This window comes from Streptomyces klenkii (assembly GCF_003626645.1).
Lineage (GTDB): Bacteria > Actinomycetota > Actinomycetes > Streptomycetales > Streptomycetaceae > Streptomyces > Streptomyces klenkii.
The window spans coordinates 1-113,545 of the sequence record NZ_RBAM01000012.1; the positions used below are offsets into that span (position 1 = coordinate 1).

At 73.4% G+C, this 113,545-nt stretch carries 101 protein-coding genes and 1 pseudogene (1 of these 102 cut by a window edge); 58 read left to right on the top strand and 44 right to left on the bottom strand.

What is annotated here, in order from left to right:
* Positions 1-239, top strand: a 239-nt coding sequence (locus D7231_RS25840; protein ID WP_277875643.1) for a malic enzyme-like NAD(P)-binding protein, incomplete at its 5' end; no start/stop codon positions are given.
* 60 nt (positions 240-299) lie between these two features.
* Here the strand turns inward: D7231_RS25840 and D7231_RS25845 are convergent.
* The 3 genes from D7231_RS25845 to D7231_RS25855 form a co-directional block, all read right to left on the bottom strand.
* Positions 300-2,195, bottom strand: coding sequence for an ABC transporter ATP-binding protein (locus D7231_RS25845; RefSeq protein ID WP_120757948.1), 1,896 nt, complete (start codon positions 2,193-2,195; stop codon positions 300-302).
* Positions 2,196-2,339: 144 nt separating this feature from the next.
* The gene (locus tag D7231_RS25850) at positions 2,340-3,740 is read right to left on the bottom strand and encodes an NADP-dependent succinic semialdehyde dehydrogenase (protein WP_120757949.1); all 1,401 of its coding nucleotides are present in this window, start codon (positions 3,738-3,740) and stop codon (positions 2,340-2,342) included.
* A gap of 231 nt (positions 3,741-3,971) precedes the next feature.
* A complete protein-coding gene (locus D7231_RS25855) occupies positions 3,972-5,330 on the bottom strand; it encodes an MFS transporter (protein WP_120757950.1) in 1,359 nt (452 codons plus the stop codon).
* A 523-nt stretch (positions 5,331-5,853) separates the two neighbouring features.
* Between D7231_RS25855 and D7231_RS25860 the strand changes: the two genes are divergently transcribed.
* Both D7231_RS25860 and D7231_RS25865 read left to right on the top strand, forming a co-directional pair.
* Positions 5,854-6,198, top strand: a complete 345-nt coding sequence (locus D7231_RS25860) for a hypothetical protein (RefSeq protein WP_120757951.1) — start codon at positions 5,854-5,856, stop codon at positions 6,196-6,198.
* Positions 6,199-6,343: 145 nt separating this feature from the next.
* On the top strand, positions 6,344-7,090 hold the full coding sequence (locus D7231_RS25865) for a DedA family protein (protein ID WP_241999920.1): 747 nt from the start codon (positions 6,344-6,346) through the stop codon (positions 7,088-7,090).
* Here D7231_RS25865 and cynR read toward each other — a convergent pair.
* From cynR to D7231_RS25885, 4 genes are all read right to left on the bottom strand, one after another.
* Positions 6,993-7,937: a transcriptional regulator CynR gene (gene cynR / locus D7231_RS25870; protein WP_120757952.1), complete on the bottom strand. Its 945-nt coding sequence runs from the start codon at positions 7,935-7,937 to the stop codon at positions 6,993-6,995. The genes D7231_RS25865 and cynR overlap by 98 nt on opposite strands.
* A gap of 83 nt (positions 7,938-8,020) precedes the next feature.
* The gene (locus D7231_RS25875; RefSeq protein ID WP_120757953.1) at positions 8,021-8,500 is read right to left on the bottom strand and encodes an NUDIX hydrolase; all 480 of its coding nucleotides are present in this window, start codon (positions 8,498-8,500) and stop codon (positions 8,021-8,023) included.
* A 73-nt stretch (positions 8,501-8,573) separates the two neighbouring features.
* Positions 8,574-9,179 (bottom strand): hypothetical protein, encoded by a 606-nt coding sequence (locus tag D7231_RS25880; RefSeq protein WP_199739459.1) that lies wholly within the window; start codon positions 9,177-9,179, stop codon positions 8,574-8,576.
* An 89-nt stretch (positions 9,180-9,268) separates the two neighbouring features.
* The gene (locus D7231_RS25885) at positions 9,269-10,066 is read right to left on the bottom strand and encodes a glutamate racemase (RefSeq protein ID WP_120757955.1); all 798 of its coding nucleotides are present in this window, start codon (positions 10,064-10,066) and stop codon (positions 9,269-9,271) included.
* 157 nt (positions 10,067-10,223) lie between these two features.
* On the opposite strand from D7231_RS25885, the gene D7231_RS25890 reads away from it, so the two are divergent.
* Positions 10,224-11,393 (top strand): glycosyltransferase, encoded by a 1,170-nt coding sequence (locus tag D7231_RS25890; RefSeq protein WP_120757956.1) that lies wholly within the window; start codon positions 10,224-10,226, stop codon positions 11,391-11,393.
* A 13-nt stretch (positions 11,394-11,406) separates the two neighbouring features.
* Here the strand turns inward: D7231_RS25890 and D7231_RS25895 are convergent, their stop codons facing one another.
* The 4 genes from D7231_RS25895 to D7231_RS25910 all read right to left on the bottom strand — a co-directional run bounded on the left by D7231_RS25895 (position 11,407) and on the right by D7231_RS25910 (position 16,741).
* Positions 11,407-12,714, bottom strand: coding sequence for a TerD family protein (locus D7231_RS25895; protein ID WP_120757957.1), 1,308 nt, complete (start codon positions 12,712-12,714; stop codon positions 11,407-11,409).
* 150 nt (positions 12,715-12,864) lie between these two features.
* On the bottom strand, positions 12,865-14,295 hold the full coding sequence (locus D7231_RS25900) for a DUF6777 domain-containing protein (RefSeq protein ID WP_147449803.1): 1,431 nt from the start codon (positions 14,293-14,295) through the stop codon (positions 12,865-12,867).
* 55 nt (positions 14,296-14,350) lie between these two features.
* Entirely contained in the window at positions 14,351-15,823 is a 1,473-nt protein-coding gene (locus D7231_RS25905; RefSeq protein WP_277875644.1) for a serine/threonine-protein kinase, read from the bottom strand.
* A 153-nt stretch (positions 15,824-15,976) separates the two neighbouring features.
* Entirely contained in the window at positions 15,977-16,741 is a 765-nt protein-coding gene (locus tag D7231_RS25910) for a DUF72 domain-containing protein (protein WP_120757959.1), read from the bottom strand.
* Positions 16,742-16,863: 122 nt separating this feature from the next.
* On the opposite strand from D7231_RS25910, the gene D7231_RS25915 reads away from it, so the two are divergent.
* From D7231_RS25915 to D7231_RS25925, 3 genes and pseudogenes are all read left to right on the top strand, one after another.
* On the top strand, positions 16,864-17,322 hold the full coding sequence (locus tag D7231_RS25915) for an HIT family protein (protein ID WP_120757960.1): 459 nt from the start codon (positions 16,864-16,866) through the stop codon (positions 17,320-17,322).
* Positions 17,323-17,433: 111 nt separating this feature from the next.
* Positions 17,434-18,075 (top strand): annotated as a pseudogene (locus D7231_RS25920) (phosphoribosyltransferase); the annotation flags it as partial.
* Between the two features lie 17 nt (positions 18,076-18,092).
* Positions 18,093-18,368 carry a DUF1876 domain-containing protein gene (locus tag D7231_RS25925; protein ID WP_120757962.1) on the top strand — a complete coding sequence of 92 codons (276 nt, stop codon included), beginning with the start codon at positions 18,093-18,095 and terminating at the stop codon, positions 18,366-18,368.
* 109 nt (positions 18,369-18,477) lie between these two features.
* Here D7231_RS25925 and D7231_RS25930 read toward each other — a convergent pair whose 3' ends face one another.
* On the bottom strand, positions 18,478-19,788 hold the full coding sequence (locus D7231_RS25930; protein WP_120757963.1) for an erythromycin esterase family protein: 1,311 nt from the start codon (positions 19,786-19,788) through the stop codon (positions 18,478-18,480).
* Positions 19,789-20,084: 296 nt separating this feature from the next.
* Here D7231_RS25930 and D7231_RS25935 point away from each other — a divergent pair, with 296 nt between their 5' ends.
* Complete coding sequence (locus D7231_RS25935; protein ID WP_120757964.1) at positions 20,085-21,488, top strand: amino acid permease; 1,404 nt, start codon at positions 20,085-20,087, stop codon at positions 21,486-21,488.
* A gap of 80 nt (positions 21,489-21,568) precedes the next feature.
* Here the strand turns inward: D7231_RS25935 and D7231_RS25940 are convergent, their stop codons facing one another.
* The gene (locus tag D7231_RS25940; RefSeq protein ID WP_241999921.1) at positions 21,569-23,233 is read right to left on the bottom strand and encodes an APC family permease; all 1,665 of its coding nucleotides are present in this window, start codon (positions 23,231-23,233) and stop codon (positions 21,569-21,571) included.
* A 385-nt stretch (positions 23,234-23,618) separates the two neighbouring features.
* Between D7231_RS25940 and D7231_RS25945 the strand changes: the two genes are divergently transcribed.
* From D7231_RS25945 to D7231_RS25970, 6 genes are all read left to right on the top strand, one after another.
* Complete coding sequence (locus tag D7231_RS25945; protein WP_120757965.1) at positions 23,619-24,131, top strand: GNAT family N-acetyltransferase; 513 nt, start codon at positions 23,619-23,621, stop codon at positions 24,129-24,131.
* A 160-nt stretch (positions 24,132-24,291) separates the two neighbouring features.
* Entirely contained in the window at positions 24,292-25,752 is a 1,461-nt protein-coding gene (gene gndA / locus D7231_RS25950; protein ID WP_120757966.1) for an NADP-dependent phosphogluconate dehydrogenase, read from the top strand.
* A 232-nt stretch (positions 25,753-25,984) separates the two neighbouring features.
* Positions 25,985-26,503, top strand: a complete 519-nt coding sequence (locus tag D7231_RS25955; protein WP_120757967.1) for a DUF6643 family protein — start codon at positions 25,985-25,987, stop codon at positions 26,501-26,503.
* Positions 26,504-26,588: 85 nt separating this feature from the next.
* A complete protein-coding gene (locus D7231_RS25960; protein WP_120757968.1) occupies positions 26,589-27,425 on the top strand; it encodes an MOSC domain-containing protein in 837 nt (278 codons plus the stop codon).
* Between the two features lie 212 nt (positions 27,426-27,637).
* Positions 27,638-28,240, top strand: coding sequence for an Rv1733c family protein (locus D7231_RS25965; RefSeq protein WP_120758125.1), 603 nt, complete (start codon positions 27,638-27,640; stop codon positions 28,238-28,240).
* Between the two features lie 106 nt (positions 28,241-28,346).
* Entirely contained in the window at positions 28,347-30,779 is a 2,433-nt protein-coding gene (locus tag D7231_RS25970) for a right-handed parallel beta-helix repeat-containing protein (RefSeq protein ID WP_120757969.1), read from the top strand.
* Here the strand turns inward: D7231_RS25970 and D7231_RS25975 are convergent.
* Positions 30,749-33,136: a hypothetical protein gene (locus tag D7231_RS25975; RefSeq protein ID WP_241999922.1), complete on the bottom strand. Its 2,388-nt coding sequence runs from the start codon at positions 33,134-33,136 to the stop codon at positions 30,749-30,751. The genes D7231_RS25970 and D7231_RS25975 overlap by 31 nt on opposite strands.
* Before the next feature lie 250 nt (positions 33,137-33,386).
* On the opposite strand from D7231_RS25975, the gene D7231_RS25980 reads away from it, so the two are divergent.
* On the top strand, positions 33,387-34,247 hold the full coding sequence (locus D7231_RS25980) for a DeoR/GlpR family DNA-binding transcription regulator (RefSeq protein WP_120757970.1): 861 nt from the start codon (positions 33,387-33,389) through the stop codon (positions 34,245-34,247).
* 34 nt (positions 34,248-34,281) lie between these two features.
* Here the strand turns inward: D7231_RS25980 and cds1 are convergent, their stop codons facing one another.
* Entirely contained in the window at positions 34,282-35,379 is a 1,098-nt protein-coding gene (gene cds1, locus D7231_RS25985; protein WP_120757971.1) for an L-cysteine desulfhydrase Cds1, read from the bottom strand.
* 133 nt (positions 35,380-35,512) lie between these two features.
* Between cds1 and D7231_RS25990 the strand changes: the two genes are divergently transcribed.
* Both D7231_RS25990 and D7231_RS25995 read left to right on the top strand, forming a co-directional pair.
* Complete coding sequence (locus D7231_RS25990) at positions 35,513-35,866, top strand: hypothetical protein (protein ID WP_120757972.1); 354 nt, start codon at positions 35,513-35,515, stop codon at positions 35,864-35,866.
* Positions 35,867-36,065: 199 nt separating this feature from the next.
* Positions 36,066-36,611, top strand: a complete 546-nt coding sequence (locus tag D7231_RS25995) for an ATP-binding protein (protein WP_120757973.1) — start codon at positions 36,066-36,068, stop codon at positions 36,609-36,611.
* Between the two features lie 331 nt (positions 36,612-36,942).
* Here D7231_RS25995 and D7231_RS26000 read toward each other — a convergent pair whose 3' ends face one another.
* Positions 36,943-38,163, bottom strand: coding sequence for an ROK family protein (locus D7231_RS26000; protein ID WP_120757974.1), 1,221 nt, complete (start codon positions 38,161-38,163; stop codon positions 36,943-36,945).
* A gap of 17 nt (positions 38,164-38,180) precedes the next feature.
* On the opposite strand from D7231_RS26000, the gene D7231_RS26005 reads away from it, so the two are divergent.
* Both D7231_RS26005 and D7231_RS26010 read left to right on the top strand, forming a co-directional pair.
* Positions 38,181-39,428 carry an MFS transporter gene (locus tag D7231_RS26005; protein WP_120757975.1) on the top strand — a complete coding sequence of 416 codons (1,248 nt, stop codon included), beginning with the start codon at positions 38,181-38,183 and terminating at the stop codon, positions 39,426-39,428.
* Between the two features lie 261 nt (positions 39,429-39,689).
* Positions 39,690-40,589: a DUF2797 domain-containing protein gene (locus D7231_RS26010; RefSeq protein WP_120757976.1), complete on the top strand. Its 900-nt coding sequence runs from the start codon at positions 39,690-39,692 to the stop codon at positions 40,587-40,589.
* 83 nt (positions 40,590-40,672) lie between these two features.
* Here D7231_RS26010 and D7231_RS26015 read toward each other — a convergent pair whose 3' ends face one another.
* A complete protein-coding gene (locus D7231_RS26015) occupies positions 40,673-41,902 on the bottom strand; it encodes a geranylgeranyl reductase family protein (RefSeq protein ID WP_241999923.1) in 1,230 nt (409 codons plus the stop codon).
* Between the two features lie 176 nt (positions 41,903-42,078).
* Between D7231_RS26015 and D7231_RS26020 the strand changes: the two genes are divergently transcribed.
* Positions 42,079-43,476 (top strand): dipeptidase, encoded by a 1,398-nt coding sequence (locus D7231_RS26020; protein WP_120757978.1) that lies wholly within the window; start codon positions 42,079-42,081, stop codon positions 43,474-43,476.
* Between the two features lie 242 nt (positions 43,477-43,718).
* Here the strand turns inward: D7231_RS26020 and D7231_RS26025 are convergent, their stop codons facing one another.
* Positions 43,719-44,756, bottom strand: a complete 1,038-nt coding sequence (locus tag D7231_RS26025) for an NUDIX hydrolase (protein WP_199739460.1) — start codon at positions 44,754-44,756, stop codon at positions 43,719-43,721.
* A gap of 139 nt (positions 44,757-44,895) precedes the next feature.
* On the bottom strand, positions 44,896-45,867 hold the full coding sequence (locus D7231_RS26030) for an ROK family protein (protein ID WP_120757980.1): 972 nt from the start codon (positions 45,865-45,867) through the stop codon (positions 44,896-44,898).
* Between the two features lie 188 nt (positions 45,868-46,055).
* Between D7231_RS26030 and D7231_RS26035 the strand changes: the two genes are divergently transcribed.
* On the top strand, positions 46,056-47,042 hold the full coding sequence (locus tag D7231_RS26035; protein ID WP_241999938.1) for a LacI family DNA-binding transcriptional regulator: 987 nt from the start codon (positions 46,056-46,058) through the stop codon (positions 47,040-47,042).
* 628 nt (positions 47,043-47,670) lie between these two features.
* Here D7231_RS26035 and D7231_RS26040 read toward each other — a convergent pair.
* The 5 genes from D7231_RS26040 to D7231_RS26060 form a co-directional block, all read right to left on the bottom strand.
* Positions 47,671-48,954 carry a DUF6986 family protein gene (locus D7231_RS26040; RefSeq protein WP_120757982.1) on the bottom strand — a complete coding sequence of 428 codons (1,284 nt, stop codon included), beginning with the start codon at positions 48,952-48,954 and terminating at the stop codon, positions 47,671-47,673.
* A gap of 161 nt (positions 48,955-49,115) precedes the next feature.
* Complete coding sequence (locus D7231_RS26045; RefSeq protein WP_120757983.1) at positions 49,116-50,078, bottom strand: electron transfer flavoprotein subunit alpha/FixB family protein; 963 nt, start codon at positions 50,076-50,078, stop codon at positions 49,116-49,118.
* Between the two features lie 57 nt (positions 50,079-50,135).
* Positions 50,136-50,924 (bottom strand): electron transfer flavoprotein subunit beta/FixA family protein, encoded by a 789-nt coding sequence (locus D7231_RS26050; RefSeq protein WP_120757984.1) that lies wholly within the window; start codon positions 50,922-50,924, stop codon positions 50,136-50,138.
* Positions 50,925-51,111: 187 nt separating this feature from the next.
* Complete coding sequence (locus D7231_RS26055) at positions 51,112-51,615, bottom strand: flavin reductase family protein (RefSeq protein ID WP_120757985.1); 504 nt, start codon at positions 51,613-51,615, stop codon at positions 51,112-51,114.
* 145 nt (positions 51,616-51,760) lie between these two features.
* A complete protein-coding gene (locus D7231_RS26060) occupies positions 51,761-52,090 on the bottom strand; it encodes a TlpA family protein disulfide reductase (protein WP_194959512.1) in 330 nt (109 codons plus the stop codon).
* 245 nt (positions 52,091-52,335) lie between these two features.
* Here D7231_RS26060 and D7231_RS26065 point away from each other — a divergent pair, with 245 nt between their 5' ends.
* Complete coding sequence (locus D7231_RS26065; RefSeq protein ID WP_120757987.1) at positions 52,336-53,067, top strand: lysophospholipid acyltransferase family protein; 732 nt, start codon at positions 52,336-52,338, stop codon at positions 53,065-53,067.
* A gap of 139 nt (positions 53,068-53,206) precedes the next feature.
* Here the strand turns inward: D7231_RS26065 and D7231_RS26070 are convergent, their stop codons facing one another.
* The 3 genes from D7231_RS26070 to D7231_RS26080 are packed head-to-tail and all read right to left on the bottom strand — an operon-like array spanning position 53,207 to position 56,456.
* Positions 53,207-54,277 (bottom strand): threonine aldolase family protein, encoded by a 1,071-nt coding sequence (locus D7231_RS26070; RefSeq protein WP_120757988.1) that lies wholly within the window; start codon positions 54,275-54,277, stop codon positions 53,207-53,209.
* On the bottom strand, positions 54,274-55,035 hold the full coding sequence (locus D7231_RS26075) for an SDR family NAD(P)-dependent oxidoreductase (RefSeq protein ID WP_120758127.1): 762 nt from the start codon (positions 55,033-55,035) through the stop codon (positions 54,274-54,276). Before D7231_RS26075 ends, D7231_RS26070 begins: the two co-directional genes overlap by 4 nt.
* A gap of 23 nt (positions 55,036-55,058) precedes the next feature.
* Positions 55,059-56,456, bottom strand: coding sequence for a DUF6421 family protein (locus tag D7231_RS26080; protein WP_120757989.1), 1,398 nt, complete (start codon positions 56,454-56,456; stop codon positions 55,059-55,061).
* Positions 56,457-56,857: 401 nt separating this feature from the next.
* On the opposite strand from D7231_RS26080, the gene D7231_RS26085 reads away from it, so the two are divergent.
* Genes D7231_RS26085 through D7231_RS26095 form a run of 3 tightly spaced genes read left to right on the top strand, consistent with a single transcriptional unit; the run spans position 56,858 to position 59,462 of the window.
* Complete coding sequence (locus D7231_RS26085) at positions 56,858-57,799, top strand: ABC transporter substrate-binding protein (RefSeq protein WP_120757990.1); 942 nt, start codon at positions 56,858-56,860, stop codon at positions 57,797-57,799.
* Between the two features lie 35 nt (positions 57,800-57,834).
* Positions 57,835-58,713, top strand: coding sequence for an amino acid ABC transporter permease (locus tag D7231_RS26090; RefSeq protein ID WP_241999939.1), 879 nt, complete (start codon positions 57,835-57,837; stop codon positions 58,711-58,713).
* Positions 58,710-59,462 (top strand): amino acid ABC transporter ATP-binding protein, encoded by a 753-nt coding sequence (locus tag D7231_RS26095; protein ID WP_120757992.1) that lies wholly within the window; start codon positions 58,710-58,712, stop codon positions 59,460-59,462. Before D7231_RS26090 ends, D7231_RS26095 begins: the two co-directional genes overlap by 4 nt.
* 151 nt (positions 59,463-59,613) lie before the next feature.
* On the opposite strand, the gene D7231_RS26100 is transcribed toward D7231_RS26095, so the two are convergent.
* Positions 59,614-60,156, bottom strand: a complete 543-nt coding sequence (locus D7231_RS26100) for a GNAT family N-acetyltransferase (RefSeq protein ID WP_120757993.1) — start codon at positions 60,154-60,156, stop codon at positions 59,614-59,616.
* 227 nt (positions 60,157-60,383) lie between these two features.
* Between D7231_RS26100 and D7231_RS26105 the strand changes: the two genes are divergently transcribed.
* From D7231_RS26105 to D7231_RS26130, 6 genes are all read left to right on the top strand, one after another.
* Positions 60,384-60,968, top strand: coding sequence for a DUF5134 domain-containing protein (locus tag D7231_RS26105; protein ID WP_120757994.1), 585 nt, complete (start codon positions 60,384-60,386; stop codon positions 60,966-60,968).
* Between the two features lie 85 nt (positions 60,969-61,053).
* The gene (locus D7231_RS26110) at positions 61,054-62,004 is read left to right on the top strand and encodes a M56 family metallopeptidase (protein WP_120757995.1); all 951 of its coding nucleotides are present in this window, start codon (positions 61,054-61,056) and stop codon (positions 62,002-62,004) included.
* A 176-nt stretch (positions 62,005-62,180) separates the two neighbouring features.
* Positions 62,181-62,912, top strand: a complete 732-nt coding sequence (locus tag D7231_RS26115) for a phosphatase PAP2 family protein (protein WP_120758128.1) — start codon at positions 62,181-62,183, stop codon at positions 62,910-62,912.
* Positions 62,913-63,025: 113 nt separating this feature from the next.
* On the top strand, positions 63,026-63,721 hold the full coding sequence (locus D7231_RS26120) for an HAD family hydrolase (RefSeq protein ID WP_120757996.1): 696 nt from the start codon (positions 63,026-63,028) through the stop codon (positions 63,719-63,721).
* Positions 63,722-63,945: 224 nt separating this feature from the next.
* Complete coding sequence (locus tag D7231_RS26125; RefSeq protein WP_120757997.1) at positions 63,946-64,563, top strand: TetR/AcrR family transcriptional regulator; 618 nt, start codon at positions 63,946-63,948, stop codon at positions 64,561-64,563.
* Between the two features lie 133 nt (positions 64,564-64,696).
* Positions 64,697-66,052, top strand: a complete 1,356-nt coding sequence (locus D7231_RS26130; protein WP_120757998.1) for an FAD-dependent oxidoreductase — start codon at positions 64,697-64,699, stop codon at positions 66,050-66,052.
* Between the two features lie 45 nt (positions 66,053-66,097).
* On the opposite strand, the gene D7231_RS26135 is transcribed toward D7231_RS26130, so the two are convergent.
* On the bottom strand, positions 66,098-66,490 hold the full coding sequence (locus D7231_RS26135) for an ArsR/SmtB family transcription factor (protein ID WP_241999924.1): 393 nt from the start codon (positions 66,488-66,490) through the stop codon (positions 66,098-66,100).
* 156 nt (positions 66,491-66,646) lie between these two features.
* Here D7231_RS26135 and D7231_RS26140 point away from each other — a divergent pair, with 156 nt between their 5' ends.
* The 4 genes from D7231_RS26140 (at position 66,647) to D7231_RS26155 (ending at position 70,893) form a co-directional block, all read left to right on the top strand.
* Positions 66,647-67,741 (top strand): NADH:flavin oxidoreductase/NADH oxidase, encoded by a 1,095-nt coding sequence (locus tag D7231_RS26140; RefSeq protein ID WP_120758129.1) that lies wholly within the window; start codon positions 66,647-66,649, stop codon positions 67,739-67,741.
* Between the two features lie 203 nt (positions 67,742-67,944).
* The gene (locus D7231_RS26145; RefSeq protein ID WP_120758000.1) at positions 67,945-68,622 is read left to right on the top strand and encodes a uracil-DNA glycosylase; all 678 of its coding nucleotides are present in this window, start codon (positions 67,945-67,947) and stop codon (positions 68,620-68,622) included.
* Between the two features lie 111 nt (positions 68,623-68,733).
* Positions 68,734-69,828 carry an N-acetylglucosamine kinase gene (locus D7231_RS26150; protein ID WP_120758001.1) on the top strand — a complete coding sequence of 365 codons (1,095 nt, stop codon included), beginning with the start codon at positions 68,734-68,736 and terminating at the stop codon, positions 69,826-69,828.
* A gap of 126 nt (positions 69,829-69,954) precedes the next feature.
* Positions 69,955-70,893: a sirohydrochlorin chelatase family protein gene (locus D7231_RS26155; protein WP_120758002.1), complete on the top strand. Its 939-nt coding sequence runs from the start codon at positions 69,955-69,957 to the stop codon at positions 70,891-70,893.
* A gap of 213 nt (positions 70,894-71,106) precedes the next feature.
* On the opposite strand, the gene D7231_RS26160 is transcribed toward D7231_RS26155, so the two are convergent.
* A complete protein-coding gene (locus tag D7231_RS26160; RefSeq protein WP_120758003.1) occupies positions 71,107-72,171 on the bottom strand; it encodes a lactonase family protein in 1,065 nt (354 codons plus the stop codon).
* A gap of 64 nt (positions 72,172-72,235) precedes the next feature.
* On the bottom strand, positions 72,236-73,738 hold the full coding sequence (locus D7231_RS26165) for an FUSC family protein (protein ID WP_241999940.1): 1,503 nt from the start codon (positions 73,736-73,738) through the stop codon (positions 72,236-72,238).
* Positions 73,739-74,035: 297 nt separating this feature from the next.
* Here D7231_RS26165 and D7231_RS26170 point away from each other — a divergent pair, with 297 nt between their 5' ends.
* The 3 genes from D7231_RS26170 to D7231_RS26180 all read left to right on the top strand — a co-directional run bounded on the left by D7231_RS26170 (position 74,036) and on the right by D7231_RS26180 (position 76,342).
* The gene (locus tag D7231_RS26170) at positions 74,036-74,518 is read left to right on the top strand and encodes an Lrp/AsnC family transcriptional regulator (RefSeq protein ID WP_120758005.1); all 483 of its coding nucleotides are present in this window, start codon (positions 74,036-74,038) and stop codon (positions 74,516-74,518) included.
* 76 nt (positions 74,519-74,594) lie between these two features.
* Positions 74,595-75,314, top strand: a complete 720-nt coding sequence (locus D7231_RS26175; protein ID WP_120758130.1) for an HAD family hydrolase — start codon at positions 74,595-74,597, stop codon at positions 75,312-75,314.
* A gap of 107 nt (positions 75,315-75,421) precedes the next feature.
* Positions 75,422-76,342: a D-alanyl-D-alanine carboxypeptidase family protein gene (locus D7231_RS26180; protein WP_120758006.1), complete on the top strand. Its 921-nt coding sequence runs from the start codon at positions 75,422-75,424 to the stop codon at positions 76,340-76,342.
* 60 nt (positions 76,343-76,402) lie between these two features.
* Here D7231_RS26180 and D7231_RS26185 read toward each other — a convergent pair whose 3' ends face one another.
* Positions 76,403-76,843 carry a secondary thiamine-phosphate synthase enzyme YjbQ gene (locus D7231_RS26185; protein ID WP_120758007.1) on the bottom strand — a complete coding sequence of 147 codons (441 nt, stop codon included), beginning with the start codon at positions 76,841-76,843 and terminating at the stop codon, positions 76,403-76,405.
* Positions 76,844-76,897: 54 nt separating this feature from the next.
* On the opposite strand from D7231_RS26185, the gene D7231_RS26190 reads away from it, so the two are divergent.
* From D7231_RS26190 to D7231_RS26210, 5 genes are all read left to right on the top strand, one after another.
* Positions 76,898-78,010 carry an FAD-dependent oxidoreductase gene (locus D7231_RS26190; RefSeq protein WP_199739461.1) on the top strand — a complete coding sequence of 371 codons (1,113 nt, stop codon included), beginning with the start codon at positions 76,898-76,900 and terminating at the stop codon, positions 78,008-78,010.
* Positions 78,011-78,095: 85 nt separating this feature from the next.
* Positions 78,096-78,902, top strand: a complete 807-nt coding sequence (locus D7231_RS26195; RefSeq protein ID WP_120758009.1) for a (Fe-S)-binding protein — start codon at positions 78,096-78,098, stop codon at positions 78,900-78,902.
* Positions 78,899-80,386 (top strand): lactate utilization protein B, encoded by a 1,488-nt coding sequence (locus tag D7231_RS26200; protein ID WP_120758010.1) that lies wholly within the window; start codon positions 78,899-78,901, stop codon positions 80,384-80,386. Before D7231_RS26195 ends, D7231_RS26200 begins: the two co-directional genes overlap by 4 nt.
* On the top strand, positions 80,383-81,051 hold the full coding sequence (locus D7231_RS26205) for a LutC/YkgG family protein (RefSeq protein WP_120758011.1): 669 nt from the start codon (positions 80,383-80,385) through the stop codon (positions 81,049-81,051). The genes D7231_RS26200 and D7231_RS26205 overlap by 4 nt, the downstream gene beginning before the upstream one ends.
* A 73-nt stretch (positions 81,052-81,124) precedes the next feature.
* Positions 81,125-82,351, top strand: coding sequence for a CaiB/BaiF CoA transferase family protein (locus tag D7231_RS26210; protein ID WP_120758012.1), 1,227 nt, complete (start codon positions 81,125-81,127; stop codon positions 82,349-82,351).
* Here D7231_RS26210 and D7231_RS26215 read toward each other — a convergent pair.
* Positions 82,348-83,658 carry an MFS transporter gene (locus tag D7231_RS26215; protein WP_120758131.1) on the bottom strand — a complete coding sequence of 437 codons (1,311 nt, stop codon included), beginning with the start codon at positions 83,656-83,658 and terminating at the stop codon, positions 82,348-82,350. The genes D7231_RS26210 and D7231_RS26215 overlap by 4 nt on opposite strands.
* A gap of 132 nt (positions 83,659-83,790) precedes the next feature.
* Positions 83,791-85,608: an ABC transporter ATP-binding protein gene (locus D7231_RS26220; protein ID WP_120758013.1), complete on the bottom strand. Its 1,818-nt coding sequence runs from the start codon at positions 85,606-85,608 to the stop codon at positions 83,791-83,793.
* A gap of 96 nt (positions 85,609-85,704) precedes the next feature.
* Between D7231_RS26220 and D7231_RS26225 the strand changes: the two genes are divergently transcribed.
* Positions 85,705-86,145 carry a MarR family winged helix-turn-helix transcriptional regulator gene (locus D7231_RS26225; protein WP_120758014.1) on the top strand — a complete coding sequence of 147 codons (441 nt, stop codon included), beginning with the start codon at positions 85,705-85,707 and terminating at the stop codon, positions 86,143-86,145.
* 88 nt (positions 86,146-86,233) lie between these two features.
* Here the strand turns inward: D7231_RS26225 and D7231_RS26230 are convergent, their stop codons facing one another.
* A complete protein-coding gene (locus D7231_RS26230) occupies positions 86,234-87,850 on the bottom strand; it encodes a peptide-N4-asparagine amidase (protein WP_120758015.1) in 1,617 nt (538 codons plus the stop codon).
* A gap of 150 nt (positions 87,851-88,000) precedes the next feature.
* On the opposite strand from D7231_RS26230, the gene D7231_RS26235 reads away from it, so the two are divergent.
* Positions 88,001-89,860: an ABC transporter transmembrane domain-containing protein gene (locus D7231_RS26235; RefSeq protein ID WP_120758016.1), complete on the top strand. Its 1,860-nt coding sequence runs from the start codon at positions 88,001-88,003 to the stop codon at positions 89,858-89,860.
* Entirely contained in the window at positions 89,857-91,638 is a 1,782-nt protein-coding gene (locus D7231_RS26240; RefSeq protein WP_120758017.1) for an ABC transporter ATP-binding protein, read from the top strand. Before D7231_RS26235 ends, D7231_RS26240 begins: the two co-directional genes overlap by 4 nt.
* A 33-nt stretch (positions 91,639-91,671) precedes the next feature.
* Here the strand turns inward: D7231_RS26240 and D7231_RS26245 are convergent, their stop codons facing one another.
* The gene (locus tag D7231_RS26245; RefSeq protein ID WP_120758018.1) at positions 91,672-92,463 is read right to left on the bottom strand and encodes a metal-dependent hydrolase; all 792 of its coding nucleotides are present in this window, start codon (positions 92,461-92,463) and stop codon (positions 91,672-91,674) included.
* Positions 92,464-92,597: 134 nt separating this feature from the next.
* Here D7231_RS26245 and D7231_RS26250 point away from each other — a divergent pair, with 134 nt between their 5' ends.
* Positions 92,598-95,111 carry a DEAD/DEAH box helicase gene (locus tag D7231_RS26250; protein WP_120758019.1) on the top strand — a complete coding sequence of 838 codons (2,514 nt, stop codon included), beginning with the start codon at positions 92,598-92,600 and terminating at the stop codon, positions 95,109-95,111.
* Between the two features lie 49 nt (positions 95,112-95,160).
* Positions 95,161-96,024 (top strand): acyl-CoA thioesterase, encoded by an 864-nt coding sequence (locus D7231_RS26255; protein WP_120758020.1) that lies wholly within the window; start codon positions 95,161-95,163, stop codon positions 96,022-96,024.
* A gap of 27 nt (positions 96,025-96,051) precedes the next feature.
* Here D7231_RS26255 and D7231_RS26260 read toward each other — a convergent pair whose 3' ends face one another.
* Together D7231_RS26260 and D7231_RS26265 are read right to left on the bottom strand one after the other, a co-directional pair.
* Positions 96,052-97,008 (bottom strand): DUF6397 family protein, encoded by a 957-nt coding sequence (locus tag D7231_RS26260; protein ID WP_199739462.1) that lies wholly within the window; start codon positions 97,006-97,008, stop codon positions 96,052-96,054.
* 89 nt (positions 97,009-97,097) lie between these two features.
* Positions 97,098-97,520, bottom strand: coding sequence for a roadblock/LC7 domain-containing protein (locus D7231_RS26265; RefSeq protein WP_120758021.1), 423 nt, complete (start codon positions 97,518-97,520; stop codon positions 97,098-97,100).
* 125 nt (positions 97,521-97,645) lie between these two features.
* On the opposite strand from D7231_RS26265, the gene D7231_RS26270 reads away from it, so the two are divergent.
* Positions 97,646-98,299, top strand: coding sequence for a class I SAM-dependent methyltransferase (locus D7231_RS26270; RefSeq protein ID WP_120758022.1), 654 nt, complete (start codon positions 97,646-97,648; stop codon positions 98,297-98,299).
* Between the two features lie 60 nt (positions 98,300-98,359).
* Here the strand turns inward: D7231_RS26270 and D7231_RS26275 are convergent, their stop codons facing one another.
* Complete coding sequence (locus tag D7231_RS26275) at positions 98,360-99,130, bottom strand: alpha/beta fold hydrolase (RefSeq protein ID WP_120758023.1); 771 nt, start codon at positions 99,128-99,130, stop codon at positions 98,360-98,362.
* Between the two features lie 102 nt (positions 99,131-99,232).
* Between D7231_RS26275 and D7231_RS26280 the strand changes: the two genes are divergently transcribed.
* Entirely contained in the window at positions 99,233-99,760 is a 528-nt protein-coding gene (locus tag D7231_RS26280; protein ID WP_120758024.1) for a PadR family transcriptional regulator, read from the top strand.
* Here the strand turns inward: D7231_RS26280 and D7231_RS26285 are convergent.
* Complete coding sequence (locus D7231_RS26285; RefSeq protein WP_120758025.1) at positions 99,743-100,645, bottom strand: oxygenase MpaB family protein; 903 nt, start codon at positions 100,643-100,645, stop codon at positions 99,743-99,745. The two genes, D7231_RS26280 and D7231_RS26285, sit on opposite strands and share 18 nt — an antisense overlap.
* Before the next feature lie 125 nt (positions 100,646-100,770).
* On the opposite strand from D7231_RS26285, the gene D7231_RS26290 reads away from it, so the two are divergent.
* From D7231_RS26290 to D7231_RS26305, 4 genes are all read left to right on the top strand, one after another.
* Positions 100,771-101,034 carry a hypothetical protein gene (locus D7231_RS26290; RefSeq protein ID WP_241999941.1) on the top strand — a complete coding sequence of 88 codons (264 nt, stop codon included), beginning with the start codon at positions 100,771-100,773 and terminating at the stop codon, positions 101,032-101,034.
* Positions 101,035-101,313: 279 nt separating this feature from the next.
* A complete protein-coding gene (locus D7231_RS26295; protein WP_120758027.1) occupies positions 101,314-102,210 on the top strand; it encodes an alkaline phosphatase family protein in 897 nt (298 codons plus the stop codon).
* Between the two features lie 2 nt (positions 102,211-102,212).
* Complete coding sequence (locus tag D7231_RS26300) at positions 102,213-103,532, top strand: MFS transporter (protein ID WP_120758028.1); 1,320 nt, start codon at positions 102,213-102,215, stop codon at positions 103,530-103,532.
* Positions 103,529-104,545 carry a TolB family protein gene (locus D7231_RS26305; protein ID WP_120758029.1) on the top strand — a complete coding sequence of 339 codons (1,017 nt, stop codon included), beginning with the start codon at positions 103,529-103,531 and terminating at the stop codon, positions 104,543-104,545. The genes D7231_RS26300 and D7231_RS26305 overlap by 4 nt, the downstream gene beginning before the upstream one ends.
* A 55-nt stretch (positions 104,546-104,600) precedes the next feature.
* Here D7231_RS26305 and D7231_RS26310 read toward each other — a convergent pair whose 3' ends face one another.
* Both D7231_RS26310 and D7231_RS26315 read right to left on the bottom strand, forming a co-directional pair.
* A complete protein-coding gene (locus D7231_RS26310) occupies positions 104,601-104,783 on the bottom strand; it encodes a hypothetical protein (RefSeq protein WP_120758030.1) in 183 nt (60 codons plus the stop codon).
* A gap of 67 nt (positions 104,784-104,850) precedes the next feature.
* Positions 104,851-105,882, bottom strand: coding sequence for a fatty acid desaturase family protein (locus D7231_RS26315; protein WP_120758031.1), 1,032 nt, complete (start codon positions 105,880-105,882; stop codon positions 104,851-104,853).
* Positions 105,883-106,121: 239 nt separating this feature from the next.
* Here D7231_RS26315 and D7231_RS26320 point away from each other — a divergent pair, with 239 nt between their 5' ends.
* From D7231_RS26320 to D7231_RS26330, 3 genes are all read left to right on the top strand, one after another.
* Positions 106,122-109,025, top strand: coding sequence for a DEAD/DEAH box helicase (locus tag D7231_RS26320; RefSeq protein ID WP_199739463.1), 2,904 nt, complete (start codon positions 106,122-106,124; stop codon positions 109,023-109,025).
* A complete protein-coding gene (locus D7231_RS26325) occupies positions 109,022-110,305 on the top strand; it encodes an SWIM zinc finger family protein (protein ID WP_241999927.1) in 1,284 nt (427 codons plus the stop codon). Before D7231_RS26320 ends, D7231_RS26325 begins: the two co-directional genes overlap by 4 nt.
* A 168-nt stretch (positions 110,306-110,473) precedes the next feature.
* Complete coding sequence (locus D7231_RS26330; protein WP_120758034.1) at positions 110,474-111,355, top strand: YceI family protein; 882 nt, start codon at positions 110,474-110,476, stop codon at positions 111,353-111,355.
* A gap of 26 nt (positions 111,356-111,381) precedes the next feature.
* Here the strand turns inward: D7231_RS26330 and D7231_RS26335 are convergent, their stop codons facing one another.
* Together D7231_RS26335 and D7231_RS26340 are read right to left on the bottom strand one after the other, a co-directional pair.
* Positions 111,382-111,795: a hypothetical protein gene (locus D7231_RS26335; RefSeq protein ID WP_120758035.1), complete on the bottom strand. Its 414-nt coding sequence runs from the start codon at positions 111,793-111,795 to the stop codon at positions 111,382-111,384.
* A gap of 164 nt (positions 111,796-111,959) precedes the next feature.
* Positions 111,960-112,844, bottom strand: coding sequence for a phosphatidylinositol-specific phospholipase C/glycerophosphodiester phosphodiesterase family protein (locus tag D7231_RS26340; RefSeq protein ID WP_120758036.1), 885 nt, complete (start codon positions 112,842-112,844; stop codon positions 111,960-111,962).
* Positions 112,845-113,112: 268 nt separating this feature from the next.
* Between D7231_RS26340 and D7231_RS26345 the strand changes: the two genes are divergently transcribed.
* Positions 113,113-113,545 carry the beginning of a phosphodiester glycosidase family protein gene (locus tag D7231_RS26345; protein WP_120758037.1) on the top strand. Its footprint extends 785 nt past the window's final position, so only the first 433 of its 1,218 coding nucleotides appear in the window; it begins with the start codon at positions 113,113-113,115; its stop codon lies beyond the right edge, outside the window.

Genomic DNA, 113,545 nt, shown 5'->3' on the forward strand with positions numbered 1-113,545 from the left:
CCAACCAGATCAACAACGTGCTGGTCTTCCCGGGTGTCTTCCGCGGCCTTCTGGACGCGCAGTCCCGCACCGTCGACACCGGCATGATGCTCGCCGCCGCCAGGGCCCTCGCCGACGTCGTCACCGAAGACGAACTCAACGCGAACTACATCATCCCCAGCGTCTTCAACCCGGGCGCCACGGAGTCCGTCGCGGCCGCCGTGAAGCGCGCGGCCCTGGCGCTCCGTCAGGCCGAGTAAGCAGAGCAGGAACAGGAAGACGAAAGGGGCCCGCCGGCCGGCGGGCCCCTTCGTTGTCGTTCAGCAGACGGGCTCCGCCTCCCCGTCCACCGCCTTCGCGCGGGCGAACTGCGTGCGGTGCAGCTCCTCGTAGCGTCCGCCCGCGGCCAGCAGCTCGCTGTGGGTGCCGCGTTCGACGATCCGGCCGTCCTCGACGACGAGGATGAGGTCGGCGGCCCGCACCGTGGACAGCCGGTGGGCGATCACCACGGCCGTGCGGCCCTCCAGGGCTTCGGCCAGCGCCTCCTGGACCGCGGCCTCGGACGTCGAGTCGAGGTGGGCGGTCGCCTCGTCCAGGATGACGACGCGCTGGCGGGCCAGCAGCAGGCGGGCGATGGTCAGCCGCTGCCGCTCGCCGCCGGAGAGCCGGTAGCCGCGCTCGCCGACGACCGTGTCCAGCCCGTCGGGCAGGGCGGCCACCAGGCCGTCGAGCCGGGAGCGCCGCAGCGCGTCCCAGATCTCCTCCTCGGCGGCGTCCGGCCGGGCGATGAGGAGGTTGGCGCGGACCGTGTCGTGGAAGAGGTGCCCGTCCTGGGTGACCATGCCGAGGGTCTCGCGGATGGAGTCCGCGCTCAGGTCGCGCACGTCGATGCCGCCGAGGCGCACGGTTCCGGCGTCCGCGTCGTACAGCCGCGGCAGCAGCTGGGCGATGGTCGACTTCCCCGCGCCGGAGGAGCCCACGAGGGCGACCATGCGGCCGGGTTCGGCGCGGAAGGAGACGCCGTGCAGGACCTCGGCGCCACCGCGCGTGTCCAGGCCTGCGACCTCCTCCAGGGAGGCGAGTGAGACCTTGTCGGCGGACGGGTAGCCGAACCGTACGCCGTCGAACTCGACGGAGACCGGCCCGTCCGGCACCTTCCGTGCGCCCGGCTTCTCGGCGATCAGCGGTTCGAGGTCGAGGACCTCGAAGACGCGCTCGAAACTGACGAGGGCGCTCATCACCTCGACACGGGCACCGGCCAGAGCGGTGAGCGGGGCGTAGAGGCGGGTGAGGAGGAGGGCGAGCGCGACGACGGCTCCCGGCTCCAGCCGGCCGTGCAGCGCGTAGAAGCCGCCGAGACCGTAGACGAGGGCCAGGGCCAGCGCGGAGACGAGAGTGAGGGCCGTGATGAACGCCGACTGCGCCATGGCGGTGCGGACGCCGATGTCCCGCACCGCGCGGGCGCGGGCCGCGAACTCGGTGGACTCGTCCGCGGGCCGGCCGAACAGCTTGACGAGGGTGGCGCCCGGCGCGGAGAACCGCTCGGTCATCCGGCTGCTCATCGCGGCGTTGTGCGCGGCCGCCTCGCGCTGGAGCCCGGCCATGCGCGTGCCCATCCGGCGGGCGGGCACGACGAACACGGGCAGCAGGACGAGGGCGAGCAGCGTGATCTGCCAGGAGATGCTGAGCATCACTCCGAGCGTCAGGACGAGAGTGACGAAGTTGGAGGCGACGCCGGACAGGGTGTTGCTGAAGGCCCGCTGGGCGCCGATGACGTCGTTGTTGAGGCGGCTGACGAGCGCGCCCGTGCGGGTGCGGGTGAAGAAGGCGACCGGCATCCGCTGGACGTGGTCGAAGACCGCGGTCCGCAGGTCGAGGATGAGCCCTTCGCCGAGGGTCGCCGACAGCCAGCGGGTGAGGATGCCCAGGCCCGCCTCCGCGACGGCAAGCACGGCGATGAGCAGCGCGAGCCGGACGACGGTACCGGTGTCGTCACCGTGCACGATGGCACCGACGACGCGCCCGGCCAGGATCGGCGTGGCCACCGCGAGCAGCGCCATGGCCACGCTCAGCAGCAGGAACTGCCCCAGCCTGCGCCGGTGCGGCCGCGCGAAGGCGGCGATGCGGCGCAGGGTGGCCCGCGAGAAGGGCCGCCGGCCCTGTTCGGCGTTCATCGCGCTGTGCAGCGATTGCCACGCCGTGACTTCCATGCTCATGGGGCTCTCCTCGGGAGATGTCGTGACACCCGCACGCTAGAAGCTCAACCATGCTTGAGGTCAAGCATGGCACCCGACGGCATCCCCCCGCCCCGCGCTTCCTCTCACGTCCTCACGCTCTCACGTCCTCGCACTCTCACTCCCTCACGCCGGTTCCGCCCCGTGCCACACCGTCGTCACGTTGCAGAATTCCTTGATGCCGTGGCCCGAGAGCTCGCGTCCGTATCCCGAACGCTTGACGCCGCCGAACGGCAATGCGGGGTGCGAGGCGGTCATGCCGTTGAAGAAGACGCCCCCGGCCTCGATGTCCCGCGCGAAACGTTCCTGTTCCGCCGCGTCCGTGGTCCACACGTTCGAACTCAGTCCGAAGGGCGTGTCGTTGGCCAGCTCGACGGCCTCGTCGAGGCCGCCCACGCGGTAGACGGTCGCCACGGGGCCGAACGCCTCTTCGCGGTGGATGCGCATGTCGGGGGTGATGCCGGTGAGGACCGTCGGCTCGTAGAACCAGCCCTGCGGCAGGTCCTTCGGCCGCTGCCCGCCGCACAGGGCCGTCGCTCCCCGCCGTACGGCGTCGTCCACGAGCTCCTCCAGGTCGGCGCGTCCCTGTTCGCTGGCCAGGGGGCCGACGTCGGTGGAGCCGGCCATGGGGTCGCCGACGGCGAGCCCGGCCATGCGGGCGGTGAAGCGTTCGACGAAGGCGTCGTGGACGTCCGCGTGGACGATGAAGCGCTTGGCGGCGATGCAGGACTGGCCGTTGTTCTGGACGCGGGCGGTGACCGCGGTCCGCACGGCGCGTTCGAGGTCGGCGGACGGCATCACCACGAACGGGTCGCTGCCGCCCAGTTCGAGGACGGTCTTCTTCACCTCGTCGCCGGCGATCGCGGCGACCGACCGGCCGGCGGGCTCGCTGCCGGTGAGGGTCGCCGCGGCGACCCTGGGGTCGCGGAGGATGCCCTCGACGGCCCGCGAGCCGATGAGCAGGGTCTGGAAGCAGCCCTCGGGGAAGCCGGCGCGGCGGAAGAGGTCGCCCAGGTAGAGCGCGGTCTGCGGCACGTTCGAGGCGTGCTTGAGCAGCCCGGCGTTGCCCGCCATGAGGGCGGGGGCCGCGAAGCGGACGACCTGCCAGAGGGGGAAGTTCCACGGCATGACGGCGAGGACCACGCCCAGCGGCCGGTAGCGGACGCGGGCGAGCGCGGCCCCGGAGTCGGCGACCTCGGCCTGCGGCGGGTGCTCGTCGGCCAGCAGCTCCGCGGCGTGCGCGGCGTACCAGCGCATGGCCTTGACGCACTTGGCCGCCTCCGCGCGGGCGGCGGCCAGCGGCTTGCCCATCTCGGTGGTCATCGTGCGGGCGATGTCCTCCTGGTCCTCCTCCAGGAGGTCCGCGGCCCGGTTGAGCAGGCGGGCCCGTTCGGCGAGGTCCGTGGTGCGGTAGTGCCGGAACGCCGACGCCGCGGCGGCCAGGCGCCGCTCGATCTCCTCGGCTCCCAGCTCCTCGAACGTCCTGAGCGTCTCGCCGTTCGCGGGGTTCACCGTTGCGATGGGCATGGGGTGCCCTCCTCATGCTCGATGCCTCGACCTGTGTGCGCCTCTCGGGGACCGGCCCCGTCCGTCCTGTACCACGCCGCGCACGAGTCAACCCGGCGGCAGGAGCCTTTGACCCGTCCGGTGCGGGCCCGCTCAGGGGTACGGGGGCGGGCGGCGATCGGCGGCGCGGGGCGTGCGCGGGTCAGTGGTACGGGCTCCGGTCAGCGGTACGGGCGCGCGCCGGGGCGGGCCTCACCCCGTACGGTGGTCCGCGGCGTCGTCCGTGGCGCGCGGCTGGCCGGGCAGCATCCGCACCGCGTCCTGCGCCGCAGCGCCCTCGGCGCCGGCGTCCGCCGCGCTCCCCGCCTCCCCCGCCGGGTACGGGCACGGCAGCAGCCGCGTGCGGTAGAGCCAGGCCACGGCGCTCCCCGACGCCAGCCCGAAGAAGAGGCAGGACACCCACGGCAGCCAGGCCCGCCCGGTGCGCTCGCCGACGTCCATCACCCAGCCGATCACGGCGTTCCCGCCGGCCGCCGTCGCCCCGGACAGCACGTAGAAGAGGCCGAAGTACGTACCGGTCAGCCGCTCACTGCCGAACCGCGGGATCAGCCCCAGGACCGGCGGATAGGCGACCATGCCGCCGAAGTACAGCAGCAGCGAGGCGGAGATCATGACGAGGAGCCGCGGCACCACGTCCCCGGCGCCCGTCGGCGGCGACGCGTCGCACACGAGCAGCGGCGGCACGAAGCCGAGCCCTATGACGGCGATGCCGGCCCCCACCCAGCGCATGCCGCCCCCGCGCTGCTCCAGGCTCCGGGTGATCCGGAACTGGAACAGCAGGTTGGCGACCGCCCCGGCGCTGAGCAGCAGGGCCTCGGCCCCGCTCCAGCCCGACGCCTGCTGCGCGCCGTCGGGCAGCAGCATGTACAGCTGGTTCTCCATGATGAACATGCCGGTGGTGGCGAAGGCGAAGCACAGGAAGCGGCGGTTGCCGAGCACCTCCCGCAGCTCCCGCACGATGGGCTCGTGGCCGGAGGTGACCTCGCGCGCCGGGAGCGCGAACGCCTGGGCGACGGTCAGCACGGCGAAGAGGCCGGCCGCCGTGAGGGCGCAGATCCGGAAGTCGGTCAGGTAGAGCACGCTGCCGGCGAGCAGCCCGACGAGCGAGCCGATCGTGGCGAAGACATTGAGCAGGGCGAACGCCTCGGCCTTGCGCTCGCCCGACTCGTGGGAGACGTAGGAGCGCACGGCCGGGTAGAAGAGCGCGGCGGCGAGCCCGCTGATTCCGGAGGCGGCGAGCAGCAGGGGCAGCGAGTTGCCGAACGAGAAGAGCGTGAAGCCCACGGTCCGCAGGGCGCATCCGGCGATGATGACGACGCGGGGGCCGAGCCGGTCGGCCGCGGTGCCGCCGATGATGTACATGCCCTGCTGGCTGAGGTTGCGCACTCCGAGGACCAGCCCGACGACGGCCGCGGACATTCCGAGATCATGCCCGATATAGGTCGCCAGAAACGGAATCAGCAGATAGAAACCGGCATCGATGCCGCACTGGTTGATGAATAGCAATCGCAATGCGAGAGGGCACTCGCGGACCGCCCGAAGAGTTCTCATGCGCGTCCCTGCAGTCAGCCCGAGCGAGGGGACATCTTGGGCCCCGGCCCCGGTCAGGGGCCGGGGTTCCCCGGCGATTGGGTCGACTCCGCCCCGCAGCTCCCGGCCGCGCTCGGAAGGGTACTCAGCGGATACGTTAGCAAAGCCGACGTCCTATCAACAGGGTGAGATTCCGGGCATGAGCGGCTCCTGGAGTAAACCGGCACAAGGGAATTGCGCCCCGCCTCTCTCTTCGAGAGCTGGAACTCGCGTGCCCCGTTATTGCGTTCACGCGGCGGTGCGGAGTGTGATGCGGTGCGATGCGATGTGATGGGGCGCGATGCGATGTGATGCGGCCCGCCGCGGGGTCGCCGGCCGTGCGGCGCCGAGGGGCCGGACGGCGTTCCCCCGGAAGGGTGAAAACCGCGACTGAATTCCCGCCAACAGAACATGGATTCTCCGCCGAATCCATTCTTCAGACCACCGCCCGCCCGAAGATGCCGAAAGGCCCGCGGGCCGCGGGCGACTTCGCGACGATGGCCGTATGAACGACCGGAACTTCTTGGAGCGCACCAAGCAGTTCGCGCTCTACCTGGCCGAGCTCCAGACGGTCCTCGACCCGGAGTCCTACGCGTTACTGCTGCGGATCCTCAAGGGCTTCAACGAGGCGATCGTGCACCGGGAGAGCGGGATCGACATTCCCTTCTCGCCACGCGAAAAGGAGTTGTTCACACCTGAGTTCGGCCGGGTGCTCACCAGACTCGCCGGCTTTCTCGGGCCGCACGGCATGCACGTCGTCGTCGGCACCCACGGCTCTCCCCCGCCGGCCGCCGAGCACGACCGGAGCGAGGTCGACGCCATCGCCCGGGCGAGCGGCATGAACCCGTAACGGCCCCGCGGATCGTCTACAGTCGCGTCCACTTCCGCAGTCCGCAGTTCCCTTTCCGTAGTCACCCTTCCCGTAGTCACACTGCCCGCGGTCCCACTTCCCGCGGTCCCCCGCGTACGCCGTCGCATCAGGGAGGCCACGCCTCGTGCCTGCTCAGTCCGCCGCCGCCCTGGCGGTCAATCCGCTCGACGCCTCCTCGCTGCTTTCCGCGTTCGGCGCGCTCGGCATCGCCGCGGTGATGTTCGCCGAGACCGGCCTGCTGATCGGCTTCTTCCTGCCGGGCGACTCCCTGCTGTTCACCGCCGGCCTGCTGGCCCGCAGCGGGGCCCACTCCGGGCCGCACCTGGACCTCGTGCAGGTCCTGGCCGCGTCCGTGGCCGGCGCCCTGGCCGGCGCCCAGGTCGGCTACGTCCTCGGGCGGCGCGGCGGGCGGGCGCTGCTGACCCGCTCCCGCAGCCGCAAGCTGCACGAGGGCGCCGAGCGCGCCGAGGAGCTGCTCGGCCGCTACGGGCACGCCCGCGCCATCGTGCTGGCCCGCTTCGTCCCGGTGGTGCGCACGGTCCTCAACCCCCTCGCCGGGGCCCTGGGCGTCCCGGCGCGCACCTTCGCGCTCTGGCAGGTGGCCGGCGGCCTGGTGTGGACGGTGGGCCTCGTCCTCGCCGGCTACGGGCTGGGCTCGGCCGTGCCGAACGTGGACCGCTATCTGCTGCCCGTCGTGGGCGCCGTCGTCGCCCTGTCCCTGCTGCCGGTCGCCCTCGAAGTGCTGCGCAGCCGCAAGCGCCCCGCCGCGTCCGTCACGCCGGAGACGCGTCCCGAGGAGCCTCACCCTGCGGAGCCCTGTTCTCCGGAGGGCCGTCCTGCTCCTGCGCCCAGCGCCGGGCAAGAGCCGTGAAGGCCCGTGCCGCCGCGCTCTGGTAGGCGGCTTCGCGGCGCAGCAGCGTGACGGTGCGTGAGGGGAGCGGCGGATCGACCGGTACGGGGTGCAGGTGCGCCGGTCCGCGCGTGATGGCGTCGGGCAGCACGGTGGCGAGGGCGCCCCGGCCGACGATCTCGGTGAGCGCGTTGATGGAGTTGGCCTCGACGGCGATGCGCGGCGTGATGCCGTGCCCGGAGAGGTAGTCGTCGATGTGACGGCGCGTCGCGAAGTCGCCGCTGAGCAGGGCGAGCGGCTGGCCGGCCAGTTCCGCGGCCGGCAGCGCGGTGGTGCGGCCCGCGCAGGCGTGGCCGGCCCCTACGACGAGGCCGAGCGTCTCGGTGAACAGGCCGGTACCGGCGATCCCCGGCAGGTGCGTACCGCTGAAGGCGATGCCCAGGTCCAGTTCGTCGGACAGGAGGGCGGATTCGATGCGGTCCTGCGGCAGCTCGCGCAGGTCGATGTCGATCCCGGCGTGCCGGGCGTGGAAGTCCGCCACGAGCGGCCCGACCAGGTACGCGGTGAACGTCGGCGTCACGGCCAGCCGCAGGGTCCCGCGCGTGAGGTCCTGTACGTCCAGCACGGCGCGCTCCGCCGCCGCGAGGTCTTGCAGGGCGCGCCGGGCGTGGCGCGCGTACACTTCGCCCGCGTCGGTGAGGCGCACGGTGCGCCCGGAGCGGTCGAGCAGCTGGACCCGTACGGACCGCTCCAGCTGCTTGATCTGCTGTGACAGCGTCGGCTGCGAGATGTGCAGGGCCTCCGCGGCGCGGGTGAAGTTCGCGTGCTCGGCGACGGCGAGCAGATAGCGGAGGTGGCGCAGTTCCATGCGGGCAACTATAGGCAGCCATAGACCGCGTCGATGGCTGCCCCGGGATACGCCCGCAGCCGCCTATGCACGGGGCCCGGCGGTCAGCTCTGCCCGATGCCCTCGAACCAGGTGGCGCCGCCCTCCACGGCGTGCTTGATGCGCCGGACCGCGAACTCCTGGAGCGGCGGCAGGGCGTCCGGCTCGAACCAGCCGACTTCCAGGGACTCGTCGTCGTTGACGCGCGCCTCGCCGCCCACGGCCCGGCACAGGAAGCAGACGTCCATGTACTGGCACTGGTCGCCGTTGGGGTAGGTGACGGGGGCGAGCGCCTCGACCACCAGGACGCTCTCCGCCACGCAGTGGACGGCGGTCTCCTCGTACACCTCGCGCACGATGGCGGAGGCGGGCTGCTCGCCGGGGTCGGGGATGCCGCCGATGATCGCCCACTCGCCGCTGTCCGAGCGGCGGCCGAGGAGCACGCGGCCCTCGGCGTCGAGGACGACGGCGCTCACGCCGGGGATCCACAGGAGCTGCTGGCCCGCGGTCGCGCGGAGGTCTCGGATGAAATCGGGGGTGGGCATGGCTGGAGCCTAGTGGTCCGGGAGGGGTGGGCGTTCACCCAGGTGGCGGCAGGGGCGGTGGGAAAGGCCCAGGTCAGGCCGGGGCCTTGCGGCCGGGGGCGAGCCGCAGGGCCCGGCGGATCACCCGTACGGCGGATTCCGCGTCGTCGACGGTGACCGTGAAGGTGCGGCCGTCGCCGAGGCGGAGCACGAAGCCCTCGCCGCGGCGCACGACGACGGCGGTGCCCTTCTCGGGCCGCCACCGGTAGCCCCAGCCGCCCCACTGGCGCGGCGTGACGCGCGGGGCGAAGTCCGCGTCGACCACGTGGGACAGCGGGATGCGGGTGCGCGGCACGCCGATGTGCCCGCAGCGCACCTCCAGCGCCTCCATGTCGACCCGTACGGCCACATGGACGAACGCGAGGGTGCCGTAGAGCATCAGCAGCCCGGCCGCGACGCAGCCGACGACCGCCATGACGAGAGGGGCCAGACCTGAGGTCCATGCGCTGTCGACGGCCAGTTCGACGCCGAGTGCCAGGCAGGCGGCGCCGGCCGCGGCAAGCAGCCACTGGACGCGGTTGGTCGCGCGACCGGTCCAGACGGCGAGGTCCGCGGCGCCGTCGGCCGGGGAAGGGGGTCCGGCCGCGCCCGTGTTCTCGTCGTCCTCGTGGCCCTGCGGGCCCTTGGAATGGTCCCTCATACCAGGCAGCCTACTCACCTTCCGCCACCACGGCAGGGGTGATGCAGGGACCGCACCGGAACGGGTGGCCGGAAAGGACCGCGGCCTCCTCAGGGGCGTACGGCGGCGGCCTCGCCGAGGGAGCGGCCCTCGGGGTAGGTCAGGGAGGCCGGGTCGATGCTGCCCTCACGGCCGCTGAGCAGCACCGTCAGGCGCCCGGACGGCGCGGCGTCGGGGGCGGGGGCGGCGCCGATGCGGCGCAGCGTCTGGGCGGCGACGGCCTCCGCCGAGCCGTACAGGGTCAGGCGCGGCACCGCCGGTGACAGCAGGGGCTGGACCGCCGCGCGGATACGCTCCGCAACGAGCTCGTAATGGGTGCAGCCCAGGACGACGTTCCTTACATTGCGGGGCGTGAGGGCGGCCGCGGCGGCGACCGCGGCGTTCACGGCCGCGGAGTCGGCGTACTGGACGGCGTCCGCGAGGCCGGGGCAGGGCACCTCGGTGACCTCGACGCCGGCCGCGAAGTCGCGGATCAGGCCGCGCTGGTACGGGCTGCCGGTGGTGCCCGGCGTGGCCCAGATGGCGACGGGGCCGCCCGCGGCCGCGGCGGGCTTGATCGCGGGCACGGTGCCGATCACCGGAATCGCCGGTTCCAGCTCCGCCCTTATCGCCGCGAGCGCGTGCACGGACGCCGTGTTGCAGGCGACGATCAGCGCGTCGGGGGCGAGGGCGGCCGCGGACCGGGCGCAGTCCAGGGCGTGCGCGATGATGTCCTCGGGCGTACGGGGGCCCCACGGCATGCCGTCGGGGTCGGAGGAGAGGACCAGATCCGCGTCCGGTCGCAGCCGGTGCACGGCGGCGGCCGCCGCGAGCAGCCCGTTGCCGGAGTCCATGAGCGCGATCTTCACCCGGTCACTCTAATGGATGGGCGGAAACGGCGGCCCAGGCGGGCGGGCGCGTTCGCTCCGCTTCTTGCGAAGACGCCGGTTTCTTGTGAAGACCCCGATCAGCCGCTTCTTGCCAAGACCCCCGATCAGCCGCCCTTCGTGCGGCAGACTGCGACGGGTGAGCGCGCTGACTTGGATCACTGCCGGTTCCCTGGCCGCGTGGCTGTGGCTGCTGCTGTGCCAGGGCTTCTTCTGGCGTACGGACGTGCGGCTGCCCGAGCGCACGCCGCCCGCGGTGTGGCCGCCGGTGGCGATCGTCGTCCCGGCCCGCGACGAGGCGGAGGTGCTGCCGTCGAGTCTGCCGTCCCTGCTCGCCCAGGACTACCCGGGGCGGGCGGAGGTCTTCCTCGTGGACGACGGAAGCTCCGACGGCACCGGGGAGCTGGCCCGGGCCCTGGCGGCCGAGCGGGGCGGGCTGCCGCTGACCGTCGACTCCCCCGGCGAGCCCGGGCCGGGGTGGACGGGCAAGCTGTGGGCCGTGCGGCACGGCATGGCGCTCGCCCGGGCCCGCACCGACGCCACGTACCTGCTGCTCACCGACGCCGACATCGCCCACGCGCCGGACAGCCTGCGCGAGCTCGTCGCGGCGGCGGAGTCGGGCGGCCTGGACCTCGTGTCGCAGATGGCCCGGCTGCGCGTGGCCACCGTGTGGGAGCGGCTGATCGTCCCCGCCTTCGTCTACTTCTTCGCGCAGCTGTACCCGTTCCGCCGGATCAACCGGCCGGGCGCGCGGACCACGGCCGCCGCGGGCGGCTGCGTCCTCCTGCGGAGCGACGCCGCCGAGCGGGCGGGCGTCCCGGACAGCATCCGGCAGGCCGTGATCGACGACGTGACGCTCTCCCGGGCGGTGCGGCGCACGGGCGGCCGGATCTGGCTGGGTCTCGCGGACCGGGTGGACAGCGTCCGGCCGTATCCGGGCCTGGGCGAGCTGTGGCGGATGGTCTCGCGCAGCGCGTACGCCCAGCTTCGCCACAACCCGCTGCTCCTGGCCGGGACGGTCGCCGGGCTGGCGGTGGTCTACCTGGCACCGCCGGTCGCCGTGGTGGCGGGCGCCCTGACCGGCGACACCGTCGCGCTGATCGCCGGGGCCGCCGCCTGGGCGGTGATGACCGGGACGTACATGCCGATGCTGCGCTACTACCGGCAGCCGCTCCTCCTGGCCCCGCTGCTGCCGTTCACCGCGCTGCTCTACTTGCTGATGACCGTGGACTCGGCGGTCCAGCACTACCGGGGCCGGGGCGCGGCCTGGAAGGGGCGGACGTACGCCCGCCCCGAGGCCGCGCCCTGAGCGGCCCGGCCCGTCACTTGCGGCCCGGCGTCCAGTTCATGCCCCAGCCGTAGGCGCGGTCGAGGGTGCGCTGCGGGCTGACGCCGCGGTCGGGCACGAGGTAGCGGGCCTCGCGCTGGACGACGAGGTCGCCGCCGTTGTTGGTGATGAGGGCCAGCGCGCAGACGTTGGAGAGCACGGTGCACTCGTCGAGCGAGAAGTCGACGGGCGCGCCGTGCTGCGGCTGGAGCGTGACCGTGGCGTGCAGACCGGCGAAGCTCCGGGCGCCCTCGTAGATCGTCACGAAGACGAGGATGCGCCGGAAGTCGTTGATGTGGTCCAGGTTGACCGTGAGGTTCTCGCCGGCCGCCACCGCGCCCGTGCGGTCGTCGCCGTCGAGGTGGATGAACGGCGGCCGGTTCAGGGAGCCGAAGGAGTTGCCCAGCGCCTGCACCACGCCCTTGGTGCCGTCGCGCAGCTCGAAGAGGCAGCCGAGGTCGAGGTCCAGGTCGGAGTGCATGGCCATGGCCTTGCCGAACTTGTTGCCCCATCCCTTGAACGACTTGCGCACCTCCCAGTTGAGGTTGACGCGCAGCGCTCCGGACGTGCCGCCCTGCTTGGTCAGGGAGACGGTGGGCGACTCCTTGGTGAGCGTGACCTTCGTCAGGCGCACGGGCTGGGGCGCGGGCGGCGCGGCGGGCGGGGGCGGGGCGACCGGCCGCACGGGCGGGGCCGCGGGGGCCTGGGCGGGCGGGGCCGGTATGGCGGCGGCTGGAGCCGAGGCGGGGGGCGCGGCCGGGACGGAGGCCGGCTGCGGTTCGTCCACGGTGATGCCGAAGTCGGTCGCCAGGCCCTCCAGGCCGCTGCTGTAGCCCTGGCCCACCGCCCGGAACTTCCACTCGCCCTGGCGGCGGTAGAGCTCGCCGAGGACGAACGCCGTCTCTACGGTGGCGTCCGTGCTGTCGTAACGCGCGAGCTCCGCGCCGCCGGCCGCGTCGGTGACGCGGATGTACAGCCCCGGCACCTGCCCGAAGCTCCCGCCGTCGGCCGAGGCGGCCAGCACCACGGTCTCGACGGACGGCTCCACCGCGGCGAGGTCCACGGTGAGGGCGTCGGTCGTCGTGCCGGCGCCGGACGGCCGCTTCCCCTCGTGGCGCACCGCGCCCGAGGGGTGCACGGCCTGGTTGTAGAAGACGAAATCCGCGTCCGAGCGGACTCTGCCGCCGGCAAGCAGCAGGGCGGAGGCGTCGACGTCCGGCACCCCGGGGGCCGTGTTCCAGCCCAGCTCGACCCGCACCGCCGGCGCCGGAATCCGGACGTTGGCACCCTTCAGCATCCCCATGCTCCACCCCTAATGGACGGTCTCTTGCTTGAGGGGACAACGTATCGCGACTGTTTTTTGTCCCTGCTTGGCAGGGATTGGGGACGTGCGGACCTTGTGCCGGTACGGGCTTTGTGCCGGTACGGGTCCGGTGTCAATGCGGGCCTGGTGTCAGTACGAGCCGCCCGTGGCCTTGGGCGGCTCCGCGGGCGGGGGCGGGGCGTGGGTGTCCGGCGGGGGCGGCTTGGGCTTGGCCGCCGTGGGAGCCGCCGGATGGCCCTCGGTGGGCGGCACGGGCTTCGCGCCTGTGGGCGTCACCGGCTTCACGGGCTTCTCCGTGACCGGCTTCTCGGTGACCGGCTTCTGTGTGGCGGGCTTCTCGGTGGCGGGCTTCTCCGTGACCGGCGGTGCGACGGGCCGGGACGCCGTGGGCTTGGGGGCCTGCGTGCTCGCCCGGGGCGGGGTGGTGTGCGGAGTGCCGGGCGCGGTGCTGCCGTGCGACGGCTTCTGGGACGACACGCCCGGTCGCGGTGACATGGGGGGCGCCGTAGACGGCCGTACGCCCTGGGCCGAGGAGCGGTCTGACGGCCGGCCGGAACCACTGGAGGAGGATCCCGGTCCGGACGAGCCGGACCCCGACGAGCCGGATCCGGACGAGCTTGATCCTGACGAACCGGACGACGGTTCAGAGGACTTGTCCTTCGGCGGCTTCGAGGACGACTCACCGCCGCTCGGGCCCGAGGAGCCCGAGCCCGCGGAACCCGAGGATCCCGATGAACCCGGGGAACCCGGAGAGCCCGGAGGCGACTTCGGCGGATCCCAGTGGAAGGGCTTGCTGTCCTTGCTCCCGTCGCTGCCCACGCCGCGGTCGAAGGCCTTGTCCCCCTGGAAGGGGTCGACGAGGGGGATCTGTTTGACCGGACCCTGTTCCTTCGTACGGGCCTTGATGACGGTCACCTCCGTAGCGGTGAACGTCTCCCAGCGGGTCCCCGTGTAACTCGCCGCCTTCGTATCGACGTTGCTGTCCGGTTCCATGAGCGGGTTGCCGCAGTTGCATTTGACGGCGGGCCCCGTGTAGTTGTCCACGAGGACGAGCACGCCCTTCTGGAGCACCGACAGGTATTCGCTGGCCTCGCCGTCGCGGAAGTCGTGGTTCTTAACGAGCGTGTCGAACTCCAGGATCGTCTCGGTGAGGCCGTTGATGTACTCGCCGATCCTGCCCTCGTCGATGTTCTTCACCGCGGCCCACGCCCTGGCCTTCTCGGGGTCCTCGGTGAGCTGCTTGATCAGTGAGGCCTTGTCGCAGCGCGTGGCGCCCTGCACCCCTCCGAACGCGCCCCGGGCGTCCCCCGCCCGCTGCCCGCCGCCGCGCGTGGCGGAGCTGACGCCGCGGAGGTCGGTGTCCGGGTGCTCCACGAAGGGGAACGCCCCGCTCTCCCCCACGGCTTCCAGGACGAGTTGCACGGATTTGCCGCCGGACGACCCGCACCCGGCCAGGGCCGCGCCGCCGATCAGCGCGGGCGCGGCGAGGAGCGCGACGGCCCGGAGCCGGCGGCGCCGCGCGGAGGTTTTCTGCTGTATTTCCCGGAACGGATCGGCCACCAGCCGCATCTTCATCCCCCGATAGCTGGTCGGTTCTTTCCTTCGGCTTCTTCTTTCAATACGTTGCGCATTTGGTCACCCAGCCGCCGTTGCACGTGCCCGGGTTCTTGGTCGGCCCGGTCGTGGGGTAGGTAGGGGCGCTGGGATCGTCCGTGGCGTGCCCGGTCGGGCCGGGCGGGGAGGGGCTGGGGCTGGGTTCCTCCGAGCTCTCGGAGCTGCCGGAGCTGCCGGAATCGTCCGGTTGCACGGTGCCCGTGGAGCCCCCGTCCGGCTGCTGCCCGCCGTCCCCGTTCCCTCCCGCCGACAGCACCCCGGCGACGGTGCCGCCCGCGATGAGGAGCAGCGCCAGCAGCGGTCCCAGGTAGACGGGCCAGCCGCGGCGCGGCGGCGGTGCGCTGCCGGGGGCCGGACCCGGGCTCGGGCTCGGGCCGGGCGGCGGGAACGGGGGCTGCACCGCCCCCTGGGCCGCCATCGGATACCCGTAGGCCGGTCCGGCCGGCGGATACCCGTATGCCTGTCCGGCCGGCCCGGCAGGGCTAGCGACCGCGCCGGACGTGCTCGTCGGCGCCCCGGGCAGTCCACCGGGCGGTCCGGGCGTCGCGCTCGGTGAGGGCAAGGGGGTCGGCGGGGTGGGTGCGGACAGCGCGGTGGGCACGTATCCGCCGGGCTCGGGCCTGCCCCAGTCGGGCTGGGTGAGCGTCTGGCCGGCGGCGACGGCGTCCAGCAGGCGCTGCGCCTCGGTCGAGCCCATGCGGGTCTGCGGGTCCTTGCGCAGGAGGCCTTCGAGGAGCGGGGTGAGCGGCCCGGCGCGGCGCGGCGTGGGCGGGTCGTCCTGGACGACGGCTTGGAGCGTGCTGAGCGGCGAGGTGCGGCGGAAGGGCGAGACGCCCTCGACGGCCGAGTAGAGCGTGGCGCCCAGGGACCACAGGTCGGAGGGGGTGCCGGGCCGTTCGCCGAGGGCGCGCTCAGGCGCCAGGTAGTCGGGCGAGCCGACGAGGTCGCCGGTGCGGGTGAGGGTGCCGGAGCCCTCCACCAGGGCGATGCCGAAGTCGGTCAGGACGACGCGGCCGCCGGGCTCCAGCAGGACGTTCGCGGGCTTGACGTCGCGGTGCAGGACGCCGCAGGAGTGGGCGCTGCGCAGCGCCTGGAGCACCATCGAGCCGACCTTGGCGGCCTCCTTGGGGCTGAGCACGCCTTCGTGCTGGAGGATCTCGGCGAGCGACCGGCCCCGGACGAACTCCATGACGATCCAGGGGCGGCCCTCCTGCTCGACCACGTCGTGGACCGTGATGACGTTGGGGTGGCTGATGCGGGCGGCGGCGCGGGCTTCCTGCTTCAGGCGCGCGTAGAGGGTGCGGACGTCCTGCTCGCGCATGTGGTCGGGGGCCCGGACCTCCTTGGCGGCGACCTCCCGGTCGAGGAGCTCGTCGACAGCGCGCCAGACCACGCCCATGCCGCCGCTGCCCAGCTGGTCGATGAGCCGGTACCGGCCGGCCAGTAACGGATGCCGCTGCTGCTCGCCGTCCACGTTCGTGCGCCCCCTTCCCCGTACGCACGGCGCCCCGGGCCGTGCGCGTTTTCGGGCCACACCGGCTGGGACGAGCCGGGTCCGTGCGGCGTTCCCGGTTCCGCTGCCGTCCGGGGAGGCACCCGGCGCAGCGGGCGGCGCACCGGCGCGGGCTCAGGCGCGCAGGTCCGGGGTGCGGCTCGCTTTGCGCCCGAGCGCGGCCGCCGCGCGGGCGAAGACGACGGCGTCGCGGACGGCCGCCCCGCCGGGGTCGTTGTTGAAGTAGGCGTAGACGTGGGCCCGCGCGGGCCAGGTCTCGGCGATGCGGCCGGCCCAGCTCGCGAGCGCCGTCCGGCCGTAGCGCGGCCAGGGCCGGGCCCGCCCGCCGTGGAAGCGCACGTACCCCCAGGGGGCCGTCCGCCACAGCGGGGTGACGGGCCGTGAGCCGTGGTCGGCCCAGCACAGGGCGGCGCGGTGGCTGCGCAGGACGGCCCGCACCTCGTCGGTCCACCAGGAGTCGTGGCGGGGCTCGACGGCCACGCGGACGCCGTCGGGGAAGCAGCCGAGGGCGGCGTCCAGGAGCGCGGGGTCGGCGCGCAGGGTGGGCGGCAGCTGGAGGAGGACGGGGCCCAGCCGGCCGCCCAGCCCGGCGGCGTGCCGCATGAGCCGCCCGACCGGCTCCTCGGGCTCGCGCAGCCGCTTGATGTGGGTGAGGTAGCGGCTCGCTTTGACGGCCATGACGAAGTCGGCGGGCGTGCGGTCGTGCCAGTCGGCGAAGGTCCCGGTCGGCGGCAGCCGGTAGAAGGCGTTGTTGTTCTCGACCGTCGCGAACCGCCGCGCGTACTCCTCCAGCCACAGGCGCTGCGGGCAGCCGTCCGGGTAGAGGACGCCGCGCCAGTCCTTGTACTGCCAGCCCGAGGTTCCGACGTGCAGAGGCATGCGTGTTCCCTGCCCCGGCCGTGCGGGGGCGTCACGGGCGCCCCGCGAGGAACGCCGGATCGGCGGCGGTGCGCGGGGCCGCGGGTCGCCGGGGACGGGGCGCGCTGCGGTTGACTGGGGGCATGGACGAGGCTGACGAGGCTGCCTGCACCTTCTGTGAGATCGCCGCGGACGGCTCCGCGGGCCACCGGGTCTTCGAGGACGCGACGGCGGTGGCCTTCCTGGACGCCCGGCCGCTCTTCCCGGGCCACGTGCTGGTGGTGCCCCGGCGGCACGCCGAGACGCTCACCGACCTGGCCGCGGACGAGGTGGGGCCGTTCTTCGCCCGGGTGCAGCGGATCGCGGGGGCCGTGGAGCGCGGGATGGGCGCCGCCGGGTCGTTCGTGGCCGCGAACAACCGGGTGAGCCAGTCGGTGCCGCACTTCCACGTGCACGTGGTGCCGCGCAACCGCAAGGACGGGCTGCGGGGCTTCTTCTGGCCGCGGGGGCGCTACGCCTCGGACGAGGAGGCGGCGCGGGTGGCGGCGCGGGTCAGGGCGGCGCTGGAATCCGGGCCCGGGGACGCGGGCCCCGTGCCCTGACGTGGACGACCGGCGGGAATCTGACCATATTGGAGGTATGGCTTCCCTCGTTATCGGAGGCATGGCTTCCCTCGTTCTCCGGAGCGCCGTCCCCGGGAGAAGAGGTGGATCATGAGGTTCCGCGACCGCGTGGACGCCGGGCGCCGCCTGGCCGAGCGGCTGGGCGGGCTGCGCGCCGAGGACCCCGTCGTCCTGGGCCTGCCGCGCGGCGGCGTCCCCGTGGCCTACGAGGTCGCCCGGGCGCTCGGCGCCCCCATGGACGTGGTGCTCGTGCGCAAGCTCGGGGTGCCCTTCCACGAGGAGCTGGGGTTCGGGGCGATCGGCGAGGGCGGGGTACGGGTCGTGCACAGCGACATCGTCCGGATGAGCCGCGTGGAGGAGGACGACCTCGCCGAGGTGCAGCAGCGCGAAGAGGCGAACCTGGCCCGCCAGGCCGAGCGGTTCCGCGGCGGCCGCCCGCGGATCCCCCTGAAGGGCCGCACCGCGATCGTCATCGACGACGGCGTCGCCACCGGCGCCACGGCGTCGGCCGCCTGCCAGGTGGTGCGGGCTCAGGAGGCGGGGCGCGTGGTGCTCGCCGTGCCGGTGGCGGCGCCGGACGCGGCGCAGGCGCTCCGCGCGGAGGCGGACGAGCTGGTCTGCCTCAGTACGCCGCCGGTCTTCTTCGCGGTCGGCGAGTGGTACCAGGACTTCTCCCAGACCCCGGACGAGGAAGTCATCGACCTGCTGGAGCGCAACAGGGCGGCAAGGACGGATCCCGGAGGTGTGCGATGACCACGGAGAAGATCGTCGAGAGCCCCATCGACATGGAGTTCCGCGAGGCCGGCGCGCTGACCCAGGCGGCGGTGCGGCTGCACATGCACGACGGCACGGACTTCACCGCCGTCGGGACGACGAACCGCAATCCCACCGACCCCACCCAGCAGCGCGTCGGCGAGGAGGTCGCGGCGGCCCGGGCGCTGCGCGACCTGTCCGAGCAGCTGCTCGACAAGGCGGGAGTGGACATCGAGGAGGCCACGCACGTCACGACACGGCTGAACCACTGACGGGCCGGGTGCGTGACCGTCCGGGCCGGGCGGCTGCCGGCCCGGACGGTCATCGGTGAGATCAGGTCTTGGTCCGGATCTCGGTCCGGATCCCGGTACAGATCTCGGTTCAGATCTCGATGCCGTCGGCCACCCTGGAGGACGGGACGCAGAGCATCCCGTCGTACGCGTCGGCGATCGGCGCGTGCAGGTAGGCGCTCTGGAGCCGCGTCCGGTCGGGGCTGCCCTCGCCCCGGGGCGCCGCACGCAGCCCGGCCAGGCCTATGGCGCCGGCCGGAAGGGCGCGCGCGAAGGCGCCCTCGATGCTCCCCTGCTCGGGCGGCTCCAGCTCCGTGTCGTCGACGGTGAAGCCGAACCGGGCGCTCGCGTCGAGCGGCATCTCCGCCGTACGGCCGCCGATGGACGTCACGCCGAGGGCGAAGTAGTCGTCGCCCAGGGCGTGGTGGAGGTAGTGGCCCATGGGCAGCGTCGTCTCGTGCCCCTCCAGGGTGACGGCCTCCCTCTGGAGGTGGGCGTTGTGCGCCATGAGCACGACGCGCGCCTCCGGCCCGGCGTGTTCCAGGTGCCACAGGACGGACCCGGCCAGGTAGGTCTCCCGGGCCGCGGTGTCGATGGTGAGCCCCTCACCGGCGAAGAGGGCGGCCATGGCACGGAGGGTGTGGTCCGCGTGGGTGGCGGCTTCCATGCGCCGGAGGGCGACCTCGTACGCGTACCGGCCGGTACGGGCCACCTGGAGGGGCTCGGTGGCGCGGAAGCGGATGAGGAGGCGGGCGAGGGCGGCCGTGAGGGCGTCCTGCTCGGCGGCCGGCAACTGCGCCCACGCGGGCGCTGCCGCGGCCCCTGACCCGCCGGCGAACCGCTCGGCGATCCCGATCGCGGTCCGGACGAGCGGGAGCGCCCCGGGGTCGGCCTCGCGGAGGTGGTCGGCGACCGGGCGGAGCGCGGGCAGGAGCGAGCCGCCCGCCGCCGGGATGTCGGCGCCTGTGAAGCCCACGGGCCGGGCCGCGGTGCGGTTGTGCAGGCGGAGTGCGCGCAGCAGCTCCGGCGCGCCCATGGGGAGGTCCGCCGTGGTGATCCGTGCGAGGTCGTCGTCCGGGCCGGCGCCCCGGGCCCAGGCGTCGAGGGCGAAGGCTTCGCTGAACCCGTACTCGAAGGTGAGGAGGGTGAAGCCGCAGCGCTCGACGAGGAACCGCAGGAGGCGCCGGCGCGTGAGGCCGAACTCGTGGATGAAGTGCGAGTTCTCGCCCACGCCGACGACGCGGGCGTCACCGATGAGGTCGCGCAAGGGCTCCAGGTCGTCGAGCGGAGCGCCCGGGTCGAGGGTGGTCAGGGTGGTGGCGTGGTCGCGCAGCCACTGGGCGAATGCGTCATGGCCGGAAGACTCGACGGGCTGAACAGGATGAACGGGCTGAACAGGCATGCTGAAGGCTCTTCTCTCGGTGCAGGAACATGCCCCTCGGTGGAGGGGCGGACGTACGGCTTCCCGAGGGAGCGTCAGCGGAAGAGCGTGCCAGGAACCATGATCCGAGACTAAGAGGAACCGTGAACCACGGACAACGGATTTAACCGTTGCGCGCTGTACGGTCCTCGGATGGACTGCTGCGAAACGATCACCCTGGGTGAAGGGACTGTCCGGATAACGGACGAGTTAACCGGATCCCTCTGCGCCTGCACATACTCGAACATCCCGATCTCGCATGATGGACAGGCACGACCATGAGCCGGACAGACATAACCTCTCCCCCGCAGACGGAGGGCGCCCCCGAGCAGGGGTCGCCGCTCTCCAACGGACTCAAGCAGCGGCACCTGTCGATGATCGCCCTCGGCGGCGTCATCGGCGCGGGCCTCTTCGTGGGCTCCGGTGCCGGCATCGCCGCCGCCGGCCCGTCGATCGTGCTCGCCTACGCCGTGTCCGGACTGCTCGTGATGTTCGTGATGCGGATGCTCGGCGAGATGTCCGCCGCCAACCCCGCCTCCGGCTCCTTCTCCGTCCACGCCGACCGGGCGATCGGCCCGTGGGCCGGCTTCACGGCGGGCTGGATGTTCTGGACCCTGCTGGTCGTGGGCGTGGCGATCGAGGCGATCGGCGCGGCCCACATCGTGTCGGGCTGGCTCCCGGGCACCCCGTCCTGGATGTGGGTGCTGGTCTTCATGGCGCTGTTCTGCGGCAGCAACCTGGCCGCGGTCTCGAACTTCGGCGAGTTCGAGTTCTGGTTCGCCGCGCTGAAGATCGGCGCCATCGGGCTCTTCCTCATCCTGGGCGCGCTCGCCGTCTTCGGCGTCCTGCCCGGCAACGACTCCCCCGGCGCCGCGCACCTCCTGCACGACGGCGGCTTCCTGCCCACGGGCGTGAACGGCCTCCTGATCGGCCTGCTGGCCTCGCTCGCCGCCTACGGCGGCCTGGAGACGGTGACCATCGCCGCCGCCGAGGCGAAGGATCCGGTGCGCGGCGTGGCCAAGGCCGTGAAGACGACGATGTGGCGGATCGGCATCGTCTACGTCGGCTCGATGCTGATGATCGTCACGCTGATCCCGTGGAACGACAAGGCCGTCACCGAGAGCGGCCCGTACGCGGCCGTGCTCGACCGCCTCGGCGTCCCCGGCGGCGGGCAGATCATGAACGTGGTCGTCCTGATCGCCCTGCTGTCGGCCATGAACGCCAACATCTACGGTTCCTCGCGCATGGCCTACTCGCTGGTCTCCCGCGGCCAGGGCCCCAAGGCGCTGGGCAAGGTCTCCGGCGGGGTGCCGCGCCGTGCGGTGCTCGCTTCGTCCGCGTTCGGCTTCTTCGCCGTCCTGCTGTCGTACTGGTATCCCACGACGGTCTTCGCCTGGCTCCTGAACATGGTCGGCGGCGTCGTGCTGGTGGTGTGGGGCTTCATCGCCGCCTCCCAGCTGGTGCTGCGCCGCCGCCTGGAGCGCGAGACGCCCGGCAAGCTGGTCGTGCGGATGTGGGCCTTCCCGTACCTGACCTGGCTGACGCTGGCCGGCGTGGCCGGGGCGCTGGTGCTCATGCTGCTGGAGGACGACACCCGCGTGCAGCTGTACTCGACCGGCGGCTTGGCGCTGGCGCTGGCCGTGGTCGGCTACGTGCAGCAGCGGGCAGCGGCCAAGCGCTGAGCTCACCGCATACGGCGAAGGCCGGTTCCCTCACTGAGGGAACCGGCCTTCGCCGTATCTACAGACCTCTATCTACGGACCTACGAGGTGGCCGCGCCTGCCGGCTCACGCTCGGCCGCCTGGGCCGGGACCGTAGCGTCGGCAGTGGCACCCGCACCGGCGAGCACCGGGTCAGGGCCGGGCAGGCCCGCACGGTGGGCCTGGACTCCGGCCCGCACCGCCCAGAAGTAGAAGCCCAGGGCCGACACCCCGACCAGAGCCGTGTCGAGGCCGCTCGGGATCACGCCGTGGCCGCCGAACTCCGGGCTGCCGAGGGCCGACAGCAGGGACAGCCACAGCAGGAAGCCGGCCAGCCACCAGGCCGGCGCGAACTGGCGGCGCAGGTTCTCGCCCCGGCGGCGCAGCACGACCGCGGCGATGGGGACCGAGAGCAGGGTGAGCAGGGTCACCTTGCCGGTGTTGGGCCACTTCGACCAGTACAGGGCGCAGGCCGCGAAGGCGAAGATGAGCGGGCAGAGGACCTTGGCGGCGGGGAGCCTGAAGGGGCGGGGCAGCTCCGGCTTGGTCTTCCGGAAGACGCCGACCGCGATGGGGCCCATGAGGTAGGAGACGACCATCGCGGCGGAGACGACGCTGGCCAGGGCCTCCCAGCTGTGGCCGATGGTCAGCAGCAGGAGGACGGAGAAGCCCAGGTTGAGCCACATGGCGGGGCGGGCGACGCCGTAGCGGGGGTGCACCTCGGCGATCTTCTTGGGGAAGAAGCCGGTGTCGGCGAGGTTCTGCGCCAGGTAGGCGGAGGAGGCGACGTTGCCGATGTTGGCGCCGTTGGGCGAGATGAACGCGCCGAACTGGAGCATGGTGACGACCCAGTGCAGCATCAGCAGCTTGGCGAGGTCGGCGAAGGGCGAGGCGAAGTTGATGCCGCTCCAGCCGCCGGCCTCGGCGAGCTTCTCGGGCGGGACGGCGCCGAGGAAGGCGACCTGGAGGGCCAGGTAGATCACCAGGCCGAGGGAGAGGGCGCCGACGAGGGCGAGCGGGATGGCCCGGCCGGGGTTCTTGGCGTTGCCGCCGAGGTTGACGACGGCCTGGAAGCCGTTGAAGGCGAAGACGACGCCGGAGGCGGTGACGGCGGTGAGGACGGCGGACCAGCCGTTGGGCGCGAAGCCGCCGTGCGCCGTGAAGTTGTCCGTGTGGAAGCCGGAGGCTATGAGCGCGCCGACCGCGAGGACGGGGATGGCGAACTTGACCAGGGTCAGCAGGTTGTTGGCCCGGGCCAGCAGCTCGACCGACCAGTAGCAGGCGAGCCACAGGGCGAACGTCAGGAACAGGGCCGTCGCGATGCCGGTGCCGGTGAGGCTGCCGTCGGCGACCAGCCCCTGGGCCCAGCCGAAGCTCCACGAGGACATGTACTGGGTGCCCGCGATGGCCTCGATCGGGATCAGCGAGGCGGTCGCGATCCACACGGCCCAGCCGGTGATGAAGCCGAGCACCGGGCCGTGCGAGATGGAGCCGAACCGGGCCATCGCACCGGGCAGCGGATAGGCGGCGCCGACCTCCGCGTACGACATGGCGATCATGCCGATGAAGATCGCGCCGATCACCCAGGCGACCAGCGCGGCGGGCCCCGCGACCTGAGCCGCCTGCCCGGCTCCGAAGAGCCAGCCGGAGCCGAAAATGGACCCCAGCCCGATCATGATCAGGGCGAAGAGGCTGAGGCCTTTTCGATTGGCCGCGCTCAGATCCACGACGTGCATTCCGTTCTGCCGGAGACAAAGTCTGCGGGCAGCCCGGTGCACCTCAACGGCCGTCCGGCTGCCCTGCCTGCGTCGGCTCGCGCCGACGGGTACTCCGTCTTCCGGGCCGGGCGGAAAATGCGGCAGGGAATTCGATCAGCAGTGGTCCGATCTCGCCTGCGACGAGATCACCGAGGGCGCAAATTACGACGCCGGTCATGCTACGGCAATGGACGGATCCACTCCAATCGCCCTTGATCGGAAACTTATTTCCAAAATAATTCCTGCATTTCGCCGCGAACACGTCGATCGGGCCCACGCAAAGGGCCACCGGTGCATCACTGTGCGTGGGGGCGAGGCCGCCGGGGCTTGCGGCCGCCACTGCCCGGGGAAGACGATGCACCTCGTGATCCGACTCGCGAAAAAAGACGACATTCCCCGGCTCCGGGACATCGAGCGGGCCGCCGGGCGGCAGTTCCTCGACATCGGCATGCGCGCCGTGGCCGAGGACGAGCCCCCGGCCCCCGAGGTGCTCCGGCAGTACATAGACGCGGACCGCGCGTGGGTCCACACGGACGCGCGGGACGTTCCCGCCGCCTATGTCGTCGTCGATCTCGTGGACGGCTGCGTGCACATCGAGCAGGTCTCCGTGGATCCCGGCCACGCCCGGAAGCGCATCGGCGCCGGCCTCATCGAGCACGTCGCCGCCTGGGCGAAGGAGCACGGCGCACCGGCGCTCACCCTGACCACCTTCACGGGCGTGGCGTGGAACGGCCCCTATTACGAGCGGTGCGGCTTCCGCACCGTCCCCGAGGCCGAGCTGACCCCGGGCCTGCGCGGCATCCGCGCGGAGGAGGCCGCCCACGGCCTGGACCAGTGGCCCCGCACCTGCATGCGCCGCGCGCTCTAGCGCACGCTCCGGAGGAGAGCACGAGCGTCTCCGCCCGTCCGGCGCGCCTGAGGCCCGCCGTCGTACGCATCCCACAGTCTGACAACGGGAAGGCCCCCGGCCCTCCCGGCGTTGACGTCTCGCACATGCCTTCGATATCTGGACAGGAGTGGAACACCGCATGCCCAGCACCCCCGCCACCCCGGCCACCGCGCAGATCGGCGTCACCGGACTCGCCGTCATGGGCAGCAACCTCGCCCGGAACTTCGCCCGGCACGGGCACACCGTCGCCGTCCACAACCGCACGTACGCCAAGACCGAGGCGCTGATCGGCGAGCACGGTCACGAGGGGAACTTCGTCCCGGCCGAAACCGCCGAGGAGTTCGTCGCCGCCCTGCAAAAGCCGCGCCGCATCGTCATCATGGTCAAGGCGGGCGACCCGACGGACGCCGTCATCGGCGAATTCGCCGCGCTCCTCGAACCCGGCGACGTCATCATCGACGGCGGCAACGCCCACTTCGCCGACACCCGCCGCCGCGAGAAGGAACTCCGGGAAAAGGGCATCCACTTCGTCGGCGCCGGCATCTCCGGCGGCGAGGAAGGCGCCCTCCACGGGCCCAGCATCATGCCCGGCGGCTCGGAGGAGTCCTACAACTCCCTCGGGCCGCTGCTCGAAAGCATCGCCGCCAAGGCGAAGGACGGCACGCCCTGCTGCACCCACATCGGCCCCGACGGCGCCGGACACTTCGTCAAGATGGTGCACAACGGCATCGAATACGCCGACATGCAGCTCATCGCCGAGGCGTACGACCTGCTGCGCCACGTCGCGGGTTACGAGCCGCAGCGGATCGCGGAGACCTTCCGCACCTGGAACACCGGCCGGCTGGACTCGTACCTGATCGAGATCACCGCCGAGGTGCTGGCGCACACCGACGCCGCCACCGGCCGCCCGTTCGTGGACGTCGTGGCCGACGGGGCCGAGCAGAAGGGCACCGGACGCTGGACCGTGCAGACGGCCCTCGACCTCGGCATCCCCGTATCCGGCATTGCCGAGGCCGTGTTCGCCCGGTCCGTGTCCGGCCACGCGGACCTGCGCGGCGCCGCGCGCGAACTCCCGGGCCCCGCGCGGGAGCCCCTCGCCCCGGCCGCGGCCGGGGAGTTCGCCGCCCTGGTCGAGGAGGCGCTGTACGCGTCGAAGGTCGTCTCGTACGCCCAGGGCTGGAACATGATCAGTGCGGCGAGCGCCGAGTACGGCTGGGACATCGACCTGGGGGCCGTCGCCGCCATCTGGCGCGGCGGCTGCATCATCCGGGCCGCATTCCTCGACCGCATCCGCGCCGCGTTCGCCGCCGATCCGCAACTGCCCACGCTGCTCGCCGACAAGGGGTTCGCCGCGGAGGTCGGCAAGGCGCAGGACGCCTGGCGCTCGGTCGTCGCCACCGCGGTCGGCCGCGGCGTGCCCACGCCGGGGTTCTCGGCCGCGCTCGCGTACTACGACGCGCTGCGCGCCGAGCGGTTGCCGGCAGCGCTGACGCAGGCACAGCGGGACTTCTTCGGCGCGCACACCTACCGGCGCACCGACCGCGAGGGCTCGTTCCACACGCTGTGGGGCGGGGACCGCAGCGAGGAGCAGACCGGCTGAAATCGCCCTGTCCATCCGTGCGTACGGCTGTCCGCGCGGCTTTGCGCGCCTCCCTCCGGGCGGCTCCGCACCGTGTCCGCGAGGGCACAGCGCGATACCCCCGGATGGCCGTACGTACGGATGTGTCCGACCTTGACGGTTCTGTCCTGACCTGCGTCTTTGCAGGTCAGGGAAGTGTTAGTGCCGACCGTGGCATAGACCGGGCGAGGGGCGTGGGCTTAACTTATGCGCTATGACCTCCCCCCGCAGCACCTACGGCGGTGGCTACTACGCCTCGTCGTCGTTCCCGGACACCCCGATTTACGACAGCCTCGTCGCCGAGCGGGGCACCCCGCAGATCGCCCCGATCCGCGTGTCGTCCCCGTACGACACCGGCAGCAGCCACCTGCCCGCGCTCCCCGCGCTGCCGTCCGGCCCCTCGGCCGGCCCTGCGGCCCCGGCGCCGCAGGCCCCGTACGGCGCCCAGGGCGGTGCCCCGTACGGATATCCCGCGCCCGGGCAGCAGCAGCCCGCCGGCCTCCAGCAGGCGGCCGCCCCGTACATCCCGCAGCAGACGCCGCAGCGCGCCTACCCGGGACCGGGCGGCCCGCAGCAGTACCAGCAGCAGCGGCCCGGTGCGGCCCCGGCGGGTCAGGGGGGTCCGGCGGGTCCTTCCGGGTACGACGCCATGCGCCCGGTCGCACCCCGCCCGGCGGCGGGGCAGTACGAGGACCCGTACAACCGCCAGTACCCGAATCAGGGGGGTTACTGACCGTCTGTCCGTTGTGCTGGGGGTCCCGCTCCGGCGGGCAGGGGTACTTCGTTCAACCACCCGGCCCGGGTGGCAGGATGACCGCATGTCCACGTCGCCCACGCTGACCGCGCTGCACTTCTACCCCGTCAAGTCGCTGGCGGGGTGCTCCGCCCCGGAGGCGGCCGTCGAGCCGTGGGGTCTCGCCGGGGACCGGCGGTGGATGGTGGCCGACGCCGACGGGATGATGATCACCCAACGGCAGCGGCCGAGGCTGGCCCTGGCCTCGGCCCGCCCGCTCCCGGGCGGTGGCGTGCGGCTCACCGCGCCCGGGGCGGAAGCGCTCGACGTCGCCGTGCCCTCCCTCGCGGAAGCGGAGGGCACCGTCACGGTGCAGGTGTTCCGGGACAAGATCGAGGCGGTCCCGGCGGGGGACGCCGCCGACGCGTGGCTCGCCGCGCATCTCGGGACCACGGCCCGGCTCTTCCACATGGACGAGCCCGCGAGCCGCCGCCCGGTCGATCCTGATTTCTCCCTCCCCGGCGAGACCGTGAGCTTCGCCGACGGCTTTCCGCTGCTGGTGACCACGCTCGCCTCGCTCGACGCCCTCAACGCGCTCATCGCCCGGGGCGACCTCCCCGGCGAGGGCCCGCTCCCCATGAACCGCTTCCGCCCGAACGCCGTGGTCGGCGGCACCGAGCCCTGGGCCGAGGACGGCTGGCGGCGCGTGCGGATCGGCGAAGTGACGTTCCGGGCGGTCAAGGACTGCGGCCGGTGCGTGGTCACCACCACCGACCAGACGACCGCCGAGCGCGGCAAGGAGCCGCTGCGCACGCTCGCCCGGCACCACCGCATCGGCGGCAAGGCCGTGTTCGGCAAGAACCTCATCCCCGAGCACCCGGGGACCCTGCGCGTGGGCGACGCCGTCGAGATCCTCGACTGAGCGGCTCCGCCGAGTCCTTCGCCCCGCCTTTTCAGGATTTCCCTCACTCTTCTCCCCGCACCTTCCTCACTCCCCTCCCCCCGCCGCACGCCACCCGTCAACGCGCTGCCGCGAACGGCATCCGGAGGGGGTGATTTTGCTCTCTCCGCCGTCTTCCTCCGCATGCGATGCCCTGTGTGAGGTATTTACGGACCCGGAAGGGGGTGAGCATGATGCGCGCTACGGCACTCGCATGGCGATGGCGGCGCAATTCCCTGCGTCGCCGGACCGATGTCCTGGAGTCCTGGGTGGGGTTGGTCGCCGTGGTGCTCATGCTGCTCGCGGGCCCGGTCTCCGGCTGGGTGACAGGGTCGCTCGCCCACGAGGCCCTGCGGCACACGGTCCGCGAACAGCACCGGCACCGCCACCTGGTGACGGCCACGACGCTGCGCCCCCTGCGCGGCGGGCCGGCCGAGACAGACCGCGAGGCCACGGCCACCCGGGAGGGCCACCATCGGGTGGTCGCCCGCTGGCCCGGCCCGGACGGCAAGGAGCGCTCGGGCGTGGTCCCGGTGCGCCACGCCACGCGCCCCGGGCAGCCGTTCCCGCTGTGGACGGACGACCAGGGCCGGCTCTCCGGCCGCCCCATGGACCACGACACGGCCGCCGTCCACGCCGGCCTGGCGGGCGCCGGAGCGGCCGCGGTCGCCTGCGGCCTGCTGGAGGCGGTGCGCCGGCTGGTCGTATGGCGGGTCATGCAGCGGCGGTACGCCCGCTGGGACCGCGCGTGGCTGCGGGCCGGGCAGACCTGGGGCCGGGCGGACGCGGGCAGCTGACCGGTCAACTCCCGGGGCCCGCGCGCGCTACGGTGGCTCCGGTGGCCGGTCCGGTACGCACCGGTCCCGGGTGGACGCACGCACGAGGTGGGGGCAGAGCAGCACCATGGCACAGGGCTCGGTCCAGGTGACGCACACCGGCACGGCGCGATGGCGGCGGCGCACGGGCGAGTACGAATCCCTCGCCTCGGCCCTGGAAGCGGCGGTCGACGGCGACGTGCTGTCCGTGGCCCCCGGCACGTACCGGGAGAACCTGGTCGTCACGCGCGCGGTCACGCTGCGCGGCGCGGAGGGTTCGCGCGGCAGCGTGCGCATCGCTCCTCCCGACGGCATCGCCCTGACCGTACGGGCCTCCGCCGCGCTCCAGGACCTGCACGTCGAGGGGCACGACGCGGCGGCGCCCGCGCTCGTCGTCGAGGACGGCGCCCCGGAGCTGTCCGGCCTGCGCATCGTGACCCGCTCCGCGGTGGGCATCGAAGTGCGCGGCGGCTCCCGGCCGACGGTGCGTCAGTGCACCGTCGACAACGCGGGCGGCGTCGGCATCAGCGTGCTGGACGGGTCGGGCGGCCTGTTCGAGGAGTGCGAGGTGGTGGCCGCCGGCCAGTCGGGGATCGCGGTCCACGGCGGGGCGCATCCGCGCCTGGAACGCTGCCGGGTGCACCACGCGTCGGGCGCGGGGCTGTCGCTCACGGGCGAGGGCAGTTCGCTGGAGGCGGTGGGCTGCGAGGTGTACGAGGTGCGGGGCGCCGGGGTGCAGGTGGCCTCCCGGGCCGCCGGCCGGCTGACGGACTGCCGGGTGCACCGCACGTCCGGTGACGGCGTGACGCTGGACACCGACGCCGTGCTCTCCCTCGTCGACTGCGACATCCACGACGTGCCGGAGAACGGGGTGGACCTGCGCTCGCGTTCGGTGCTGTCGATGACGCGCTCGTCGATCCGCAGGTTCGGGCGCAACGGCCTGTCCGTATGGGATCCGGGCACGCGGGTGGACGCCGACCTGTGCGAGATCCACGAGAGCAAGGGCGACTATCCGGCCGTCTGGATCAGCGACGGGGCGACGGTCTCCCTCGGCTCCTGCCGCGTGCACGACGTCCCGGACGCCCTGTTCGTGCTCGACCGCGGCTCCCACGTCGACGTGGTCGACAGCGATCTCTCCCAGGTCCGCAACACGGCGGTGTCGGTGAGCGACGGGGCGTCGGCCCAGCTGGCGGGGTGCCGGATCCGCGAGGCGGGCACGGGCGCCTGGTTCCGCGACCACGGCAGCGGCGGTTCGATGGCCGGCTGCACCATCGACGCCGCGGCGACGGGCGTCATCGTCACCAAGGGCGCCGATCCCGCCATCGAGCAGTGCACGGTGAGTTCGCCGGTGGAGGCGGGTTTCTACGTGTCGGCGGGCGGCCGGGGTACTTTCCACGAGTGCCGGGTGACGGGCAGCGGCGGCTACGGCTTCCACGTCATCGACGGCTGCCGCTCGACGCTCACCCGCTGCCGCACCGAGCGCTGCGAGCGCGGCGGTTACGAGTTCGCCGAGGCCGGTCCCGTCAGCGAGGGCTGTACGAGCGACGATCCGGTGACGTCTCCGGCCGTGGCCTCGCTGCCCTCCGGGGGCGGCTCGGGCGCGGCGCCGGTGACGACGGCCGTCCCGCGGACGCTGCTGAAGCCGGTGGCCGTGCCGGTGCAGCGCTCGGCCGAGGAAGCGCCGCCCGCGCCCGCCGCCCCGCCCGGGGCGCGCGCCTCGGTGACCGTGCTCCAGGAACTGGACGCGCTGGTGGGCCTGGAGAGCGTCAAGAAGGAGGTCCGCGCCCTCACCGACATGATCGAGGTGGGGCGGCGCCGGCAGCTGGCCGGGCTGAAGGCCGCCTCGGTGCGCCGGCACCTGGTGTTCACGGGCTCGCCCGGCACGGGCAAGACGACCGTGGCCCGGCTCTACGGCGAGATCCTCGCCTCGCTCGGCGTGCTGGAGCGCGGCCATCTGGTCGAGGTGTCGCGCGTGGACCTGGTGGGCGAGCACATCGGCTCGACGGCCATCCGCACCCAGGAGGCCTTCGACCGGGCGCGCGGCGGCGTGCTGTTCATCGACGAGGCGTACGCGCTCGCCCCGGAGGACTCGGGGCGCGACTTCGGCCGGGAGGCCATCGACACGCTGGTGAAGCTGATGGAGGACCACCGCGACGAGGTCGTGGTGATCGTCGCCGGCTACACCGACGAGATGGAGCGCTTCCTGACGGTCAATCCAGGTGTGGCCTCCCGCTTCTCACGCACCATCACCTTCGGCGACTACGACCCGGAGGAGCTGCTGCGCATCGTGCAGCAGCAGGCGGACGAGCACGAGTACCGGATCGGGGAGGGGGCCTCGGAGGCCCTGCTCCAGTACTTCCGCGACATCCCGAGGGGGCCCGCGTTCGGCAACGGCCGTACGGCGCGGCAGACCTTCGAGGCGATGGTGGAGCGGCACGCGGGCCGGGTCGCGCAGCTGGCCGACCCGAGCACCGACGACCTCACCCTGCTCTACGCCGAGGATCTGCCGGTGCTGCCCTGAGGGGGCACCGGTATCCAGGCGGCCAGACGCGCGAGGAGGGCGGCCCGGGTCCGGGCGAACTCGGGGTCGGACTGGTACTGGGAGTGGCCCAGGATGCCCGCGGGCAGCGGGTGTTCGGCCGTCCGGCCGTAGGCGAGCGGGTCCTTGAGGGGGCCGTGGTCCACGGCGGCGGTGCCGTCGCCGGGGAGGCGGACGGGGCCGCCGATGGGGTCGGTGAGCCGCCACAGGTTGCACCAGCAGTGGACGTCGTGGTGGAGGGCGGCGAGCTTCACGGGGCCGAAGTAGGCGGGGAACCAGCGGCCGTAGAGGCGCTCCAGGGGTGAGCCGTAGGTGAGCAGGGCGACGCGGCTGCGCGTGGCGGCGGGCAGCTGCCAGACGGCGGCCGCGGCGAGGACGCTGCCCTGGGAGTGGCCGGAGATGACGAGGCGGCCGCCGGTGCGCTCGGTCCAGGTGCGCATGCGCCAGGTGAGGTCGGGGACGGCGCGCTCGGCGTAGCAGGGCGGGGCGAAGGGGTGGGCGGCGCGCGGCCAGAACGTGCCGACGTCCCAGAGGATGCCGACGGTGCGCCGGGCGGCGGGGTCGCGGTAGGCGCGCCGGCCCCAGGCGATCAGCAGGACGAAGCCGAGGCCGACGCACCACGAGCCGAGCGCCTGGGCGGTCTCGGCCACGTCCTCGACGGCCGCGGGGGTGCCGGCCGCGGCCCGGCCCGGGGCGTCGTGGGTGCCCCAGGCGCCGGCGACCGCGCCGGCGCCGAGGAGGAGCGTGAGCGCGGCGACGGTGCCGAGCACCCAGGGGGAGGCGTCGGTGAGGCCGGCGCGGGCGATGGTGCCCGCGATGGCGCGCGTACGGGCCTGGTCGTGCCGCTCGTCGGGATAGCCGTCGGGGACGGTGCGGCGCAGGCCCTTGCCCAAGTACAGGGTGCGGGCGGCCAGGACGAGGAGCAGCAGGAGCAGGACGGAGAGGAGCGGCGGGATGACGGACGCCTGCCAGGTGAGCAGCACGGGCGGCCCGCCGATCGGGCCGTCGCCCATGCCGGGGGTGGCCGGGCCGTCGAGCCAGTCCGCGACGCGGTGGGCGACGCCTGCGGTCATGACGCCGCCGAGGGCGCAGGCGAGCGTGGCGACGGCGGGGCCGGCGAGCCCGCCGAGCGGGGTCCGCTCGACGGGGGCGGCGCGGTGCAGCCGGCGGGCGGCGAGGGCGAGGAGGAGGATGAGGGCGCCTTGTCCGAGGGCGAGGAGGCCGAAGGCGCGGTCGCCGGGGAGCATGCCGTGGGACCGCCAGCCGGGGCGGTCCCAGGCGGCGTAGACGGCGGAGAGCAGGAGCAGGCCGAGCGCGGTGAAGGGCAGGGCGGCGACGATGCGGCGGTCGGCCGTGTGGTCGGGGGCTCCTTCGCTGCGGCCCCTGCGGCAGACGGTGTGGACGACGAACAGGGCGGCGGCGATCAGGACGGCGCCGAGGATCCGGCCCAGGGTGCCGAGGGCGGGGCTGCCGCCCGGCGCGCGGTCGTGGTGGGCGGCGGCCTGGACGAGGAACGCGGCGACGGTGAGCAGGGCCGCGGCGGTGTGGGCGGCGCGCAGCCGGGCGACGATGCGCCGCCCGTACCAGAAGCCGGGCAGGCACAGGGCGGGGCGGCTGCGGGCCTTGTCGTCGTCCTCGTCGGTGGCGGGGCGGGCGGGCGGCTGGGTCTCGTACGCGCTCCAGGTGCGGCGGGAGAGGAGCCACAGCAGGCCGGTCACGGCGGCGGGTACGGCGGCGGCGAGGGCGAGGCGGCGGCCCGGCGGGCTCCACCAGCCGCCCCGGTCGGCCGACATGAAGCCGAGCCAGGCCTTGCCCGAGGAGCAGGCGGGCGTGCCCGCGCACTGCCACGCCGTCAGGTCGAGTGCGACTTCGCAGGCGGCCGCGGTGAGCAGGACGGTGAGGGTGAGGGCGAGGAGGCGCACCAGCAGGCCGTAGGCCCGTACGGTCGTGGCGCGGCCTTCGGAGGTGGGGCGCATCCAGTGGGCGAGGTTGATGACCATGAACGGCAGGAGCACCAGCCACAGGGCGCGGGAGCCGTCGCCGGAGGTCAGATTGGACCACACGTAGGCCTCGGGGACGGGCTCGCGGCGGTGGTCGCCGGGGCGGTCCTCGGCGTCGACGTCGCCGGCGCGGCGGTGGATGCCCGCGACGGCGTCGCCCGTGACGCGGACGGTGCGCGGATCGCCCAGCATGGCCTGCGGGGTGGTGCCTCCGACGCCGTGCACGAGGAGCTCCAGGGCGAGTTCGGAGGATCCCGCGGGTGCGGGCGCCGGCGCTTCGGCCTCTTCCGTGGCCTTTGCCGCGGTCTTTGCCGCGGCCTGTTCCATGGCTTGTTCCATGGTCTGTTCCGTGGTTCGTTCCGTGGTCTGTGCCGTCTGGGGTCGTTCGTCCGATGCCACCGTGTCCCCCCGGTCCCGGTGTGCCGTACCGTCAACCAGCATGGTGCCAGGGGGCACTGACAATGCGGGGGCATCGTCGGCAGGATAGGCCCGTTCGTGATCCGGCCGGACGAAGACGATCGCCGCGGCGTGCCGCGTGGGAGGATGAGCGCGCACGACTGCCGGTGGCTGACCGGAAAGGACGGGCCGGGTGAGCGACAACCAGAACCTCCTGGCGGAGCAGCGGCGCGCGCTGATCCTCGACGAGGTCAGGAGGCGCGGTGGGGTGCGGGTCAACGAACTGACGCGGAGGCTCAATGTCTCGGACATGACGGTCCGCCGGGATCTGGACGCGCTGGCCCGGCTGGGCGTGGTGGAGAAGGTGCACGGCGGGGCGGTGCCCGTGGCGGAGGCGACGGCGCACGAGCCGGGTTTCGAGGCGAAGTCGGCGCTGGAGCTGGCCGCCAAGGAGGACATCGCGCGGGCGGCTGTGGCGATGGCGCCGCCGGGCAGTGCGATCGCGCTGGCGGGCGGGACGACGGTGTTCGCGCTGGCGCAGCGGCTGGTGGACGTCCCCGATCTGACAGTGGTGACGAATTCGGTGCGCGCGGCCGACGTCTTCCACAGCTCTCAGCGGCCGGTGACGGCGGCGGGGCCGTCGGCCCGGCCGGGGGCGGCCACGGTGGTGCTGACGGGCGGGGTGCGCACGCCCTCGGACACGCTGGTGGGGCCGGTCGCGGACGCGGCGATCCGCTCGCTCCACTTCGACGTCCTGTTCATCGGGGTGCACGGGATATCCGCGGAGGCGGGTCTGTCGACGCCGAATCTGGCGGAGGCGGAGACCAACCGGCACTTCGTGCGGTCGGCGCGGCGCGTGGTGGTCCTTGCGGACCACACCAAGTGGGGGACGGTGGGGCTGAGTTCGTTCGCGGCGCTGGAGGAGGTGGATGCTCTGGTGACGGACGCGGGGCTGCCGGAGGCGGCGCGGCGGGAGATCGCCGAGCGGCTGCCGGAGCTGGTGGTGGCCGATGCTTCCGGGGACTCCACGACGTGCGGCGGCGTGCCGGTCTGACAGCGCCCGCGGCCGCCCCGGCGCTGCGGCGGCGTCAGTCCGGCCAGCGCCCGGTGGCCAGGAAGGTGGTGATGGCGCCCGCGTACGGGCCGATGTCCAGGCCCTGTTCGGCGAGCCAGGCGTCGGAGTAGTACGTGTCGAGGTAGCGCTCGCCGGGGTCGCAGATGAGGGTGACGATGCTGCCCTTGGCGCCGTTGTCCGCCATCTCCGCGACGATCTTCAGTGCGCTCCACAGGCCGGTTCCGGTGGAGCCGCCCGCCTTGCGGCCGATGGCCGCGTCGAGCGCGCGTACGGCCGCGACGCTCGCGGCGTCGGGGACCTTCATCATCCGGTCGATCACGCCCGGCATGAAGCTGGGCTCCATGCGGGGCCGGCCGATCCCCTCGATCCGCGAGCCGCGCTCGCCCGTCGCCGCGGGGTCGTGGTCGCGCCAGCCGTCGAAGAAGCAGGAGTACTCCGGGTCGGCGACGCAGATGCCCGTGTCGTACTGCATGTAGCGCACATAGCGGGCGATGGTGGCGGAGGTGCCGCCGGTGCCCGCGGTGGCGACGATCCAGGCGGGTACGGGGTGGCGTTCGCTGCGCAGCTGGCTGAAGACGGATTCCGCGATGTTGTTGTTGCCGCGCCAGTCGGTGGCCCGTTCGGCGTAGGTGAACTGGTCCATGTAGTGGCCGCCGGAGCGTTCGGCGAGGGCCGCCGCCTCCGCGTACATCTTGCGGGGGTCGTCGACGAAGTGGCACCGGCCGCCGTGGAATTCGATGAGGCGGCACTTCTCGCGGCTGGTGGTGCGGGGCATGACGGCGACGAAGGGCACGCCGATCAGGCTCGCGAAATACGCCTCGGAGATCGCGGTGGAGCCGCTGGAGGCCTCGACGACCGGGGACTCGGGGCGGATCCAGCCGTTGCACAGGCCGTGCAGGAAGAGCGAGCGGGCGAGGCGGTGCTTGAGGCTGCCCGTGGGGTGGGTGGACTCGTCCTTGAGGTAGAGGTCGATGCCCCATTCCTCGGGCAGCGGGAAGCGCAGCAGATGGGTGTCGGCCGAGCGGTTCGCGTCGGCCTGGACCTTGCGGACCGCTTCGCTGAGCCAGGCGCGGTAGGCCGGGTCGCTGCGGTCGACGTCGGTGGTGTGCACGCCGCCTCTCCCGTTCCATCCGGGCCCATGCGGAGCACTCGGACGTTTCGATCATAAATGGGCACTGGTGCATGGGCCCCCTCACGGGCAGACTGCGCACGAGGCACACGAATCGGCCGGGGAGGCGGTTGGCGTGGCGGAGCCGGAGTTCCAGGAGCCGGAGTTCACTGCGACCGGGGTACGAATCGAGCGGTCCCTCCGCTCGCTCACCCGGGCGGGCCAGGTGAAGATCAAGGACGGCAGGCTGGAGCTGCTCACCAGCTACGGCCGGGAGATCGACAGCGCTCCCCTGGGGGCGGTCCACGCGAGCAAGCCGTGGTTCGCCGGCCGGGACCGCGCCCGGGCAACGGTGAACGGCACGCGCTACGTCCTGACGCTGGGCCGGCTGGAGGATCCTTCGGGGGCCGGGGAGACCACGGGGGAGGCCGCCGTCCGGCGGTTCCTGGAGGCCGTCCGCTCCGGACGCGGCGGAGACGCCAGGGGCTGACGGTGCAGAAGTTGCGCGTGCGGCTGCTGGAGCCGACCCTTGACTCGTACCAGCATCACTGAGGGTTCACGGACGGTTACGCTCTGGATGAGTAGCCGCCGCCCGGCTCGGCAGCGACCACCGCCGGCCCGGCCCCAGCGCGTGCCAGAACGCGTTTCTGAATCAGGCTAGCCCTACTTCTTCCCAGGGAGTCGCAGCCGTGATCAGCCGACCGAACAAGCACTGCACCGTAGAGCTCCAGGCTCTGCCGCCGCGGATCGGCCAGGTCCGCAGAATCGTATCTGCGCAATTGCGGTACTGGAATCTCGATCCGCTCATCGACCCTGCGGCGCTGTGCGTCACCGAGCTCCTCACGAACGTGCACCAGCACGCCGAACCGGACAAGCGCTGCACCGTCGAGATCGACCTCGTGCTCGACCGGCTCACCGTCTCGGTCCGCGACCACGACCCGCGGCTGCCCCGCCTCGCCGACGCCGACGCCGGCAGCACGCACGGGCGCGGGCTCGCCCTGATCGCGGCGGTCAGCGACAGCTGGGGGGTGCAGGAGCGACACGACGGCGGCAAGGTCGTCTGGTTCTCGCTGCCCGTCCCGGAGCGGGCGGCCGGCGGCCGGCAGACGCGCGACGACCGGACGACGGTCACCCTCGAACAGCCCGCGCCGGCCCTCCCGCCCCTGGAGGAAGCGGCCTTCGAACAGCCCGCCGTACTCGACCGCTCCCCCGTCCGGTCCACGGTCCCCGGCTGAAGAGACGGGGCGATGCCCCGGACAGGACCGGCCGGTCACGCACCGCCGGACGACGCCGTGGGGCCTGCTCGCCGTTGCGGCGGGAGTTCGTGCGGGCGCGCGGCAGCAGGGGTGAGTTGCCCGCGCCATCACCGGGGCACGTGCCGGCACTCGCCGCGGGGGCTTGTGCGGGCGCGCGGCGGCGGTGGGCACTTCCGGTCATCGCCGCTGCGGCGACGGCAACTCGAAGCCGGCGCGCGGAGTACGCGAGGGCCGGGCACGTACTCCGCGGCGCGCCCGTACGTGTACGCAAGAGCCGGGCACGTACTCCGGCAGCGCACCCGTACGGTCGTCAGCCCAGGACCGTCAGCGGGTCGTCCAGGACGGGCTGCCAGGCCGCCTCGGCCGCGCCGATGAGGCTGTTGTGGTCGAGCGTGCAGGGCAGGATCGGCACGCTCCCGCTGCGCCCCCACAGGCTGCGGTCGGCGACGACGGCCCGCAGCCGCTCGGGGTCGGCGTCCAGCAGGGCGCGGTGGAGCCCGCCGAGGATGATGCGGTCGGGGTTGAGGATGTTGACGAGGCCCGCGAGGCCGAGGCCGAGCCGGTCGACGATCAGCTCGGCGGCGGCGCGGACGGCCGGGTCGCCGTACTCCGTACGGAGCAGGTCGCGGGCCTGCTGGAGCAGGGACACCTCGGGTCCGGGGGCGCGGCCTGCCGCGGTGAGGAAGGCGAGCGGGTCGGTCTCGACGTCCAGGCAGCCGCGGCTGCCGCAGTGGCAGGGCAGGCCGGCCGGGTTGACGGTGAGGTGACCGACCTCCAGGGCGAGGCCGGAACTGCCGCTGTGCAGGCGGCCGTCGAGGACGAGCGCCCCGCCGACGCCGCGGTGCCCCGTGGCCACGCACAGGAGGTGGCGCGCGCCGCGGCCGGCGCCGTGCCGGTGCTCGGCGAGCGCCGCGAGGTTGACGTCGTTGCCGGTGAAGCCGGTGGCGGGGCCCTCGCCGGGGCCCGGGACGCCGGCCTTGGCGAGGGCCTCGGTGAACAGCCGGCTGACCGGCGCCCCGGCGGGCCAGGAGAGGTGCAGGGGGTTGAGGGCGGTACCGTCCGGTTCGGCGACGGCCGAGGGGACGGCGAGGCCCGCGCCCAGGCAGCGGCGGCCGGTCTCGCGCAGCAGGCCGGCGCCCGCCTCGACGACGGCGTCGATGATGTGCGACGGGTCGGCGGGGACGGTCATGCAACCGGGCGCGGTGGCGACCATCCGCCCGCCGAGGCCGACGAGGGCCGCGCGGAAGCCGTCGGCGTGGATCTGGGCGGCGAGCACCACGGGGCCGCCGGGCGCGACGGAGAGCCGGTGCGAGGGGCGGCCCTGGGAGCCGGCGGCCGCGGGGCGGGCGTCGACGGTGATCAGTCCGAGGGCCTCCAGCTCGGCGGCGACGGCACCGGCGGTCGCGCGCGTCACCCCGAGTTCGGCGGTGAGCACGGCGCGCGTGGGGGCGCGGCCGGTGTGTACGAGCTCCAAGGCCGGGCCGAGGGCGCCGCGGCCCCGCTCCAAACGTGTTGTCCGAGTCTGGGTCACGCCCCTATTGTGACTTTGTGCCGACACTAAACAAAATACGGACGGCTCTTCTGGGCGACACGCGGACGGTCCTGCCGGGCGAACGGCGCCCGGACCGGGGCGGTCCCGCCCTCCGCCGCCTCCGTATCGCCCTCACCCTGTTCTTCGCCCTCGACGGCTTCCTGTTCGCCGGATGGGTGGTCCGGATCCCCGCCATCAAAGAGCAGACCGGCGCGTCCGCGGGCGCGCTGGGGCTGGCGCTGCTCGGCGTGTCGGCGGGAGCCGTGGCCACCATGATGCTGACCGGGCGGCTGTGCCGCCGGTTCGGGAGCCACCTGGTGACGGTCGTCGCCGGCGTGCTGATGTCCGCGGGGATCGCACTGCCTCCCCTGACCCACTCGGCGACGGCGCTCGGCCTGGTGCTGCTCGTCTTCGGTGCCGCCTACGGCGGCATCAACGTCGCCATGAACAGCGCGGCCGTCGACCTCGTCGCGGCGCTGCGCAGGCCGGTGATGCCCAGCTTCCACGCCGCGTTCAGCCTCGGCGGGATGCTCGGCGCGGGACTGGGCGGGCTGGTCGCCGGGCACCTCTCCCCCACCCGGCACCTGCTGCTCCTGACCGTGGCCGGCCTCGCCGTCACCGCGGTCGCGGGGCGCATGCTCCTGGCGCACCCCGCGCCGCGGGCCGATCGGCCGGCATCCGCCCCGGCGGCCGACGGCGACGGCCCGCGCCGCCGCGGCAACCGCACGGTCGCCCTGTTCGGGGTGATCGCCCTGTGCACGGCCTACGGGGAGGGTGCCCTCGCCGACTGGGGCGCGCTGCACCTCCAGCAGGACCTCGGGGTCCACGCGGGCGTCGCGGCCGCCGGCTACTCCGTCTTCGCGCTGGCCATGACCCTCGGCCGGCTCAGCGGCACGTTCCTCCTCGAACGCCTCGGCCAGACCACGGCGCTGGTCGCGGGCGGGGCGGCGGCCGCGGGCGGCATGCTGCTCGGGGCGCTGGCACCCACGGTGTGGGCGGCGCTCGCGGGCTTCGCCGTCACGGGCCTGGGCCTGGCCAACATCTTCCCCGTCGCGGTCGGGCGGGCCGGTGAACTGGGCGGCCCGGGCGGCGTGGCCGCGGCCTCCACCTTCGGATACGGCGGGATGCTGCTGGGGCCGCCGGTCATCGGCCTCCTCGCCGACGCGTCGTCCCTGCCCGTGGCCCTGACCACTGTCGCGGGCCTCGCGGCCGTGGCGGCGGCGATCGCGTACGCCACCCGCCGCACGGTCTCCGGCGCCCGCTGACTCCGGAGACCGCGGCGAGGCCGTCCCGCGTCGCGTACGGCGCCTGTTCGTCCACCGGACGAGCCTGCGCGCGGCGCCGACGCGGGCCGGCCAACGCCGCCAACGGTGCTGCCGGGCATGCGGCCTCCCCGTCCGTCAGGAGGGCGGCGGGGGCGCAGTGGCGGTAGCGAGTGCCGCGGCGTGCAGCACGGCTCCCGCCGCGCGGCGGCGTTGTCAGTGGCGGCTGACACAATCCGAGGGCGTGGACGGAAGGGGTGGGCCATGGGAGCCGAGCAGGGAGAGTGGCGCTGCGGCGGGGTGCGCTGGGGGGCCGCCGGCCCGGCCCTCGTCTGGCTGCACCCCGCACACGGGGAGCGCGGCACTCCGCTGCCCGCGGGGCGCCCGGTCGCGTTCACGACGGGTACCGCGCGGCGGTGCGTGGGGGTCCGCAGGGGCGGCCGGCGCACCCCGTGCCCCGTGGGCGCGGAGGTGACGTACGCGGCGGTGTCGGCGCAGTGCGCGGAGTGCGCACGGCTCGACCGCTCGCACTCCGTCGCGGCCGATACCGCTCTCGACGACCCGCGCCCGTACGACGTGTACCTGGCCTGGTCCGTGCCCGGCGCGGTGAAGGTCGGGATCACCGCCGCCGAGCGCGAGGGCGTCCGCCTGCTCGAACAGGGCGCGCTGTCCTACGCCCTGCTGGGTCGCGGGCCGCTGATGGCCGCGCGCCGTGCGGAGGCCGTGCTCGGTGCGGCGCTGTCGGTCCCCGACCGCATCCCGTACGCCGCCAAGCGGGTCGCCCGGTGCCTCGCGCCGGCCCAGGAGCTGCGGACGGCCGAGCTGGCGGGCCTGCACGCGCAGGCGTGCGGGCTCGGCACGCTGCCGGAGTCGCTGGCCGTGCTGCCGTTCGCGCCCGTGCATCACGACACGGCCTTCCACCTCGACCGGCTGCGGCCGGGCTGCGGGACGGTCGTTCTCGCGCCCGGGCGCACGATAGCGGGCACGGTCGCCGCCGTGGCCGGGCCCGATGTGTATCTGGACGCGGCGGACGGGCGGCAGCTGCTGGTGGACGCGCGGCAGCTGGCCGGGTGGGCGCTCGCCGCCGCCGCGCCGGGGGCGGCGACCACCGCGGAGGTGCTGACGCAGCCGCCCCCGGCCGCCGGCCCCGAGGCGCTGTTCTGACCCGCCGCGGCGGACGGCGGGTTCAGCCGAGCCGACCGGGAAGCAGACGCGCTCGCCCCACCGCGCGGGGCGAAGCCGGGAGGCTACGGGCGGTCGACCGTGGAGAGCACGCGGCGGGCCACCGGGTGGGTCCGGACGATCTCCGCGAGCGTCGTCTGGCCCCGGGTGATCCGGGTGAAGGCGTGCCACGCGGGGCGGAAGCCGGTGAGCGCGGCGTGCATCAGGCCGGGACGGCGCTCGAAGAAGGTGAGCATGCGGCGCCCGACGCCCATCTCCACGCCCAGCCCGGCCTTGATGGCGAACGCGTAATTGAGGGCCTGCCGGCGGGCGTCGACCGCGTCCTGCGCCTCGCCGATGCGGACCGCCCACTCGCCCGCCAGGCGGCCCGAGCGCAGGGCGAAGGAGATGCCCTCGCGGGTCCACGGCTCCAGCAGCCCCGCGGCGTCACCGCAGACGATGACGCGGCCGCGGGAGAGCGGGGAGTCGTCCGAGCGGCAGCGGGTGAGGTGGCCGGAGGAAATGCTGGGCTCGAAGCCCGCGAGGCCCAGGCGGGCGATGAAGTCCTCCAGGTACCGCTTGGTGGCCGAGCCTTCACCGCGCGCCGAGATCACGCCCACGGTCAGGGTGTCGCCCTTGGGGAAGACCCAGCCGTAACTGCCGGGGATCGGGCCCCAGTCGATGAGCACGCGCCCGGCCCAGTCCTCCGCGACCGTCGGGGGCACGGGGATCTCGGCCTCCAGACCGAGGTCGACCTCGGCGAGCTTCACCCCCACATGTGCTCCTATGCGCCCGGCGCTGCCGTCGGCCCCGACGACCGCGCGGGCGAGGACGGTCTCGCCGCCGGCGAGCACAACGGCGACCGTGCGCCGGTCGGGCACGGCCGGGCCGTGCTGCTCCACGCGCGCCACGGCCACGCCCGTGCGCACCTCGGCGCCGGCGTCCTTGGCGGCCTCCACCAGGGCGGCGTCGAACTCGGGCCGGTTGATGAGGCCGAACAGCATCCGCTTGGAGCGGCGCGTACGCGTCAGCTTGCCGTTCAGGGAGAAGGTGACCGCGTGGACGCGGTCGCGCAGCGGCAGTTCGAAGCCGGGCGGGAGGGAGTCCCGCGAGGGCCCGATGATGCCGCCGCCGCACGTCTTGTACCGCGGCAGTTCCGCCTTCTCCAGGAGCAGCACCCGGCGGCCGGCGGAGGCGGCGGCGTGGGCGGCGGAGGCCCCGGCGGGCCCTGCACCCACCACCACGACGTCCCACACCGGCTCCCGGTCCCCGCCCTCGCCCCGCACCGCGCCCTGGGCTGCGTTGTCGCTGCTCACCTGTGCTTCTACTCCCGCTCCATCACCGGCTTCGGCTACCTGCCGCATCCTACGGCCAGCCCTCCGCGGCCCCGCCACGGGAAGGCCGTGGGTGCCGCGGGCGGCGGGCGTGGGAGGATCGACGGCACAATCGCCCATTCGTACGGATACAACGCCGCGTCCACAAGGAGCGTTCCATGGAAGCGTCCTCGAACCACCAGCCGGGGCCGGTCCCGGCCGAGCTGGCGGCCACCGTCGCCGCGCTGCAGCCCCGCGCCCGCACCGAGCTGGCCGAGCTGGTGGCCTTCCGGTCGGTGGCGGACGAGGCGCAGTTCCCGAAGAGCGAGTGCGAAGCCGCCGCTGACTGGGTGGCGGGCGCGCTGCGCGCCGAGGGCTTCCAGGACGTCGCCCTGCTCGACACCCCCGACGGCACCCAGTCCGTCTACGGCTACCTCCCGGGCCCCGCCGGCGCCCCGACCGTGCTGCTCTACGCGCACTACGACGTGCAGCCGCCGCTGGACGAGGCCGCCTGGATCTCGCCGCCGTTCGAGCTGACCGAGCGCGACGGCCGCTGGTACGGGCGCGGCGCGGCCGACTGCAAGGGCGGGGTGGTCCTGCACCTGACGGCGCTGCGCGCGCTCAAGGAGCACGGCGGCGTGCCGGTCAACGTGAAGATGATCGTCGAGGGTTCCGAGGAGCAGGGCACCGGCGGCCTGGAGCGCTACGCCACGGCGCACCCGGAGCTGCTGGCCGCGGACAGCATCGTCATCGGCGACGCCGGCAACTTCCGTGTGGGCCTGCCGACCGCCACCGCAACGCTGCGCGGCATGACGCTCGTCCGCGTCCAGGTGGACACGCTGGAGGGCAATCTGCACTCGGGCCAGTTCGGCGGCGCGGCGCCCGACGCGCTGGCGGCGCTGATCCGCGTGCTCGACTCGCTGCGCGCCGAGGACGGTTCGACGACCGTCACCGGCCTGGAGGACGAGGCGGCGGCGAGCTGGGAGGGCATGCAGTACCCGGAGGAGGACTTCCGCAAGGACGCCAAGGTCCTCGACGGCGTGGAGCTGATCGGCTCCGGCACGGTCGCCGACCGGCTGTGGGCGCGCCCCGCGGTCACGGTCCTGGGCATCGACTGCCCGCCGGTCGTCGGGGCCACCCCGTCGGTGCACGCGGGCGCGCGGGCCCTGATCAGCCTGCGCGTGCCGCCGGGCACGGACGCCGTCACGGCGACGAAGCTGCTCGCCGAGCACCTGACGGCGGCGGCCCCGTGGGGCGCGCGCGTCGCGGTGGAGCAGGTCGGCCAGGGCCAGGCGTTCCGCGCGGACACCGGCAGCCCGGCGTACACGGCCATGGCCGACGCCATGCGCATCGCCTACCCGGGCCAGGAGATGCAGATCTCCGGCATGGGCGGCTCGATCCCGCTGTGCAACACGCTCACCGCGCTGTACCCGGAGGCGGAGATCCTGCTGATCGGGCTGAGCGAGCCGGAGGCGCAGATCCACGCGGTGAACGAGAGCGTCTCGCCGGAGGAGCTGGAACGGCTCTCCCTGGCGGAGGCGCTGTTCCTGGGGCGCTACGCGGAAACGAAGCGGTAGGCCGTCCCGGCGGGGCGTGCCACCGTACGGAGCGGGCGGACGCGCATGCCGCCGGACCTCGCGGTCGTGGGGTTGCGCCGTTGCGGCGGGCGATCTTGTCCGCCGCTGCGCGACGGATCACGGCCTGCGCGCGGCCCCGGTGCGTACGCATTCCGCTGTCGTCCGCCGCGTGTGACGAACCGACGGCTCACGACGTACGCGCCGGGCCCGGGGTACGTGCCGGGCCGCCGCAGGCCGCGCGCTCAGCCGACGGGGACCCCCGCTTCGAGGTTGAGGGGGCGGCCCTGTTCGCGGGCGCGGAGGGCCCATCGGAGCCGGCTCAGCCGTACGGGCGGCAGCAGGGTTGCCGCCTCGCTCTCGGTGACGAAGCGCCAGCCGCGCAGTTCGGCGCCGGGCAGCAGGAGCCGGTGGGCGTCGGCCCCGGCCAGCCGCCCGCCGTCGAAGAGGAAGCGCAGGCCGCCGTAGCCGGGCGGCTTGGGCGGCTCCCAGTCGACGACGAGCAGGCGGGGCACGGCGGGGAGTTCGATGCCGATCTCCTCGGCCACCTCGCGCATCCCGGCGCGGGCGGGCGCCTCGCCCGGCTCCACGACCCCGCCGGGGAACTCCCAGCCCGGCTTGTAGGTCGGGTCGACCAGCAGGACCCGGTCCTCCTCGTCGAAGAGCAGCACCCCCGCGGCGAGCGTCTCGGCCGTCGGCTCCGGAGTCTGGACGATCCGGCAAGCGCCGGCGGCCCCGCTCCGCACGGCGTCCGCGACCCGCTCGGCCACCTCACGCGGCGTCAGATGACCGGTCTCGACGGCGTACGCGTCGGAGCGCAGCCACGGCAGCGCCTCGCGGTACGGGGCGATGTGGTCCAGCGCCCACTGCCGGACGGACTCGCTGCGGCCGGGGTCGTCCGGGAACTCCTCGCGGCCGGCGATCCGTCCGCGCAGGATCGTTTCATCCGCAGTCAGCAGCACATGTCGCACCGGAATGCGGCGCGCGGCGAGCCCGCCGAAGATCTCGTCCCGGTACTCCTGGCGCAGCAGCGTCATGGGGACGACGAGCACCCCGCCGACCTCGGCGAGCACGGCCGCCGCCGCGTCCACGACCAGCCGCCGCCAGACCGGCAGGTCCTGGTAGTCGCTAGCCTCGCCCATTCTCTTGGGCGGCAGCAGGTACTTCAGCGCCCCGCCGATCACCTCGGGGTCGTAGAGGGTGCTGTCCGGGATCAGCTCGGTCAGTTCCCTGGCCGTACTGGTCTTCCCCGCACTGAACGCGCCGTTCAGCCAGACGATCACGGTTCCCCCTTCTCCGTAGCCCCCTGTGAAGTGCCCGGAACACCTTGCCATGGAAACGCTTGCGAGGGGCACGGTGCCGGGGCGCCCTCCGGGTGCGTCCATCGCGGCAGCGGCGCGTACTGCCGCTGTCCGGTGCGCTCTACGCCGGGCCGGGCTCCCGCGTCCCCCACAGGCCGAACCGCTGCGCCGCCGCCGCGGCGGCCCCCACGAGGCCCGCGTCGGAACCGAGCCGGGCGGGCAGCACCTCGACGCCGGAGGCGAAGGAGAGCGTCGCGTAGTCGCGCAGGCGCTCGCGCAGCGGCGCGAAGAGCACTTCGCCCGCGCCCGCCACGCCACCGCCTATGACGGCGACCTCGATCTCGACCAGCGTCGCGGTCGCGGCGATGCCCGCGGCCAGCGCCTGCGCGGCCCGCTCGAACGAGGCGCGCGCCACGGCGTCCCCCGCCCCGGCCGCCGCCGCGACGGCCGCCGCGCTCCGGTCGCCGTCCGGGCCCGGCAGCCAGCCGGCGTCCAGCGCGCGCCGGGCGATGTTCGGGCCGCTGGCGATGCGCTCGACGCAGCCGCGGGCGCCGCAGGGGCAGAGATCCCCGTCGAGGTCGACGCTGATGTGCCCGATGTGGCCGGCGTTTCCGGTGGGACCGGTGTGCAGGCGACCTCCCAGCACCAGGCCACCACCCACCCCGGTGGACACCACCATGCACAGGACGTTCGCGCGCCCCCGGGCGGCGCCCTGCCAGTGCTCGGCCGCGGTCATCGCCACGCCGTCGCCGACGAGCACCACCGGCAGCCCGCCCACCCGCTGCGCCACCTCGGCGACCAGGGGATAGTCCCGCCACCCCGGGACGTTGACCGGGCTGACGGTCCCTCGGGAAGCGTCCACCGGCCCCGCGCTGCCGATGCCGACCGCCCGCACGCGCGCCCAGTGCGCCGCGCCCTTGAGCTCGTCGATCACCGCCGCCACCGCGCCCATCACCGTGGCTCCGTCCTCGCGCGCCGGCGTCGGCCGCTGCGCGCGGGCCAGCAGCCGGCCGCGGTCGTCCACCAGCGCGCCCGCGATCTTGGTGCCGCCGATGTCGAGGGCCGCGACAAGGTCGGCGAAGTCGGTGCGCATGGGGACGATCTCTCCTGGTCGGGCAAGGGTGCAGGCTCTGCGAACGCCAGTCTGTCCGGATCTGACAACGTTGTCTAGGCTCTATGCTCGACGTCACCCCGCTCCGCCCCCCGGTAAGGACGAGCCCCGTGCCGAGCAGCGCCCAGCCCACCCGCAGCCCCTCGCCCCGCTACGGCGCCCGCCCGACGATGAAGGACGTGGCGGCCCGCGCGGGCGTCGGCCTCAAGACCGTCTCCCGGGTGGTGAACGGCGAGCCGGGCGTCACCCCCGACACCGAGCGGCGCGTCCAGGACGCCATCACCGCACTGGGCTTCCGGCGCAACGACAGCGCGCGGATCCTCCGCAAGGGCCGCACCGCCTCCATCGGACTCGTCCTCGAAGACCTCGCCGACCCCTTCTACGCCCCCCTCAACCGGGCCGTCGAGGAAGTCGCCCGCGCGCACGGCGCCCTGCTCATCAACGGCTCCAGCGCGGAGGATCCGGAGCGCGAACGGGAGCTCGCCCTGGCGTTCTGCGCCCGCCGGGTCGACGGCCTCATCGTCATCCCGGCCGGCGACGACCACCGCTATCTGGAACCCGAGATCGCGGCCGGCATCGCCACGGTCTTCGTCGACCGGCCCGCCGGCCGGATGGACGCCGACGCCGTCCTCTCCGACAGCTTCGGCGGTGCGCGCGAGGGCGTGGCCCACCTCGCCGCCCACGGCCACCGCCGCATCGGCTTCATCGGCGACCGCCCGCGCATCCACACCGCCGCGGAGCGGCTGCGCGGCTACCGCGCGGCCATGGCGGACGCGGGCCTGCCCGTGGACGAGTCCTGGGTGTCCCTCGGCCCCACGACGCCCGAGCGCGTCCGCGCCGAAACGGAACGCATGCTCGCCGGCCCGGAGCCGGTGACGGCGCTGTTCACGGGGAACAACCGGGTGACGGCGACGACGGTACGCGTTCTGGCCCGCGTGCCCCGCCGCGTCGCGCTCGTGGGCTTCGACGACCTCGAACTCGCCGACCTGCTCTCACCGGCGGTCACCGTCGTAGCCCAGGACGCGGCCCGCCTGGGCCGCACCGCCGCCGAACAACTCTTCCGCCGCCTGGACGGAGCAACCGAACCGCCGCGGCGGGTGGTGCTGCCCACCCGCCTGATCACAAGGGGTTCAGGCGAACTCCGCCCGGAGGCGTGACGGTAGCCCACAGGGCGGATATACGTACGCCGAGCCCGGCACCGCCGGGATCCCTGGCGGGAGGCGAACCACCACGCCGGCGGAACAAGGGGCGCCGACCTACCCCTTGACCAGTCGCCCCCTGGCGGGGACAGGATGCTCAGCTCGGCACGGCACCGCCGAAATCCCCGGCGGGGGCGAACCAGCACGGCGGAGGAAACAAGGAGCCATGGCCCCTTGACCGACCACCCCCGCCGGGGACAAGGCGCTTACGCCCGGCACGGCACCGCCGGGATCGCCGGTGGGGGCCGATCGCCGCGACGGCGGAAACAAGGGGCGCCACGGCCCCTTGGCCGACCAACCCCAGCCGGGCAAAGCGCTTGGGCCCGCACGGGACCGCCGAGCCCCCGGTGGGGGCGGACCACCGCGGCGGCGGAAAGGAAGGCACCCGGCGCGGCACCGGCAGTCGGGGACGGGCGGGAGGGGTGGGGGCGCAGGGGTAGGGGTCCGGGACGCTGACGTGTATTTGCGGGCCCGATGAGGAAGAGGGCACGAAAGAAACGCGGGGAACGGGCCCGTAAATATACGGTCCCGGACCCCTGCCCCGGAGCCCCCGCCCCGCACCCACCACCCACCGAACCGCCCCACCTCAGCGCCCCGCCAACCCCTCCAGCCCCTCCCGCCCCAGCCCCGTCAAAGCCGTCACCTCGCCCTCATCCACCGCCCCGCAATCCATCCCCCGCAGCAGATACCCGCTCAGCGCCCGCGCCGTAGCAGGCTCGTCCAGCATGTCACCACCGGCCCGGTTCACATACGCGTCCAAACGAGCCGCAGCACTCCCCAGCCCCTCCCGGTAGAACGCGTACACCGCCGCGTACCGCGTCGGAAGATGCCCGGGATGCATGTCCCACCCCTGGTAGTACGCCCGCGCCAACGACCGCCGCACCAATCCGAAGTGCAGCCGCCAAGCCTCATGCACCTGAGCCGCAGACCCCACCGGCAGCACATTCGTCGCCCCGTCGGACAGCCGCACCCCGGTCCCCGCGGCAGCCACCTGCATCACGGCCTTCGCATGGTCGGCCACCGGATGGTCCAGCGCCTGGTACGCCGCCCCGACCCCGCACGACGCGCTGTAGTCGAACGTCCCGTAGTGCAGCGAACCAACCCTCCCCGCCCCCGCGTCGATCATCCGCGCCACCGTGGCGCGCCCGTCCGCCCCGAGGACCGCCTGCGTGGTCTCGATCTGTATCTCGAAGCGGATGCGGCCCGGCTCCAGCCCCCGCGCCTTCTCGAACTCCCCCACAAGCTCAGCCATGGCGGCGACCTGCTCCGCGTAACTCACCTTGGGCAACGTGAGCATCAGCCCTGCGGGCAGGCCACCGGCCTCCATCAGCCCGGTCAGGAAGATGTCCAGCGTCCGGATCCCCCGCTCCCGAACGGCGGCCTCCAGACACTTCATCCGGATCCCCACAAACGGCGGCGCCGCACTGCCGGCACCACCCCCACCCCCGCACATCGCAGCCACAAGCCCCGCCGCCCGCCCCGCCGCCGCATCCTCCTCCGCATCGGACCGCGGCCCGTACCCGTCCTCGAAGTCGATGCGGAGGTCCTCCACCGGCTCCCGCAGCAGCTTGCCCCGCACCCGCTCGTAAACCGGCACCGCAAGCCCCTCGGAGAGACCGAGCACCGCAGCCAGCGAAGACGCGTCAGGCGCATGCTCATCAAGCGAGGCAAGCGCCTGATCACCCCAGAACCGCACCGTATCCGCAGCGAAAACATCAGCGGGAACGTAAACGGTGTGCACGGGCTGCCGCGTACCCGGGTCACCGGGATAGCGCCGCGCAAGGTCGGCGTCGACGCCGGCAAGAGAGGCGCCGATGCGTTCCTTCACCACACCCGTAAAGGTCGTAGCAACCGACTGCCGCTGCCCCATAACCCGCCCACCCTCCACGTTTCCGCTGCACGGAACCGACCGTCCGCGCGGGCGAAGCTATCGAGGCGACCGGAACCGGTCAACAGGCACAGCAGGCACAACAAACAGGCCCCCGCACGCGACAAGCGTGCGGGGGCCTGGTGAAGAAACCGCGAGGCGGGTCAGCCCTTACGGGTCTTGACCTCATCGGTCAGCTGAGGAACGACCTCGAAGAGGTCACCGACGATGCCGTAGTCGACCAGGTCGAAGATCGGTGCCTCGGCGTCCTTGTTGATGGCCACGATGGTCTTCGAGGTCTGCATGCCGGCCCGGTGCTGGATGGCACCGGAGATGCCCGCCGCGATGTAGAGCTGCGGGGAGACCGACTTGCCGGTCTGGCCGACCTGGTTGGTGTGCGGGTACCAGCCGGCGTCGACCGCGGCGCGGGACGCGCCGACGGCCGCGCCGAGCGAGTCGGCGAGGGCCTCGATGATGGCGAAGTTCTCGGCGCCGTTGACGCCGCGGCCGCCGGAGACCACGATCGCGGCCTCGGTCAGCTCGGGGCGGCCGGTGGACTCGCGCGGGGTGCGGGAGACGACCTTCGTGCCGGTGGACTTCTCACCGAAGGAGACGGCGAGCTGCTCGACCGTGCCGGCGGCCGGGGCGGCCTCCGGGGCGGCGGAGTTGGGCTTGACCGTGATGACCGGGGTGCCCTTGGTGACGCGGGACTTGGTGGAGTACGAGGCCGCGAAGACGGACTGCGTGGCCACCGGGCCCTCGTCGCCGGCCTCCAGGTCGACGGCGTCGGTGATGATGCCGGAGCCGATGCGGACGGCGAGGCGGGCGGCGATCTCCTTGCCCTCCGCGGAGGACGGGACGAGCACGGCGACCGGCGAGACGGCCTCGAACGCGGCCTGGAGCGCGTCGACCTTCGGCGCGACGAGGTAGTCGGCGAACTCGGCGGCGTCGGCCGTGAGGACCTTCACCGCGCCGTACTCGGCCAGCGTCGCGGCGGCGGCGTCCGCACCGGCACCCAGGTGCACGGCGACGGGCTCGCCGACGCGGCGGGCGAGGGTGAGCAGTTCGAGGGTGGGCTTGCGGACGGCACCGTCCACGTGGTCGACGTAGACGAGGACTTCAGCCATGGCGTTGCTCCTGCGGAAAAAGTGGGGCGGGTGACGGTTCGTTCGGGATCAGAGAGCTCAGATGAACTTCTGGCCCGCGAGGAACTCGGCGAGCTGCTTGCCGCCCTCGCCCTCGTCCTTGACGACGGTGCCGGCCGTGCGGGCCGGGCGCTCCGTGGCCTCGTCGACCTTGGTCCAGGCGCCCTCCAGGCCGACCTCTTCGGCCTCCAGGCCGAGGTCGGAGAGGTCCAGGGACTGAACCGGCTTCTTCTTGGCCGCCATGATGCCCTTGAAGGACGGGTAGCGCGCCTCGCCGGACTGGTCGGTCACGGAGACCACGGCCGGGAGGGAGGCCTCCAGCTGCTCGCTGGCGGCGTCGCCGTCGCGGCGGCCGGTCACCTTGCCGCCCTCGACCTTGACCTCGGAGAGCAGGGTGACCTGCGGGACGCCGAGGCGCTCGGCGAGCATCGCCGGGACGACGCCCATGCCGCCGTCGGTGGAAGCCATGCCGGAGACGACCAGGTCGTAGCCGACGTGCTCCAGGGCCTTGGCCAGCACCAGCGAGGTGCCGAGGGCGTCGGTGCCGTGCAGGTCGTCGTCCTCGACGTGGACGGCCTTGTCGGCACCCATCGAAAGCGCCTTGCGGAGCGCGTCCTTGGCGTCCTCGGGGCCGACCGTCAGGACGGTGATCTCCGCGTCGTCGTCGGCCGCCTCCTTGATCTGCAGCGCCTGCTCGACCGCGTACTCGTCGAGCTCCGAGAGCAGGCCGTCCACGTCGTCGCGGTCGACGGTCAGGTCCTCGGCGAAGTGCCGGTCGCCGGTGGCGTCGGGCACGTACTTCACAGTGACAACGATCCTCAAGCTCACGCCGGCTCTCCTACTGCATCGTCTCTTCGTAGCTGCCTTGGCAGGCAGCATAGGCGCCTTGTGGGGCGGATTCCGCCCGTTGCGGGCCGCGCCCCGAACGGAATGTTACTCGTCAGTACAGCGACCCGTTCAGCCGGGCGCAAGGCCGGTCGGCTGTGATCTGTCCAACGTGCGAACGCGGGACGTCTCAGTCCCGCAGACCGTTGAAGCGCCCCTGGTGGTAGACGAGCGGGCTCCCCGCTCCGGCGGGGTCACCCGCGACGACCTCGGCGAGCACGAGACGGTGGTCCCCCGCGGGCACCTTGGCCACCACGCGGCACACCAGCCACGCCAGGACGCCGTCCAGCAGCGGCACGCCCTCCGGCCCGGGGCGCCAGCGCGTGGGCGGGGCGAAGCGGTCGGCGCCGCTGCGCGCGAAGGTGCCGGCGAGCTCTCTCTGGTGCTCGCCGAGTATGTGCACGCCGACGTGCTCGGCGTCGGCGAGTACGGGCCAGCTGGACGAGCCGGTGCCCACGCCGAAGGAGACGAGGGGCGGCTCGGCGGCCACGGAGGTGAGCGAGGTGGCCGTGAAGCCGACCGGGCGCGCGCCCTGCGCGGTGATCACGGCGACTCCGGCGGCGTGCCGGCGGAAGACGGAGCGCAGCAGTTCCGGAGTGGCGAGGGAGGTGCCGAGCCCGGGCATGGCCGTCATGAAACTGTCCTTCTGCTGGTGGGTCGAGCCGGTCCTGGCCACATAACGTCACCCTGACGATTCGCGGCGTGAAGCGTCAAGGGCAGCCTCGGAGATGGGAGACGGATCACGGCGAACGCCGGGACCACGGGATTCCCGCGGCCGCTCACACCGCCGCCCCGAGCGCCGCGATGACGTCCGCCCTGCGCGGCTGGCCCGCGGCGCGGCGCACGATGCGCCCGGCGGCGTCGAGGACGAGGACGGTCGGCGTCGCGGTGATGTCCAGGGCCCGCACGAGCGCGAGGTGCGCCTCCGCGTCGACCTCGACGTGCGCGACCCCCTCGACCATGCCCGCGACCTGTTCCAGAGTCCGTCTCGTGGCCCGGCAGGGCTGGCAGAAGGCGCTGGAGAACTGGACGAGCGTGGCCCGTGCCCCGAGCTCCCCGCCGATGTCGGCGGCCCCCAGCCGCGGCCCGCCGCCGTCACCCTCGTGCACGTTCTGCCCCTCTTCCCGTCGTGTTTTCCATCGGTGCAGCACCGCGCGGTACGGAGAAAATTCCTCGGGATTCCCCGGGAATTCCCCGCCTCCCGGCACCGACGTGATGAGGATCTCCCGGCCGCCGGGGCGTCCTCGCTGGCCCCGGGCCGGGCATTCGGGCACGATCTGGCAGAAGCCGAACCCTACGGCGGCGTAACTTAGCCCGGGAGCCCCCTCCCCAGGCCCGGAAGGATCCCCCCTCGATGGCAGAGCTCGTCTACCCCCCGGTGATCGGTGTCGCCCGCACCATGTTCAAGGCGCTCGATCTGCGCTTCGACATCCAGGGCACCGAGCACGTCCCCGCTCGGGGCGGGGCGGTCCTGGTGAGCAACCACATCGGCTACCTCGACTTCGTCTTCTGCGGGATGGCCGCCCGCCCCGCCAAGCGGCTGGTGCGCTTCATGGCCAAGGAGTCGGTGTTCCGGCACAAGGTGTCGGGTCCGCTGATGCGCGCGATGAAGCACATCCCCGTGGACCGCGCGGCCGGCATGGACGCCTACAAGCACGCGCTGACCGCGCTGCGCTCCGGCGAGATCATCGGGGTGTTCCCGGAGGCGACGATCTCCCAGTCGTTCACGCTGAAGAACTTCAAGTCCGGCGCGGCCCGGCTCGCCCAGGAGGCCGGGGTGCCGCTGCTGCCGATGGCGCTGTGGGGCACGCAGCGGCTGTGGACCAAGGGGCACAAGCGTGACCTGGGCCGCAACCACGTGCCGATCTCGATACGGGTCGGCGAGCCGCTGACCCCCGGGGCGGACGAGCACCCGGACACCCTCAGCGACCGGCTGCGCTCCCGCGTCCAGGAGCTCCTGGAGGCGGCTCAGCGCGCCTACCCGGTGCGGACGAAGGACGCGGACGACACCTGGTGGATCCCGGCGCACCTCGGCGGCACGGCGCCCACGCCGGACATGGCGGCGGCGATGGACCGGCGCCGCTAGAGCGCAGAGCACAGGACGCAGAGCACGGGACGCAGAACGCAGCGCACCCGTCACGGCAAAAACGCAACGTACCCGTCACGGCAAAGGGCGCCCGGCCGCACTCGCGGCCGGGCGCCTTTCGCCATTCCCGGGGCGGCTGCTACTGCCTGCCCATCTCCTCGGCCAGGGCCGCCGCGAAGGCGTCGACGTCGGCCTCGGTGGTGTCGAAGGAGCACATCCAGCGGACGTCGCCGGCCGCCTCGTCCCAGAAGTAGAAGCGGTAGCGCTTCTGGAGGCGCTCGCTCACGTCGTGCGGGAGCCGGGCGAAGACGGCGTTGGACTGCACCGGGTGCAGGATCTCCACGCCCTCGACGGCCCGTACGCGCTCGGCCAGGCGCGCGGCCATGGCGTTGGCGTGCGAGGCGTTGCGCAGCCACAGGTCGCCGCTGAGCAGGGCCTCGAACTGGGCCGAGACGAAGCGCATCTTGGAGGCGAGCTGCATGGACATCTTGCGCAGGTGCTTCATCGCCCGGACCGCGTCCGGGTTCAGGACGACGACGCACTCGCCGAAGACCAGGCCGTTCTTCGTGCCGCCGAAGGAGAGCAGGTCCACGCCGGCGTCGGTGGTGAAGGCCCGCAGGGGGACGCCCAGGGTGGCGGCGGCGTTGGCGATGCGCGAGCCGTCCAGGTGGACCTTCATGCCCCGCTCGTGGGCGTGGTCGCAGATCTCGCGGATCTCCTCGGGCGTGTAGCACGTGCCGAGCTCGGTGGTCTGGGTGATCGAGACGATCTGCGGCTGCGCCCGGTGCTCGTCGTCCCAGCCGAAGGCCTCGCGGTCGATGAGCTCGGGGGTGAGCTTGCCGTGCTCGGTGGGCACGGTGAGCAGCTTCAGGCCGCCGACGCGCTCGGGCGCCCCGCACTCGTCGACGTTGATGTGCGCGGTGGCGGCGGAGATGACCGCGCCCCAGCGCTCGGTCGCGGCCTGGAGGGCGACGACGTTGGCGCCCGTGCCGTTGAAGACGGGGAACGCCTCGGCGGTGGGGCCGAAGTGCCCGCGCATCACGTCCTGGAGGTGGGCGGTGTAGTCGTCCTCGCCGTAGGCGACCTGGTGCCCGCCGTTGGCGACGGCGAGCGCCGCGAGGATCTCGGGGTGGGCGCCCGCGTAGTTGTCGCTGGCGAACCCGCGGACCTCCGGGTCGTGGCGGCGTATCGCGTCGGTCTTGTCGGTCATACCTGCGGAGTCAGCCACAGACGGGTTCCGTTCACTTCCTGGGCGGGCTTCTCCCAGACGCCGACGATCGCCTCGGCGAGGTCCTTGACGTCGGTGAAGCCCGCGAACTTCGCATTCGGGCGCTCGGCGCGCATGGCGTCGTGCACCAGTGCCTTGACGATCAGGATGGCAGCGGCGGCCTGCGGCGGGCCCTCGCCCCCCGCCTTGCGGAAGGAGTCGGCGAGCGCGAGCGTCCACGCCTCGGCGGCGGCCTTGGAGGCGGAGTAGGCGGCGTTGCCCGCGGTGGGCTTGCTGGCGCCCGCCGCGCTGACGAGCAGGAACCGGCCGTTGCCGCTGCGCTGCAGGGCGGGCTCGAAGGCGAGCGAGGTGTGCTGCACGGTGCGGATGAGCAGCTTCTCCAGCAGCTCCCAGTCGGCGAGGTCGGTCTCGGCGAAGGTGGCCGAGCCGCGCCAGCCGCCCACGAGGTGGACCAGGCCGTCGATGCGGCCGAACTCCTTCTCGGTGCGGTCCACCCAGCGGCGCGTGGCCTCCAGGTCCAGCAGGTCCACGGTGTCGCCGGTGACGGTGGCGCCGCCGTGGGCGTAGCGTGCGGCGTCCACGGCCTCGGCGAGGCGGGCCGCGTCCGCGTCGGAGGCGACGACCGTCGCTCCGGCCTCGGCCAGTCGCAGCAGCGTGGCGCGGCCGGCCGGGCCGGCGGCCCCCGCCACAGCCACGACGGCGCCGTCCAGCCGGCCGTTGCCGTTGGTGGGAGTGCTCATGGTCGTCTCCTTCGTCTGCTTGCTCACGCGGCCACCTGCTGGGCCTTCGCCGCGGTGATCCCCTTGGTCGAGGCGATCACGTGCCGCAGCTTCTTGGCAAGCGCCTCGTAGAACATGCTGAGCGGGAACTCGTCCGGGAGCACGTCGTCCACGAGCTTGCGGGGCGGCTGGGTGAGGTCGAGGGCCTCGGGGCCCTTGGCCCAGACCGAGCCGGGGTGCGGGGGGAGGTAGGAGGAGACCAGCTCGTAGGCGGCGAGCCAGTGGACCAGCTTGGGGCGGTCGATGCCGTCGCGGTAGAGCTTCTCGATCTCGCCGCAGAGCTGGTTGGTGATCTGCGGGGCTCGGTCCCAGTCGATGTGGAGGGTGTTGTCCGTCCAGCGTACGACGTCGTGGCGGTGGAGGTACGCGAAGAGGAGCTGGCCGCCGAGGCCGTCGTAGTTGCGGACGCGGTCGCCGGTGACCGGGAAGCGGAACATCCGGTCGAAGAGGACGGCGTACTGCACGTCGCGGCCGTGCGCGTTGCCCTCGGCCTCCAGCTTCACGGCCTCCTTGAAGGCGGTGAGGTCGCAGCGGAGCTCCTCCAGGCCGTACATCCAGAACGGCTGCCGCTGCTTGATCATGAAGGGGTCGAAGGGCAGGTCGCCGTGGCTGTGGGTGCGGTCGTGGACCATGTCCCACAGGACGAACGCCTGCTCGCAGCGGTGCTGGTCGCCGACCATGTCCTGGATGTCGGCGGGGAGCTCCAGGCCGAGGGCCTCGACGGCCGCCTCGGTGACGCGGCGGAAGCGGGCCGCCTCGCGGTCGCAGAAGATGCCGCCCCAGGCGAAGCGCTCGGGGGCCTCGCGGACGGCGATGGTCTCCGGGAAGAGGACGGCGGAGTTGGTGTCGTAGCCCGCGGTGAAGTCCTCGAAGGTGATGCCGAGGAAGAGCGGGTTGTCGTAGCGGGTGCGCTCCAGCTCGGCGAGCCACTCGGGCCAGACGACGCGCAGGACGACGGCCTCGAGATTGCGGTCGGGGTTGCCGTTCTGGGTGTACATCGGGAAGACGACGAGGTGCTGGAGGCCGTCGGCGCGCCGGGCGGCGGGCTGGAAGGCGAGGAGCGAGTCCAGGAAGTCGGGCACGCCGAAGCCCGTCTCCGCCCAGCGGCGCAGGTCGGCCACGAGGGCCGTGTGGTACGCGGCGTCGTGCGGCACGAGCGGCGAGAGCTGCCCGACGGCCGCGACGACGCGCTCCAGCTGGGCCCGGGCGGCCTCGCCCGGTGGTGCGTCCTCCGCGGTGAAGTCGATGGAGCCGTCCCGGGACTGCCACGGCCGGATCGTTTCCACAGCGTCCTTGAGCTCGGCCCACGCGGGGTGATCGATCACCGGCTCGGCGGTCGATTTGTCGGCCCGTATCGCCGTCGACGCAAGGATTTCCGTCATGGCTGCTCCTCCTCGGGAGAACTTGGCGTTAAGACACCGTATCCGTGCGCGCTTCTCCTGCTCAAGAGGGGAGGCCACAAATTATCCTGCCGACCCCCTGGTCGAGCCGCTGTTTTTCCTGCACCCCTCCGCCATATGTGTTCCCATATCCGCATATCCGACACACCAGCCTCAGTGACCCCGTGTGCTGTCCTAGGCGAGTTTCGGTCATCCCCCGGGATTTCCAGCCCTCCCCGGCCCTTCCCGGCCGTCCCGGCGGCCCCCGGGGCCCGTTCTCCCGCGTCCTCCGGGCCTACCCGCCCGCCGCCGGTGAATTCATGAACGTGCAACAGTCTTCCGGTATGCGGACGGTCTGTGATCCGACCTGGACAGAGCGATGATCACGCTGCCAGTCTCGCGCCATGCCCGACGCCAACCGGCCCTCGCGCCGCACCGCCGCCCCGGCCGCGCCCTCCGCCACCCGCCGCCCGCGCACGGCCCCGGTCGCCGCCTGCCTCGCCGTCCTGCTCGCGGCCGCCGCCGGCTGCGCTCCCCAGGACGACGGCGGCTCCGGCTCCTCGAAGTCCTCCGCGGCACCCCCCGCCGCGGCCGCGTGCACGAAGGGGAAACTGGCCACGCAGGTCCCCGGCAAGCTGACCGTGGGCACCGACAAGCCCGCCTACGCGCCCTGGTTCCAGGACGACGATCCCTCGAACGGCAAGGGCTTCGAGTCGGCCGTCGCCTACGCCCTCGCCGAGCGGCTCGGGTACGACCGGGCCGACGTGGCCTGGCAGACCGTGCCCTTCAACACCGCCGTCGCCCCCGGCGCCAAGAAGTTCGACGTCGACCTCAACCAGGTCTCCGTCAGCGACGAGCGCCGCCGCGCCGTCGACTTCTCCTCCGGCTACTACGACGTCCGCCAGGCCGTCATCGCCCTCAAGGACTCCCCCGCGGCAAAGGCGAGGAGCGCCGCCGACCTCAAGCACGTCAAGCTCGGCGCCCAGGTCGGCACCACCAGCCTCGACGTCGTCAACGACGTCATCAAGCCCGACGAGCGGCCCGCCGTCTTCCAGAAGAACGACTACGCCAAGACCGCGCTCAAGAACCGCCAGGTCGAGGCGATCGTCGTGGACCTGCCCACCGCCTTCTACATCACCTCCGCCGAGGTCACGGACGCCCGGGTCGTCGGCCAGTTCGAGGCCGGGGGCGGCAAGCCCGAGCAGTTCGGTTTCGTCCTCGACAAGGGCAGCCGCCTCACCTCGTGCGTCAGCGGCGCCGTCGACTCCCTCCGCAAGGACGGCACGCTCGCCCGGCTGGAGAAGAAGTGGCTCTCCGAGGCAGTCGACGCCCCGGTGCTGAAGTGAGCGCCGGGGAAGCGGCCGCCGGCCCCGGGGACGCCGTGCCGTCCCTGGTGAAGGACGCCGCCCAGGACGCCTACACCCCCTCCGCACGGCGCCTCGAACGGGAGCGCTTCAAACGGGCCCGGGCGCGCCGCGCCACGGCGATCGCCGCCGGCAGCACCCTGGTCACGGGCGCCGTGCTGTTCCTGGCCGTCGTCAACTCCCCCGGCTGGGCGCGCACCCGTGAAACGTTTCTCAGCGGCCACTACGCGCGCGAGGCGCTGCCCAAGGTCCTGGAGGGCCTGTGGCTGAACCTCCGCCTGCTCGTCGTGTGCGGGGCGGCCGTGCTCGTCCTCGGCCTGCTGATCGCCGTCGCCCGCACGCTGCGCGGCCCGGTCTTCTTCCCGCTGCGCGCGCTCGCCACCGCCTACACCGACTTCTTCCGCGGGCTGCCCCTGGTGATCTGCCTGCTGATGGTCGTCTTCGGCGTCCCGGCGCTGCGCCTCCAGGGCGTGACCACCGACCCGGTGCTGCTGGGCGGGACGGCGCTGGTGCTGACCTACTCGGCCTACGTCGCCGAGGTCTTCCGCGCGGGCATCGAGTCCGTGCACCCCAGCCAGCGCGCCGCCGCCCGCTCGCTGGGCCTCACCGGCCGGCAGACGCTGCGGTTCGTCATCCTCCCGCAGGCCGTGCGCAGGGTCGTGCCGCCGCTTCTCAACGACCTGGTCTCGTTGCAGAAGGACACCGGCCTCGTCTCGATCGCCGGCGCGGTGGACGCCGTCTACGCGGCGCAGATCCTGTCGAGCAAGAGCTTCAACTACACGCCGTACGTGGTCGCCGGGCTCATCTTCGTCGCCCTCACCATCCCCATGACCCGCTTCACCGACTGGGTCACGGCACGGACGGACCGCCGGCGGGCACAGGGAGGGATCGTATGAGCGGGCAGCCCGTACTGCGCCTCGAAGCGGTGCGCAAGACCTTCGGGGGCACGGTCGTGCTGCGCGACGTGGACCTGGAGGTCGCCCCGCACACGGTGACCGCCCTCATCGGCGCCTCCGGCTCCGGCAAGTCGACGCTGCTGCGCTGCGCGAACCTGCTGGAGGAGATCGACGACGGGGCGATCCTCCTCGACGGCGAGGACATCACCGACCCGCGCGTCGACCCGGACACCGTCCGCCGCCGCATCGGCGTCGTCTTCCAGGCGTACAACCTCTTTCCGCACATGACCGTGCTCGACAACATCACGCTGGCCCCGCGGCGGGTGCACGGCGTCCCCCGCGCGGAGGCCGAGGAACGGGCCCGGGAGCTGCTGGGGCGGCTCGGCCTGAGCGGCAAGGCGGACGAGTACCCCGACCGGCTCAGCGGCGGTCAGCAGCAGCGTGTGGCGATCGTCCGGGCGCTCGCGGGCCGGCCGCGGCTGCTGCTCCTGGACGAGATCACGGCGGCCCTCGACCCGGAGCTGGTCGGCGAGGTGCTGGGCGTCGTGCGCGACCTCAAGGAGGACGGCATGACGATGGTCCTGGCCACCCACGAGATGGGCTTCGCCCGGGACGTCGCCGATCAGGTGTGCTTCCTGGACGGCGGGGTCGTGCTGGAGCGCGGCACCCCGGAGGAGGTCTTCGGACAGCCGCGCGAGGAACGCACCCGGCGGTTCCTGCGGCGGATCGTGGAGGCGGGCCGGCTGTGAGGCGAGCGGCCTCGGGGCGAGCGGCCCTGGGGCGGGAAGCCTTGCGGTGAGAAGGGGTAAGGGGCGCTGCCCATTTGAGCAGCGCCCCTTACATCACCTGTGCCGTCACATCACCTGTGCCGTCACATCATCTGTGCCGCCGGCCTCGCCGTCAGGCCAGATCCTTGATCAGCAGCTCGAACTCCAGGTCGTCGCGCTGCGGGATCCCGAAGCGCTCGTCCCCGTACGGAAACGGGCTCATCCGCCCGGTGCGCCGGTAGCCCCGGCGCTCGTACCAGGCGATCAGCTCGTCACGCTGCTTGATGACGGTCATGTGCATCTCGGTGGCGCCCCACTCGGCGCGGACCAGCCGCTCGGCCTCCGCGATGACCGTCTTGCCGAGCCCGCCGCCCTGCGCCTCCGGGCTGACGGCGAACATCCCGAAGTAGGCGTGCGCGCCCCGATGTTCGAGCTGGCAGCAGGCCACTATCCGGTCGCCGCGCTCGACCACCAGCAGCCGGCTCGCCGGGTCCGTCACCACGGCCTCGACGCCCTCGGGGTCGGTGCGCTGGCCGTCCAGCAGGTCCGCCTCGGTCGTCCAGCCGGCGCGGCTCGCGTCACCGCGGTAGGCCGACTCGACGAGTGCCACGAGAACGGGCACGTCGTCGACGGTCGCGTCCCGGAAGGTCGTCTCGGTGCTGCTGGTGGTTTCCATCGTGTTCCTGGGGTCCTCTCCGTACGGCGGTTCCGGCTCCACGTGAACACTAACCCGGCCCCGGCGCGGGCCCGCGCCCGCTTGCGCGCCCCTGACGTGCCACCTCGCGTGCGCGGGCGCACCAGGACCCTCCCGCATGCCCCCTTCATGCGCTCATGCGCCCCCATGTGCACGCGTCGCCCGGGGAATCAACCGGAGGTGGGTCTGCGCGTCCGGGGAGGTGTGCCGTGCACGGACCGCCGCTGATCGGCTGGCTGCTGGTGGCGCTGTGCGCCGCGACGGGCGCGTACTGCCTGGTGCGCCTCTACGCGGGCACGCGCGGGGAGCGCCGGGCCGTCGGGAGCGACGCCCTCATGGGGCTCGGCATGGCCGCCATGGCCGTTCCGGCCACGGTCCTGGACACGCGGCCGTGGGAGGCCCTGCTGTTCGCCGTCGTCTTCGGGGCCGCCGGGGCGCACACGCTGGTGGCCGTGGCCCGCAGCCGCCTGGACACCTCTCACCTCCACCACGCCGTGGGCGCGTTCGCCATGGTCTACATGGCGCTGGCGATGACGGGCGGCCCCGCCGGCGGCCGGAGCGTGCACGCGGCCACGACCGCACATGCCGCTGCCGCGCACGAGCCGGCCGGCACCCCGCTGCTGACGGGGCTGCTGCTCGTGTACTTCGCGGTGTACGTGGTCCGCACGGTGGCCGTGCTCGTCCCCGTCACCGTCGCCTCGGGCCAGCTCACGTGGCCGGGCCGGCCGGACCTCACGCACGCCTGCCGGCTGTCCATGGGCATCGGCATGCTGGCCATGCTGCTGACGCTCTGAGCGCGCGCCCGGCCGCCCGTGGCGTGCGTCACTTCGCGCGCGGGACCGTACCTCCGCCCGCGCCGCCGCTCATAGGCTGACGGCCATGATGGTCCCGCTCGCGCTGCTGGTCCTCGGCGCACTGGTCGCGGCGCTGGCGCCGCGCGTGCTGACGCGCTCCGACTGGCCCGACCGCGAACCGGTCGTGGCGCTGTGGGTGTGGCAGTGCGCGGTGGCGGCCGTGCTGCTGTGCTGCCTGCTCGCCATGGCGCTGAGCGCCTCCGCGGCCTGGGAGGCCGTGCGCGGGCACGTCTTCGCCGCCGCGCCACACGGCGTCGTCGAGGCGTACGCCCTCACCGTCTACGCCGCGTGGGCCGCGCCGCTGGCCCTGCTCCTGGCGGGCGGTGCCGCGTGGACCGCGTGGATGCTGACCCGCGAGATCCGCTGGGCGCGCGCAGGGCGCCGGCAGCGCCACGCGGAGCTGCTGGTGCGCTCCCCCCGGCTGCCCGGCGAGGAGCCCGGCGAGCACCGGCTCGTGGTCCTGGAGGGTGACCGCCCCGACGCCTGGTGGCTGCCCGGCAGCACGGCTCCGCAGCTGGTGATCACGACGGGTGCGCTGCGCCGCCTCAAGGGCTCGCAGCTGGACGCGGTGCTGGCCCACGAGCAGGGGCATGCCCGGGCCCGGCACCACTGGCTGCTGCACGTCTCCTCAGCGCTTGCGAACGGCTTCCCGCAGGTGCCGGTGTTCGCGGCGTTCCGCGATCAGGTGCACCACCTGGTGGAGCTGGCGGCCGACGACGCGGCGTCGCGGCGCTTCGGCCGGCTGACGACCGCCCTGGCCCTGGTCGAACTGAACGAGGACCGCGGGGTGTTCGGGCCGTGCCCGTCCCGGCTCTCCCAGGTGCCGACGCGGGTGGAGCGGCTGCTGGCCCCCACGCCCCGGCTGACGGCGGCGCGGCGGCTGCGGCTGACGGCGGTGGCGTCCCTGGTGCCGGCGATCCCGCTGCTGGTCACGTTCATGCCGGGCCTGAGCGCACTGACCCGGTCCGGCTCGTAGCGCCGGGACGGGCGGAGGTCACGCCGGGAGCGGGTGTCCTGACGCGCCGGGAGCGGGCGTCCTGACGCCGGGAGCGGCGGCCGTCTCGTAGGCGTGGCAGGCCCGGACGGTGGGAGCAAGCGGCCGTTACGGACAACAGGTGGCCCTGCCGGCGCCCCATGGGCCACGATCCCCCCATGCACGCCCCTCCGAAGCCTTCGCCCGCGCTCCCCCGCTCCCCTTCCCGTACGCCGTCCGCCCGGAGGACGGTGACCCGTACCGGGCTCGCCCTCGCCGTCGTGTTCGTGGTGCTGCTGGCCCTGGTGTCCGGCGCGTGGGAGCCGCTCGTCTCGCTCGACCGGCAGGTCGCGGAGGGGCTGCACCCCGTGGCCGTGGAGCACCGCGGCTGGACGCGGTGCGTGCGCGTCCTCTCCGACTGGCTGTGGGACCCCTGGACGATGCGCGCCGCCCTGGCCGTGGCCGCGCTGTGGCTCGTCCGGCGGCGCGACTGGCTGCTCTGCGCCTGGATCGCCGGGACGTCAGCCCTGGGGACCGCGCTCCAGCAGGGGCTCAAGGCGGCGGTGGGGCGGGCCCGTCCGAGCTGGCCGGACCCGGTGGCGACCGCGCACTACGCGGCCTTCCCCTCGGGGCACGCCCTGACGGCGACGGTCGCCTGCGGGCTCCTCGTGTGGCTGCTGTGGCGGTACGGCGTCCGGGCGGCGTGGCTGCGGGCCGCTCTGGCGGCCGGGGCGGTGTCGGTGCTCGGGGTCGGCTTCACCCGCCTGTACCTGGGGGTCCACTGGCTGTCGGACGTCGTGGGCGGGTGCCTGCTGGGCGGGGCGCTGGTGGCGGTCTCCGCGGGGGTGTTCGGCGCGCTGACGGACAGGCGGGCTGACGGGGCGGGAACGGGTGATGCCGTGCGGCCGTGAGCCGATCTCCGGCTCGCGGCCACCGTGCCCGGCCCGCTGTGTGACGCTGGCTTCCCTGAATCAATCGGTGAGCCCGCCGTCCGCTCGCACGGACGGGGGCTGAGGGGGGCGTCATGACGGTCAAGGGAGTGCTCTTCGACTTCTCCGGCACGCTGTTCCGGGTCGAGTCGGCCGTGTCGTGGCTGACCGCGGCGCTGGAGCGGACGGGCGTGCGGATGGGTGAGGCCGAAGCTGCCGGGACCGCACGGCGGTTGGAGGAGGCGGGTGCGCTCCCGGGCGGGGCACAGCCGCGCTGCGTACCGCCGCATCTGACCGGGGCGTGGGCCGCGCGCGACCGCAGCGCGGAGGAGCACCGTGCCGCGTACACCGGACTGGCGCGCGAGGTGCCGCTGCCGCGGCCCGGGATCTACGACGCGCTGTACGAGCGCCACATGGAGCCGGCCGCCTGGCGCCCGTACGCCGACGCGGCCGGCGTCCTCGGTGAACTGCGGCAGCACGGTGTGCGAACGGCCGTGGTCAGCAACGTCGGCTGGGATCTGCGGCCGGTGTTCCAGGCACACGGCCTCGGCGCGTGGGTGGACGCCTATGCCCTGTCCTTCGAACACGGTGTGCAGAAGCCCGATCCACGGCTGTTCCTGGCGGCCTGTCAGGAGCTCGGGCTGGCTCCCGGGGAGGTGCTGATGGTGGGGGACGACCGCCGGGCCGACGGGGGAGCCGCCGCGCTGGGCTGTGCGGTGCATCTGGTGGACCATCTGCCCGTAGAGGAGCGGCCGGCGGGGCTGCGGCCGGTGCTCGGACTGGTCGGCTGAGGACCGCCGGCAGGCGGCAGAGACAGGCGGCAGGCCTGCCTGCAAAGCCTTGCTGCTGAGGGCCTCCGTGGCCGTACGAGCCCACCACGCTGGTCTGGGCGGTCCCCCGCGCCGCCCAGGCCAGCCGGCACGCCGGAGTCTCCACCACGCCGGGAGGCGGGGCAGGACGGCCGGATAGCTCCTGAGTATATTGGCCCGGAGCCAGTCAACGCAGGAGTTATGGAATGTCCCCGCGCAGCGCGTCGGCCAACGAGGAGATGCGCCGCCGTTCCCGTGAGCGGCTGCTCCAGGCGACGGTCGAGCTCATCGGTGAACGCGGGTACGAGGCGACGACGCTCGCCGACATCGCCGACCGGGCGGGCACGGCGCGCGGCCTCGTCTCGTACTACTTCCCCGGCAAGCGGCAGTTGCTGCAATCCGCGGTGCACCGCGTGATGCACATGGAGCTCGAGGCCGGCCTGGAGCGCCCCCCGCGCGCCCGGGACGGCCGCGAGCGCCTCGCCCGCGCGATCGACGCGATCCTCGGGCTCGCGCGGGACCGGCCGCTGCTGATGCGCACCCACATGGCCGGAATCCTCCAGGCGGAGGGGTTCATCCAGTGTCCCGAGCAGCAGCGCCTCGCGCATCTGCTGCACGACACGGTGGCGGCCTACGGCTCCCCCGACCCCGACGCGGACTACCCGCTGCTGCGCGCGCTGCTGATGGGCGCCGTCGTGGCGGTCCTGCTGCCGGGCGCGCCCATGCCGTTCGAACGCCTGCGCGCGGAGCTGTTCCACCGCTACGGCCTCGACTGGGACCTGGGCGTTCCGCCGGGGCCCGAGCCGCCGCCCGCGGGCGCCTGACCCGCGTCCCTTGCCCCGTCCGGCCCTCCCGAACCGGCCACGCCCGCCTGTCGCACTCCCGTCCCACGGCCTCCGGTGCGATCCTGGAGGGACCTACGGGACATCTGCGGAGATCCGCGGAAAGGGGCCCACCGTGCTTCGCATCGCCGTCGTCGGGTCGGGGCCGAGCGGGGTCTACACCGCCCAGGCCCTGGTGCAGCAGCAGGACGTCCCCGGTGTGACGGTGGACGTGCTGGACCGGCTGCCCTGCCCGTACGGGCTGGTGCGCTACGGCGTCGCGCCCGACCACGAGAAGATCAAGTCGCTCCAGAACAACCTGCGGGCCGCCATGGAGCACCCGGACATCAGGTTCTTCGGGAACGTCCCGGTGGGCGACGGCCCCCGCGGCATCGCGCCGCGCAGGCTCCTGGACCTGTACCACGCGGTGGTGTACTGCGTCGGGGCCGCGACCGACCGGCGGCTCGGCATCCCGGGCGAGGACCTGCCCGGCAGCTTCTCGGCCACGGAGTTCGTCTCCTGGTACAGCGCCCATCCGGACGCGGCGCCGGGCGGGTTCGTGCTGGGCGCGCGCTCCGCGGTCGTCATCGGCGTGGGGAACGTGGCCGTCGACGTGGCCCGCGTGCTGGCGCGCGGCGCCGGCGAGCTGCACCACACCGACGTGCCGGACGCCGCCCTGGGCGCGCTCGCGGAGAGCCGGGTGACGGACATCCACATGGTCGGCCGGCGCGGGCCGTCGCAGGCGAAGTTCACCACGAAGGAGCTGCGCGAACTGGGCACACTGCCGGGCGCGGAGACGCTCGTGCAGGCCGGGGAGGCGGCGCTCGACCCCGCGTGGGCCGACCCCGGCGCCCTGCCCGCGGTGGGGCGGCGCAACGTGGAGGTCCTGCGCGAGTGGTCCGGGCGGCCTCCCGCGGGCCGCCCGCGCCGCATCCACGTGCGGTTCTTCCTCCGCCCTGTCGCCCTGCTCGGCGACGGGGCGGTGCGCGCCGTGCGCTTCGAGCGGACGGTGCCGGACGGCCGCGGCGGCATCGCCGGAACCGGTGAGTTCGAGGACGTCGAGGCGCAGTTGGTACTGCGCTCGGTCGGCTACCGCGGCGTGCCGATCGCGGGCCTGCCGTTCGACGGCGGGCTGGGGACCGTTCCGCACGCGGAGGGCCGGGTGCTGCGGGACGGGACGCCGTCGCCCGGCGAGTATGTGGCGGGCTGGATCAAGCGTGGCCCGACGGGCGTGATCGGCACGAACCGCTCGTGCGCGAAGGAGACGGTGGCGTCCCTGCTGGCCGATGCCGGGGCGCTCTCGGCGCGCACGCCCGTGACCGCCGAGGAGGCGCGGGCCGTCCTGCGGGCGGCGGGGCGGCGGCCCGTGGAGTGGCCGGGCTGGCTGGGCATCGAGGCCGCGGAGGCCGCTCTCGGCCGGAGGCTGGGTCGCGGGCCGGTGAAGATCCCGGACTGGGCGGGGCTGCTGTCCGCGGCGCGCGCCGACGGCTGACGATCAGAGGCGGGCGGCGGACGTCCCCTGGGGCCGCGGGTTCCGTCAGGGCGCGGCGCTCAGCCGGGACGCCTGGAGCGAGGCCGCCGTGAGGACGGAGCCGAGGAGCCCGGGGAAGAGCGCTTCGAGGTCGTCGCGGCGCAGGGCGTTCATCTTCGCGGTGCCCCGGTAGATCTGCTGGACCACGCCGTTCTCGCGCAGCACGCGGAAGTGGTGGGTCGTCGTCGACTTGCTGACCGGGAGGTCGAAGACCGAGCAGTTCAACTCGCCCTCCACCGCGGCGAGGTCGCGCACGATCTGCAAGCGCATGGGGTCGGAGAGCGCGTGCAGCACGCCCTCCAGGCGGATGTCCGCGCGGTCGGGATGCTCCAGGAAGCGGCCGCTCGGCGACGTCTGTTTCTGCGCTTCCTGTTCCTTCTGAGCCTTCTGCGCCGTCACGGCTGCCCCTCCAACCACGTACGCCGGGGATTTCCACGACACCCTCATTGTACGAGGACCCTCGTAGTTTGACATCCCTCGTACTACGAGAGCTATCGTACGACTGGACCGCCGAGGAAACTCCCGGCGCACTTGGAGGAGCCCGCCGTGACCGCGATGACCGCACTCTTCACTCCGTACGACCTGCGCTCGCTCACCATGCCCAACCGGATCTGGATGGCCCCGATGTGCCAGTACAGCGCCGAGGTCTTCGGGCCGGGCGCGGGCGTCGCCCACGACTGGCACTTCACGCACTACGCCGCCCGCGCGACCGGCGGCGCGGGGCTGATCCTGGTAGAGGCGACCGCGGTCAGCCCCGAGGGCCGCATCAGCCCGGCCGACCTCGGGCTCTGGAACGACACCCAGGCCGCGGCGCTCCGCCGCATCGCTTCGTTCCTCAAGGAGCGCGGCACCGTGCCGGGCATCCAGCTCGGGCACGCCGGCCGCAAGGCGGCCACCGACCGCCCGTGGCGCGGCGGCAAGCCGGTGGGCCCGGACGAGGCCTGGCAGCTGGTCGCCCCGAGCGCGGTGCCGTTCGCGCAGGGCCACCCCGTGCCGGACGAGCTGACGGTCGAGCAGATCCAGCGGATCGTGCGGCAGTTCGCGGAGGCGGCGCAGCGCGCCCTGGCCGCCGGCTTCCAGGTCGTGGAGGTGCACGGCGCGCACGGCTACCTCATCCACGAGTTCCTGTCCCCGCTCAGCAACCGGCGCACCGACGCCTACGGGGGTTCGTTCGAGAACCGGGCGCGCTTCGCGCTGGAGGTCGTGGAAGCGGTGCGCGCGGTGTGGCCGGAGGAACTTCCGGTGTTCTACCGGACGTCGGCGACGGACTGGGTGACGGAGAACCCCGAGGACGAGCGCGACAGCTGGACCGCCGACGACACCGTGCGCCTCGCGCGCGAGCTGCGGGTTCGCGGCGTGGACCTGATGGACGTCTCCACGGGCGGCATCACCTCGGGCATACGCATCCCGACCGGCCCCGGCTACCAGGTGCCGTTCGCCCGCCGGGTCCGCGAGGAGGCCGGCCTGCCGACCGGCGCGGTCGGCCTGGTCACCGAGCCGCAGCAGGCCGAGAAGATCCTCGCCTCCGGTGACGCCGACGCCGTCCTGCTCGGCCGCGAACTGCTCCGCGACCCGTACTGGCCCCACCACGCGGCGGCCGCGCTCGGTGCGGCGAAGCGCCTGCCCGACCAGTACGGCTGGGCCGTCTGAGAGACATCCGAGACACATGGGGCAGCAACGGCCCGTGGGCCACACGTACGGCTGAATCCGCCGGGCGGGAACGGGCGGGCGTACGCGCTGCTCCCCGCCCGGCCCGGCCCCGCAGCCCGGGACGTGAGCGCCGCACCTCCCTCGCGTACGATCCTAGACTTGCGCAACTGCCAGCAGTTTGTTGAGAGGGAGGGGCGGCAGCCGTGGCTGCACGACCTTTGCACGAGATCGTCGAACCGGGCTGGGCGAAGGCCCTGGAGCCGGTGTCCGGCCGGATCGCCGCGATGGGCGACTTCCTGCGCGCCGAGATCGCCGCGGGCCGCACGTACCTGCCGTCGGGCGCCAACGTCCTGCGCGCCTTCCAGCAGCCGTTCGACGACGTCCGGGTGCTGATCGTCGGTCAGGACCCGTACCCGACGCCGGGACACGCCGTGGGGCTGAGCTTCTCCGTGGCACCCGAGGTGCGTCCGCTGCCCGGCAGCCTGGAGAACATATACCGCGAGATGCACACCGACCTGGGGCTGCCGCGGCCGTCCAACGGCGACCTCACGCCGTGGACCCGGCAGGGCGTCCTGCTGCTCAACAGGGCGCTGACCACCGCCCCGCGCAAGCCCGCCGCACACCGTGGCAAGGGGTGGGAAGAGGTCACCGAGCAGGCGATCCGGGCGCTGGTCGAACGGGGGCGGCCGCTGGTGGCGATCCTCTGGGGGCGCGACGCGCGCAACCTGCGGCCGCTGCTGGGGCAGGTGCCGTCCGTGGAGTCGGCGCACCCCTCCCCCATGTCGGCCGACCGCGGCTTCTTCGGCTCGCGGCCGTTCAGCCGCGCCAACGACCTCCTGGTGAGCCAGGGCGCCGCCCCGGTGGACTGGCAGCTTCCGTGATGCCGGCGCGCCACCGGGCTCCCGGCCTCGGCGCGGCGCGTCCGCGGACGCGGCCGGCCAGGTAAGCCCGATGGGTCCGGCGGGTCCGATGAGCGCTATGGCCGCGGCCCGGTGAGTCCTGTGGCCGGTCACGTCCTCGGCGTCGACTCCGGCGGTTCGGGGATCCGCGTCGCCCTGCGCGCGGTCCCGGGCAGCGGCCCGGACCTGACCTGGGCCTCCTCCGTCCCGGCCGCCGTCGGCGAGCAGGGCATCGACGCCCGGGGGGTGCTCGGCCAGGTGCTGCCCGCGGCCCGGAGCCTGCTGGCGCGGGCCGGGGCGCAGCGCTGCGAGGCCGCCTGCGTGGGCGCCGCCGGCATGGCCACGCTCGGCACCGGTCTGCGCGCCGTCCTGCCCTCCGCCCTGCGCGAGGCCCTCGGCGTGCGCAGACTCGCCCTGGCCACGGACGCCGTCACCGCGTACGCCGGTGCCCTGGGGCAGCGGCCGGGAGCCGTCGTCGCCGCGGGCACGGGGCTGATCGCGGTGGGTACGGACCTGACCGCGGAGGGCGGCTGGCGGCGCGCCGACGGCTGGGGTCACCTGCTGGGCGACTGCGGGAGCGGCGCCTGGATCGGCCGTGCCGGGCTGGAGGCGGCGATGCGGGCGTACGACGGGCGGGCCGGTGGTTCGCGCGCCCTGCTGGAGCGCCTGCGGGCGGTCTTCGGCCCGCCGCCGGAGCTGCCCGCCGCCCTGTACCCGCGGGCGGACCGGCCCGCGGTCCTCGCCTCGTTCGCCCCGGAGGTGGCCCGGTGCGCCCCGGCCGACCCGGTGGCGGCCGGCATTCTGCGCCGGGCGGCCCGGCACATCGCCGAGGCGGCCGCGGCCGTCTGCCCGCCGCCTCCCCGGCCCGGCCGGGAAGCGACGCCGGCGGCGACCAGCCGGCAGGCAGGTCTGGCGGATCCGGCCGACGAGGTGTACGAGGGCGCGTCGCACGGGGACCTGCGTGGGACCGGCGAGGCGTACGAGGTGGCCGTGACCGGTGGCCTCCTCCGCATGGGGGCTCCGCTGCTGACACCTCTGCACGAGGAGTTGCAATTGCAACTTACCCATGTGCGTCAGGTCGCCGCGGCGGGCGAGCCCCTGGACGGCGCACTGTGCGTGGCCGAAGCCCTGCTGACGGACAGTCTGCTCCTGCCGGCCGACCCGCCGATGCTCCGCGTCGTTTGCTGAACACTTCCGGCCAGTCCCGTACGCTTCTGCGATGAGCGTATTTTTGGGCGAATAAATCCGGACAGACGCCACCGGGACGGCCCCACCCGAACGGCCTAGCCCTCCGAACGACTAACATGCGGCGCCATGAGCTCCCCCACAGGGCCTGCACCTGGCCTGCCTGTACGAATGCCGCGACCCCGTCAGCCCGGACGGCATCGGCGGCCGGAGCCGGCGGCCGCCCCCGTCGGCGCGCCGCCGCTGGTGCTCGCCGTTCCGGGGCTCCCCGACACGGCGACGCGCCTCCTCGCCGAGGAGGTCCTCAGCATCGCCCGCTCCGAGCTTCCGGGCCTCGACGCCCGCATCGGCTACGTGGACGCCGACGGGAGCACCGAGGGCTACCCCTCTCTGGAGTCCGTCCTCGCCTACGCCGCCGCGCAGCGCGCCGCTCGCGCGAGCGAAGCCCGCGAAGCCGGTGCCGAGGGCGCCGCCGCCGACGCCTGGGACCAGTGGCCTTCGGCCATCGTGGTGCCGCTCCTGGCCGGCCCGGACAACGCCCTCCTGCGCCGCATCCGCCAGTCCGTCATGAGCAGCGGTTCCGCCGCCGAGCTCACCGACGCGCTCGGCCCGCACCCGCTGCTCGCCGAGGCTCTGCACGTCCGCCTGTCGGAGGCCGGCCTGGCCCGCGCCGACCGCGCGCGACTGTTCACAGTTGCAACGGCGGCGGACGGGATCATCCTGGCGACGGTCGGCGGCGAGGAGGCCGTGCAGGCCGCCGGGATCAGCGGCATGCTGCTCTCCGCCCGCCTCGCCGTGCCGGTCCTCGCGGCCGCTCTCGACATCGACGGCGACATCGCGCGCGCGGCCGACCAGCTGCGCGGCTCCGGCTCGCAGAACCTGGCGCTCGCCCCGGGCCTCATCGGCCCGGAGATCGCCGAGGGTCTCGCGGACGCCGCCGCCAAGGAGGCGGACTGCGCGGCCGCCGCGCCGCTCGGCGCCTACCCGGCGATCGGCAAGCTCGTCCTGGCCAAGTACGCGGAGGTGCTGGGCATATCCGTGCAGCCGGCCCAGGGCCCGGCGCGCTGACCGCCCTCGCCGAACCGCCTGCACTCCCGTACGGGTCCTGCGATCAGACCGTGCCGTGACTGTCTGACCGCTCACCCCGTCCGTCTTCTGAAGAGGGGCTCCCGCACTGCGGAGAGCCCCTCTCGGCGTTTCCGGGGCCGGGGTGGCGGGTCGTCCGGGGCGGGTCTCCGGGCCCGGCTCCTGTGCCCCGCTCCGGTACTCGGCTCCCGGGCCTCAGCTGAAGATCACGCAGGATGCCGCCGGCACGGCGACCGCGCCGGCGAAGGCCGGTATGCCGGTGTCCCGGTCCACGGCGAACCACGCGACGTCGCCCGACCGCTCGTTCGCGGCGTAGAGGTAGCGGCCCGACGGGTGCAGGGTCAGGTCCCGCGGCCAGACGCCCCCGCAGCCGACGACGTCGCGGATCCCGGCGACGTCCCCCGACTCGTCGAGGGCGAGGACCGAGATGCTGTCGTGGCCCCGGTTGGCCACCCAGAGGAACCGCCCGTCGGCGGAGACCACGGGCTCGGACGGGTACGTCGGAACGCCCTCGCCCGGCGGCAGGACGCGCGTCTCGCCGAGGGGCTCCAGCAGCCCTTCCGCGCTGCTCCAGTGGCAGACGGTGACGCTCGGCGCCAGCTCGTTCAGCACGTAGACGCGGTCGGCCCGGGGAGCGAACGCCAGGTGCCGCGGGCCCGTGCCGGACCGCAGCGGAGTCTCGCCGTGGAGGCGCGGCAGGCCCGCCACCGGGTCGAGGGCGTACGTCCACACCGAGTCCGTACCGAGGTCCGCGGCGAGGAGCATGCGGCCCGAAGGGTCGGGCAGGACGGCGTGGGCGTGCGGGCCCTTCTGCCGGTCCGCGACCGGGCCGCTGCCCCGGTGGGCGAGCACCGCCGCGGGGGCGCCGAGCCCGCCGCCCCTGCGGACGGGGAGGGCGCTGACGCTGCCCGAGCCGTAGTTGGCGGTGAACACGTGGGTGCCGGTGACGGCCAGGTGGGTGGGTGCGTCGCCCCGTACGGGCACGGGCTCGCCGAGCGGCTCGGGCCGTACGGGATCGGCGAGGGAGAAGGCCGCGACGGCGCCCTCGTCGGTCTCGCTCACCGCGTAGAGCACGTCGGCTCCGGGCGAGAGCGCGAGGAAGGAGGGGTTCGCCACGGCGTCCGTGGAGCCCAGGAGCTTCAGCGCGCCCGTGCCGGGGTCGGTCTCGGCGACCGTGACGCCCTGTCCTCCGGCCGCCGTGTACGACCCGATGTACGCGAGCCGTCCGCGCTGCCCGGCTCGTCCGCCGCCCACCGTCATGCCGCCCTCCCCGCCCCGAAGACTGTGATCCCGACGCTACACGGCGCCACCGACATGCCGGGGGTCAGGCCTCCGCGAACACTCCGCGGGGGCCGCTGCGCAGCGGCTCTGCCAGCGAGGACAGCGAGGCCTCAAGATCGCGCAGATGGGCGAGCGCGGCCTCGGCGCCGGGGTGGTGGTGCGGCGCCGCACCGGGCAGCACGGCCGCCGGCCGGGTCTCCCCGCCGGGCGCGACGAGGCCGAGCAGCGCCGTCTCGACCCGCTGGCAGGCGGCCGTGAGCCGGGCGTCGTGCGAGGCGTCGGGGTCCGCGGCGACGGCCGCGAGGCCGCGCGCCTGCCGGGCGCAGTCGTCGAGGTGCAGCATGACCTGCCGCGCGCGCTCCTTGCGGGCGCGCAGCGGGCTGAGCGGGTGCAGCAGCGGGGCCAGGGAGACGCGGACCTTGCCGAGGAGCAGTTCGAGCTCGGCGACGTGCGGTGCGGGGTCCGCGGAGGCGTCGCCGGCCAGCCGCCGCGCGGAGTCCGCCGTGCAGTGCCGCACGGCGGACAGGGCGCGCCTGATCCAGGCGTCCGTGGCGGCGTGGGTGGTGACGGGCAGGACGAGCGCGACCGCGAGGGCGGCGCCGGCCGCACCGACGAGGGTCTGCTCGAAGCGCAGGGCGAGCAGGCCGGGGTGGAGGACGCCGAGCAGCCCGTAGAGCAGGCCGGCCATGACGGTCACGAAGAACATCATCCAGCTGTACGAGGGGGCTGCGGTGTAGAAGATCCCGAAGACGCAGACGGCGACGAGGACGGCGGTGGGCCCGGGTGCGCCGTGCAGCGGTACGGCGACGAGGAGGCCGACCGCGATGCCGGCCAGGGTGCCGATGACGCGGCGGAACCCGCGGACGAGGGTCTCGCCGCGCGAGGCGGTGTTGACGAAGATCCACCAGGCGGTGCCCACGGCCCAGTACCAGCGCTCGTCGGAGACCAGCTGGCCGACGCCGAGCGCGAGACCGCAGGCGAAGGTGTTCTGGAAGGCCAGCCGGGTGGTGTGGCGGGCGAGGCCGCGCCCGGCGAGCGGGGCCGGGCCGGCCGGCGGCGGGGTGCGGCGCTCGATGCACCACAGCCCGAAGCGCACCAGGCCGCAGGCCGCGAGGGCCATGAGCACGGCCGCGTACAGGTGCGGGAGCTGGGCGGGCACGGCGCGCAGGAACTGCGTGGCGAAGAACATCATGAAGCCGAAGATCCCGAGCGCCTGTCCGCGCGGTCCCCAGCGCCGGGCGTAGACCCCGCAGAACACGACGGCGAGGAACGCCGCGTCGCGCAGCAGGGGCGTGCCGTGCAGGGCGGCCGCCAGGGCGAGCACGGGGAAGCCGGCGGCGGGCAGCAGGGCCGTGGTGACCACCTGGCGGCCCGGCGTCGCGTCGCCGACGGTGAACATCGCGAGCAGTGCCGCGAGGCCGCCCGCGATGGAGGCGGACAGCGGCAGGCCGGACAGCTCCACGACGGTGACCGCGAAGCTCACGCCGATGACGGCGCGGACGGCGGTCCGCAGCCGGAGCCGGCCCGGATCCGGAGCCACGAAGATCCTCTTCAGTGCTGCCGCCCCCTTTCTCCCCGAGTGGGTACGCGCGCGCCCGCACGCGTACGGATGATTACGGATGGTTTTCGGATGTACAGATGGTTTGCCGGATGCCCTTCGGCATGACAAAGGCGCTGCGGGGGTCCGGTGCGGCTCCGTCGCCGCCCGGCGCAGCCCATCGCAACGCCATCGATGGGTAGAGGAAAACATCCGTGGCCCCAGTGGCTCAACAGCACGCGTGATGACTGGGCCATTGGTACAGTTACCGACTGGAAACTCTGACCACGAGGAGGCCGTTGGCCCATGGCCGTGGACGCACTGGACGCGAAGATCCTCAGACTGCTGCTGGAGCAGCCCCGGACGAGCGTGCGCGAGTACGCGCGCGTGCTGGGCATCGCCCGCGGCACGCTGCAAGCCCGGCTGGACCGGCTGGAGCGCGAGGGCGTGATCACCGGTTCGGGGCCGCGGCTGTCGCCCGCCGCCCTGGGCCACCCCGTGCTGGCGTTCGTGCACATCGAGGTGACCCAGGGGCATCTGGACACGGTCGCCGAGGCGCTGGCGGAGGTCCCGGAGATCATCGAGGCCTTCTCGATCACCGGGGGCGGCGATCTGATGGCCCGGGTGGTCGCGCGGGACGCGGCGCACCTGGAGGACGTGATCCAGGTGCTGGTGCAGATGCCGGGGGTGGTGCGCACCCGTACGGAGATGGTGTTGCGCGAGCGCGTGCCCTACCGGGTGCTGCCCCTGGTGGACTCCGTGGGGCGCGCGGCGCAGCGGGGCGGGTGAGGGCGGCAGGGCGGGTGAGAACGGCCGGGCGAAGGTGACCGGTGGGGCGGGTGAGGGGCTGCCGGGCGACTCCAGCATGCTGGTCCGCATGAGCTTTTCGCGCCCTTCCCGGAATCCCGCGGTCATTTTCGATCTCGACGGAACGCTTGTGGACAGCGAACCGAACTATTACGAAGCGGGCCGCCGGGTGCTGGAGCAATACGGCGTGCCCGGCTTCAGCTGGGATCAGCACACCCGGTTCATCGGGACGGGCACCCGGGAGACGCTGGAGATCCTCCGCCGCGAGTACGGCATCGAGGCGCCGGTCGACGAGCTCCTCGCCGCCAAGAACCGTGCCTATCTGGAGCTGGCCGGGGCGCACACGGAGGCGTTCCCGGAGATGCGCCGGTTCGTGGACCTGCTCCACGCGGCGGGCGTGCCGCTCGCCGTGGCGTCGGGCTCCTCGCGGGCGGCGATCGAGGCGGTGCTGGCCCGTACGGGGCTCGGCGGCGTGCTGACCACGCTGGTCTCGGCCGAGGAGGTCGCGCACGGCAAGCCCGAGCCGGACGTGTTCCTGGAGGCCGCACGGCGGCTCGGGGCGGCGCCGGGCGACTGCGTGGTGGTCGAGGACGCCCCGCCGGGCGCGGAGGCGGCCCGCCGGGCGGGGATGGGATGTGTGGCGGTGCCCTACGTGCCGGGGACCGCCGGCGACCCCGCCTTCGCGTCGGCGGGGCTGCTCTTCCCGGGCGGCCAGAAGGAATTCGACGCCCGGCGGGCCTTCGAGTGGGTCACCGGACGGGCCACCGGGGGAAACTGAGGCGCCCCCAGATTCTCGCCGCCGAAGAACTGGTGCGATTATCGCCTCGCTCGGCATTACGGGCGAGGCGAATCGCCCGGCTCAACACGCGAGAAACAGAGGCATACATGGAGCGTTCCGTAAGACCGGTCCGCCGCTGGGGCGCGGCCGCGGTCGCATCGGCCGCAGCGGTCGCCGTCGCCCTCCCGGCGGCGACCGCCGAGGCCGCGAGCGGCCCGTCGGTCGGCGCGAAGGGCGCGTTCCTGCTCGACAGCGGCAAGAACAGCGGACTGTGGGGCAAGGATGCCGACACCCGGCGGCAGATGGCCAGCACCACCAAGGTGATGACCGCGGTGACCGTGCTGGACACCAAGGGCGTGGACCTCGACAAGAAGGTCACCATCAAGCAGTCGTACCGCGACTACGTGGCCCGCCAGGGCGCGAGCACGGCCGATCTGCGCACGGGCGACAAGATGACCGTACGGCAGCTGCTGTACGGCCTGATGCTGCCCTCGGGCTGCGACGCCGCGTACGCGCTCGCGGACACCTTCGGCAGCGGGGGCACCGAGGCGGCGCGGACGGCGTCGTTCATCGCCAAGATGAACAAGAAGGCCGCCGACCTGGGCCTGAAGAACACCAAGTACGACTCCTTCGACGGCATATCCCGGGCGGGGAACAACTACACGACCCCGCGCGACTCGGCACAGCTGGCCCGGCACGCGCTGGGCAACAGCACGTTCCGGACGGTCGTCAAGACTCCGTCGACCCGGCAGAAGGCGGCGAACATCAACCGCACCTACTACTGGGACAACACCAACAAGCTCCTCGGGTCGTACCAGGGCGCCATCGGCATCAAGACCGGCACCGGCACGGCGGCCGGCGCGTGCCTGGTCTTCGCCGCCGAGCGCAACGGCCGCACGGTGGTCGGCGTCCTGCTCAACGACGGCGCCAACCGCTACCCGGACGCCGTCAAGATGCTGGACTGGGCCTACCGGACCAAGAGCAACGTGAAGCTCCGCCAGCTGCCGGAGTCGGCGCAGAAGGACTGACGGGCCCGGCCCCGGCGGGCCGGACGAGCCCCCCGGCGGGCCCCGGCAGGCCCCGGCGGCTCAGCCGAGGAAGGTCAGCCGCACCTGGCGGTCCGGGTTGTCCCTGTTGGTGTCGACCAGGCACACCGACTGCCAGGTGCCCAGCTCCAGCCGGCCGCCGATGACCGGGAGGGTCGCGTGCGGGGGCACGAGGGCGGGCAGCACGTGGTCGCGCCCGTGGCCGCGGCTGCCGTGCCGGTGGCGCCAGCGGTCGTCCGCCGGGAGCAGGTCGTGGAGGGCGGACAGCAGGTCCTCGTCGCTGCCGGAGCCGGTCTCCAGAACGGCCACTCCGGCGGTGGCGTGCGGGACGAAGACGTTGAGCAGCCCGTCGCGGCCGGCGGCCGCCTCACGCAGGAACGCCTCGCAATCGTGCGTGAGGTCGTACACCGTCTCCGCGGAACCGGTGGCGATGTCGAGGACGTGGGTGCGGAAGGAGCCGTGGGAGCCATAGGTGTCTGCCATGGCTCCATTTTCGTACGCGGGAAGAGATCTCCCCTCCCCCGGGTTGGTAGAACCATGAACAATCCTGGGGTGCGTGAGACCGAGGTCGTGGTGATCGGCGCCGGGCAGGCGGGGCTGTCGAGCGCCTACCACCTGCGCCGTGCGGGGTACGAGCCGGACCGGGACTTCGTCGTCCTGGACCGCTCCCCGCGCCCGGGCGGCGCCTGGCAGTTCCGCTGGCCGACGCTCACCTACGGCAAGGTGCACGGCATGCATGCCCTGCCGGGCATGGAGCTGACCGGTGCGGACGCCTCCCGGCCGTCGTCCGCCGTGATCGGCGACTACTTCGCCGACTACGAGCGCACCTTCGGCCTGCGCGTGCACCGGCCGGTCGACGTGCGGGCGGTGCGCGACGCTCAGGACAGGCGGGACGGGAGCGACGGGCGGCTCACCGTCGAGACGTCCGAGGGCTTGTGGTCGGCGCGGGCCCTGATCAATGCGACCGGCACCTGGGACCGCCCCTTCTGGCCCCGCTACCCGGGCCAGTCGGCCTTCCGCGGCCGTCAGCTGCACACGGCGCACTATCCCGGCCCCCAGGCGTTCGCCGGGCAGCGCGTGGTGGTGGTCGGCGGCGGCACGTCCGCGGTGCAGCACCTGCTGGAGATCGCCGAGGTGGCCGCCGGAACCACGTGGGTGACGCGCAGGCCTCCGGTCTTCCGCGAGGGCCCCTTCGACGAGGAGTGGGGACGCGCCGCGGTCGCCCGCGTCGAGGAGCGGGTGCGCCTCGGGCTGCCGCCGCAGAGCGTCGTCTCGGTGACCGGGCTGCCGATGACGGAGGCCATGGAGCGGGCGCGGGCGGCCGGCGTCCTGGTCCCGCGGCCCGTGTTCGACCGCGTGACCCCCACGGGCGTGGCGTGGGCCAACGGAAGCACCGTCGACGCCGACGTCATCCTCTGGGCCACGGGCTTCCGGGCCGCGGTGGACCACCTCGCCCCGCTGAAGCTGCGCGAGCCCGGCGGCGGCATCCGCCTGGAGGGCACCCGCGCGGCACGCGACCCCCGCGTCCACCTCGTCGGCTACGGGCCGTCGGCGAGCACCATCGGGGCCAACCGGGCGGGCCGTGCGGCCGTGCGGGAGATCCGCGCGCTGCTCGGTTCTTCACAGCCGCTGGTCCCTGCGGCAGTATGAAGCCCTCCGGATGATCACCGCGGGAACGCCGGTGACGGGATCCGCCGCGCGGTGAACCCCGCCGCCCGGCGAGCGAGGAGGGGTCATGCGCGTGGGGCTGTTCGTGACCTGCGTCAACGACACGCTTTACCCGCACACCGGCCGGGCGGCCATCACCCTCCTCGAACGGCTCGGCGTCCACGTGGACTTCCCCGCGGAGCAGAGCTGCTGCGGCCAGCCCCTGTTCAACTCCGGCTACCGGCACCGCACCGAGCCCCTCCTGCGCCGCTACGCCACCGCCTTCCGCGACCACGACTACATCGTCACCCCCTCCGGGTCCTGCGCGGCCATGGTCCGCGACAACTACCCGCGGATCGCCGCGAAGGCCGCTGCCGAGGGCCGGGATGCTGTGGTTCCCAGGGCCGTCACCGAGGCGGCCGCCAGGACCTACGAGCTGACGGAGTTCCTGATCGACATCCTCGGCGTGACCGACGTGGGCGCCTACTACCCGCACACCGTCACCTACCACCCCACCTGTCACGGGCTGCGGATGCTCGGCCTCGGCGACCGGCCGCGCCGGCTCCTGGAGCACGTCGAGGGCCTGGAGCTGCGGGAGCTCCCGGGAGCGGAGGAGTGCTGCGGTTTCGGCGGCACCTTCGCCGTCAAGAACCCGGCCGTCTCCGCCGCCATGGGCGCCGACAAGGCCCGCGCCGTCACCGCGACCGGAGCCGGCGCCGTGTGCACGGTCGACAACTCCTGCCTCCTGCACCTCGGCGGGATCCTCGCCCGGGAGGGCTCGCCGGTCCGCCCCGTGCACATCGCCGAGATCCTGGCCGGGACCAAGGACGACCCGGCGCCCCCGCTGCCCGCACCCGGCACGACCCGCACGGCCCGCACGGGAGGCGCCCGGTGACCGGCACCTACCTGGGGATGCCCTCCTTCCCGCGCGCCGCCGAGACCTCGACGCGTGACGTCCGGCTCCGCGCCAACCTCCGCCGCGCCACCGGCACCATCCGTGCCAAGCGCGACCGGGCCGTCGCGGAACTGGACGACTGGGCGCGCCTGCGGGCTGCCGGAGCCGCGGTGAAGGACCGCACCCTGCGCCACCTCGACCACTACCTCGTCCAGCTCGAGGAGTCCGTGACCCGCGCGGGCGGCACGGTGCACTGGGCGGCCGACGCCGCCGAGGCCAACCGGATCGTCACCGGTCTGGTGCTGGCGACCGGCGAACGCGAGGTGGTCAAGGTCAAGTCGATGGCCACCCAGGAGACCGGTCTCAACGGCGCCCTCGCCGCGGCCGGCATCCGGGCGTACGAGACCGACCTCGCCGAGCTCATCGTGCAGCTCGGCGGCGACCTGCCCTCGCACATCCTGGTTCCGGCCATCCACCGCAACCGCTCGGAGATCCGCGACATCTTCCGCAGCCGCATGGCGGACTGGGGCCTCCCGGCGCCGGAGGGTCTGACCGACAGCCCCGCCGATCTTGCCGAGGCCGCGCGGCTGCACCTGCGCGAGAAGTTCCTGCGGGCGAAGGTGGCCGTCTCCGGGGCCAACTTCGCGGTGGCGGAGACCGGCACGCTCGTCGTGGTCGAGTCCGAGGGCAACGGCCGTATGTGCCTCACCCTCCCGGAGACCCTGATCTCGGTGGTCGGCATCGAGAAGGTCGTGCCCACCTGGCAGGACCTGGAGATCTTCCTCCAGCTGCTGCCGCGCTCGTCGACGGCGGAGCGCATGAACCCGTACACCTCGATGTGGACGGGCACCACCGACGGCGACGGCCCCCGCACCTTCCACCTGGTCCTCCTCGACAACGGCCGCACCGACACCCTCGCCGACACGATCGGCCGCCGGGCCTTGCGCTGTATCCGCTGCTCGGCCTGCCTGAACGTCTGCCCCGTGTACGAGCGGGCCGGGGGCCACGCGTACGGATCGCCGTACCCGGGACCCATCGGGGCCGTCCTCACCCCCCAGCTCCGCGGACTCGCCTCGCCCTTGGAGGAATCGCTCCCGTTCGCCTCCACCCTGTGCGGCGCCTGCTTCGAGGCGTGCCCGGTGGCCATCGACATCCCCGAGATCCTCGTCCATCTGCGGGAGAGGGTCGTGGAAGGCGGCCCGGTGACGGTCCGCGGCACCCGCACCGTCATCAAGCCCGCGAAGCGGCACGGCACCGAGCGCGCCGTGATGCGGGCCGCGAGCTGGGCGTTCGACCACCCGCGCGCGCTGCGCCGGGGCCAGCGGCTGCTGGCCCGCACCCGCGGTCTGCACCCCCGCCGGCTCCCCGGGCCGGGCCGCACCTGGTCCGACAGCCGCGACTTGCCGGACATCCCGCCCGAGTCGTTCCGCGACTGGTGGGACCGCACCCGGGGTGGCACCGGCCGGGCAGGAGGCACCTCTTGAGCGGCGATTCCAGCAGGAAACGGATCCTCGGCCGGGTGCGGCGGGCGCTGCGCGACGTGCCGGCGTCGGAGCAGCCGGCCGATCACCCCGTGGCGCGCGACTACGCGGAGAAGCACGGCGAGCGCTCGCACGCCGCGACCGTCGGCCTCCTCGCGGAGAACCTGGCGGACTACCGCGCCCTCGTCCACCGCACGAACGCGCCGGGGTTGCCCGCGCTCCTCACCCGTCTGCTTCTCGAACGAGGCGCCCGCCGGGTGGCCGTACCGGCAGGGCTTCCGGCCGGCTGGCTCGCCGCAGCACCTGCCGAACTCCTCGTCGACTCCCCCGCACTGACGTCGCATGAGCTCGATTCCGTCGACAGTGTCGTGACGGGCTGCGCCCTGGCGATCGCCGAGACCGGGACGGTCGTGCTCGACGCGGGCCCGGACCAGGGAAGCCGCCGGCTCACGCTCGTGCCGGACCACCACATCTGTGTGGTGCGGACCGGCGACCAGGTCGTGGACTCCGTTCCGCAGGCCGTCCGGCGGCTGTCCCCGGAACGGCCCCTGACCTGGATCTCGGGCCCGTCGGCGACGAGCGACATCGAGCTGGAGCGGGTCGAGGGCGTGCACGGGCCGCGCACCCTGGAAGTGGTCCTCGTGACGGGCGATCCGCGCGAGCTGTGAGCTGTTGTCCATGGGCGCGACACTAGGCCCGAAGCGATAGCCGATGCGCCGGACTGTCCACAACCCCGGTCATATGAACTGCCCGGCGGGAGGAGTCGAGTTGCAGCTGCTGCCCCTGCACGACATCACGGTCGTCGCCCTCGAACAGGCCGTGGCCGCCCCGTTCGCCACCCGCCAGCTCGCCGACCTCGGTGCGCGCGTGATCAAGGTCGAGAGGCCGGGACGCGGGGACTTCGCCCGCGACTACGACCGCAGGACCAAGGGGCTCTCCGCCTATTTCGTCTGGGTCAACCGCGGGAAGGAAAGCGTCGCCCTCGACCTCAAGGCCGAGGGGGACCGCGCCCTGCTCGACCGTCTCCTCGCCCGCGCCGACGTGTTCGTCCAGAACCTGGCCCCCGGCGCGGCAGGACGGCTGGGCCTCGGCAGCGACGCACTGCGCGCCCGCCACCCCCGGCTGATCACCTGCGACCTCTCGGGCTACGGCGCGGAGGGCCCGTACCGCGACAAGAAGGCCTACGACCTGCTGGTGCAGTGCGAGGCCGGGCTGGTCTCGCTCACCGGGGACGCCGGCGCCCCGGCCCGCCCCGGCATCTCCATAGCCGACATCGCGGGCGGCATGTACACCTACACAGGCATCCTCACCGCCCTCTACGAACGGGAGCGCACCGGAGAGGGCACGGCCCTGTCCGTCTCGCTCTTCGACGCGCTCGCGGAGTGGATGGGGCAGCCGTACTTCGCGGAGGCCTACGGCGGTGCTCCACTCACCCGCAGCGGAGCCCGCCACCCGTCCATCTCCCCGTACGGCCACTACCGCTGCGGCGACGGCGGGCAGGTCTTCCTGAGCGTGCAGAACGACCGGGAGTGGACAGCCTTGTGCGAGCGGGTGCTGCGGCGGCCCGGGCTGGTCCGCGACCCACGCTTCGCGGACAATCCGCTGCGCCGGTCCCACGACGACGAACTCACCGCCGCCATCGAGGAGCACTTCGCCCCGCACACCGCGGACGGGGTGGCCGCCCTGCTCGACGGTGCGGGGATCGCGAACGCCCGCCTGCGGACGGTGGCCGAGTTCACGGCCCATCCGCAGCTGGCGGCGCGCGACCGCTGGCGCGAGTTCGGCTCCCCCGCCGGTCCGCTGCGCGGGCTGCTCCCGCCGGTCGAAGTCAGAGGCCGGGAGGCGGCGATGCGGGCGGTGCCGGCGCTGGGGGAACACACGGACGCCGTCCGCGCCGAGTTCGCTGCACCGGGCGGCACTGCGGCGGCGGCCTCCGAGGCCGGGGAGGACCGGAGGCCGGCGGGCTAACCGGTCCGGTCGAGCGGGCGCTTCGCGGTCTCCGGGAGGATCACGTAGACGCACGCGGAGACGAGGCAGAGCCCGGCCACGTACCAGGGGAAGGCCCCCGGGTGGCCCGCGTCCTTGAACCAGGTGCCGAGGTAGGGGGCGGTGCCCCCGAACAGTGCCACGGTGAGCGAATAGGGAAAGCCGATCCCCGCGGCCCGCACCCGCGCGGGGAACACCTCGGCGTTCACGGCCGCGGCGATCGAGGTGTATCCGGTGAGCAGCACCATGCCCGCACACTGCACGAGCAGCAGCGACGCGAAGGAGCCGCCGATCGCGTGCAGCAGGGGGACGGCCAGGGCGGCGAACCCCACTGCGAAGCCGATCAGCAGGGGCTTGCGGCCCACGCGGTCCGACAGCAGTCCGCCGAGGGGCTGGAGCACGGCGAAGAAGGCCAGCGCGATCGTGCCGGCCGTGAGCGCGTCGCCCTTGCTGATGCCGGCGTTCATCTGCGCGTAGGTCGGCAGGTAGGTGGTCCAGGTGTAGTAGGCGAGCGTGCCGCCGGCGGTGATGCCGCAGATCAGCAGGGACTGGCGCGGGTGGCGGCGCAGCGCTTCGAGGACGGCCGGGCGCTCGGACGCCTTCCCGGGCACGTCGTGCGTCTCGTGCGCGCCCTGCCGGATCCAGAATCCGGCCAGGCTGATGAGAGCGCCGACGAGGAACGGCACGCGCCAGCCCCAGTGCCCCATCTGGCCTTCGGTGAGGAGGTGGGCGAGCAGGGCGGCCGTGCCCGAGGCGAGGAGCTGGCCGGCGGTGGTGGACACGTACTGGAAGCTGGAGAACAGCCCCCTGCGTCCCGGACCCGCGGATTCCACGAGGAACGTCGTGGACGCGGCGAACTCCCCTCCGACCGAGAGCCCCTGGATCAGCCGGGCGACCACGAGGACCACCGGGGCGAGGACGCCCGCGGCAGCGTAGGTGGGGGTGAGGGCGAGGAGCAGGCTCCCGGCGCCCATCAGCAGGATGGTGACCGTGAGGGCCGCCCGCCTGCCGCGCCGGTCGGCGACCGCGCCCATGAGCAGACCGCCTACCGGGCGCATGAAGAAACCGACCGCGAAGACGGCGAATGTGGAGAGCAGCGGTACGAGGGAGTCGCCGGAGCCCTTGGGGAAGATCTGGTCGGCGAAGTAGACCGCCAGGAAAGAGTAGGCGTACCAGTCGTACCACTCCGCGGCGTTGCCGATGGACGCCGCGGCGAGCTGGCGGACGGAGGAACGGGGTGGGGATGCGGGCTCGGATGGTTCACGGCCCGTCCCGCCGCGGGTGGCCATGCCGCCGTCGGCGGGTCCGGACAGTGGCTCGGATTGCGTCATGATCCATTGGATCCCCCCGGCGACAGTTCCGCACACCCGTACGAACTCCGTTCATGGAGCCTTCACAGAGCAGCCGCCGTGGACCGGCCTTCACACGTCGGCCGTCACGCGCCCCGCGTCCCGGCGCACGAGCGCCGCGTAGTGCCCGTCACGTGCGAGGAGTTCCTCGTGGGTGCCGCGCTCGGTGACCTGCCCGCCGTCGAGGACGACGATCTCGTCGGCGTTGCGGACGGTCGAAAGGCGGTGCGCGATGGTGATCGTCGTCCGGCCGGCGGAGAGGGCGTCAATGGCCTGCTGGACGGCATGTTCGGTGCGGGTGTCCAGGGCGCTGGTCGCCTCGTCGAGGATGAGGACGGGAGGGTCGCGCAGGATCGTACGGGCGATGGCCAGGCGCTGTTTCTCGCCGCCCGAGAAGCGGTACCCCCGCTCGCCGACGAGGGTGTCGTACCCGTCGGGGAGGGCGTCGATGTGGTCGTGGATCTGTGCGGCGCGGGCCGCCGATCTGATCTCCTCGTCCGTCGCGTCGGGCTTGGCGAAGCGGAGGTTGTCCGCGACGGAGGCGTGGAAGAGGTAGGTCTCCTGGGAGACCACTCCGACCGCCCTGGCCAGGGTGTCGAAGTCGAGGTCGCGGACGTCGACGCCGTCGATCAGGACGCGGCCGCCGGTGACGTCGTAGAGCCTGGGGACGAGATAGCTGAGGGTGCTCTTGCCGGAGCCGGTCGGCCCGACGACGGCGAGGCTGCCGCCGGCCGGCACGGCCAGGTCGATCCCGCTGAGCGTGGGGGCCGAGGGCTCGTGCGAGCCCGGCGTGTCGTAGGCGAAGGCGACGTCTTCGAACCGCACTTCGCCCCGCACCTCGCCCAGCCGGACCGGCTTCTCCGGCTCGGCGATGTCCACCGGCAGGTCGAGGTATTCGAAGATGCGCTGGAAGAGCGCCATGGAGGTCTGCATCTGCACGCCCGTGGACAGCAGGCTGACGGCGGGCCGGAACATGCCCTGTTGCAGGGAGACGAAGGCCACCAGGGTGCCGGTGGAGATGCCCGGGCCGCCTGTCCCCATGGCGATGCCCGCGGCCCAGTAGATGACGGCGGGCATGGCGGCCATGACGACGCCGATGGTCGACATGCGCCAGCGCCCGGCCATGTTCGCCCGCACTTCGAGGCCGACGAGGCGCTCGGACTCCTTGGTGAAGGACCGGGTCAGGGAGTCGGCGCGGCCCATCGTGCGGCCGAGCAGGATGCCGCTGACGGAGAGCGATTCGGTGACCATCGCGGCCATGACCGCCATCTGCTTCTGCCGCTGCGAGGTGATCTTCTTGCGCTCGCGGCCGACGCGGCGGCTGATCGCGACGAACACCGGCAGGAGGAGCAGCGAGACGAGGGTCAGCCGCCAGTCGAGGGCCAGCATCGCGACCGCCGTGGCGACGACGCTGGTGAGGTTGGAGACGAGCGAGGTGGCCGTGGAGGTGACGGTGGCCTGCATGCCACCGATGTCGTTGGCGATGCGGGACTGCACCTCGCCGGTGCGGGTCCGGGTGAAGAACGCCAGCGGCATGCGCTGGAGGCGGTCGTAGACGGCGGCGCGCAGGTCGTGCATGACGCGCTGGCCGACCGTCGTGGAGAGCAGGGTCTGGAGAACGCCGAAGACGCTGTTGACGACCGCGGCGGCGATCATGCCGAGCGCGAGGAGGGACAGCAGTCCCGTACGCCCTTGGGGGATCGCGGTGTCGAGGATCTCGCGCAGCATGAACGGCGAGGCGACGGAGACGAGCGAGGAGGCGGCGACGAGGAGGCCGACGAGGGCGAGCCGGCCGCGGTAGGGGCGGAAGAGCCGCAGGATGCGCCGTACCTGGGCGGGCTGCTCGGGGTCGGCGGGCGGTGGGGTCCATTGCTGTTCGTCGTGGTGCATGGGCTCCTGGATTTCGAAGGCGACAGTGCCGATTACCGAGCATAGCTCACTGTTACCTACGCTCACAATGGACATTGTCCTGGTAACCTTGCGATCATGACCGCCCCCGACCCGTCCGGACAGCTCGCCGAGCAGTTGCTGCGGCTCACCCGCAGGCTCCACCGGGCCCAGAAGCGCTATCTGGACCCGGTGGGGATCACGCCTGCCCAGTCCCGGCTGCTGCGCACGGTCGCGCACTGCGACCACCCGCCCCGGATGGCGGACCTGGCCCAGCGCCTGGAGGTCGTGCCGCGGGCCGTCACCACCCTCGTCGACGCCCTGGAGACCGGCGGCTCGGTGCGCCGGGTGCCCGACCCGTCCAATCGCCGGGTCATCCGGATCGAGCTGACCGACGAGGGCCGCAGGATCCTGCGGGAGCTCAGGGAAGCCCGGCGCGCGGCCGTGGAGGACGTCCTGGCGCCCCTCTCCACCGCACAGCGCGATCAGCTGGGAAGCCTCCTGGACGAGCTGATGGCGGGCCCGGGCCCCTCCCACTGATGCCCGGCCGGGCGGGCGCGGCCCCCGGAGAGAGCGCCTCGCGCCCGCCCGGCTCAGGACCGCCCGGACGGTCGGCAGGAGCGGACGGTCAGCAGGAGCGGCTGTCCTCCGTCAGTTCACCCTGGGCGGTGGCCAGGGTCCGGTCGTAGCAGGCACCCGGCCCGAGGAGGCGGTAGCGCTCGCGTGAGACGCCGGTCGCGTGCCGCTGCTCGCGGGGGACGTTCTGGTTGTACGCGGCGTCACCCGTGTAGGTGTCGTCGAGCCGCGACCAGCCGATCCTCTTCCCGGCGCGGAGCGTGACGCTGTCGGAGCGGTCTCCCATGGTCATCACGGTGCGCAGCCGGTCGCCGGAGCCGATGGTGATCTCGCCGTCCATGCTGTAGGCGCGGTGGGCACGGGTCGTGACGGCGGGCCCGCGGCCGGCCACGGTGACGTTCTCGTCGTCCGTCCAGCGGGCCCGGAGCCCGTCCTTCGATTCGCCGTCGGTCCAGCGGTGAGTGGAGGCGGCGGCGACATTGCGGGTCACCGTGGTCGCCACCCTGCCGTGCGAGGTGTCGACGTAGCCGGCGACCGTCAGGGAGTGCCCGCCGTCGGCCTTCAGGGTGTGCTCGGTGCCGGGCTCGTAGGCGACCGTGTTCGCGGGCGCGCCGGTCCTGTGTGCGGTAAGGGCGCCGGTGACGCGGTCGGCCTTGGCGTCCTGCCACACCAGAACGTTGGTGGGGGTGCTCCAGCCGCTCTGCCCCTCGGGCACTCCGGCCACCGAGACCGTGATCCGGTGCGGCTTGCCGTCGTTGAGCTGCCCGGCGAACGGCGTCAGGTCGTACTCCAGCGGCCGCACGTCGAAGGCGCGCGGCCCGGGGACGACGTACCACAGGAAGGGGTTGGACCAGCCGCCTGTCCATACCGTGGGGAAGGGCGCGGCGATGCCGGCGAGCTTGCCGTCCACGGACACCTGGACCTCGCGGTACGGGCCGTCCTTGGCCTTGCAGGAGTACGGTGCGGCGTCCGGCACGGTCAGGTACCAGAACTCCTCGCAGCCGCCGCCCGAGCCCGTGGCGTACACCTCCGCGACGATCCGCTCGCTGTTGCGCGGCGCGGTGAGCATGCCTTCGTAGGACGTGCCGGCGTTGTGCGCGCTGTCGAGAGTGAGGACTTTGTCGGGCGTCTGTGCCGGCCCGGTCCGTCCCTCGGCGGCGTAGAAGGTCAGCGTCGCCTTGACCTTGATGACTCCGGTGTAGGTCTCGTTCACCAGGTTGCCGATGAGCATCTCTACGGGCTGCCGGTCCCGGAACGTGGCGGAGTAGCGGGTGACGTCCTTTTCCACATGCCAGGTGATGCCTTCGGGCGAGGGCTCCGGGGTGGAGGTGCGCAGCACTTCCACCCCGCCGACCTGGAGGTAGCCGAGGCGGTCGTACTGCCGTCCGGCAACGGCTCCGTCGAGCCGCAGGACAACCTTGTTCCAGCGGTCGCCGCAGCCCTTGGGGGGCAGGTACGTGCTCTTGTAGGGCGTGTAGTCGCGGAATTCGGTGTCGGCGAGCGTCACCGTGCAGGACTTGGTGTCCGGTACGGCGACGGGCGGCCCGGCAGTGACCGGGTCGTGCCAGTCGGTGCCGAACTCGGTCGGCGGGCCGGCGGCCAGGGCGGGGCTCACGCCCAGCGCCAGGCCGGCGGCCGCGGCACACACTGCGAGGAACAGTCGTCTCATGGGGCAGGAGTGAAGCGCCTCGCACTGTAGTGCGCCAGGGCCCCTTTTGGCCTGACTCGGCATCAGTGCGCGAAAACCAGTTGAATGCGGCACTCCAGTGGCGCGAACCTTTCACAACTCCTGCCGGCCCGCCCACCCCCTTGGGATGTCATGCAGATTCGCGACCTTCCGTACTCCGATCCCGGCCGGCCCGACACGAGGTCGGGACCGCGTCTCCTGCTCTGGCTCGGACGGAACCAACTGGCGGGCCAGGCCCGGGCCCTGGTGTGGGGCGTGGTGCACATGGCCGCCGTGGCCGCGCTGCCGGTGGCCCTCGGCATCGCCGTGCAGGCCGTGATCGACCGCTCGGGCGCCCGGCTGGCCGTGGCGGGCGGACTGATGGTGCTGCTGGGCGTGCTCATAGCGCTGGGCGACACGATGCTGCACCGCACGGCGATCACCAACTGGATCACTGCGGCCGCCCGGTTGCAGCAGCTTCTGGCCCGTAAGACGGCCGAGTTGGGCGCCACCCTGACCCGCCAGGTCGCCGCCGGGGAAGTCGTGGCGGTATCGACGGCCGATGTCGAGAAGATCGGCTGGTTCGTGGAGGCCCTCTCGCGCTTCGCCTCCGCGCTGTTCACCACGCTCGCCGTGTGCGCGGCCCTCGTGGTCTACCAGCCCGCCCTGGGCACGCTGATCGCGCTGGCGGTGCCCGCGCTGGTCCTGGCCGTGCTCCCCCTGCTGCCGCCGGCGACGAAGCGGGCGGACGAGCAGCGCGAGAAGGCGGGTTACGCCACGGAGCTGGCCTCCGACACCGTGGCCGGACTGCGCGTGCTGCGCGGCATCGGCGGCGAGGAGCTGTTCCTGGACCGCTACCGGCGCGCCTCCCAGGAGGTGCGCCGGGCAGCCGTGCGCAGCGCCCGGATGTGGGCGCTGATCGCGGCGGTCCAGGTGCTGCTGCCGGGGCTGCTGCTGATCGCGGTGGTCGGCTACGGGGCCGGGCTGGTGGAGGACGGCAGGGTCGGCATCGGTGAACTGGTCACCGTCTACGGCGTGGTCACGTTCCTCCTCTTCCCTCTGCGGGTGTTCGAAGAGATCGCCATGGCGTACTCCTTCTCCCGTCCGTCGGCGGCGCGCGCGGCGCGCGTGCTGTCCTTGGCCCGCACGGCCGGCTCAGCCGACTCAGCTCGTACAGCCGGCTCGGCCCGTACAGCCCCGGGCGAAGGGCCCGCAGCCGCACCGGCCGGGGATCTGTACGACCCGGCGAGCGGCCTGTCGGCCCCGGCCGGGCTGCTGACCGCGGTGGTGTGCGGTGACCCCGATGTGGCGGGCCGGCTGGCCGACCGGCTGGGCGGGCATGCCTCGGCCGGCCCCGAAGGGGTGTCGTCGGCACTGCTGGGCGGCGTCGCACTGGACGAGCTGCCGTTGGAGGCGGCCCGTACCGCGGTGCTCGTCCAGGACAAGGACCCGGTGCTGCTGTCGGGGACGCTCGCCGAGCTGCTGGACGTGCCCGCCTCGGGCGCCGTGGCGGCCGAGGCCGCGCTGGCCGCGGCGCAGTGCGGCGATGTGCTGACCGCCCTGGCGCAGGCTTCTCCGGACGCCTCAGGCGACCCGATGCGAGCCCGGATCACCGAGCGGGGCCGCTCGCTGTCGGGAGGGCAGCGGCAGCGGCTGGCGCTGGCCCGGTCGCTGGTGACCGACCCGCAGGTGCTGGTGCTCGACGAGCCGACGTCCGCGGTCGACTCGCACACGGAGGCGCGGATCGCCGACGGGCTGCGGGCGCTGCGGCAGAGCCGTACGACGGTGGTGTTCTCCTCCAGCCCGCTGCTGCTCGACCGTGCGGACCGCGTGGTGTTCGTGCAGGAGAGCCGGGCCGTGGCGGTGGGCACGCACCGCGGGCTGCTGCACGACGACCCGGCGTACCGCGCCGTGGTCACCCGGGAGACGGACGCCGTGACGGCGCAGGCCCGGCCGAGGGACGCGGAGCTCTCCGGGCTCGGCGGGAGCGAACAGATCGAGGAGTCGGCATGATCGGTGTGGCACCCCCCGCGCACGACCCCGCGGCCCCGGAGTCGGCGACGACCCTCCCGGTGGCCGGGCCCGCGACCGTACGGGCCTACGTGCGCGAGCTGCTCCGCAGACACCGCAGGGCGTTCGTGCTGCTGGTGACGGTGAACGCCGTCGCCGTGACCGCTTCCATGACCGGCCCCTACCTGCTGGGCGGGATGGTCGAGGACCTGTCGGCCGGGGCGGCGGAGGTCCATCTGGGGCGCACGCTCTCGCTGTTCGCCGTCGCTCTGGCCGTGCAGGCCGTGTTCGTGCACATGGTGCGGCTGCGCGGGTCGGTGCTCGGCGAGGAGATCCTGGCGGACCTGCGCGAGGACTTCCTGGTGCGGTCGGTGGGGCTGCCGCCGGGCGTCCTGGAACGGGCCGGCACCGGTGACCTGCTGTCGCGGATCACGACCGACATCGACCGGCTGGCGAACGCCATGCGCGAGGCCGTGCCCCAGCTGGCGATCGGCTTCGTCTGGGCGGCGCTGCTGCTGGGAGCGCTGGCGGTGACGGCGCCGCCGCTCGCGCTGTGCGTGCTGGTCGCCGTACCGGTGCTCGTCATCGGCTGCCGCTGGTACTTCCGCCGGGCACCCGGCGCCTACCGTTCGGAGGCCGCGGGGTACGCGGCCGTGGCGGCGTCGCTCACCGAGACCGTCGATGCCGGGCGGACCGTCGAAGCGCACCGCCTGGGCGAGCGCCGCGTGGCGCTGTCCGACCGGCGGGTCGCCGAGTGGACCCAATGGGAGCGGTACACGCTATGGCTGCGGTCGGTCCTCTTCCCGGTGATCAACGCGACCCACTCGCTGGTCTTCGGCTCCGTGCTGATCATCGGCGGGGTCTTCGTGTTGCAGGGCTGGGTATCGGTGGGGCAGCTCACGACGGGCGCGCTCTTCGCGCAGATGCTCGTCGAGCCCGTCGGCCTGATCCTGCGCTGGTACGACGAGCTCCAGATCGCGCAGGTGTCGCTCGCCCGGCTGGTGGGGGTGCGCGAGATCGGGACGGGCGGCGCGGACGACGGCACGGACCCGAAGGGCCGGGAGGTGCGGGCCGACGAGGTGCGGTTCGGCTACCTGGCGGGCAACGACGTGCTGCACGGCGTCTCCCTGAAGGTCCGGCCGGGGAGCCGGGTGGCGCTGGTCGGGCCGTCCGGCGCGGGGAAGTCGACGCTGGGCCGGCTGCTGGCCGGCGTCTACGCGCCGCGCTCGGGCGCGGTGACGCTGGGCGGCGCGGAGCTCGCGCGGATGCCCGCGGAGCGGGTGCGCCGCCACGTGGCCCTGGTCAATCAGGAGCACCACGTCTTCGTGGGGTCACTGCGCGACAACCTGCTCCTCGCCCGGACGGACGCCGGGGACGGCGAGCTGTGGGCCGCCCTCGGCGCCGTGGACGCCGACGGCTGGGCGCGGGCGCTCGCGGACGGCCTGGACACGGCGGTGGGCTCGGGCGGGCTCGCGCTCACCCCGGCACAAGCCCAGCAGGTCGCGTTGGCGCGGCTCGTGCTCGCCGATCCGCACACGCTGGTGCTGGACGAGGCGACTTCGCTGCTGGACCCGCGTGCGGCCCGGCACCTGGAGCGTTCGCTGGCGACGGTCCTGGAGGGCCGTACGGTGGTGGCCATCGCGCACCGGCTGCATACCGCCCATGACGCGGACGTGATCGCGGTGGCGGAGGACGGCCGGATCTCCGAGCTGGGCAGCCACGACGAGCTGGTCGCGGCGGGCGGTGCGTACGCGGCGCTGTGGCGCTCCTGGCACCGGTAGCCGCCCGTGCCGGGCGGGCCCGGGTGCCCCGGGTCAGATGAACTCCAGGGCCCCGAGCCCGCCCAGGCCGCCGAGCACGAGGAAGGCCGGCATGAGGACCTTGAGCTCCACCCAGCTGCCCGCCCGGAAGCGCATGGCCTTCGGCGGTCCGATCGGGTACCAGCGCTTGCGGCCGATGGGTATGGGCCACAGGATCGGGCAGCCGGAGACGGTCAGTGCGTCGCCGATGTCGTGGACGAGGGCGCCGAGGACGATCGGCAGGCCCAGCCACAGGTACTCCTGGCCGGGGCCGGAGAAGAGCCAGTCGGCGCCGTTGCCCGGCTCGTTCAGGACGCCGGCCAGTATCCAGGCGCTGGTGGCCCCGAGGAGCCACACCAGGACGTCGCTGGAAGTGCGGGCCGCGCGCCACAGGAGCCCTTCGACCGCGAGCACGAGGTGGACGAAGAGGATGCCGAGGACGGCCCAGCGCCCGCCCGTGACCGCCAGTGCCGAGGTGCCGGCGCCTATGAGGACGGCCCACAGCCAGGTGTGGGTGAGCGTGCGGTGGCCGCCGTTGCGGCGCGGGTCGCCGTGACCGCGGGTGGCCTTGTAGACGGAGTGCGACAGCTTGTCGATGACGCCGCACAGGACGCGGGACACCGGGCCGAAGGCGCGCGATATCGTCGCCGACTTGTGGTCGAGGTCCGGGGCGAGTGCCGCTCCGGCGCAGATCAGGGCGCCGACGACGAGCACCGGCCAGGGCATCGGCTCGCCGGCGGCCGCCATCGCCGATCCCACTCCCAGCCAGGCGGCCGCTCCCGAGAGCGAGTGCGCCGGTCCCATCATGGTCGTTCCCACTTCCTGTGCCTGACGGCGTGCGCTGTTCTGACGCCGGGTCGGCGACTCAGCGTAGCGTCCGGATGATCACCATTGGACCGGCCGGTTCCCTGATCCGGTCCGGGGCCAGGCAGTATGGAGGGGTGACCCTTATCGATCAGATGCCGAGCCATGCCGACCCCGATGCCCTTTTCGAAGCCTTCTCGACCTGGGCCGAGGAGCGGGGCATCTCGCTGTACCCCGCGCAGGAGGAGGCGCTGATCGAGGTGGTCTCCGGGGCGAACGTGATCCTTTCGACCCCCACCGGCTCCGGCAAGAGCCTCGTCGCGGCCGGCGCGCACTTCACCGCGCTCGCCAACGACCAGGTGACCTTCTACACCGCGCCCATCAAGGCGCTGGTGTCGGAGAAGTTCTTCGACCTGTGCAAGATGTTCGGCACGGAGAACGTCGGCATGCTCACGGGCGACGCCTCGGTCAACGCCGACGCGCCCATCATCTGCTGCACCGCCGAGGTGCTCGCCTCCATCGCGCTGCGGGACGGCAAGGACGCCGACATCGGCCAGGTCGTGATGGATGAGTTCCACTTCTATGCGGAGCCGGACCGGGGCTGGGCCTGGCAGATCCCGCTGCTGGAGCTGCCCCAGGCGCAGTTCATCCTGATGTCGGCCACTCTGGGCGATGTGTCCCGGTTCAAGGATGACCTGACCCGGCGCACGGGGCGCCCCACCGCCGTGGTCCGCTCGGCGACCCGGCCCGTGCCGCTCTCCTACGAGTACCGCTCGACGCCGCTCACCGACACCCTCACCGAGCTGCTCCAGACGCACCAGGCGCCCGTCTACATCGTGCACTTCACGCAGGCCGCGGCCGTGGAGCGGGCACAGGCGCTGATGAGCATCAACATGTGCTCGCGCGAGGAGAAGGACGAGATCGCCAAGCTGATCGGCAATTTCCGCTTCACCACCAAGTTCGGCCGGAACCTCTCGCGCTACGTCCGGCACGGCATCGGCGTGCACCATGCGGGCATGCTGCCCAAGTACCGCCGCCTGGTGGAGCGGCTGGCGCAGGCGGGTCTGCTGAAGGTCATCTGCGGTACGGACACCCTCGGCGTCGGCGTCAACGTGCCGATCCGCACGGTGCTGTTCACCGCACTCACCAAGTACGACGGCCAGCGGGTGCGGACGCTGCGGGCGCGGGAGTTCCACCAGATCGCGGGCCGCGCGGGGCGGGCCGGCTACGACACGGCCGGCTTCGTCGTCGCCCAGGCGCCGGAACACGTCGTCGAGAACGAGAAGGCGCTGGCGAAGGCCGGCGACGACCCCAAGAAGCGGCGCAAGGTGGTCCGCAAGAAGGCTCCCGAGGGCTTCGTCAACTGGGGCGAGAACACCTTCGAGAAGCTCATCGCCTCCGAGCCGGAGCAGCTGACCTCGCGCTTCCGCGTCACGCACGCGATGCTGCTGGCGGTCATCGCGCGCCCGGGCAACGCCTTCGACGCGATGCGCCGCCTGCTGGAGGACAACCACGAGCCGCGCCGGAACCAGCTGCGGCACATCCGCCGCGCCATCGCGATCTTCCGCTCCCTGCTCGACGGCGGCGTGGTCGAGCGGCTCGAGCAGCCCGACGCCGAGGGCCGGATCGTCCGCCTGACCGTGGACCTCCAGTCGGACTTCGCGCTCAACCAGCCGCTGTCCACGTTCGCGCTCGCCGCCTTCGAGCTCCTGGACCCGGAGTCCCCGTCCTACGCCCTGGACATGGTCTCGGTGGTCGAGTCCACGCTGGACGACCCGCGGCAGATCCTCGCGGCGCAGCAGAACAAGGCGCGCGGCGAGGCCGTCGCGGCGATGAAGGCGGACGGCGTCGAGTACGAGGACCGCATGGAGCGGCTCATGGACGTGACGTACCCCAAGCCGCTGGACGAGCTGCTGACCCACGCCTACGACCTCTACCGCAAGAGCCACCCCTGGGTCGGCGACCACCCGCTGTCGCCGAAGTCGGTCATCCGCGACATGTACGAGCGGGCCATGACCTTCACGGAGTTCACCTCCTTCTACGACCTGGCGCGGACCGAGGGCATCGTCCTGCGCTACCTGGCCAGTGCGTACAAGGCGCTGGACCACACCGTCCCCGACGACCTGAAGTCCGACGACTTCGAGGACCTGATCGCCTGGCTGGGCGAGATGGTGCGCCAGGTCGACTCCAGCCTGCTGGACGAGTGGGAGCAGCTGGCGAACCCCGAGGAGGAGTCGGCCGAGGAGGCCCAGGACCGCGCCGACCAGGTCAAGCCGGTCACGGCGAACGCCCGCGCCTTCCGGGTGCTGGTGCGCAACGCGCTCTTCCGCCGGGTCGAGCTGGCCGCCCTCGACAAGGTCGGCGAGCTCGGCGAGATGGACGCCGACGCCGGCTGGGACGAGGACCGCTGGGCCGAAGCCATGGACGCCTACTGGGACGAGTACGACGACCTGGGGACCGGTCCCGACGCGCGCGGCCCGAAGCTGCTGCGCATCGAGGAGAAGCCGGAGGACGGGCTGTGGCGGGTCCGGCAGACCTTCGCGGACCCCGGCGGCGACCACGACTGGGGCATCACGGCCGAGGTGGACCTCACCGCCTCCGACGAGGAGGGCCGCGCGGTGGTCCGCGTCGTGGACGTCGGTCAGCTGTAGCCTCCGAGGCGCGGCCCACGCGGCCCGCCCCGGCAGCGAAGGAGGCCCGATGACCACACCGACCGACCGTCTGGTGGGTCTGCTCGACCTGGAGCGGATCGACCTGAACATCTTCCGGGGCCGCAGTCCCGACGAGTCGCTGCAGCGCGTCTTCGGCGGGCAGGTGGCCGGGCAGGCGCTGGTCGCGGCCGGGCGGACCACCGATGGTGACCGCCCGGTCCACTCGCTGCACGCGTACTTCCTGCGCCCCGGGCGGCCGGGCGTGCCGATCGTGTACCAGGTGGAGCGGGTGCGCGACGGGCGCTCCTTCACCACGCGGCGCGTGGTCGCCGTCCAGCAGGGCCGGACGATCTTCAATCTCACCGCCTCCTTCCACGAGCCCGAACCGGGCTTCGAGCACCAAGTGGCCATGCCGGACGTGCCGGCGCCGGAGGAGCTGCCGCGGCTCGCCGACGAGATCCGCGAGCGCCTCGGCGAGCTGCCCAGCGCACTGCGGCACATGGAGCGCCGGCTGGCCTTCGACATCCGCTACGTGGACCGGCTGCGCTGGACGCCGCAGGAGCTGGCGGACGCCGAGCCCCGCAGCGCGGTGTGGATGCGCGCGCTGGGGCCGCTGGGCGACGACCCGCTCGTGCACACCTGCGCCCTCACGTACGCGAGCGACATGACGCTCCTCGACGCCGTACGCATCCCGGTGGAGCCGCTGTGGGGGCCGCGCGGCTTCGACATGGCCTCGCTGGACCACGCGATGTGGTTCCACCGGCCGTTCCTCGCCGACGAGTGGTTCCTCTACCAGCAGGAGTCACCCATCGCGACGGGCGCCCGAGGGCTGGCCCGCGGTCAGATCTTCGACCGCGAAGGCCGCCTGCTGGTGTCGGTAATGCAGGAGGGACTGTTCCGCAAGATCGGCTGAACACCGCCGGAGCCCCCCGCAGGCCACTCACGCGATGCGGCGCAGCCTGCGGAGCCACCCTCGCAGACCCGCCGGCGCTTCCGGTGCCGCGGCCGCCTGCTGCTCCCGCCCCTCTTCTCGATCCGGCTCCGGTCTCTGCGCCGCCCCCGGCTCCGTTGCCGGCACGGCAGCAGGCCGGGGCACCTGCACATGCCCCTCGGGCTTCGGCGCCGGCCGGGCCGCGCGGGCGGTGGCCAGGGCCCGGGCGAGCCGCTCCCGGTGGCGCCCGATCTCGTCGGCGTCGACGGCGATCGTCACCCGCTCGATGGCCTCCCGCGCCGCCGCCGAGTCCGTGCGGATCCCGGCGAGATCCGGGCGCAGCAGGTTCAGGTACGCCCGCTCGTACGGGTCGGGCACGGCATCCACCAGCTGGTCGGGGGCGAGCACGGCCGCGACGGCCGCCGCGCGCTCCCAGGGGTCCGCGGTCAGCACGGTCAGCTGGCCGAGCCGCCGGGCGCGCCAGCTCCGGGCCCGCTGGTCGTCGCGCTCCTCCAGCTCCAAGCGGAGCGCGGGGTCCGTGCGGCCGGCGAGGAGCCCGGGATTGGCGTCGGCGAACTCCACGAGGTCGGCGGCCAGATAGTGCCAGACCACGGCCCGGTAGCGATTGACGTAGAACCTCACGGGCGCGAAGCAGCCCGCTCTGGCGAGGCGCGCGAAGCGGGCGGGGCTCACGCCCATCAGCTGGGCGGCCTCCGCCGTGCCCACGGCCCACAGCCGGTTGCGCAGCGATTCGGGGAATCCCGCGCCGGACCGGAGCCGTTCGATCTCCTCGCGGGCGACCCGTGCGACCCGCGGTCTGCCGCCGAAGGCGACGGTCACCGTCCGCACGTGCCCCAACTGCACGGCGAGCGCGAACTCTCGGGGCCGCAGGCCCAGCTCACGCGCCGCCGTCCCGCAGGCCACCGTGGCCGCCGTCCCCCGCTCCCGGCATTCCTGCACTGCCATGAATCCTCCCCCGGTACCGTCCAATCACTGACAGTGACGACGATAGCGGTGGAGTACGACGGCGTTTCCGGCCTGTGGATAACCTTCCGTCAGCTCTCGCCGCCCGGGCCCCCCGCCGCCCCGCTCTGCTGCCGGGCCGCGACGCCGAGGTGCTCGCCGACACGGTTGACGAGCAGCGTCATCTCGTACCCGATCTGGCCGATGTCGGCCTCCGCTCCCCCGAGGACGCACAGACAGCTGCCGTCGCCCGCGGCCGTCACGAACAGCACGCCTTCGTCGAACTCGACCATCGTCTGCCGCACCCGGCCGGCCCGGAACTGCCGGCCCGAGCCCTTCGCGAGGCTGTGCAGCCCCGACGCGACGGCGGCCAGGTGCTCGGCGTCCTCGCGCTCCAGGCTCGTGCTGGCCCCCGTCACCAGTCCGTCGTTGGAGAGCACCAGCGCGTGCCGTATGTGCTCGATGCGCTCGGTCAGGTCGTCCAGCATCCAGTCGAGCCCCTTGCCGACTGCCATGTCCCGCCTCCCCGTTCCGCTGTTCCCCGTAACTGCCGTGCAAGCCTTGCTCACCCGCGTGCCGTCGGCAACCCGTCCCGGCCCGTCGGCACGTCTCCGTGCACAAGTTGGCACATGATGGGGACATGGCACAGGAAACGACCAAGGACCAGTGGCGCGATCCCGCCCACGTGCAGGAGTTCTTCAGCGTGCGGGCGCGCGGCTGGGACGCCAGGTTCCCCGACGACGGGCCGGCCTACGACGCCGCCGTCGCCGATCTCGGGCTGCGGCGGGGCGATGCGGTCCTGGACGCGGGGTGCGGCACCGGCCGGGCGCTGCCGGCGCTGCGTGCGGCCGTCGGCCCGCAGGGCGTCGTGGTCGGCGCGGACCTCACGCCGGCGATGCTGGAGGCGGCCGTGCGGGCCGGCCGGCAGCGGTCCGGCCGGCTGCTGCTGGCCGACGTCACCAGGCTCCCCCTGCGCGACGGTTCGCTCGACGCCGTCTTCGCCGCGGGGCTCGTCTCGCACCTGCCGGACCTGGTGGAGGGCCTGCGCGAGCTGGCCCGCGTCGTTCGGCCCGGTGGCCGGCTCGCGCTCTTCCACCCCGTCGGGCGGGCCGCGCTCGCCGCCCGTCACGGCCGCCCGGTGACGCCCGACGACGAGCGCGCCGAACCCAGCCTGCGCCCCCTGCTGGCGCGCGGCGGCTGGCGCCTCGACTCGTACACGGACGAGGACACGCGCTTCCTGGTGCTCGCGAGCCGCGCGGACCATCCTGCACGGAACGGGGCGATCCGGAGCTGAGCTGAGCTGCCGAAAGCCGAGAGTCCGGCCGGCGTTCGAGGTGACGAAGGAGACCAGGGCCTACGAGGGCAGGAGGGACTGCCCGGCGACCGCCTCCACGAAGGCGGCGGGATTGTCGAACATCATGTTGTGCCCGGCGCCGGGCACGGTCTCCACGGCCACGCCCGAGGCCTCCAGCCCCTCGCGGTCGGCGAGTTCGCCGCTCAGCTCACCCATCAGATACGTTCGCGGAATGGACAGCTCTTGAAGCATGCGGCGCATCGTCGGCCGGGTCCCGCGCACCAGGCCGACCGCACTGCGGTGGAGCGCGGTCGGGTCGGCCAGCCGCATCGTCGCGCGCCAGAACGGGCCCACCCGCTGCAGCGTCTCCGTGAAGCCGCCGCCGTGGACGAAACCTTCCTCCGTGTAGGAGGCGATGCCGCTGCTGCCGGCCGTGCGGGGCGGGTCGGGGTCCAGGTTCGCCTCGGCGAGGACGAGGCTGGAGACCAGCTCCGGACGCCGCGCCGCGAGCACGATGGCGACCGCTCCGCCCATGCTGTGGCCCACGATCTCGGCCCCCTTGACCCCGGCCGAGTGCAGGGCCGCGGCCACGGCGTCGGCGTGCTCCTCCAGCGTGTAGCCGAAGGCCAGGGGGCGGTCGCTGATGCCGTGCCCCGGCAGGTCGATGAAGAGCGAACGCCGGTCGGCCAGCGCCGAGGCGGCCGCGATGTGCGCGTGGTAGACGGCCGAGGCCGATCCCAGGCCGTGGAGGTAGACCCGCGCCGGGCCGCCTCCGGCGGCCTCGGTCCATCGCACACAGGCCCCCGTGGATCCGAACTCCGCCTGTCGCATGCCCTTCTCCCCTCCAGCGATTTCCGTACTGGATCATCACCATACATCGATCACGATGTACTGCCATAGCGATGTACAGCGGCTGTCGGGTTGAATACCGCCATGCTTGAACTCGCCATCCTCGGATTCCTCTACGACGCTTCGCTGCACGGTTACGAGCTGCGCAAACGCATCGCCGCACTCACCGGGCACGTCAAGCCCGTGGCGGAGGGGTCGCTGTATCCGGCGATCAAGCGGCTGGAGTCGGCGGGGCTGCTGGCGCGCGAGACCCGGCCCGGCTCCGGAGCCGCCCCCCGGCACGTGCTGAGCCTCACAGCGCACGGCCGCGAGGAGCTGCGCCACCGGCTGGCGGAGCCGGCCGAGAGCGACATCACGGACGAGAACCGCTGGTTCACGGTGCTCGCGTTCCTGCGGCACCTGGGTGAACCGGCGGGGCAGGCCGCCGTGCTGGAACGGCGGCTCGCCTTCCTCCAGCAGCCGGCGAGCTTCTTCTACGCCGGTGACCGGCCGCTGTGCGCCGAGGAGATCGAGGATCCCTTCCGGCGCGGAGTACTCACCATCGCCCGCGCCACCAGCCGCACGGAACTGGCCTGGCTGCGCGAGACGATCGGCTCACTCCGTGGCGCCTGAGCCGTTCCCGTGCGGCACGGGGCAGACCGCGCCGCGGCGGCCGGCGGGGAACGTGCCCAGATCGGCGACGACGTAGCCGCCGGGATAGCCCTTGATCTCGGGGTTCTGGCGCGTGTAGTGAGGAGTGCGGCGCGGCGGGAGCAGGCGCACGGCCCTGGCCCGGGCCCGCAGGGCGCCCCGGACCAGCGCGCGGGCGGCGGGGCTCGGCTGCTCGTAGCGGAACGCGCGCAGCAGGGAGTCGTCGAGCAGGGCCCTGCCGGCGCCGCGCACGAGCGGGGCGAGCGGGCGCGGGTACCAGGAGGCCATCAGGTCGAGCGTCGCGTCCGACACGCGCCGGCCGCCCTCGTCCCAGCCGAAGTGCTCGGCCTCGTAGTCATCCAGGCAGCGTTCGAACTCGGCGTAGGAGCCGGGAATTCCCTGGATGCCCATGTGCTTGCCCAGGGTGCGGTAGTACACGGTGATCGCGTGCCGCTCGTGCTCGGAGAGCTTTCGCCAGCCGTACGCGTCCACCCACCTTCCCGGGATGACGACGAAGGTGCACAGGACGTAGCGCATGTCGTCGTTGCTGATGTCATAGCTGCGGTGCATCTGGTTGATTCGGCGGATCGCGGTCCGGCCGGTCTCGCTGTCGAATCCGTGCTCCACGACGGTGTCGAGCAGCAGGGCCGTGTCGTCATAACGCTTCTGCGGACGACGGGAGAACTCGCCGGTCTCCGCGAGCAGGCGGCCGATGCTGGGCACGGCATAGGTCCTGTAGAGGGCGAGTTCCAGGGCGCGGGTCATGTCCCAGGGGAACTCCAGGGTCACCGTGATCCGGAAGATCCTGAGGAAGTCCCGTTCAGGGTCCAGCCTCCGGATCTCCTTCAGCCAGTCGTAGCGCTTCACGCAGCGGTCGCCCCCTTGTTCGTCGGAGGTTCAACTCTACGGGTGGCGGGCACACTTGAACGACCACGGCACGGAACGCTCGCGGAGGCAGGTGAGGATCGGTGTTCAGCAAGCTCCGCAAGCGCATCGAGGGGGCCTGGCAGTCGCCGGAGCCCCCGCCGCCCGCCGGGCGGCAGCGCAATCTCTTCGAGGCGGCCGCCACGTACGTGGCGGCGTGCGCCGAGAACGACCAGGAAAGAAGCGCCGAGGCGGCACGCTGGGTCTCCCCCGAGGCGCTCTGCTTCGGCGTGAACGAGCTCGCGTGCCGGGCGGTCGCCGCGCTCGCCCGGGAGCATGACGAAACGCCGCAGCACATGGCGCGCAAGCTGCTCAACCTGCCGGTCGCCTGAGGCGCGGACGGCCCCGGCCGCGGCCCGGCCGCGGATCAGACCCGATCGAGCGCGACGTGCCGCCCGGCGGGCGGTTCCGCCTGTACGGGAGCGCCCCACCACCTCGACCACCGCACGGTCGCCGAGGTGCAGCCGGGTGCCGCGCGGCAGCCCCCTCAGTCACGCACACCCGTGCGTATGCCGGTCAGGCTACGAGCCTGACCGACGGCACCGACAGTTCCCGAAGCCGTCATCTTGAGGGCGTGTACATGACATGCCCTTAGCTTCTACCTTGCGGATATGCCCCCCGCCACCAGCCACCCTCGCGGGCCGCGCCGGTTCCGCCGCCGCCACCTCGGCGCCCTGGCCACGGCTCTCGGCCTTGCCGCCGCCTCCCTCGGCCTGTGGGCCTCGGACTCCACCGCGGCAGCGGCCGTGCCCACTCCCGACCACGTAGTGGTCGTGGTCTTCGAGAACCACGCCTACGACCAGGTCATCGGGAATTCCGGCGCCCCCTACATCAACTCCCTCGTCTCGGGCGGGGCCAGCCTGACCGCTTCGTACGCCGAGACGCACCCCAGCCAGCCCAACTACTACGCGCTCTTCTCGGGCGACACCCAGGACGTCACGGACGACAGCTGTGTCACCCCCGGCTTCAGTGACGCGCCCAACCTCGCCTCCGAACTGACCGCCGCGGGCAGGACCTGGGCGAGCTACAACGAATCCCTGCCCTCCGAGGGGTCCACCACCTGCAAGAGCGGCAAGTACGCGCAGAAGCACAACCCCTGGTTCGGCTTCAGCAACGTGCCCACCGCAACCGCGCACACCATGGCCGCCTTCCCCGGCGACTACGCGAAGCTGCCGACCGTCTCGTTCGTCGTGCCGAACCTCTGCAGCGACATGCACGACTGCTCCGTCGGCACGGGCGACACCTGGCTGAAGAACAACCTCAAGGGCTATGCGGACTGGGCCAAGACGCACAACAGCCTGCTCCTCATCACCTTCGACGAGGACAACAGGCTCAGCGGCAACCGCATCCCGACCGTGCTGTACGGACAGCCCGTCAAGCCGGGCTCCACGTCCGGCACCACCTACAACCACTATGACGTCCTGCGCACGCTCGAGGACATGTACGGCACCGCGCACGCCGGCAGGGCGGCGAGCGCGAGCGACATCACCGGCATCTGGAACAGCTGACCGTGTACCTCGCGGACAGCCGCACCGCCCCGGGTGTCCCCGACACCGCCGGCCGGTCCCCCTCCCCCGGCCGGCGGGCCGCCGTCCCCGCGACGGTGCTCACCCTGGGCACCGTCAGCCTCGTCACCGACATCTCCTCGGAGATGGTCACCGCCGTCCTGCCGCTCTACCTGGTCGCCGAACTGGGCCTCTCGCCGCTCGGCTTCGGCCTTCTGGACGGCATCCACAACGGCGTCGGCGCGCTCGTCCGCCTCGCAGGCGGCAGGTTCGCCGACCGGGGCCCGGGCGGCCACAAGGCCGTGGCCGCGGCCGGCTACGGCCTCTCCGCCCTGTGCAAGCCGCTGCTGCTCTTCGCGCACGGCGTGCCCCTGATCGGCGCGGTACTCGCCGCCGACCGCACGGGCAAGGGCCTGCGCACCGCGCCGCGCGACGCCATGATCTCGCTGGCCTGCGACCCGACCACGCGGGGCCGGGCCTTCGGCGTGCACCGCGCGATGGACACCGCGGGCGCACTGATCGGGCCCCTGATCGCCTTCCTCGTCCTGCGGGCCGCGGCCGGCGGCTACGACGCCGTGTTCACCGTGAGCGGCTGCACGGCGGCCCTGGGGGTGCTCATCCTCCTGCTGTTCGTGCCCGGCCGCACGGCCTCCCCCGGGCATCACAGCGCGCCCGAGGGGCGGGCTCCGCTGCGCGCCGTGGCACGCCGCCCGGAGGTCCGCCGGCTGACCGCGTGCGCAGTGCTGCTGGGGCTGACCACCGTGAGCGACTCGTTCCTGTACCTCACCCTCCAGCGGCGCCTGGACCTGTCCGAGACGTGGTTCCCGCTGCTGCCACTGGGGACGGCCGGCGCCTTCCTGCTGCTGGCCGTACCGCTGGGCGCCGTCGCCGACCGCTTCGGGCGGCGGCGGCTGTTCCTCTGCGGCCACCTCGCGCTCCTGGGGGCGTACGGCGTGCTCGCCGCCCCGCTCGGCGGCTCGCCCGCCCTGCTGTGCCTCGCCCTCGCGCTGCACGGGAGCTTCTACGCCGCGACGGACGGCGTGCTGGCGGCGGCTGCCGCCGACGCCGTACCCGAGGCCGTCCGCGGCAGCGGGCTCGCCGTCGTGCAGACCGGGCAGGCGGCGGCCCGCTTCGCCTGCTCGATCGCCTTCGGTGCGGCCTGGGCCGCGTGGGGCGACCGCACCGCCCTGGAGGCGGCCGCGGCCGGGCTGACCGTCTCCGCCGCCGCCAGTGCCCTGCTGCTGCGCCCTTCGGGGAGCCCGGAGAACGCGAGAAGCCCCCAGGACACGCAGAGCCCGAAGAGCGCGAAGGGTCCGGCCCTATGAGCCGCAGAAGCCGCCTCCTGATCCTGCTCACGGCCGTCCTGGTCCTCGGCGGCGTCGCGCTGGCCGCCACGCTGCACGCTGCCGGGCGGGCCGCCGAGAAGGACCGCGCGCGGCCGGGCGACCCCCGGGTCAGCTCCGGCGAGGTCGCCCTGGACGCGCCCGGCCGGAGCGTCTTCCGGAACATGGCCTGGGGGCCGCACCGCGACGAGATCGCCTCGGTGCCCGCCTCCGACCCCTCGGGCCCCCGCACCTCCTCCGGAGTGCGCTGCCTGCGCTTCCACACGGCGGGCGGGACGGGCATCTGCCTGCAGGCAGTGCACGGCGGGCTCCGGGACGGCTACCGGGCCGTCGTCCTGGACGCCCGGCTGCACGAGCTGCGCCACTACGATCTGGCCGGCATACCGACCCGGGCCCGGGTGTCCCCCGGCGGGCGTACCGTCGCCTGGACCGTTTTCGTCAGCGGCGACTCGTACGCGGGTACGAACTTCTCCACCCGCACCTCCGTCCTGGACCTGCGTACCTGGACGCTGGACCGCAATCTGGAGGACTACCGGTTCTTCCTGGACGGGCGGCTGCACAAGGCCGTGGACACCAACGTCTGGGGCGTCACGTTCGCCGACGACACGCACTTCTACGCGACCGTCGCCACGGGCGGGCGGACCCATCTCGTACGCGGCGACCGCACCGCACGGACGCTGCGCAGCGTGCACACCAACGTGGAGTGCCCGTCCCTCTCACCCGACGGGACGCGTATCGCTTACAAGAAGCGCGTGGAGGGCGCGCCCGAGGACGCGCCCTGGCGGTTGTACGTCCTGGATCTGCGCACGCAGCGCGAGACCCCGACGGCCGAGCGGCGCAGCATCGACGACCAGGCCGTCTGGCGGGACGGCCGCACCCTCGTCTACGCGCTGCCCGGCGACTACGGATCGGATCTGTGGACCGTCCCGGCGGACGGTTCCGGCAGCCCGCGGCTCACCATGGCCGCGGCGCTGGCCCCGGCCTTCACCGGCTGACTCCCGCGCCGCCCGGCCTCCGCGCGGGGCCGCTGCCCGCGGCATCGCGCGGCCGTCAGCGGCCGATCTCCTTGCGCGAGACCCTGCGCAGCCGTTTGCGCTGCGAGGGGTCCAGCAGCAGATACGCGCCCACCGGGACGCCGACCATCACCAGCAGCGCGGCCCAGAAGGGCAGCAGCCACAGCAGGATCACTCCGACGGCCACGCCTCCGGCGGCGACCTTGGCCCTGTTGCTCATTTCCCTGCCTCCTTCGCGACGGCTGCCGCTCTGTCCGTGAGAACGCCCGGCGGCTGCGCCCGGTTCCTCAACCGGTCCGCAGCGGGGCGCCCACGTCGTGCATGTGGTGCAGTGCCTGGCGGTACGAGTCGACGATTCCAGTCTCCGTGTACGGCAGCCCCGACGCGCGGCAGTGCGCGCGGACCAGCGGCCGGGCGAGGCGCAGGTGGGGGCGCGGCATGTTCGGGAAGAGGTGGTGCTCGATCTGGTAGTTCAGGCCGCCCATGAGCCAGTCCGTGACGGTCCCGCCGCGCACGTTGCGCGAGGTGAGGACCTGCCGCTGGAGGTGGCCCCAGCGCTCACCGTCCGGGTCGGGCATCTCCATGCCCTTGTGGTTGGGGGCGAAGACCATGCCGAGGTGGAGGCCGAAGAGCGCGTGGTGGACGAGGGCGAAGACGACGGCCTTGCCGGGGGACATCGAGGACAGCAGCAGAGTGGCGTAGCCGGTGACGTGGAGGGCGAGGAGTGCCGCTTCGGTCCGCCGCTCTCCCGCGCTCTGCCGCTTGAGGTCGCGCACGCTGGAGACCTTCAGGGCGATGCCTTCGAGCAGGAGCATGGGGAAGAAGAGGCGGGCCTGGTTGCGGGTGAGCCACCGGGAGAAGCCCTGGCGCTGCGCGGCCTGCCGCTGTGTCCACACGAGCGCGCCGACACCGACGTCGGGGTCCTTGTCGACGTGGTTGGGGTTGGCGTGGTGGCGGTTGTGCTTGTCGTTCCACCACGCGTAGCTCATGCCCAGCAGGAGGTCGGCGTGGAGCAGGCCGAGCAGCCGGCCCATGCGCCGGGTGACGGTTATCTGGGCGTGTCCGCTGTCGTGCCCGACGAAGGCGGTGCGGGCCCAGAACAGGGCGGCGGGGACGGCCAGCAGGACCGTCCACCAGGAGTCGCCGAGGAGCACGATCCCGGTTGCCGTGGCGGCGAGCGCCAGGAGGTTCACCGCGATGCTGCGCGCGTACCAGCCCGTGCGGCGTTCGAGGAGGCCCTGGTCCCGGACCTGGCGGAGGAGCGGGGCGAAGTCACTGCCCGCGGCGGGTTTCGCGAGCAGTGTGGCGGCCTGGGGCATGAAGGTCTCCGGACGGTCGGAAAGCTGGGCTGACCTCACAGAACGTACGGACAGGACCCGGTGGGGGGCCATGGCGTCACCACCCGGCTCCTGCTGGGGCAAACCCCCCGCCGGGCACAGGGGTTTGGGTACACCCCGGCTCCGGAGGTGTGGTCCGGCTCACGCCGTGGATGCCTTCGCCGGGAGCGCGCTTCCTGTACCCTCGGCCGCTCCGGACCCCGACTAGTCAAATTTGAGGAATGCGCAGCGCTGTGACACCGCCCTCTGCCGCAACACCCTCCGAGATCTCCCGGCTCGCCCACTGCTCAGCGGTCTTCCTCCCCGGTGACCCCGCGCGCACCGGGCGGGTCGCCTTCTGGCTCCCGGACAGCGAACCCCCCGCCTCCCCGGGCGGCGTCGAGGACCTGGCCATCGCCGTCGCGGACGGCACCGGCGTCACGACGACGACCGTGCGGGCGGCCGTCCTGCCCGTGCGTGACGCCGTGCCCGTCCTCACTCGCGCCCGGGCCGCGCGGGCCGACGAGGCGGCCGCCTTCTGGGGCGCCGCCGCCGTTCTCGCCCTGCAACTGGCCGCGCGCGGGCGCCTGCTGCCCGGGCTGTCGGCCACCGACCACGACGCGTGGCGCGTCGGCCCGCTCACCGCCGACGACCTGCGCCGGGTGCGCGATCTGGCAGCCGCCATGCCGCCCGCGGCGCGCGCCGTACCGCTCCCGGGCACCGGCCCCCTGCTGCTCCCCGAGCCGGAGCAGCTCGTACGCGCCTTCCTGGACGCGGTCGCCGACGGGCTGCCGCGCTCCCCCGCCGCGGCCCTCGCCGCCGGCGGGCCCGCCTTCGCCGCCCCCGAACCGCGCCGCCTGCCCGAACCGCGCCGCCTGCCCGAGCAGCGCGCCTGGGCGGAGGGCGTCGCCGCCGGGCACGACGCGGGCGTGCGGCTCTCGCTGCGCATCGAGGCCCTGGGCACCCTCGACGGCGAGGGAAACACAGCCCCGCGCTTCCGGGCCGTCCCGCAGCTCCACAGCCTCTCCGACCCGGCCCTCGTGGCCGACGCCGCCGCGGTGTGGTCCGGGGAGCCGCCGGCAGGCGCGGCGCTGGGCCGGGACGCGCGGATGAAGGCGCTGCTCGCGCTGCGCCGGGCCGCCCACGCCTGGCCCGCGCTCGCGCCGCTGCTCTCCGCCGCGGTCCCCGACGCCGTCGACCTCGCCGACGAGGAGGTCGGGGAGCTGCTGGGCGCCGCCTCCGCGGCGCTGGACGCGGCCGGGGTCGAGGTGCACTGGCCGAAGGAGCTCGTCCGCACGTTCACCGCACGGGCTGTCGTCGGCCCTCCGGACGACGACGACCCCGGACCGGGCCACGAGCGTTCGGGCCTGCCGTCCCTGCTCTCGGCCGACGCCCTGCTCACCTTCCGCTGGCGCTTCGCCGTCGGCGGCCTGGAGCTGACCCAGGACGAACTGGACCGGCTCGCGGAGGCCGGCCGGCCCGCCGTGCGGCTGCGCGACCAGTGGGTGCTCGTCGACCCCGAAGCGGTGCGCCGCGCCCGCGGCAGGCAGGACCGCAAGCTCACGCCGGTCGAAGCGCTGGGCGCCGCCCTGACAGGCAGGGCGCACACCGACGACGGCGACGAGGACGGCCCTCAGGTCGACGTCCGGCCCACCGGCTGGCTGGCGGCGCTCCGCGACCGCATCGCCGACCCGGAGCACGGCCGCGATCCCGTTCCCCCGCCCGCCGCACTGGCCGCCACCCTGCGCGACTACCAGCTGCGCGGCCTGGACTGGCTGCACCGGATGACCTCGCTCGGGCTGGGCGGCTGCCTCGCCGACGACATGGGGCTCGGCAAGACCGTCACCCTCATCGCCCTCCACCTGCACCGCCAGACGCTGCCCGACGCGGCCGGCCCCACGCTGGTCGTCTGCCCCGCGTCCCTGATGGGCAACTGGCAGCGGGAGGTCGAGCGGTTCGCGCCCGGCACGCCCGTACGCCGTTTCCACGGCGCGTCGCGGTCCCTGGATGGACTGGCCGACGGGGAGTTCGTGCTCACCACGTACGGCACGATGCGGCTCGACGCGCGGCAGCTGGCCGGCCCGTCCTGGGGCCTGGTCGTCGCGGACGAGGCCCAGCACGTCAAGAACCCGTACTCCGAGACCGCGAAGCAGCTGCGCACGATCGGCGCGAAGGCGCGCGTGGCGCTCTCCGGCACGCCGGTGGAGAACAACCTCTCCGAGCTGTGGGCGATCCTCGACTGGACGACCCCCGGGCTGCTCGGTCCGCTGAGCCGGTTCCGCAAGCGCTACGCCCAGGCCGTCGAGGGCGGTGCGGACCCGGCCGCCGCCGAGCGCCTCGCGGCCCTGGTGCGCCCGTTCCTGCTGCGCCGCCGCAAGTCCGACCCCGGCATCGCGCCGGAGCTGCCGCCGAAGACGGAGACGGACCGCGCCGTGGCGCTCACCAAGGAGCAGGCCGGCCTGTACGAGGCCGTGGTGCGGGAGATGCTCGCCGAGGTCGAGGGGGCGGACGGCTTCGAGCGGCGCGGCCTGATCGTCAAGCTGCTGACCGGCCTGAAGCAGATCTGCAACCACCCGGCGCAGTTCCTCAAGGAGAAGTCCCCGCGGATCGCCGGGCGCTCGGGCAAGGTCGAGCTCCTGGACGAGCTGCTGGACACGATCCTCGCCGAGGGGGCGAGCGTGCTGGTCTTCACGCAGTACGTGGCGACCGCCCGTCTCCTGGAGCAGCACCTGGGGGCGCGTGGCGTCCGCACGCAGCTGCTGCACGGCGGCACGCCCGTCCCGCGGCGCGAGGAGATGGTGCGCCGTTTCCAGGACGGCGAGGTGCCCGTCTTCCTGCTGTCCCTGAAGGCCGCGGGCACGGGCCTCAACCTCACCCGGGCGGAGCACGTCGTGCACTTCGACCGGTGGTGGAACCCGGCGGTCGAAGCGCAGGCGACCGACCGCGCGTACCGGATCGGCCAGACGCAGCCGGTGCAGGTCCACCGGTTCGTCACCGAGGGCACGGTCGAGGACCGCATCGCCGAGATGCTCGTCCGCAAGCAGGCGCTTGCGGACGCCGTCCTGGGCAGCGCCGAGGCGGCCGTGACCGAACTGACCGACGCCGAACTGGCGGATCTCGTCGCACTGAGGGGGAACGGGCGTTGACCGGACAGGAAGTGACCGGCCGGGCGGAGCGCACCTACGAGGCGCTGCCGCCGGAGGGCGGGCAGGGCTCCGCACGGACCTGGTGGGGCCGGGCGTGGCTCAAGGCGCTGGAGGACACGGCGCTGGACGGCAAGCAGGTGAAGGCGGGGCGCAGGCACGCGCGCGCGGGCGCGGTGGGCGCGGTTGCGGTGCGGCCGGGCCGCATCACGGCCGTCGTACGGGACCTGGACGGCACTCCGTACCGCGCCGACGTGGTGGTGCAGGAGTTCGGCGCGGCCGACTGGGAGCGGCTCCTGGAGCTGGTGGCGGGTCAGGCCGGGTACATCGCGGCGCTGCTCGACCGCGACATACCGCCGCACCTGGCCGAGGACATGCTGGCGGTGGGGGTCGAACTGCTGCCGGGCATCGGGGACCTGGAGCCGGAGTGCTCGTGCGAGGCCTGGGACCACTGCGCGCACACGGCGGCGCTGTGCCATCAGATGGCGCGGCTGCTCGACCGGGACCCGTTCGCGCTGCTGCTGATGCGCGGGCGCGGGGAGCGCGAGCTGCTGGACGAGTTGCAGGAGCGCAACGCCGCGTCCGGGCCGGACCGGGCGCCGGGGCGCGGCTCCGGCCCGCGTTCCGGAGTGCCGGCCGCGGAGGTGTTCGCCGCGGCCTCCTCCGTGTGCCCGCTGCCCGAGCCGCCTCCCGCGGTGGAGGCGCCGGGCCGTTCGCCGGTGCTCGACGGAGATGCGGCACCCGCCCCCGGGCTGGACGCGGGGGCGCTGGAGTTCCTGGTGGCTGCCGCGGCGGCACAGGCCCGGCAGCTGCTGGCCGAGGCGCTGGCCCCGGGGCACGAGCGCGCTCCGGTCGCACGGGAGCTCACGCTGCGGGAGGACGCCGTACGGCTCGCTGCGGCCGGCCCGGACGAGCGGATCGCCGTACGGCTCGCTGCGGGCTGCGGCCGGGAGCGGTCCGGGCTCGACCGGGCGGTACGGGCGTGGCAGCACGGCGGGCCCGCCTCGCTCGCCGTCCTGGAGGAGGAGTGGATCCCCGAGCCGGAGGCGCTCGCACGCGCCCGCGCCCGGCTGGCGGCCGCGTGGGCGGAGGAAGAGGCCCCGCAGCTGCGGGCCGTGCGCAACCGCTGGACCGTGGTGGGCGCGGGCGCGCAGTTGCGCTACGACAGGGACGGCCGCTGGTGGCCGTACCGGAAGGAGGGCGGCCGCTGGGAGCCCGCGGGGCCCTGCGAAAGCGATCCGGCGGCCGCGCTCGCGGGGCTCTTGACGGACGCATCCGCCTGACGGACACACCCACCTGATGACACATCACCCCCCACCGGTCGGCAATTCGAAGGCGAAGAGGAATAAAAAGGAACCTTTCACAGGTAACCCCGAGGATTTAGCCCATCAGTGACAGATTATGGTGATCTACAGTTCAATCACCTTCTGGTCACAGAAAGGCCCTTTGGGATGGCTTTCGCCCTGCTCCGCCGGTTCACGCGTTTCTCCCGCCCGGAGACCACGCCGATTCCGCTCGGAGCGGGGGCCCTCGACTGCGCCGTGGTGGACACGGCGCAGTCACCGCTGCACAGAGCCGAAGTCTCCGTGCGGGACACCGCCGGGCAGGAAGTGGTGCACGGGCAGACCGACCCGAACGGCCGGTTCGCGACGACCGTCGCGCCCGGCGCGTACAGCCTCGCGCTGTCGGCCGACGGGTTCCGGCCCGTCCTGAGCACCGTCACCTGTACGGAGGGCCTCAGCACTTCCCTCGGCACCATCGCGATGGAGACGGCCCCGGCGCCCGCCATGCCCGCGCCGGGCGCCTGGCGCATCGACCCGGACCACACGGCGGTGCGTTTCATCGCCCGGCACATCGGGCTCGCCGAGGTGCACGGGCGCTTCAACCGCTTCGAGGGCACCCTGTGGATCGCCGAGGACATCCAGCACTCCCACCTCGACGTCGTGATCGACACGGCCAGCATCGACACGGGGGTCGCGCAGCGCGACGAGCACCTGCGCTCGGCGGAGTTCCTGGACGTCGCCCACTACCCGTACATGCAGTTCACCAGTGAGCGCTTCGTCCACCGCGGCGGCTCGCGGTGGACCGTGCAGGGCGTGCTCAACCTGCACGGCGTCAGCCGGAACATCGCGCTCGACACCCGCTACCTGGGGATCGGCACCGGCATCATGGGCGAGACCCGCACGGCCTGCTCGGCCTCGACCGAATTGCACCGCGAGGACTTCACCCTGGACTGGCGCTCCATGCTCCGGCGCGGCATCGCCATGATCGGCGCCACCATCAGGATCGAGCTCGACATCCAGGCCGTTCCGCAGCAGGTTCCCGCCGCCTGACGGCCCGTGCGCAGCCGGCGTGGCGGTCAGCGCCCGGCGGCGGCGCCGGAGACCGGCAGCAGGCCCGTGGGGAAGCCGCTCGGCAGACCGGTGGGCAAGGACGTCGGCAGGCTGCTCGGGAAGGCGGTGGGAAAGCCGCTGGGGAAGCCGCTCGGCAGCCCGGACGGCAGCCCGCTGGGGACGGTCAGGGAAGGCGACGCGGATCCGCCGGGCGACGTGCCGTCACCCGGCCCGCCCGGCTTGCCGTCCTTGCTGCCGACGACGAGGACGGCGCCCAGCCCGAGCGCCGCGGCCACCACCAGGGCGGCGGCGAGGAGGGCGGCCCTTCGCCCGCCGCCGCCCCGGCGAGGGGGCGGCGGCGGAGGCGCGTCCCACAGCGGCTGGGCGGGCCCGAAGCCGCCCGGGGGCGGCCCGTACGGCGGTCCAGGTGGAGTGGCCATGCGGCCAGCGTCCCGCCGGGCGCGCACGCGCCGGACGGCGGTGACGGTACCGCTACACAATCCGCCCTGGACCGGGACATTCCGCCGAGCGGCCCGCGGACGCGCCGCAAGATCCGGCGCCCCTTCGGCCACGCGCTCAGCCCGCCGCACAAAGGTTCCTATGCTCAGCCCGCCCTGCGCAGGAACGCCTCGAGGCCCGCGAGGTCGTCCGTATTGAGGAAGTCCACGCCCGCGGACAGCAGTTCCCGCCACACGGCCTCGCGCGCCGGGCCGGGCTGGTCCGGCGTGGCCCAGAACCGTACGGTCCGGCCCTCGGAGTGCGCAGTGGAGACGATGCGCCGGAGGCGGGCCTTCTCCGGGGCCGGCATGGGGCCGGTGCCCTGCCAGCCGAACACTCTGTTCCAGTTGTCGCTCACCAGGGAGATGAAGGACGCGGGGGCGCCGGCGCCGAGGTCGGCGAGCCGGCCGTCGTAGAACGCGTGGCGCAGCCGCTCCCGCTCCATGGGCCCCCGGGCGCCCCGGTCCCCCGAGATCACGGCGGTGACGGCGCCCCGGCGGATCCGGCCGTCGGCGCACGAGGTGAACAGCGTGCCGTAGCGGCGCAGCCGCCGCGAGAGCTCCCGGTACGTCGCCGCGCCCTCCGTCTTGATGTCGACGAGCAGCTTCAGCGAGAGGTCGTAGCCCCGGTAGACCCGGCCGTGACCGGCTCTGACCCGGCGCTGCAACGGGTCGAGGTACAGGGCTTCGAGGGTGCGGGCCGGGTCGAGGCCGGACGCGTCGTGGGCGACGAGGAGCTCGCCGTCCACGAGCCAGATGTCCGCCTCGACGCTGCCGAACCCGTGGCCGAGCGCATCGGTCAGGGGGTGGGGGTGCTCGTAGTCGTTGTGCGCGTGCGCGCGGCGCAGGGGCGGCCTGCCCGGCGCGCCGGACGCGTCGCGCTCCGCCGCCGCCGGGGCGGCGTAAGCCGGCGCGGCGAAGGACCCTGTGAGCGCGGCGCCGAGGGCGGCTCCGAAGGTGACGACGGCCGCGCGGCGCGTGCGAAGGCTCATGGCAGCTCTCCCAGTTCTCCAGGAACTCCCAGGTCGGTGTGGGCCGGTGCGCGGCGGCGGTCCGTCCGCACGGGCCGGTACCTGTGAGTATCGGGGCCCGCTGAGCCCCTGGGCAGGCATGTGCCGAGAGTTGCCCGCGCCGACGCCGGTGCGTTTCCCGTCGTTCTTCCGCGTGGCCTGTCGTTCTTTCGGGGCATGGTGAACCGTTCTGCTCCGTGCCAGAGTTGACGGGACCTCTGGGGTGACTGTGAAGAGACGCAGAAGACGTGTGCGCTCGGTGCTGACGGTTCTGGTGGCGTGGACCTCGCTGGTCGGCGGGGGCACCGCCCTGGCGGATGCGGGTGACCGGCCCGCGCTGCAACTGGGGGCCCTCGCCCCCGTCGCGCCCGGTGTGGCGTACCGGGAGTTCTCCCTGTCGGCCTCCCACGGCCCGGCGTACGGGCATGTGCTGAGGGTCGATCTGAGCGAGCCCGGCGTCTCGCTCGACCTGTTGTACCCGGGCTCCGTCGCCGCGCGGGCGACGGTGTCGCGGATGACGGCCGCCCGCGGCGCGGTGGGCGGGGTCAACGGCGACTTCTTCAACATCACGGAGACCCAGCACCCGGGGGTCGAGGCCACGGGTGCGCCGGTCGGCCCGTCCGTCGCGGGCGGCCGCCGGCTCGGCGCCGCCGTGCCGAACGGCCAGCGCTTCGGGCCGGTGA

What these genes read in the sequence shown, in the direction of transcription:
- D7231_RS25845 (WP_120757948.1), bottom strand. Translation starts at nt 2,195, where the DNA reads ATGAGCATGGAAGTCACGGCGTGGCAATCGCTGCACAGCGCGATGAAC.
- D7231_RS25850 (WP_120757949.1), bottom strand. Translation starts at nt 3,740, where the DNA reads ATGCCCATCGCAACGGTGAACCCCGCGAACGGCGAGACGCTCAGGACG.
- D7231_RS25855 (WP_120757950.1), bottom strand. Translation starts at nt 5,330, where the DNA reads ATGAGAACTCTTCGGGCGGTCCGCGAGTGCCCTCTCGCATTGCGATTG.
- D7231_RS25860 (WP_120757951.1), top strand. Translation starts at nt 5,854, where the DNA reads ATGAACGACCGGAACTTCTTGGAGCGCACCAAGCAGTTCGCGCTCTAC.
- cynR (WP_120757952.1), bottom strand. Translation starts at nt 7,937, where the DNA reads ATGGAACTGCGCCACCTCCGCTATCTGCTCGCCGTCGCCGAGCACGCG.
- D7231_RS25875 (WP_120757953.1), bottom strand. Translation starts at nt 8,500, where the DNA reads ATGCCCACCCCCGATTTCATCCGAGACCTCCGCGCGACCGCGGGCCAG.
- D7231_RS25880 (WP_199739459.1), bottom strand. Translation starts at nt 9,179, where the DNA reads ATGAGGGACCATTCCAAGGGCCCGCAGGGCCACGAGGACGACGAGAAC.
- D7231_RS25895 (WP_120757957.1), bottom strand. Translation starts at nt 12,714, where the DNA reads ATGGGGATGCTGAAGGGTGCCAACGTCCGGATTCCGGCGCCGGCGGTG.
- D7231_RS25910 (WP_120757959.1), bottom strand. Translation starts at nt 16,741, where the DNA reads ATGCCTCTGCACGTCGGAACCTCGGGCTGGCAGTACAAGGACTGGCGC.
- D7231_RS25915 (WP_120757960.1), top strand. Translation starts at nt 16,864, where the DNA reads ATGGACGAGGCTGACGAGGCTGCCTGCACCTTCTGTGAGATCGCCGCG.
- D7231_RS25925 (WP_120757962.1), top strand. Translation starts at nt 18,093, where the DNA reads ATGACCACGGAGAAGATCGTCGAGAGCCCCATCGACATGGAGTTCCGC.
- D7231_RS25930 (WP_120757963.1), bottom strand. Translation starts at nt 19,788, where the DNA reads ATGCCTGTTCAGCCCGTTCATCCTGTTCAGCCCGTCGAGTCTTCCGGC.
- D7231_RS25935 (WP_120757964.1), top strand. Translation starts at nt 20,085, where the DNA reads ATGAGCCGGACAGACATAACCTCTCCCCCGCAGACGGAGGGCGCCCCC.
- D7231_RS25945 (WP_120757965.1), top strand. Translation starts at nt 23,619, where the DNA reads ATGCACCTCGTGATCCGACTCGCGAAAAAAGACGACATTCCCCGGCTC.
- gndA (WP_120757966.1), top strand. Translation starts at nt 24,292, where the DNA reads ATGCCCAGCACCCCCGCCACCCCGGCCACCGCGCAGATCGGCGTCACC.
- D7231_RS25955 (WP_120757967.1), top strand. Translation starts at nt 25,985, where the DNA reads ATGACCTCCCCCCGCAGCACCTACGGCGGTGGCTACTACGCCTCGTCG.
- D7231_RS25960 (WP_120757968.1), top strand. Translation starts at nt 26,589, where the DNA reads ATGTCCACGTCGCCCACGCTGACCGCGCTGCACTTCTACCCCGTCAAG.
- D7231_RS25965 (WP_120758125.1), top strand. Translation starts at nt 27,638, where the DNA reads ATGCGCGCTACGGCACTCGCATGGCGATGGCGGCGCAATTCCCTGCGT.
- D7231_RS25970 (WP_120757969.1), top strand. Translation starts at nt 28,347, where the DNA reads ATGGCACAGGGCTCGGTCCAGGTGACGCACACCGGCACGGCGCGATGG.
- D7231_RS25975 (WP_241999922.1), bottom strand. Translation starts at nt 33,136, where the DNA reads ATGGAACAAGCCATGGAACAGGCCGCGGCAAAGACCGCGGCAAAGGCC.
- D7231_RS26010 (WP_120757976.1), top strand. Translation starts at nt 39,690, where the DNA reads ATGGGAGCCGAGCAGGGAGAGTGGCGCTGCGGCGGGGTGCGCTGGGGG.
- D7231_RS26020 (WP_120757978.1), top strand. Translation starts at nt 42,079, where the DNA reads ATGGAAGCGTCCTCGAACCACCAGCCGGGGCCGGTCCCGGCCGAGCTG.
- D7231_RS26030 (WP_120757980.1), bottom strand. Translation starts at nt 45,867, where the DNA reads ATGCGCACCGACTTCGCCGACCTTGTCGCGGCCCTCGACATCGGCGGC.
- D7231_RS26035 (WP_241999938.1), top strand. Translation starts at nt 46,056, where the DNA reads ATGAAGGACGTGGCGGCCCGCGCGGGCGTCGGCCTCAAGACCGTCTCC.
- D7231_RS26040 (WP_120757982.1), bottom strand. Translation starts at nt 48,954, where the DNA reads ATGGGGCAGCGGCAGTCGGTTGCTACGACCTTTACGGGTGTGGTGAAG.
- D7231_RS26045 (WP_120757983.1), bottom strand. Translation starts at nt 50,078, where the DNA reads ATGGCTGAAGTCCTCGTCTACGTCGACCACGTGGACGGTGCCGTCCGC.
- D7231_RS26055 (WP_120757985.1), bottom strand. Translation starts at nt 51,615, where the DNA reads ATGACGGCCATGCCCGGGCTCGGCACCTCCCTCGCCACTCCGGAACTG.
- D7231_RS26065 (WP_120757987.1), top strand. Translation starts at nt 52,336, where the DNA reads ATGGCAGAGCTCGTCTACCCCCCGGTGATCGGTGTCGCCCGCACCATG.
- D7231_RS26070 (WP_120757988.1), bottom strand. Translation starts at nt 54,277, where the DNA reads ATGACCGACAAGACCGACGCGATACGCCGCCACGACCCGGAGGTCCGC.
- D7231_RS26075 (WP_120758127.1), bottom strand. Translation starts at nt 55,035, where the DNA reads ATGAGCACTCCCACCAACGGCAACGGCCGGCTGGACGGCGCCGTCGTG.
- D7231_RS26080 (WP_120757989.1), bottom strand. Translation starts at nt 56,456, where the DNA reads ATGACGGAAATCCTTGCGTCGACGGCGATACGGGCCGACAAATCGACC.
- D7231_RS26085 (WP_120757990.1), top strand. Translation starts at nt 56,858, where the DNA reads ATGCCCGACGCCAACCGGCCCTCGCGCCGCACCGCCGCCCCGGCCGCG.
- D7231_RS26095 (WP_120757992.1), top strand. Translation starts at nt 58,710, where the DNA reads ATGAGCGGGCAGCCCGTACTGCGCCTCGAAGCGGTGCGCAAGACCTTC.
- D7231_RS26100 (WP_120757993.1), bottom strand. Translation starts at nt 60,156, where the DNA reads ATGGAAACCACCAGCAGCACCGAGACGACCTTCCGGGACGCGACCGTC.
- D7231_RS26110 (WP_120757995.1), top strand. Translation starts at nt 61,054, where the DNA reads ATGATGGTCCCGCTCGCGCTGCTGGTCCTCGGCGCACTGGTCGCGGCG.
- D7231_RS26115 (WP_120758128.1), top strand. Translation starts at nt 62,181, where the DNA reads ATGCACGCCCCTCCGAAGCCTTCGCCCGCGCTCCCCCGCTCCCCTTCC.
- D7231_RS26120 (WP_120757996.1), top strand. Translation starts at nt 63,026, where the DNA reads ATGACGGTCAAGGGAGTGCTCTTCGACTTCTCCGGCACGCTGTTCCGG.
- D7231_RS26125 (WP_120757997.1), top strand. Translation starts at nt 63,946, where the DNA reads ATGTCCCCGCGCAGCGCGTCGGCCAACGAGGAGATGCGCCGCCGTTCC.
- D7231_RS26140 (WP_120758129.1), top strand. Translation starts at nt 66,647, where the DNA reads ATGACCGCACTCTTCACTCCGTACGACCTGCGCTCGCTCACCATGCCC.
- D7231_RS26155 (WP_120758002.1), top strand. Translation starts at nt 69,955, where the DNA reads ATGAGCTCCCCCACAGGGCCTGCACCTGGCCTGCCTGTACGAATGCCG.
- D7231_RS26160 (WP_120758003.1), bottom strand. Translation starts at nt 72,171, where the DNA reads ATGACGGTGGGCGGCGGACGAGCCGGGCAGCGCGGACGGCTCGCGTAC.
- D7231_RS26170 (WP_120758005.1), top strand. Translation starts at nt 74,036, where the DNA reads ATGGCCGTGGACGCACTGGACGCGAAGATCCTCAGACTGCTGCTGGAG.
- D7231_RS26175 (WP_120758130.1), top strand. Translation starts at nt 74,595, where the DNA reads ATGCTGGTCCGCATGAGCTTTTCGCGCCCTTCCCGGAATCCCGCGGTC.
- D7231_RS26180 (WP_120758006.1), top strand. Translation starts at nt 75,422, where the DNA reads ATGGAGCGTTCCGTAAGACCGGTCCGCCGCTGGGGCGCGGCCGCGGTC.
- D7231_RS26185 (WP_120758007.1), bottom strand. Translation starts at nt 76,843, where the DNA reads ATGGCAGACACCTATGGCTCCCACGGCTCCTTCCGCACCCACGTCCTC.
- D7231_RS26190 (WP_199739461.1), top strand. Translation starts at nt 76,898, where the DNA reads ATGAACAATCCTGGGGTGCGTGAGACCGAGGTCGTGGTGATCGGCGCC.
- D7231_RS26195 (WP_120758009.1), top strand. Translation starts at nt 78,096, where the DNA reads ATGCGCGTGGGGCTGTTCGTGACCTGCGTCAACGACACGCTTTACCCG.
- D7231_RS26210 (WP_120758012.1), top strand. Translation starts at nt 81,125, where the DNA reads ATGAACTGCCCGGCGGGAGGAGTCGAGTTGCAGCTGCTGCCCCTGCAC.
- D7231_RS26215 (WP_120758131.1), bottom strand. Translation starts at nt 83,658, where the DNA reads ATGGCCACCCGCGGCGGGACGGGCCGTGAACCATCCGAGCCCGCATCC.
- D7231_RS26220 (WP_120758013.1), bottom strand. Translation starts at nt 85,608, where the DNA reads ATGCACCACGACGAACAGCAATGGACCCCACCGCCCGCCGACCCCGAG.
- D7231_RS26225 (WP_120758014.1), top strand. Translation starts at nt 85,705, where the DNA reads ATGACCGCCCCCGACCCGTCCGGACAGCTCGCCGAGCAGTTGCTGCGG.
- D7231_RS26230 (WP_120758015.1), bottom strand. Translation starts at nt 87,850, where the DNA reads ATGAGACGACTGTTCCTCGCAGTGTGTGCCGCGGCCGCCGGCCTGGCG.
- D7231_RS26235 (WP_120758016.1), top strand. Translation starts at nt 88,001, where the DNA reads ATGCAGATTCGCGACCTTCCGTACTCCGATCCCGGCCGGCCCGACACG.
- D7231_RS26240 (WP_120758017.1), top strand. Translation starts at nt 89,857, where the DNA reads ATGATCGGTGTGGCACCCCCCGCGCACGACCCCGCGGCCCCGGAGTCG.
- D7231_RS26245 (WP_120758018.1), bottom strand. Translation starts at nt 92,463, where the DNA reads ATGATGGGACCGGCGCACTCGCTCTCGGGAGCGGCCGCCTGGCTGGGA.
- D7231_RS26255 (WP_120758020.1), top strand. Translation starts at nt 95,161, where the DNA reads ATGACCACACCGACCGACCGTCTGGTGGGTCTGCTCGACCTGGAGCGG.
- D7231_RS26260 (WP_199739462.1), bottom strand. Translation starts at nt 97,008, where the DNA reads ATGGCAGTGCAGGAATGCCGGGAGCGGGGGACGGCGGCCACGGTGGCC.
- D7231_RS26265 (WP_120758021.1), bottom strand. Translation starts at nt 97,520, where the DNA reads ATGGCAGTCGGCAAGGGGCTCGACTGGATGCTGGACGACCTGACCGAG.
- D7231_RS26270 (WP_120758022.1), top strand. Translation starts at nt 97,646, where the DNA reads ATGGCACAGGAAACGACCAAGGACCAGTGGCGCGATCCCGCCCACGTG.
- D7231_RS26275 (WP_120758023.1), bottom strand. Translation starts at nt 99,130, where the DNA reads ATGCGACAGGCGGAGTTCGGATCCACGGGGGCCTGTGTGCGATGGACC.
- D7231_RS26280 (WP_120758024.1), top strand. Translation starts at nt 99,233, where the DNA reads ATGCTTGAACTCGCCATCCTCGGATTCCTCTACGACGCTTCGCTGCAC.
- D7231_RS26295 (WP_120758027.1), top strand. Translation starts at nt 101,314, where the DNA reads ATGCCCCCCGCCACCAGCCACCCTCGCGGGCCGCGCCGGTTCCGCCGC.
- D7231_RS26305 (WP_120758029.1), top strand. Translation starts at nt 103,529, where the DNA reads ATGAGCCGCAGAAGCCGCCTCCTGATCCTGCTCACGGCCGTCCTGGTC.
- D7231_RS26310 (WP_120758030.1), bottom strand. Translation starts at nt 104,783, where the DNA reads ATGAGCAACAGGGCCAAGGTCGCCGCCGGAGGCGTGGCCGTCGGAGTG.
- D7231_RS26315 (WP_120758031.1), bottom strand. Translation starts at nt 105,882, where the DNA reads ATGCCCCAGGCCGCCACACTGCTCGCGAAACCCGCCGCGGGCAGTGAC.
- D7231_RS26320 (WP_199739463.1), top strand. Translation starts at nt 106,122, where the DNA reads ATGCGCAGCGCTGTGACACCGCCCTCTGCCGCAACACCCTCCGAGATC.
- D7231_RS26330 (WP_120758034.1), top strand. Translation starts at nt 110,474, where the DNA reads ATGGCTTTCGCCCTGCTCCGCCGGTTCACGCGTTTCTCCCGCCCGGAG.
- D7231_RS26335 (WP_120758035.1), bottom strand. Translation starts at nt 111,795, where the DNA reads ATGGCCACTCCACCTGGACCGCCGTACGGGCCGCCCCCGGGCGGCTTC.
- D7231_RS26340 (WP_120758036.1), bottom strand. Translation starts at nt 112,844, where the DNA reads ATGAGCCTTCGCACGCGCCGCGCGGCCGTCGTCACCTTCGGAGCCGCC.